The sequence below is a fragment of the Pseudomonas sp. B2021 genome (assembly GCF_018135665.1).
Lineage (GTDB): Bacteria > Pseudomonadota > Gammaproteobacteria > Pseudomonadales > Pseudomonadaceae > Aquipseudomonas > Aquipseudomonas lactis.
In genome coordinates this window covers 5,712,784-5,799,468 of the sequence record NZ_SMOF01000001.1, presented here as the reverse complement: position 1 = coordinate 5,799,468, position 86,685 = coordinate 5,712,784, and the positions used below count along the sequence as shown (strand labels likewise).

Below are 86,685 nucleotides of genomic sequence, written 5' to 3'. Positions count from 1 at the left end.
GCATTGGATAACCCGTACACCCCAGCCTTCAGCAACGTCGGCTCGGTGTCATTGGCGTTGTAGTGCCACAGCTCATCCCGCGTGCCCACCAGCAGGTTAAACCCGGCATATTCAATCGAGCGGCCATTCACATCGGCCAAATAATCATCAATCGGCAGCGAACCAATGAGAAACCGCGCGACCAGCTCGCCACGAGACTTGCGTGCCGGTGGCTGGTGCGGGTCGCGGATGTTGGTCAAGGCGGCAAAGCGCCCATCCGCGTTCACCCCCAGCCAGGTGCCCCCGGCCTCCTGATCGCGACCGGCATAGACCTGGGGCGCATCCGCCCACTGGGCCAGCGGCAGGCTGGGGCGGGCGTAGAACTCATCGCGGTTGGCCGCGACGATCAGTGGCTGGGCATGGCCCGGTCGCCAGGCGAAAACAATCAGGCACATCGGGTGACCCCTTTTGTGTTTTTGCCACTCTACCCACAGACGCGCCGGTGTTCCATCGTCTCGAAGTTGGGCCGTGCACCTCTGATCCGTTAACATGCCGGGCTATTTGGCGTGTATGTGAACTTCTTAATTTGATCTCGCCGCTGTAACGCAGGCTTAATCGCACATCGGCATGGTCCGGTGCGTCATGACTAAATGTTTTAACGAGGAGTCGCAATGCTGCCTTACCCGCAGATCGACCCGGTGGCCCTGGCCATCGGTCCGCTGAAAATCCATTGGTACGGGTTGATGTACCTGATCGGCATCGGCGGCGCCTGGCTGCTGGCTTCCCGGCGCCTGAACCGTTTCGACCCGACCTGGACCAAGGAAAAGCTCTCCGACATGGTGTTCTGGATGTCGATGGGCGTGATCGTCGGCGGGCGCCTGGGGTATGTGCTGTTCTACGATCTGTCTGCGTATCTCGCCAACCCGACCCTGATCTTCGAAGTGTGGAAGGGCGGCATGGCGTTCCACGGCGGGTTTATCGGCGTGATGATCGCCGCCTGGTGGTTTGGCCGGCGCAATGGCAAGTCGTTCTTCCAGCTGATGGACTTCGTCGCCCCCTTCGTGCCGATTGGCCTGGGCGCCGGGCGCATTGGTAACTTTATCAACGCCGAGCTGTGGGGCAAGCCGACCGACGTGCCGTGGGCGATGGTGTTCCCGGCGTTCAGCGACCCGGCGCAACTGCCGCGCCACCCGTCGCAGCTGTACCAGTTTGCGTTGGAAGGTGTGGCGCTGTTCCTTATTCTGTATATCTTCTCGCGCAAGCCACGCCCAACCATGGCCGTGTCGGGCATGTTCGCGCTGTTCTACGGGATTTTCCGCTTTATCGTCGAATTCGTACGGGTACCGGATGCGCAGTTGGGCTACCTGGCATGGGGCTGGCTGACCATGGGTCAGGTGCTTAGCCTGCCGATGATCCTGGCGGGCCTGGGCATGCTGTGGTGGGCGTACAATCGCCCGCAGCCGCTGAAGAACGCCGCGCTTTAAATTCGAATGCCAAGACCAGGAGGTCTTGGCTTCAACGATACGGGTAAAAACATGAAGCAATATCTCGAACTGCTGCAGGATGTCGTGACCAATGGCCTGACCAAGGGCGACCGCACGGGCACCGGCACCAAGGCTGTGTTTGCGCGTCAGTATCGGCATAACCTGGCCGACGGCTTCCCGCTGCTGACCACCAAGAAGCTGCACTTCAAAAGCATCGCCAACGAACTGATCTGGATGTTGAGCGGCAACACCAACATCAAGTGGCTCAACGAAAATGGCGTGAAGATCTGGGACGAATGGGCCACCGAAGACGGCGACCTGGGCCCGGTGTACGGCGAGCAGTGGACCGCCTGGCCGACCAAGGACGGCGGCACGATCAACCAGATCGACTACATGGTGCACACGCTCAAGACCAACCCCAACAGCCGTCGCATCCTGTTCCACGGCTGGAACGTCGAATACCTGCCGGACGAAACCCAGAGCCCGCAGGAGAACGCGCGTAACGGCAAGCAAGCCCTGCCGCCATGCCATTTGCTGTACCAGGCGTTCGTGCATGACGGCCATCTGTCGATGCAGCTGTATATCCGCAGCTCCGACGTGTTCCTGGGCCTGCCGTACAACACTGCCGCGCTGGCGTTGCTGACCCACATGCTGGCCCAGCAGTGCGACCTGATCCCCCACGAGATCATCGTCACTACCGGCGACACCCACGCCTACAGCAACCACATGGAGCAGATCCAGACCCAGTTGGCGCGTACGCCGAAAAAACTGCCGGAACTGGTGATCAAGCGTAAGCCTGCGTCGATCTACGACTATAAGTTCGAAGACTTCGAAATCGTGGGCTACGACGCCGACCCGAGCATCAAGGCTGACGTGGCTATCTAAAGCCTTATTCGGTGAAAAACTGTGGGAGCTGGCTTGCCTGCGATGGCAGAGTGTCAGGCGACATCAATGTTGCTGGTCCACCGCTATCGCAGGCAAGCCAGCTCCCACATGGGTTCGGTGTTCACTTGGGTTAGTGGCCGTGGCTTCTGCCCACATGCGAAGGCTCGGCCTCGCTGGCCGCAATCCCTCCGCTGACCTCCAACTGCTGCAAGATCCCGCACTGGTTCCCACCGCCGCAACGTTGGCGCAGGTCCAGCAGTTGTTCCTGCAAGGCCAACAATCCGTCGATCCGCGCTTTCACATGATGGATATGCTCGTCGATCAACGCATTCACGCTTTCGCACTGGTCCTGGGGGCTGTCGCGTAGCCCCAGCAGGCTGCGGATTTCTTCGAGGGTCATGTCCAGGCTGCGGCAGTTGCGGATAAAGGTCAGCCGCTCGGTGTGCGCCTGGGTGTACACGCGGTAGTTGCCATCGGTGCGGGCCGGGGGCGGCAGCAGGTTTTCCTTCTCGTAATAACGGATGGTTTCCACCGGGCAATCGGTGAGTTTGGCCAGTTCGCCGATCTTCATCGCAGCAATCTCCAAATGGGTGCTTGACCCTATAGTGGCTACAGGGTCTTTACTTGGCAACAGGCACCTTTACGGACGCGACCTGATGAGCCACTCCATTCATACCCCGCACAAGCACGACCACAAGCACGACCACAAGCATGATCACGATCATGACCACCCGCATGACCACCCGCATGACCACGATCACGATCACGGCCATGATCATAAACATGACCATGGGCCCGCCAAACTCACGCCTGTGGATAACCATGGCCATTCCGGCTCCTGCTGCTCCGGCGCTGCCGGGCCTGCCATCGTGACCCTGAGTGAGGCGCCCACCGCCGGCTCGCGCCTGAGCACCTTCCGCATCGAAGCCATGGACTGCCCTACCGAGCAGACGCTGATCCAGAACAAGCTGGGCAAGCTCGCTGGCGTGCAGCAACTGGAATTCAACCTGATCAACCGCATCCTCGGCGTCACCCATGACCTGCCGAACACGGCGCCGATCATCGAGGCAATCAAGTCCATCGGCATGCAGGCCGACCCTATCGAAGAAGGCAGCCCCGCCGCCGCGCCGCCCGCCAAGAAACATTGGTGGCCGTTGGCGGTGTCGGGCGTGGGTGCCCTGGGGGCCGAGGTGTTGCACTTCACCGGCGTGGCGCCCACCTGGGTAATCGCGCTGGTGGCGTTGGTGTCGATCCTCAGCGGCGGCCTTACCACCTACAAGAAGGGCTGGATTGCCCTGAAGAACTTCAACCTCAATATCAATGCCTTGATGAGCATCGCGGTGACGGGCGCGATCCTGATTGGCCAGTGGCCGGAAGCGGCGATGGTGATGTTCCTGTTCACCGTGGCCGAGTTGATTGAGGCCAAGTCCCTGGACCGGGCGCGCAACGCCATCAGCGGCCTGATGCAGATGACCCCGGAACAGGCCACGGTGCGCCAGGCCGACGGTTCTTGGCTGGAAAAAGAGGTCAAAAGCATCGATCTTGGCGCGATTGTCCGAGTAAGACCCGGTGAGCGCATCGGCCTCGACGGTGAGGTCACGGCCGGTCAGTCCACCATCGACCAGGCGCCGATCACCGGGGAAAGCCTGCCGATTGAGAAAACCGTGGGCGATAAAGTCTTTGCCGGCACCATCAACCAGGCCGGCTCCCTGGAGTACAAGGTTACCGCAGCGGCGAACAACTCCACGCTGGCGCGGATCATCCACGCGGTGGAACAGGCTCAAGGCGCACGCGCACCGACCCAGCGCTTTGTCGACAGTTTCTCCAAGGTCTACACCCCGGCCGTCTTCCTGTTTGCCCTCGGTGTGGCGGTGATTCCGCCGCTGTTCATGGCGGGTGTGTGGTTTGACTGGATCTACCGCGCCCTCGTGCTGCTGGTGGTGGCCTGCCCGTGTGCCTTGGTGATCTCCACCCCGGTGACCATTGTCAGCGGCCTGGCAGCTGCGGCGCGCAAAGGCATCCTGATCAAAGGCGGCGTGTACCTGGAGGGCGGCTACAAGCTTGACTACCTGGCCCTCGACAAGACCGGCACCATCACCCATGGCAAACCGGTGCAAACCGATTACCTGCCGCTGTTCCCGAATATCGAAGACAGCGCGCCGGCCCTGGCCGCGAGTTTGGCATCGCGTTCTGACCACCCGGTGTCCCTGGCGATTGCCAACGCGGCTGTGGATAAAAACCTGTCGACTCACGCTGTGGATAACTTCGAAGCCTTGGCCGGGCGTGGTGTGCGGGGTGATATCAACGGCCAGACCTATCACCTGGGTAACCACCGCCTGGTGGAAGACCTCGGCCTGTGTTCCGAGGCCCTGGAAGAAAAACTCTTCGCCCTGGAAAAACAAGGCAAGTCCGTGGTGTTGCTGCTGGACAAGTCCGGCCCGCTGGCGCTGTTTGCCGTGGCCGACACGGTCAAGGAAAGCAGCCGCGAAGCCATCCAGCAATTACACGACCTGGGCATCAAGACCCTGATGCTCACCGGCGACAACACCCACACCGCCCAGGCCATTGCGGCCCAGGTCGGCATCGACCAGGCCCAGGGCGACCTGTTGCCCACCGACAAACTGCAAGCCATCGAAACCCTCTACGGCCAGGGCCATCGGGTGGGCATGGTCGGTGACGGTATCAACGACGCCCCGGCCCTGGCCCGTGCCGAGATCGGCTTTGCCATGGCCGCGGCGGGCACCGACACGGCGATCGAGACCGCCGATGTGGCGCTGATGGACGATGATTTGCGCAAGATTCCGGCTTTCATTCGGTTGTCGCGGCAAACGTCGAGTATCCTCAAGCAGAACATCGCCCTGGCGCTGGTGATCAAGGCGATCTTCCTGGCCGTCACGTTCATGGGCATGGCGACCATGTGGATGGCGGTCTTCGCCGACATGGGCGTGAGCCTGCTGGTGGTGTTCAATGGCCTGCGCCTGGTGCGCAAATAGCGGATGAGAGGGTGGTGTGCTGAGTGCTGAGTTAAAGGCGTTTTTCATGGTCGCCCGCCTGGGCAGCATTACCCAGGCGGCGAAGAAACTCGGCTTGAGCCAGCCCACGGTGACCACCCAGATTCGCAACCTGGAAAGCCACTACGGCGTCGAGTTGTTCTACCGTGGCGGCCGCCGCCTCACCGTCAGCGACGAAGGCGCGCGGCTATTGCCGATGGTCAAGGCGCTGTTGCAGCAGGAAGCGGATATCGAGTTTTTCCTGCGCAACAACGGCCAGGTCCAGGGCGCGCTGAGGATTGCCGCGACGGCGCCGTATTACATCCTCGATCTGGTCAAAGCCTTTCGCGAGCGCCTGCCCCAGGTGGAAGTGTCGGTGGAAATTGGCAACTCCCAGCAGGTGCTTGAAGCGCTGGACGATTACCGCGTCGATGTCGCGGCCTCATCGCAATTGCTGGAAGACGCCCGGCTGATCCGCCGCGTGCTGGGCACCGACCCGCTGGTGCTGGCGGTGCACCGCAATCACCCGTTGGCCAAGCTTGATCATGTACCGTTGAGCGCGCTTATCGGGCACACCTTGCTGATGCGTGAAGCGGGCTCCACCACCCGCCGGCTGACGGAAGAGATGTTGAAGAACGCCGGCGTGGGGTACGGGCCGTTGCTGGAGATTGGCAGCCGTGAGTCGATTCGCGAGGCGGTACTGCGCAATATCGGCATCAGCATCATTGCCCGCCAGGAAGTGCCCCATGACCCGCAATTGCGTGTGCTGACCATCGAGAATGCACCGCAGATTCCGGAGTACCTGTATTGCCTCAAGGAGCGCAAAGGGGCGCGGTTGCCGGCGGCGTTTCTTGGTTTGGCTCAGGAAATGTCACCCCTCTGATCGTTCCCACGCTCCGCGTGGGACCGCCGCCGAGGACGCTCCGCGTCCGTGACGCGGAGCGTCACTAGAGACATTCCCACGCAGAGCGTGGGAACGATCATGAGTCCTACACAAATCCACCAATACCACTATCACCTCCTTTTGCCTTTCTGCCACACCAGCTACGCATTGCCTCCCTAGCATGGCCTTCATCCGTTCGATGAGGTGCCACCATGCACACAGCCCTGACCCAACCCGGCGCACCGATGAAAGTGCGCGCAATCCAGAAACGCTTTGGCGCATTCACCGCGCTGGACAACGTCTCCCTGGACGTCGCCGCCGGCGAGCTGGTGTGCCTGCTGGGCCCTTCCGGTTGCGGCAAGACCACACTGCTGCGCTGCATCGCCGGCCTGGAGCGCCAGGACAGCGGTGAGCTTTACCTGGGCGAGCGCGACGTGTCCTTGCTGCCACCCCAGGCGCGGGACTACGGCATCCTGTTTCAGTCCTACGCGTTGTTTCCCAACCTCAGCGTTGAAGCGAACATCGGCTATGGCCTCACCGGCAGCGGCCGCGATGAAGTGCGCAAGCGTGTCGCGCAGATGCTCGAACTGGTCGGCCTGGTGGGCAGCGAAAAGAAGTACCCCGGCCAACTCTCCGGCGGCCAGCAACAGCGCGTCGCCCTGGCCCGCGCACTGGCGCCGGCGCCGTCGTTATTGCTGTTGGATGAGCCGATGTCGGCCCTCGATGCCCGGGTGCGCGAGCACCTGTGCACTGAACTGCGCCAACTGCAGCGGCGCCTGGGCATCACCACCTTGATGGTGACCCACAACCAGGACGAAGCCATGTTGATGGCCGACCGCATTGCCGTGATGAACAACGGCAAGGTCGAGCAGTACGCCACGCCCCAGGAAATCTACGACCGCCCGGCCACGCCGTTCGTGGCGGAGTTTGTCGGCCAGGGCAACTGGTTGCCGTTCAGCCGTAACAGCGCCAGCCATGCCCAGGTGGGTGGGTTGAAGATGCGCCTGGCTGAGGACGCGGGTGTCGCCCAGTCCGGCCGCTTGTTCTGCCGCCCGGAAGCCATTTGCGTCAACCCGCCGGTGCATGAAGAAAACCTGTTCCCGGCCAAGGTTCGCGAGATTACCTTCCTCGGCAACCGCTGCCGCATGAGCTTTGAGCTGGAACAATTGCCGGGCCATCCGTTGCTGGCTGAACTGACGCCGGAAGCCATGCCGCGCCTGGGCGCCCAGGACATCTGGGTGGCGTTGCCGCCGCGCAGCCTGCAGGTGTTTGCCTGAGATGGGGGCTGTGATGACATTGCCGGTACCGCGTCAGGTGTCCCGCGCCGAGTGGGGCGACCGCCTCTTTGTGGTCGGCGGCAAATGGCTCTGGCTGGGCCTGTTGGTGGTGGCGGTGCTGTTGCCGCTGTTGGCGATCTTCTGGCGCGGCTTCAGCAGCGAAGCCGGGCAGGGCGGTGGCCTGGTGGCCGCGCGCGAACTGCTGAGCAGCGCCAACTTCCACTGGTTGCTGGGCAATAGCCTGAAAGTGTCCCTCAGTGTGGCGGCCATCGTCGTGCCGCTGGCCTACTTGTTTGCCTATGCCCTGCAACGCACGCTGATCCCCGGCAAGTCCATCTGGCGCGGCCTGTCCTTGCTGCCATTGATGGCGCCGTCGATGCTGCCGGGCATTGCCCTGGTTTATCTGTTCGGCAACCAGGGCCTGCTGCGGGGTTTGTTCTCGGAGAATATCTACGGTTTCTGGGGCATTGTGCTCGGTGAGGTGATCTACACCTTTCCCCATGCCTTGATGATTTTGCTGTCGGCGTTGTCCCTGGCGGATGCGCGTTTGTTCGACGCCGCTTCTAGCATGGGCGCCAGCCCGGCCCGGGCGTTTCGCAGCATTACCTGGCCGGCCACGCGCCAGGCGGTGTTCGCCGCATTCTGCCTGGTGTTCACCCTGACCATTACCGACTTCGGGGTACCGGTGGTGGTGGGCGGCGATTACCAGGTGCTGGCGCTGGAGGCCTACAAGGCCGTGGTGGGCCAGCAACAGTTCGGTCGCGGCGCGTTGATCGGCATGGTGTTGCTGCTGCCGGCGCTGTTCAGCTTTGGCGTGGATGCGTGGTTGCGCCGTCGGCATGGCGACGCGATGAGCGGCCGCGCCCAGGTGTTCCAGCCAGCGCCATCACGGCTGCGCGACGGGTGCTACCTGGCCATCGTGCTGCTGATTTGCGCGGCGTTGCTGGTGGTGTTCGGCATGGCGGTGTACTCCTCGCTGGTGAAATTCTGGCCGTACAACCTGTCGCTGTCGCTCAACCACTACCAGTTCGAAGACACCGCTGGCGGCGGCTGGCTGGCCTATCGCAACAGCCTCACCATGGCGTTGTGCACGGCGTTGATCGGCAGCGTGCTGATTTTCACCGGTGCCTACCTGATGGAAAAGACCAAGGGTCAGAAGAACCTCAACCTGGCACTGCGCATGCTCAGCTTCGTGCCGATGGCCGTGCCGGGCCTGGTCCTGGGGCTGGGCTACGTGTTCTTCTTCAACCTCAACGGCAACCCGCTGCATGTGTTGTACGGCAGCATGGCGTTGCTGGTGGTGTGCACCATTGCCCACTACCTGACCACCGCGCAGATGACCGCGACCACCGCCTTGCGCCAGTTGGACGCCGAGTTCGAAGCCGCCGCCTTGTCCCTCAAGGCACCGTTGTACCGCCATTATCTGCGCGTCACGGTGCCGATCTGTCTGCCGGCGCTGCTGGACATCCTGCGCTACCTGTTTGTGTCGGCGATGACCACCGTGTCTGCCGCGATCTTCCTCTACAGCCCCGACACCATCCTCGCCGCCGTCGCCGTGCTGAACATGGACGACGCCGGCAATGTAGGCGGCGCGGCGGCCATGTCGACCCTGATCCTGTTCACCTCGGCCAGCGTCTCGCTGCTGCTGGCGTGGGCCTCACGTGGCGCGCTGCGCCGCTCCCAAGCCTGGCGCCAGCGCGCACCCGGCCAATAAAACATCCCTGAAGGAGGTGCTCCATGTTCAAGCCCCTGGCGCTGGTCGCTGCAGTCCTCACGGCATTCAGCCTGAATGCTTTCGCCAAGACCGAGTTGACGGTGTACACGGCCCTTGAAGCCGAGCAATTGAAGACCTACAAAAAAGCTTTCGAACAGGCCAACCCCGACGTCGAGATCAAGTGGGTGCGCGACTCCACCGGCATCATCACCGCCAAACTGCTGGCCGAGAAAGACCGCCCCCAGGCTGACGTGGTGTGGGGCCTGGCCGCCTCCAGCCTGGCGATCCTCGATCAGCAAGGCATGCTGGAAAACTACGCGCCCAAGGACTTGGACAAGATCGGCAAAAACTACCGCGACGCCGCCAATCCTCCGGCCTGGGTCGGCATGGACGTGTGGGCTGCCACCATCTGCTTCAACACTGTCGAAGCCGAGAAACAGGGCCTCACCAAACCAATAAGCTGGCAGGACCTGACCAAGCCCGAATATAAGGGCAAGATCGTGATGCCTAACCCGGCGTCTTCAGGCACCGGCTTCCTGGATGTCAGCGCCTGGCTCCAGACCTTCGGCGAGAAGCAAGGCTGGCAGTACATGGACGACCTGCATCAGAACATCGGCCAGTACGTTCACTCCGGCTCCAAGCCGTGCAAACTGGCGGCCTCCGGTGAGTTCCCGATCGGTATCTCCTTCGAATACCCGGCGGTTCAGCTCAAACGCCAGGGCGCGCCGCTGGACATTATCCTGCCCAAAGAAGGCCTGGGCTGGGACATCGAGGCCACCGCCGTGATCAAAGGCACTGCCCACGCTGACGCAGCGAAAAAACTCGCTGACTTCTCCGCCAGCACCGCGGCGATGGATCTGTACAAGGACAACTTCGCCGTGCTCGCCCAACCGGGTATCGCCAAGCCGCAGACCGAATTGCCAGCGGACTATGAGCAACGGTTGATCAAGAACGACTTTGTCTGGGCTTCCAAAAACCGTGACAGCATCCTGGCCGAATGGCGTAAGCGTTATGACGGCAAGTCGGAAAAACAGTAACCGATCGTTCCCACGCTCCGCGTGGTAACGCCGCTCTGGACGCTCCGCGTCCGCTTTTAAAGGTCGTGACGCGGAGCGTCACCGGATGAATTCCCACGCGGAGCGCGGGAACCAGAGGACAGTATGAGTAGTGATCTGTTAGTCGTCGGCGCCGGCATTCTCGGCCTCTCCCACGCCTATGCCGCCGCCAGGCGCGGCCTCAAGGTCAAGGTGTTCGAGCGCAGCGCCACGCCATTGGGCGCCTCAGTGCGCAACTTCGGCCAGGCACTGGTCACCGGTCAACCACCAGGGCCAATGCTGGACCTGGCGCGGGAAAGCCGCGAAATCTGGGGCCAGTGGGCGCAGGCGGCGGGCCTGGCGCTCAAGCGCAATGGCTCCTACCTGTTCGCCCGCACCGAAGCCGAAGAGCATCTGCTCGAAGCCTTCTGCGCCGAGCGAGCGCGGGAGCACGGCTACAACGTCGAGCTGCTGCAAGGCGCTGCCATGAACGACCTGTACGCTGGCCAGTTCCGTCATCACCGCGCCGCACTGCATGGCAAGGACGATCAGCAACTGTATTCCCGCGAGGCCATCCCGGCGCTGATCCATTACCTGAGCCAGGCGCTGAACGTGGAGTTTCACTTCTCCACCCTGGTGCGCGAGGTTGAACCGGGCCAGTTGCACAGCACGGCAGGCCGCTTTCGCGGCGAGCAGATCATCGTTTGCTCCGGCCACGATTATCAGACCCTGCTGGCCGACGCTATCGCCGGGCTCAACCCGCAAACCTGTCGCCTGCAAATGCTGCGCGCCCGGCCGGTGCTCAATCTGAACCTGCAACATGCCTTGCTCACCGGCTTGAGCTGCGTGCACTACGGCGCCTTCGCCGACCTGCCGGAAGCGGCCGCGGTGCAGGCGCAGATCCTGCGGGAAACGCCGTACCTGCACGAGCACGGCATTCACCTGTTGATCAGCCCTACGCCCCATGGTGAGTTGATCATCGGTGACTCCCACCATTACGACAGCGATCCGTCGCCCTTCAACGCCGAGCAGGTGGATGACTGGCTGATCGAACTGGCGCAACAGACCCTGGGTTGCAAGGTCCAGGTGGTCGAGCGTTGGCAGGGTGTCTACGGTTCGCGCGGGCCTGGGCCGTTTTCGTTTGTGCAGGCGGCACCCGGCGTCAGCGCTGCCTTGATGCACACCGGCGTAGGGATGAGCGTGGGGCCGGCGATGGCCGAGCGTAATATCAGCACGCTGTGGGGCGCGACGCGATGAGCCCGGAACAGGCGATTGCCCAGGTGTTTGGCTTGTACGAGCAGCACGGCACGGCTGACTACATCGGCGAGCCGGTGTCGCAAATCGAGCACATGTCCCAGGCCGCGCAATTGGCCATGGCCGAAGGGTTTGACGACGAGGTGGTGCTGGCGGCGTTTTTCCACGACATCGGCCACCTCTGCGGCCAGGGCTGCGCGAACATGGGCGGTTATGGTGTGGTCAGCCACGAGCGGCTGGGCGCCGATTACCTGCGCCGCGCAGGCTTCAGCGAACGCTTGGCCAAATTGGTGGAATACCACGTGCAGGCCAAGCGTTACCTGACCTTCAGCCAACCGGACTATTTCGCCCGCTTGAGCCAAGCCAGCCGTCGCACCCTGGGTTATCAGGGCGGCGTGATGAGCGCCGAAGAGGCCAGGGCTTTTGAACAGGACTCGCTATATGCCGTGAGTTTGCGTATGCGCCACTGGGACGAGCAGGCCAAGCAAACGCAGGTGCCGGTGTTGGATCTGCAACTGCTCAAAGCCATGGCCGCCCGACTACTGGCCGCGTAGACGGGCCTTACACACATCGCAGATACGCCGCCTGGAGCCTCGATAGCCGCCGCACTAAGGTGCTTGCTTCTTAGCCAAGGGAGCAACGCAGATGCGCTATTTGAAGGTAGTTGCACAGGATCAAACGGGAGATGGCCGGGCGAATACGGTGCGTCTTCAGTTCTACCAAGGTACGCCCTGCAATCAGGACGAGTTGCTCAATGAGGCCGTAGCCTATGACTTCACCTCAGACGCAAAGGTCGATTACAGCAGGGGAGACGTTACCAATGACGGTCAGGAAAGCAGTCTTGATCAAGCGTTGCTGGATCAATTTGCCAATGCCTATTTGAAGATCAACTGGGTGAATCGCGGCGCCAGTAGCCGGCTTTACATGAAGATCTTTTCCGAAGACTTCTATAAAGACGGCACCCCCGACACCGTGCGCCTGCACTTACACAAAGGCCCAGGGCTGCTGAGTTCGGACGCTCAGGTGTCTTGGAGCGCCGCCTATGATTTTGATAACAACGGTGAACTTGAGTGGAACATTCACGCCGACATCAACTGCGATGGCGTCATTGATGAAGTTGATAAGCACTTGGTCCAGCAATTGGCTGAGCTTTATTTGAAGTTCAATTGGCACACACCTGAGCCCTTCGATGCCAAGGTTGTGGATATTCAGGCACATTGATCAGTAAGCAAAAGACCACACCGTTTGACGCTGCTTACTGAGCATTCAAGGCATGAGCCCCGGTTCATTCAGTTGCAACGACAATGCCTCGACCTGCTCCTGACGTTCGGCCTGGCTCAGTTTGGCGTGGGGGTTGAGGGACGACCATTGCGGATAGGCGCGGGCCTTGTGCAAGGCGTCCGGCAGCTTGCCTTCGCGCCAGGTTTTGTCCTGGGGCGTATCGACCTTAATGCTGTGCATCGCCGCATGCCCGCGCAGGTTCAGGGCCTTGAGCAGTTGGCGTTGGCGCAGGGCGAGCAGGCGCAGCACGCTGTCATCGACGGTGAGTTCGCGTTGGCCCTTGATCTTGCCCATCAGGCGGCTGCCATAGCTGCGTGCGGTTTGCAGCGCACCGCCGGCAATCGCGCCGGCCAGGGCAGCAGCGCCCAGTGTCAGGCCACCGACCAGCAGATCCACGCCCGCACCGGCGGCCGCACCGGCGGCGATCCCGCCACCCACGCGCACGCCCAGTTGCTTGAGAGTTTCGGGGTTGAACAGGTCGTCGCCCCAGCGCCCGTCCAGCAACGGCAAGTCGCTGGCGGCGGCGTCCTGTGGGCGGAAGCCGAACAGTTTGAGCAGGGCTTCGACGCACTTTTGTTCGCGCTGGCGCACGGCCTTGCGTAAATCACTGATGGCCTGGGGCTCATCCTCGGTGGTGACGCTGCGGCGGCAGGCGGCGCAGTCGATCAGCAACTCGGCGATCAGCCGTGCCGCGCTTTGCTGGCGAGCCTGGCGCTGGGCTTCTTGATCGAGGATCAGGCGTTCCAGCTGGGGGCGGGCGTTTTCCAGCAGCAGGGCCAGGCTTTCATACAGCCGGCGTTCGCCGTCTTCGGGCGGTGCCACGCTGTCGAAACGCACCAGCGCATGCAGGCCGAGGCGGGCCAGGGCTTCGCGCCAGTCCGGTTCACGGTGGTCGCTGCTGCTGACAAAGTTGAGCACCGGCAACAACGGTTTGCCACAACTGGCCAGGACTTGCAGCTCGTCGCGGTACTTGGCCAGCACCGGCTCGCGGGCATCGATCACGTACAGGCCAGCATCCGAGGCCAGCAATTGGCGCAGCACCTTGGCTTCCTGTTCGAAACGCTGGCGTGCCTCACTGCCTTCCAGGAAACGCGCCAGCCGCGCAGGGCCATCCAGGCGTTCACCGGGGCGGTCGAGGCGTTCCAGGTAATCGAGCAGGGCGATGGCGTCTTCCAGGCCGGGCGTGTCGTACAGCTCCAGCAAGGCTTCGCCATCTACCGATAGGCGCGCACCTTCCACGTGCCGCGTGGTACTGGGGCGATGGGACACTTCGCCAAAGCCGACATCGCGGGTGAGGGTGCGCAGCAGTGAGGTCTTGCCCACGTTGGTGTGGCCGACCACGGCGAGTTTCAGCGGTTTAGTCATGACCGGTCTCCAGCCAGCTTAACGGCGCGCAATCGGCAAACGACAGCTCAAGCTGTTGCAGCGCGGCATGCCAGTCGCCCAGGCGCTCGGCGTCCAGCGCCTGGCCCGGTGGCGCCTGCAGCAGCCATACGCGGGTGTCGCTGGCGCTGCGTGCCAGCTCGGCGATCAGCGCCAGGCTGCCACGGTCGGGCGAGCGGCGCGGGTCACAGGCGATGGCCAGGCGCGCGGGTGGGAAACGGCTGAGTTGCTCCAGCAGTTTGTTGCGTGATTCGCGGCTGTCGAGGATGCCGGCGTTCTTGACGTTGGCAGGCAGTTTAGGGGGCCAAGGGTGCTGGTCGTCGAGTTCGATGGCGACCAGCAAGGCGCCATCACTCTCCAGCTCACTTGCGCCGCCGCTGATCGGGTGCAGGTGATCGGGCGCCACATCGTTGACCCCCAGGCGCTCGCTGCTGGGCATCAGGCGTTCGCGCAGTTGGGCGTAGCCGGGCAGGTTGAGGTCCAGGCGCAACGCTGCGCGCCCGCGTTTCCATCGCCACAGGCACAGCAGGGCGAGGATCAACCGCGGCAACAGGCCGTAGACCAGCAACACGCCCACCAGCCAGGCGGCCCAGGCTTGGCGGGCGCTTTCGATATTCAGCGCGGAGTCGCCGCTGGCGCGGATCATCTCCACGGTGGGCACATTGAAACCCAGCAGAGCCGGGAGTGTGCCGAGGGCCTGGGTCACGGCGACAAAGGTATCGGCGCCGAGAATGGTGGTTTCCCACACAAACCCGTAGCGGCGGGTGGCGAGCAGGGTCAGCAGGATCACCAGGGCGCTGAGCAAGGCCAGCAACCACAAGCTGTTGACCACCACACCCACCGCCCAGCGATTGAGTTTTTGCCGTTGCAGCAACAGCAACAACGCCGGGGCCAGTTGCGCGGCCTTGGCGTCACGGGCCAGTTTCTCGCTGAGCCACAACCACAGCCGGCCAAGGCTGGCGCTGTGTTCGCCGGCAAACAGCAGGCCCAGGGCCCAACTGATCAGCAAGATCAGGTTCAGGCCGAGCAGGCTGCCCAAGGCCCAGAACACATTCACCGGGGCCAGGCCATTGCCCAGCGCGGCGAACGCCAAACCGGCGCCGCTGATGACGGCGACCGCCGCCAGTAACAACAGCGCCAGGCGTGCGCCTTGCAGCCAGCGGCTGAGTGCGGCGGCCAAACCATCGCGCTCGGCCAGGTGCAGCGCACGCTGCTGGATGCGCGAGGGCAGGTCGCCCCCGGCGGTGCGGGCCAGGCGGTTGGCTTCCAGGTCTTCCAGGGGGCCAGCGTGTTCTTCGCGCAGGCGCACGGTTTCTGTCAGCCAAAGTCTGTGCAGCGGGTTCAGTGCAGTCACGCGCCGTCCTGTCGTGTTGATGAGGTTGGAGCATAACCGCTGGCTCGCCGCTCTGGTATTCTCGTCGCCATGAAAAAAACTCTCCCTTTAAGCCTGATCGCAGCCCTCGGTGAAAACCGTGTGATCGGCGTCGACAACAGCATGCCCTGGCATTTGCCGGGGGATTTCAAATATTTCAAGGCCACCACGCTCGGCAAGCCGATCATCATGGGGCGCAAGACCTGGGATTCCCTGGGCCGACCGCTGCCGGGGCGCTTGAACCTGGTGGTCAGCCGTCAGACCGATCTTGTGCTGGAAGGTGCGCAAGTTTTTCCTTCACTGGACGCGGCGGTAGAGCGGGCTGAGGAGTGGGCCAAGGCGCAAGGCGTGGACGAGCTGATGCTGATCGGCGGCGCGCAGTTGTATGCGCAAGGGCTGGAACAGGCCGATCGCTTGTACCTGACCCGCGTGGCGCTGAGCCCGGAAGGGGATGCGTGGTTTCCAGAGTTTGATAGGAACCAGTGGAAGCTGGTGTCGAATGTCGAGAATCCGGCTGAAGGTGATAAGCCGGCCTACAGCTTCGAAGTGTGGGAAAAAGCCTAAAAGCATCGCAGGCAAGCCAGCTCCCACAGTTTGATGTGTGGATACATTCAAATGTGGGAGCTGGCTTGCCTGCGATGGCGGTCTATCAGACCTGCGCTAACTCGGCATGCTCATCGGCATTCAACAGCGCTTTATCCGTCTGCCCCATGATCTGGCTGGTAATCGCCCCGGCCGTCATCGAACCATTCACGTTCAACGCCGTACGGCCCATGTCGATCAGCGGCTCCACGGAAATCAACAGCGCCACCAGTGACACCGGCAAGCCCATGGCCGGCAGCACGATCAGCGCGGCAAAGGTCGCACCGCCGCCGACGCCGGCAACGCCCGCCGAACTCAAGGTCACAATCGCCACCAGGGTCGCGATCCACAGCGGGTCCAGCGGGTTGATGCCCACGGTCGGCGCGACCATCACCGCCAACATGGCAGGGTAAAGACCGGCGCAACCGTTCTGGCCGATGGTCGCGCCAAACGAGGCGGCGAAACCGGCGATGGATTGCGGAATGCCCAGGCGACGGGTCTGCGCTTCAATGCTCAGCGGGATGCTTGCAGCGCTGGAGCGGCTGGTGAAGGCGAAGGTCAGCACCGGCCACACCTTGCGGAAGAAGCGCAGCGGGTTGATCCCGGCCAGGGACAGCAGCAGGCCGTGCACCACGAACATCAGGCCCAGGGCCAGGTACGACACCACCACGAAACTGCCCAGCTTGATGATGTCTTGCAGGTTGGAACCGGCGACCACTTTGGTCATCAGCGCCAGCACGCCGTAGGGGGTCAGCTTCATCACCAGGCGCACCAGGCGCATCACCCAGGCTTGCAGGGTGTCGATGGCGTTAAGGACTTTCTGGCCTTTTTCCACGTCGTCCTTGAGCAGTTGCAGCGCGGCAACTCCAAGGAACGCGGCGAAAATCACCACGCTGATGATCGACGTCGGCTTGGCCCGGGCCAGGTCGGCGAACGGGTTGGCCGGCACGAACGACAGCAGCAACTGCGGGATATTCAGGTCGGCAACCTTGCCAGCGTAATCACTCTGGATCACTTGCAGGCGCGCCATTTCCTGGGTGCCGGCCACCAGGCCTTCGGCGGTGAGGCCGAACAGGTTGGTCAGGCCGATGCCGATCAGCGCCGCGATGGCCGTGGTGAACAGCAGCGTGCCGATGGTCAGGAAGCTGATCTTGCCCAGGGACGAGGCGTTATGCAGGCGCGCCACGGCACTGAGGATCGAGGCGAACACCAGCGGGATCACGATCATTTGCAGCAGTTGCACATAGCCGTTGCCGACCAGGTCAAACCAGCCGATGGAGGCTTTGAGCACCGGGTTGCCGTCGCCATAGATCGTGTGCAACGCCGCGCCGAACAGCACGCCCAGCACCAGGGCGAACAGCACCTTCTTGGCCAGGCTCCAGTTGGTACGGCGGGTTTGTGCCAGGCCCAACAACAGGGCCACGAACACCAATAAATTGAGAATCAGGGGCAGATTCATTGAAGCTCCGTTGAGAAGGCAGCCAATCGCGTGAGCCTGCGATTGCGAACCGGGAAGCCTAACAGCTTGAAATATATTGATTTAATACCGATATGGAATGGTAACTGTCGTTTTTGGAATAAGGGTTTGACGCTCAGGCGTATGCCCTTGGCGTGATCACGACGTCCTGGGTCGTGCTCGGGCGATAACTGTCATACGGATTTGTTAGCGTCGATGTCTTTCACTTGAGGGAGACAACGCCTATGAAGCTCGCGCCGAAACTATTGGTATCCGCCGCCTTTTGCCTCGGGCTTGCCAGCCAGGCGTTTGCCGCCACCGAGTTGAAACACTGGCCGGCACCTGCCGCCAAACAGCTCAACGAAATGATCGCCGCCAACGCCAACAAGGGTAACTACGCGGTGTTCGACATGGACAACACCAGCTACCGTTACGACCTTGAAGAGTCGCTGCTGCCGTTCATGGAAAACAAGGGCCTGATCACCCGCGAAACCATGGACCCTTCGCTCAAGCTTATCCCCTTCAAAGACACCGCCGATCATAAGGAAAGTCTGTTCAGCTACTATTATCGTCTGTGCGAAGTCGACGACATGGTCTGCTACCCCTGGGTTGCGCAGATTTTTTCCGGCTTCACCCTCAAGGAACTCAAAGTGCAGGTCGACGAGCTGATGGCCTCCGGCAAGCCCGTGCCGGTCAGCTATTTCGAAGGCGACGTGGTGAAAAAATCCGAGGTACAGCCGCCGAAAGTCTTCACCGGCCAGGCCGAGCTGTACAACAAGCTGATGGAAAACGGCATCAAGGTCTATGTGATGACCGCCGCGTCCGAGGAGCTGGTGCGCATGGTCGCGGCTGATCCGAAGTACGGCTACAACGTCAAACCCGAGAACGTCATCGGCGTGACCACGATGCTCAAGGACCGCAAGACCGGCGAGCTGACCACCGCACGCAAACAGATCACTGCCGGCAAGTATGACGAGAAGAGCAACCTCGGCCTGGAACTGACCCCTTACCTGTGGACCCCGGCGACCTGGATGGCCGGCAAGCACGCGGCGATCCTCACCTATATCGACGAATGGAAAAAACCAGTGATTGTCGGCGGTGACACACCCACCAGCGACGGCTACATGCTGTTCCACGATGTGGACGTGGCCAAGGGCGGCGTCCACTTGTGGATCAACCGCAAAGACAAATACATGACCCAGCTCAACGGCATGATCGCCAAGCACGCGGCGGCTCAAGCCAAGGAAGGGTTGCCGGTGACGGCGGACAAGAACTGGGTGATCGTCAAGCCGGAAGATATCCAGTAAGACCGAGTCACCTGCCTTCGCGAGCAAGCCCGCTCCCACATTCGACCGAGTTTCAACCTGAAATGCGGTCAACTGTGGGAGCGGGCTTGCCCGCGAAGGCGGTCTTAAGAACACCGCCGACTCAAAGGCAAAATAGATATCAATTGCGAACTAATCTCATTCTTTGCTAGCGTGCGCACTCCCTGAACCGTCCGTTCTTCTCAAGGTAGTGCTGTGTCCTCCTGGAATACGCAGATCGCGCGCCTGTTCGCGGAGCAGAAGAAAGCCCTCGAAGCCTTCGTCACGCGCCGCACCGGCAGCGCCCAGGTGGCTGCCGACCTGACCCAGGAATCCTTCCTGCGCCTGGCGCGCCTGGAGTCCGGCGAGAAGATCGATAACCTACCCGCGTTCCTCTTCACCATTGCCAGCAACCTGGTGCGCGACCACCAGCGCCAGGCTATCCGCCGCGAGCGCCTGGATGCCGGCGCACCGAGCGAAGAACTGCCCTGCAGCAACCCCGGAGCCGACGAACAACTGGCCGCCTATCAGCAGGAGCGACTGATGCAGGATGCGATCCTGGGCCTGCCCGAGGCGACTCGGCAGATCTTCCTGCTCTATCATGTCGACGAGCTTTCCTACCGCGAGATTGGCGAACGCCTGTCGATCAGCCCGCGCAGTGTGGAATACCAATTGCGTCGCGCCTTGATTGAATGCCGTGGGTACATCAAGACGCGCCTAGCCTGCGATGCACAAGGACGTCGGTCATGACTGCCCTGCCTACTGCTGATGTGTTGTTCGAAGAGGCGTCCGGCTGGTATTTCCGCCTGCACGCCGAGGACTTGACCCCGGCTGAAATGGACGCCTTTGCTGCGTGGCTCGGGCAGGGCCAGGCGCAGGATGATGCCTGGCAGGAAGTGCAGGCGATGCTTGGCGGCCTGCGTGAGCCGGCGCGCGTCATTCGCCGTGCCGAGCAGGCCACCTGGCGTACACCGCTGCGGCGCTGGGCGTATGCGGCTGCCGTGTTGCTGGCCGTGGGCCTGACCGTGCAAAGCACTCCCTGGCTTGACCGCTTGCGCGCCGACTACGCCACCGCCACTGGCGAGTCGCGCAGCATCGAACTGGCCGATGGTTCCCACCTTCAACTCAACACCGACAGTGCGGTGCAAATCCGCATGAGTGGGGGTGAGCGGCAGATCCGTTTGCTGCGTGGTGAAGGTTTCTTCGATGTGACCAAGGACCCCGCGCGGCCCTTCGTGGTGCAGTCGGGCGACGGCTGGGTGAAAGTGGTCGGCACCCAGTTCAGTGTGACGCGACGTGATGACCAGACGCGTGTGCAGGTAGCGCAGGGCAAGGTTGAGGTCAGTGCAGGGAGCGGCACACCGGTCTATCTGGAACCGGGGCGGGCCGTGGAGTATCAGGGCCAGCACCTTGCCGACGTCCACGGTTTCGACCAGGCCAGCGGCTTTGCCTGGCGTCAGCGGCAACTGGTGTTCCGTCAGCAACCTTTGTCGGTGGTGGTCTCTGAGCTGAACCGCTACTGGCCCGGCAAGACGCTGGTGCTCGGTGATGCGTTGCGCAATCGGGTAGTGTCCGGCGTGTTCGAAATCGACAAACCCGATGCCGTGCTCAAGGCGCTGGAATACACCCTCAACCTGCGTGCCGAGCATTACACCCCGTATTTGCTGGTGTTGCGTGAAGGCAATGCGTCCTGACGGCAATTTCTCAAAATATTTTCAGGGTTTCCCCGTAAGCCATCGTCCTTGATCACTGAGGCGTAAATAGTAAGCACTCTCAAGTAGTGCGGCGCCGATCACAGACTTTTTGTACCGGGGAGCACCATTCATGGCACACCGATTCGCCACACGGCCCTTGCTGGCCTTGGCCATTTCCTTGGCCAGCTGTATCGCGCCGTCGTACCTGCAGGCCGCGGAGGCCAACCAGGCCCAGACCTACCGCTTCGATATTGCCGGGCAGGGCCTGGACGCTGCGCTGGCGGCGTTCTCGGCGGTGACGCGGGTTCAGGTGCTAGTGAATGGGGAGTTGACCCAGGGGGTGATATCGCCGGGTGTGAAGGGCAACCTGGGGCAGCGTGAAGCCTTGGCGCAACTGCTCGGCGGCACGGGGCTGAGCGCGGCGTTTATCAATGCCGATACCGTCACCCTGGAAAAACGTGTGGTAGCAGGCAATGCCCTGGAAGTGGGCGCCACCACCATCACGGCCGAACGCCTGGGCGTCACCACCGAAGGCACGGGCTCGTACACCACGGGGGCCGTGACCCTGGGCAAGGGCGAACAAAAACTCAAGGACATCCCGCAGTCGGTCAGCGTCATGACCCGCAAGCAGATGGATGATCAGAACACCACCAAGCTCTCTGAAGTGGTCAAGCGCACGCCCGGCCTGACAGCGACCAAGTCTCCCGGCTCCGGAATGTTCATCTTCTCCCGCGGTTTCGAGGTTGGCACCCTGCAATACGACGGTGTGGGAATTCCACGTAACACTTACACCTTGGGCAGCTATCTCACCGAAAACATGGCCATTTACGACCGCGTCGAGACGCTGCGCGGCCCGGCCGCCTTGCTGCAAGGTGCCAATAGCCCCGGCGGCACCATGAACCTGGTGCGCAAGCGCGGGCAGCAAGCGCCGACGGCGACCATTACCGCCAAGGCTGGCTCATGGGACCACTACGGCACTCAGGTCGATGTCGGTGGCCCGCTGAACGCCGAAGGCACCTTGCGCGGCCGCTTCGTGGCGGATTACGACACCACCGACTCCTTCGTCGACTATGCGGGCGGCTGGAACCAGACGGTTTATGGCGCCGTCGACTACGATTTCACTCCCGACACCACCGTCGGCCTGGGCATCAGTAACCAGAAGGGTCATTCGCGCCCCAACTTCATGTCGTTGCCCCGTTATGCCGACGGCAGTGATATCGGTCTGCCACGTTCGACATTTGTCGGCGCCAGTTGGAACCGCAGCGTCAACAATCAGACTCAGGTGTTTGCCGACATCGAGCACCGCTTCAACGATAACTGGAAAGTGAAAGCCGCACTGGTAGCCATGGATGAGCACAACGACGCAACCTACCAGGCGACGTGGGACACGGTACCCGTCGGCGGTGGCACTGTGCCCTATGTGGATTGGATCACCGACTTCAATACCAAGAGCCGCGGCGCGGATGTGTATGTAAACGGCAAGTTTGAGGGGCTGGGCTTCCAGCAGGAAGTGGTGCTGGGCGCCAACTATTCCAAGCTCACCACCGACGACCAGTGGGCACGGGCTTCAAATCCCGGCGCGGATATCTTCAACATCGACCACAACCGCCCACAGCGCGACAAATACCAATTGTTCCAGGAGGGTGCCGCCTCGAAGAGCTGGTATGACATTCGCCAGAAAGGCATCTATGGCACCTGGCGTGTGAAAGTCCTGGACCCGCTGACGTTGATCGTCGGTGCGCGTACCAGTTGGTATGACTATTCCTACATTGGCCAAAGTGGTTTCAAAGGCACATATGGTGCCCCGCAAGACAATACCACCCAGTCCAATGGCAAGGTTACGCCCTACGCCGGCCTGGTCTATGCGCTCAACGAGCAGTGGTCGGCGTACGCCAGCTATGCCGATGCCTTTGAGCCGCAAACCAACCTGACCACCTCCGGCTCCCTGCTCAAGCCTATCGAGGGCAAAAACTACGAGTTGGGCATCAAGGGAGAGCTGGCTGACGGGCGCCTCAATACCTCGTTTGCGATCTTCCGTTACGATCAGGAAAACCGTAGCGTGCAGGACCTGCAAGGGCCAATGAACTGCAATGGTTGGTACTGCTCGGTCGCCTCTGGCAAGGTCCGCAGCCAAGGCTTTGAAGCCACACTCAGTGGTGAGGTGCTGCCAGGCCTGCAGCTGGCCTCCAGCTACACCTACAACACCACTGAATTTCTCAAGGACGACACCTACGAAGGCAAGATTTTCAGCACCTGGACCCCCAAGCACTTGCTCAAGGTCTGGGGTGATTACCAGTTGCCGGGCGATTGGCAGCATTGGAGCGTGGGTGCCGGTGTGTCCGCGCAAAGCAGCACCGAAGCCTATGACCGTACGTTCAGCGTGCCGGGCAATGCACTGTGGGATTCGCGGGTGGCCTACAAGATCAACCAGGAATTCACCGTGGCGGCAAACCTGAACAACATGTTCGACAAGAAGTATTACATCCCGGCCTACAACGCGAACTGGGGCAGCAACTACTACGGCGACCCACGCAATGTGATGTTCACCATGACCTACACCCCACAGTTCTAAGAAATTACCTATATCCAATGTGGGGGCTGGCTCGCCCGCGATGGCGGTGTGCCAAACAAGAACTCACCGGCAGGCCCATAGCTATCGCAGGCAAGCCAGCTCCCACAGTTGATCCTCGGTGTTGTGGAGGCTTTGGCCAGGCAAAAAAATGCCCCGCACCTGGCGGGGCATTTTTACGCGCGGGGCTTACAGGCCGTCGAGCATGGCTTTGTTGCGTACCGCACCCTTGTCGGCGCTGGTGGCCAGCAGGGCGTAGGCCTTCAACGCGGTGGTGACTTTGCGCGGACGCTTTTCTACCGGCTTCCAGCCTTTCTTGTCCTGCTCAACCCGGCGTGCCGCCAGTTCTTCATCGCTGATCAACAGGTTGATCGAGCGGTTTGGAATGTCGATCAGCACCTTGTCGCCATCCTGCACCAGGCCAATCGCGCCGCCGGCAGCGGCTTCCGGGGAAGCGTGTCCGATGGACAGGCCCGACGTGCCGCCGGAGAAACGGCCGTCGGTCAGCAGGGCGCAGGCTTTGCCCAGGCCTTTGGATTTCAGGTAGGACGTGGGGTAAAGCATCTCCTGCATACCCGGGCCGCCTTTGGGGCCTTCGTAGCGGATGATCACGATGTCGCCTTCCTTGACTTCGTCCGCGAGGATGCCGCGTACCGAGCTGTCCTGGCTTTCGTAGATCTTGGCGCGGCCTTCGAAAACGTGGATGGATTCATCCACACCCGCCGTTTTGACCACACAGCCGTCGAGGGCGATGTTGCCGTACAGCACGGCCAGGCCGCCTTCTTGCGAGTAGGCGTGCTCGACACTGCGGATGCAGCCGTTTTCACGGTCGTCGTCCAGGGTGTCCCAACGGGTCGACTGGCTGAACGCGGTCTGGGTCGGAATACCGGCCGGGCCGGCCTTGAAGAAGGTGTGCACGGCTTCGTCGTCAGTCTGGGTGATGTCCCATTTGGCGATGCCTTCGGCGATGGATTTGCTGTGCACGGTCGGCAGATCGGTGTGCAGCAGGCCGCCACGGGCCAGGGAGCCGAGGATCGAGAAGATCCCGCCGGCGCGGTGCACATCTTCCATGTGGTACTTCTGGATATTCGGCGCGACCTTGCACAGTTGCGGCACGTGACGGGACAGGCGGTCGATGTCGCGCAGGTCGAAATCGATCTCGGCTTCCTGGGCGGCGGCCAGCAGGTGCAGGATGGTGTTGGTGGAACCGCCCATGGCGATGTCCAGGGTCATGGCGTTTTCGAACGCCTTGAAGTTGGCGATATTGCGCGGCAACACCGACTCATCGTTCTCGCCGTAGTAGCGCTTGCACAGCTCGACGATGGTGCGGCCGGCCTGCAGGAACAACTGCTCGCGGTCGCTGTGAGTGGCCAGTGTGGAACCGTTGCCCGGCAAGGCCAGGCCCAAGGCTTCGACCAGGCAGTTCATCGAGTTGGCGGTGAACATGCCGGAGCACGAACCGCAGGTCGGGCAGGCGCTTCGCTCGTATTCCGCAACCTTCTCGTCAGAAGCGCTGGAATCGGCGGCGATTACCATGGCGTCGACGAGGTCGAGGCCGTGGGAGGCGAGTTTGGTCTTGCCGGCTTCCATCGGGCCGCCGGAGACGAAGATCACCGGGATGTTCAGGCGCAAGGCAGCCATCAACATGCCGGGGGTGATCTTGTCGCAGTTGGAGATGCACACAATGGCGTCGGCGCAGTGAGCGTTGACCATGTATTCCACGGAGTCGGCGATGATCTCGCGGCTCGGCAGCGAATACAGCATGCCGTCATGGCCCATGGCGATGCCGTCGTCCACGGCAATGGTATTGAATTCTTTTGCCACGCCACCGGCGCGTTCGATCTCGCGGGCGACCAGTTGGCCCAGGTCCTTGAGGTGAACATGGCCCGGCACGAACTGGGTGAACGAGTTGGCAATCGCGATGATCGGCTTCTTGAAGTCGTCATCTTTCATCCCCGTGGCACGCCACAGCGCGCGCGCACCGGCCATGTTGCGGCCGTGGGTGGATGTTTTCGAGCGGTAATCAGGCATTGGAGCACTCCGGGCGGCTAATCAAGTACTAAAGGGGAGTGAGCTTCTAATTGACGACTGGAACACTCAGAAAATGGCCGTGTGTCCGGTAGTTGCCACTCGCATCGCGGGATCGCCGCTTGCTTGGGCCTCGAGCTCATAAACCCGCCGGGGGATGACTGGCGATGAATAGGGCCGATTCTACACCGCTGGCGGCTGGAGGGAATGGGCGTATGTGTATTGGCGGGTTCAACCGACGTTCAGCAATTCCAGGCGACGTGAAATCAACGAATTCAACACGAGGGCCGCTGTACTCAGCAGCAAAAAAGCTAATGCCAGGGTCATCTGCGGGTTATCTGTACTCATGTTGATCAATGCGCTAATCAATCCACCCAGTATAAAAATTAAAGTGTTCCCAGCCGACGCCGCGGTGCCTGCATTTTCCGGAAACACGTCCATAGCTTTAGAGGTAGCGATGGGCCGACAAATGGTAGTCCCGGTGGTGCAGACGATCATTGGGATTAATACTGTCATCGTTGAAAGCTCAAAAGTGCTTGAAAAAAAGAGCATCAATAGCCCAGAACAAAAAATCAGGGCCAAACCGAGCACGATTTGAACCTTGGGCGCCAGCCTATTAGCGAGTATGCGAGCTACGATGCCGCCAGCAATATACGCCGCGCCGTAAAGTAGCAAGGCTAGTGAGAATTCATAAGTGGATAGCTGCAACTGATCCATGAAGATGAGCGGTGATATGACGATGAATGAAAAGTGGCAGGCGAAAGCAATTGCTGCAATTAGCCAGTAACCGACGAAACTGCGGTTGCTGAGTACCCGTTGATAAGCGCAGAAAATATCTTCTTTTGGATGAGAGTTTACATGATGATTGTCTAGTAAAAAATACGCGATTGACAAAACGCCAAGGGCCAATACGATAAAAAGAAAAAAGCTGCCAGGCCAGTCAAAAAGCTGTTGCAGTACACTACCAAGTAGCGGAGATATTGAAATAAAAATGCCACTCGCCGTGATCATCAGAATTCTCAACTGGTCCCTTTCTTTACCTTCAAACATATCCTGAACCAACGCCTGTGACAGCACGAAGCAGCCGCAACCGATGGCTTGGACCATTCTAAATATCAGAAACCACATATATTCGGTAGAGAATACGCAACCGGTGGCACCTGCAATGGATACAACCATCCCGCTAATCAACAACCCCTTGCGCCCTACGATATCTGAGAGTGGTCCGATTAAAAGTTGTGATAGGGAGATACCGATAGCAAAAAGGCTAATAGAGAACGCAATATCCGAAGGTTTATTTTGAAAGTGTTCAGCCAGTGCGGGGAAAGAAGGGAGTAAGACATCTAGAGGGAAAACACCAAGTAACACCATGGTCATTAATAGCACGATCGCCGACCTTTGTCTTTTTTTGTTACCGTTAGCGGTACGTGTCTTATTCATCTATAAGCCCCACATTTGAGAACAGCTGGCGAATATCAGTTCGTTTAAAAAAACCTGCTTTTTTCAATGCTTGAAATGTGGTGCTGGCACCTTCGCGAGCGCGAAGAATATGGGCGTGCGGGTCAGCCATCATGGTCACGACTTGATCGACAGTGGTCTCACTTAATTGCACGCTTCGTAAACTCAATTCGAGCCATTTTTTATCCGTCTCAAAGAAAATAAGGATAATATCTAAGAGCTGTTTGGCAGATAAAATTCGTTGCTCGTCACTCATCTGAATCCACAAATAATGAAAGACTTCGCTAAAATATCGACTGTGTCGGGCCTCGTCAGCGAGGTGATCTTTGAGCATCTTCTGAACGCAGCAGACCAAGTTTTTTTGATAAACATCACGTAGATCTTTTGCAATGATGGTTTCCGATACGAAACCAATTAGAAGCCACGTGATCGACTTCTGCTTATTCGGGGTGGTATGGATTAGCTGATTGAGTTTTGTTATTCGTCTGTGGATAGTTGATTGAGTTGCCATATCATAAAATTTACTGACTTGTTCGGCAAGCTGATAGGAGAATAGCGCGTGATAACCTTCGTCAGTGTAAAGCTGCAGTGCCGCTATTTTCATACGAGAAGGTATCGTAAATTCAAGCTCGTCATGAATTATTAGTTCTACGGAGCGATTAACGATCTGGTGTTCAAGTAGTGTTGTGTAGTTTAGGAAGTTTACTAAGTGATTGGCGCAGAGACGCTTAGTGATGGCTTTGTCGGCTAATTTGACTTCCGGATGTTTAAGATAGGGAAGTAGGGCGGGAGGAAACCAATCTCTTGACTCCAGCTGTTTCTCTAAATCTGGAGGTAACTTGTATTGGTAATCACTGGTTCTTACTGATGCGCGGGTGTTCCAGTCTCCAAGAGTGAAGCTGGCTTTCCACAGATTAGAGTCGATGAGCGGCTCAACCATAATTCCTACCCTCGGTTGTTTAGCAGCGATTTTAGTTCCCTGCATATCACTTGTCCGTCGCTTTTACCGCACCCGACAAAAAATAAGACTTGTTCAGGATTGTTTTCTTCAAATCCTAATAAGGATTCAACCTGATTGTCTGTAAGTGCGCCCGTTAACCAAGTGCTCAGTCCCATCGCTGTCGCGACCAGTTGGTAGGTTTGTGAAATATGACCCGCTTCGACATAAGCCATTCGATAAGCTCGTGAGTGCTCGTATTTCCACCAGAGTTTGTCAAATCGACAAGTGATGAAGAGACCTGCCGGGAGTTCGTTAATGAAGTGCTGTCCTGAAAGCACTTGCCCCAATGCCGTTTTCAGTTGCGTATTGACGGTACTTAGAGTGTGCTCGGATGCGTTATAAGCGTAAATGCCGGGCTTCAACCCATCTATATTTTTAGCGTAAAGGAAACCTTCACACGCGTTTAATCCCCCACCGGAAGGGCTGCTCCTTCGGGCTTCGAGTCCTTTCGCAATACTTTCATCAACATTGTTTGCTCTTTCGTTTAAGTGTCCTAAGCACAAGTAAAGAATTGTACTTATGGTTTGCAGGGCAACGGATTCGCCTGTGAATGAACGGCAGGTTTTTCGGGTGAGCAATGCACTTTGAAGTGAGTTCTCTGACAGGTTGATAGGTGCTGGCAAGCGAATTAATGGAGTGTCAGCTTTGTGTTTGTGTATTCGGTCTGGAGGGGGAGGTGTTGATAATGTTTTTGTACAATGGTCTAGGTAGATGCTCGCCCATTCGTCTGCGTTTTCGGGCATTTGATCGCAAGGTATGTTTTTGGTGCCAATATGGAAAATTTTTGATAACTCATCCCAGCCCCAATTAATTGGCGGAGAAGGTGTGTCTGTCAAAATTTCGGCTTCTAATAGCTGAGTGTCTATTGGGTTTGAATTGTCGAAGATTTTTGGATCGTTTATCAGTTTGGTGAGTCGTACTGAGTATTCTAGATTGAGCTCGTATTGTTTGTGATTTTTATAGTTCCAAACTATCGCTGTAGGTGTTTTTGGGAGTATAAATATATAAGGGTTTATCTGCATTGCACTGCCTCCGTGCGGAGCGGAAAAACGCTGGGTAGCCGGCACTCCCCAGCGTTTTAGTTGCTTAGCGGGCTTTCAGTGCTACCAAGAAAGCCAAGTTGGCGATGTGGGAAGTTTCCAGTTTGATATTTTTCATTTTGGATCTCCTTATTTTCAACTTTATATTTAATTAAAGTGTCGCCGTCATCGGTGACAATTGAATAATAGGATTTAATGATGAAATTTCAAGAAAAAAACGCGTAGGAATGTTCGAGTTTTTTTGTCGGATTGGTACTACGAAGTGGCGTGGGGTAGTTATTCTATGCTTAATAGGCAGTCGGTAAAATACGGTCGGGCGGAATGGCTTAGATGTAATGAAATCATGGGAGATCCATTTTGGATCCCCCATTCAGATGTTAATCAGCTATTAGGCAACAACCGGCACGTAATGCTCTTGATATACCGCGTCTCGGCAATCGCCGGGTGCACCGGGTGGTCCGGGCCTTGGCCGCCGCGTTCGAGCATCTGGATGTTGCGGTCCAGGTGGCGGGCGCTGGTCAGCAGGATGTTTTGCAGGTCATCTTCCGGCAGGTGCATGGAGCACGAGGCGCTGACGAGGATGCCGTCCTTGCTGAGCAGGCGCATGGCTTGCTCGTTGAGGCGGCGGTAGGCGCCTTCGCCGTTTTTCATGTCTTTTTTGCGCTTGATGAAGGCCGGTGGGTCGGCGACGATCACGTCGAAGCGTTCTTCGCTGGCTTTCAATTCTTTGAGCGCTTCGAACACGTCGCCTTCGATGCAGGTCATCTTCTCGGCAAAGCCGTTCAGCGCGGCGTTGCGCTCTACGCCGTCGAGGGCGAAGGCCGAAGCGTCGACGCAGAACACTTCACTGGCGCCAAAGGCTGCAGCTTGCACGCCCCAGCCGCCGATGTAGCTGTACAGGTCCAGTACACGCTTGCCCTTGGCATACGGGGCCAGGCGGGCGCGGTTCATGCGGTGGTCGTAGAACCAGCCGGTCTTTTGGCCCTGGATCACCGGGGCTTCGAATTTCACGCCGTTTTCTTCCAGCGCCACCCACTCCGGCACCAGGCCGAACACGGTTTCGACGTAGCGGTTGAGGCCTTCGGCGTCGCGCGCGGCGGAGTCGTTCTTGAACAGGATGCCGCTGGGCTTGAGCACTTGGGTCAGCGCGGCGATCACGTCTTCTTTATGCGCTTCCATGGTCGCCGAAGCGATCTGCACCACCAGAATGTCGCCGAAACGGTCGACCACCAGGCCCGGCAGCAGGTCGGAATCACCGTAGACCAGGCGGTAGAACGGCTTGTCGAACAGGCGATCACGCAGGGACAGGGCCACGTTGAGGCGGTGCACCAGCAGCGATTTGTCCAGCGGCAACTTGATGTCGCGCGACAGCAGGCGGGCGCAGATCAGGTTGTTCGGGCTCATGGCCACGATGCCCAGGGTCTTGCCGCCGGCCGCTTCCAGGATAGCCTGGTCGCCTGCCTGGAAGCCGTGGAGTGGGGTGGCGGCCACGTCGATTTCGTTGCTGTAGACCCACAGGTGGCCGTTGCGCAAACGACGATCGGCGTTGGCTTTGAGACGCAGGCTTGGCAGGGACATGACGTCGCTCCGGAAAAAAGAGCGGGAGTATACCCTTTGCGCACTCTTTCATGTGGGAGCTGGCTTGCCTGCGATGCGGGCGGCGCGGTGTATCAGACGTACGGTGGTGATGCTATCGCAGGCAAGCCAGCTCCCACATTCGATCGGGTTTCACTTGGCTTTTTGGGTGTCGGCCATGTCGGCATAAGGGGTAGAATTCGCGCCTAGCCCAGAGTGTGTACTTATGTCCCAAGAGCTTTCCCCCGAGCAGATCCAACAGGCCCTGCAAGGCATCAGCGTGCCGCCCCAACCGCAAATCATGGTGGATTTGCAGATGGAGCAGTACATGCCCGACCCGGACCTGGAAGTGATTGCACGGTTGATCTCCCAAGACCCGGGCTTGTCCGGCGCGCTGCTCAAGATCGTCAATTCGCCGTATTACGGCCTGAGCAACAAAATCGCTTCGATCCAGCGTGCGGTGAACCTGCTGGGCAGCCGTTCGATCATCAATCTGATCAACGCGCAGTCGATCAAGGGCGAGATGTGCGACGACACCATTGTCACCCTCAACCGCTTCTGGGACACCGCCCAGGATGTGGCCATGACCTGCCTCACCCTGGCCAAGCGCACCGGTTCTCAGGCCGTGGACGAAGCCTATGCCTTGGGCCTGTTCCATGATTGCGGCGTGCCGCTGATGCTCAAGCGCTTCCCCAATTACATGGCGGTGCTGGAAGAGGCCTACGCCAATGCGGGCCCGGATTGCCGCGTGGTCGACACTGAAAACAAAGCGTTTCACACCAACCATGCGGTGGTTGGCTACTACACCGCCAAGTCCTGGCGCCTGCCGGAGCATGTGACCGACGCCATCGCCAATCACCACAACGCCCTGGCGATTTTCAGCGATGAGTCGTCGCGCAACCCACAGCTCAAGAACCTGTTGGCCATTTTGAAGATGGCCGAGCATATCTGTTCGTCCTATCGCGTACTGGGGAACCAGGCGGTGGACCATGAGTGGAATGCCATCGGCCACCTGGTGCTGGATTACGTGGGCCTGTCGGACTACGACTTCGAGAGCCTGAAGTTGTCGATCCGCGAACTGGGCGCGCACTGACCCGTTATTCAAGAGGTACACATGCCCGAGTTACCAGAAGTCGAAACCACCCGCCGCGGGATCGCCCCGCACCTGGAAGGCCAGCGCGTCAGCCGCGTGGTGGTGCGTGAGCGGCGCCTGCGCTGGCCGATTCCGGAAGACCTGGATGTGCGCCTGTCGGGGCAGCGCATCGTGCTGGTGGAGCGCCGGGCCAAATACCTGTTGATCAATGCTGAAGTGGGCACCTTGATCAGCCACCTGGGCATGTCGGGCAACTTGCGCCTGGTGGAAGTCGGCATGCCGGCGGCCAAGCATGAACACGTGGATATCGAGCTGGAATCGGGTATGGCCCTGCGCTACACCGACCCGCGGCGCTTCGGTGCGATGCTCTGGAGCCTCGACCCGCACAACCATGAGCTGCTGATGCGGCTGGGGCCGGAGCCGTTGACTGACCTGTTTGACGGTGAGCGCTTGTTCCAGTTGTCTCACGGCAAGTCGATGGCGGTGAAGCCGTTCATCATGGACAACGCGGTGGTGGTGGGTGTGGGTAATATCTATGCGACAGAGGCGCTGTTTGCAGCGGGGATTGACCCGCGGCGCGCCGCTGGCGGGATTTCACGCGGGCGTTATTTGAAGCTGGCGATTGAGATCAAGCGGGTACTGGCCGCTGCCATTGAGCGGGGCGGTACCACGTTGCGGGACTTTATCGGCGGCGATGGGCAGCCGGGGTATTTCCAGCAGGAATTGTTCGTGTATGGCCGTGGTGGCGAGGCGTGCAAGGTTTGCGGCACTGAGCTACGCAATGTGGTGCTGGGGCAGCGGGCGAGTGTGTTTTGCCCTCGGTGTCAGAGCTGATGGCTGTGTGAGGGCTGATATCGTTATCGCAGGCAAGCCAGCTCCCACAGTTGAAGGTATTCACCTATCCAATGTGGGAGCTGGCTTGCCTGCGATGAGGCCCTTACGGGCAATGAAGAGGCTTAGGCCTTACCGGTAATCTTGCGGTACTTCTCCATCAACTGCTCTTCAGTCTCAGGGTGTGCCTCATCCAGCGGGATGCAATCCACCGGGCATACCTGCTGGCACTGCGGTTCGTCGTAGTGGCCGACGCACTGGGTGCACAGGTTAGGGTCGATCACATAGATCTCTTCGCCCTGGGAAATGGCGGCGTTCGGGCACTCGGGTTCGCAGACGTCGCAGTTGATGCAATCGTCGGTGATGATCAGGGACATGGAAACTCCTGCCAGGGCACTCTGCCAAGGCATCTGAAAACTAATGCGCGCAATTGTGCCGCATTGGCGCCCGCAGTGCGAGCAGGCACCGACCGGGCAGCCTTACTTCTTGAAGCGTAGCGTCAGCGCATCGGCCACGGCTGGGTGCACGAACTTGGTGATATCTCCGCCCAAAGCGGCGATTTCACGCACCAACGTCGAGGAAATGAACGAATAACGCTCCGACGGCGTGAGGAACAGGCTTTCCACGTCCGGTGCCAATTGGCGGTTCATGTTGGCTAGCTGGAATTCGTATTCGAAGTCCGACACCGCACGCAGGCCACGCAGGAACACATTGGCGTTCTGCTCCTTGGCGAAATGCGCCAGCAATGTCGAAAAGCCCACTACTTCCACATTCGGCAGGTGCTTGGTGACCTCTTGCGCCAGCTCCACACGTTGTTCCAGGGGAAACAACGGGTTTTTCTTGGGGCTGGCCGCGACCGCGATGATCACATGGTCGAACAGGCGAGAGGCGCGTTCGACCAGATCGCCATGGCCTTTGGTAATCGGGTCGAAGGTACCTGGGTACAACACTCGGTTCATCGCGTCGTCCTGGCGGAGTCCGTTGGGGAACCGGATGGTATCGCAGCATTACCGGTGGGCCAAGTCGACTTATGTAGATAGATGCCGTGAATACCCTGTTTTTTCATGCCGTTTTCAGACGTTCGGCCAATGCGCTCGCCAGTTGCGCGGTCAATCCGTACACCGACAATTGCGGGTTGGCGCCAATGCTGGTGGGGAACAGCGAGCCATCGTGGATCGACAGGTTACGCAACTGATGATGGCGACCCAGGCTGTCGGCCACGGCATTTTTTGGCTCTTCACCCATGGCGCAACCGCCCATCACGTGGGCGCTGCCCAGGGTGGTGCGATGCAGTTCCAGATTCAAACCGTCGATCACGCTGCGCGCTTCGGCCAAGTTGTTCACAAAGCGCGCGTCGTGATGCAGGGGCTTGACCGATTTGGCCCCCGCCGCGAACTGAATCTCGGCCATGCTGTGGAAGGCCCGGCGCAGGCCGTCCCAGGCGTAGGGGGAGACCTGATAGTCGAGCACTGGCGTGCCATCACCGCGCAACTCTACGGTGCCGCCCGGGCTGTCGGGGTGAAAACCGTCGCGCAGCAGGGCGAGCATGGCGTGGGTGTGGGGTAGTTGGTTCATGTCCAAGGCGTTCTGCTTGCCGTAGCCACCGAACAGGGTGCTCGCCAGGCCTGGATGCAGGGGCGGTGCTTCCAGTTTGTAGGACATTTTGCCGGTAGTGCCGTCCTGCCATTGGAAATGGTCGGAGTAGATGGATTGCGGCGCACCGTAGAAGGGGTTGATCACCTCGTCGAACAGCCCGGCGGAGAAATTGACCAGGTGCAGGAAGGTGCGCTTGCCCAACCGCGAGTGCGGGTCGGGTGCGTCCGAGCGCATCAGCAGGGCCGGGCTGTTGATGCCGCCGCCCGCTAGTACATAGTGCTTGGCTCTCACGCTGATCTTGCGCCCTGTGGGCGCTACGCAGCGTTCGTCCATGGCCACGCATTCGAGGCTGCTGATGGTGTCGCCGCTGCAGATGAGCCGCTCGGCGCGGGCCAGGTAAAGCAGTTCGCCGCCCTGTTCCAGGGTGGACGGGATGGTGGTCACCAGCATCGACTGCTTGGCGTTGACCGGGCAGCCCATGCCGCAATACCCCAGGTTGAAGCAGCCGCGCACATTGCGCGGGATCACATGCCAGCTGTAGCCGAGCTTTTCGCAGCCTTTGCGGATCACATCGTTATTGGCATTCGGCGGCAGCGCCCACGGCGCGATGCCCAGGCGCTGTTCCATTTTTTCGAACCAGGGCGCCATTTCGGCGCTGCTGTGGCCTTTGACCGCATATTCGCTGGCCCAATGCGCGAGGGTAGCGTCAGGGGTGCGAAAGCTGGAGGTCCAGTTGATCAAGGTGGTACCGCCCACCGCCCGGCCCTGCAGGATGGTGATAGCGCCGTCCTTGCTCATCCGCCCGATGCCTTCCTGGTAAAGGCTGGCGTAGGCTTCGTCTTCCAGCAGCTTGAAGTCGCTGCTGGTCTTGAGCGGACCTTCTTCGATCAGCAACACTTTGTAGCCGGCAGCGCTGAGGATTTCGGCGGTGGTACCGCCCCCGGCGCCGCTGCCGATGATGGCGACATCCGCTTCCAGGGTCAGGTCGTTATCCAGGGCGGCGCCATTGTGGGTTTTCCAGCCACGGGCCAGGCCGTCGCGGAACAGATCGGGTACGGGCATAGGTGTGCACTCTTATTTTTGTAGGAAGATGCAATCTTGGCGGATTGCCCAGGCTAGATCTTCGGCGGGCCGGGGTAGCCGCAATGGGCCCAGGACTCGGGCCGGAAGTACCAGGCCATGACCACCAGCTTGAGCAGCGAGCCCTGGCCCATGCGCAACAGGTTCAGGTAGCTGTTTTCCCAGCGGTGCAGGAAATTGCGGATCTGTTCGCTGCTGGCATTTTCCCAACTGCCCCAGATACCGGTCAGCGGGCCGCGGGTGATGCCCATTGCCAGCACGTCGAATAATTGCTGAGTGAGTTTGAACATCTCGGGCGACAAGTGCTGCAGGCTGTAATCGAGCTTTTTCAGGGTGTCCTCAATGCCGGCAAACACGTGCTCGGCGCTGGCCGCGCCTTCCAGCAACACCGGGATCACCGCCCGTAAGAACGGCAAGTCGCTGGTGCGCAACATCGCAAAGCCGCTGGCCGGCGTACTGCTGGAGCAACCGCTGAGGCTGGCGCCCAGCCCGGCGGTGGCGAGGAAGGCGCTGGCACACAGGCCGATTTTCAAGACGCCGCGCCGTGACAGCGCGGGTGAATCAGTCAGGCTGGGGTTCATTGTTTTTATTGTCCCGAAGGTGGCGGTTATCAGCGGATAAACAGCTTCTGGATCAGCTTCTGGATCGACTTGCCATAGGGCGGGTAGATCAACTTCGCCGCGTTCAGGCGCTGTTTGACCAGCACACCCTTGGCCTTGCTGAACGTCAGGAAACCTTCGTGACCGTGGTAATGGCCCATGCCCGACGGGCCGATGCCACCGAACGGCATATCGTCCTGGGCGACGTGCAGCAAGGTGTCGTTCAGGCATACACCACCGGAATGGGTTTCGTGGAGCACCCGGGCTTGTTCGCCTTTGTTGTAGCCGAAGTAATACAAGGCCAGTGGGCGAGGGCGCTGATTGATGTAGGCAAAGGCTTGGTCAAGGCCGCGATACGGCACGATGGGCAGGAGCGGGCCGAAAATTTCGTCCTGCATCACGGTCATGTCGTCACTGACATTCAATAGCAGGCTGTGGGCCATTCGCCGCGCCTGGCCTTGCTCGTACAGCGGGATCAGGGTGGCACCTTTGTCGGTGGCGTCCTTGGCGTAGGCATTGAGCCGGGCCAGTTGGCGTTCGTTGATGATGGCGGTGTAGTCCGGGTTGTCGACCAGCGTCGGATAAAACCCGCGCACGGCTTTGGAATAGGCCTCGACAAAGCCCTCCACGCGATCTTCTGGTACCAGCACATAATCCGGTGCCACGCAGGTTTGCCCGGCATTCAAAGCTTTGCCGAAGGCGATGCGTTCGGCGGCGTCCTTGAGCGGCACGTCGGCCGAAACGATCGCCGGCGATTTGCCGCCCAACTCCAGGGTCACCGGCGTGAGGTTTTCGGCCGCCGCACGCATCACGTGCTTGCCTATGCTGGTAGCACCGGTGAACAGCAGGTGATCGAAGCGCAACTTGGAAAACGCCATGCCCACGTCAGCTTCGCCCAGCACGACGCACACCAGGTCCTCGGGGAAGATCTTGGCCAGCAACGCCTTGAGCAGCTCGCCGGTGGCCGGCGTGGACTCGCTGAGCTTGAGCATTACCCGATTGCCGGCAGCCAACGCCCCCACCAACGGGCCGATGGCCAGGAACAGCGGGTAGTTCCACGGCACGATGACGCCGACGACGCCCAGTGGCTGGTAAATGACTTTGGCTGAGGCGGGCTGGAAGGCAATGCCTACAGCGCGGCGGGAAGGTTTCATCCAGCCCTTGAGGTGTTTGCTCGCGTAGTGAATGCCATGCAGGCTGGGCATCAATTCGGCAAACAGGGTTTCGTCGGCGCTGCGATGGCTAAAATCCTGGCTGATCGCATCGATCAGCGCCTGGCGTTCGTCGCTCAGTAGATCCCGCAGGGCCTTGAGCCATTGCTGGCGCTGTCCGGCCGGCGGCATCGGGTTGGCGGCATAGGCGCGGCGTTGAGCGTCGAACAGGTCCTGGAGTTGATCCAGTGCCTGGGAATCTTGCAGGTAGGCAACGTTGGCAGGCATGGCGCGGCACCGATTGTTATTGGTCTGCCTGGATTTTTAGAGTCATTGCTCTAAATTGTCAAATAACATTGCAGTAACATCCAGATTTATCCTGGCCGGGTTAGGCCGTAAGATGCCCCATCCCGTGTATAGAAGCTGATCCCCTATGGCACCACGAGTAAAGACCAGCGAGCGCATTGTGCAAACCAGCCTGGAGCTTTTTAACCAGCAGGGCGAGCGCAGTATCAGTACCAACCACATTGCCGCCCACATGGAAATTTCCCCGGGCAACCTGTACTACCACTTCCCTAACAAGCAGGCGATCATTGCCGTGCTGTTCCGCGAATATGAAGCGCTGGTAGACAGTTTCCTGCGCCCACCCCAAGGGCGGGGGATGCTGGTGGAAGACAAACGCTTTTACCTGCAAGCCGTATTGGCCGGCATGTGGCGTTATCGCTTCCTGCACCGCGACCTCGAACACCTGCTGGAGAGCGACCCGGAACTGGCTACATGCTACAGGCGTTTTTCCCAGCGTTGCCTGATCCAGGGCGGCGCCATCTACCAAGGCTTTGTCGACGCCGGCATTCTCAATATGGACCCGGTGCAAACCGAAGCCCTGACCCTCAATGCCTGGATTATCCTCACCTCCTGGGTGCGCTTTTTGTGCACCACCAATGAAAAATCCACCCACCTGAGCGCCGAGGCGATCAAGCGCGGGGTGTATCAGGTGCTGGTGCTGGAGGCGGGGTTTGTCACGCCGCAGGCCAAAGAGGCGGTGGACGCCTTGTTCAAAGAGTTTTACGTGCCGTTGAATCAGGCACTGGAAGAAGTGAAGTAAGACCTTTCCCCTTTGTATTCACAGGAGTCAGTCATGCCGCTTGCCCAACTGATCAGCCCCCAGCAATTGGCCGAGCGCCAACAGTCGAGCGGGTGGGTGATCCTGGATTGCCGCTTTGCCCTGGAAGACCCGGACTACGGCTTGTGCAGTTACGCCGAAGGGCATATCGAGGGCGCGCAATACGCTGACCTTGAGCGCCACCTGAGCGGCCCGGTGACCAAGGGCGTGACCGGTCGTCATCCTTTGCCGGCGGCGGACACGTTCGCCAGGCAACTGCGGGCGTGGGGCATCAGTGCCGACACCGATGTGGTGCTGTATGACGACGGCCCCGGTGCCTACGCCGCCCGTGCCTGGTGGCTGCTGGCCTGGCTGGGCAAGCGTGATGGCGTGTTTATTCTCGATGGTGGCCTCAAGGCCTGGCATGCCGCCGGTTTCCCCCTGAGCCTGGACGCGCCTGTGATTGAGCCGGGTACCTTCGCCGGTATGCCGGATCCTCGGCTATTGCTGGATGCCGAACACTTGCAAAAACGCCTGGGCCAACCCGACCTGACCTTGATCGACGCCCGCGCCCAGCCGCGCTTTCGTGGCGAAGTAGAGCCCATCGATCCGATTGCCGGGCATATCCCTGGCGCGCAGTGCGCTGCGTTCAGTGAAAACCTGGGCAGCGATGGTCGTTTCTTGCCGGCCGAGCAGCTCAAGCAGCGCTTCGCCGCGCAGTTGCAAGGGCGCCCGCCGCAGGAATTGGTGGCGTATTGCGGCTCTGGGGTGACGGCGTGCCATAACCTGTTTGCGTTGAGCCTGGCGGGGTATCCGTTGGGTAAGTTGTATGCGGGGTCGTGGAGTGAGTGGATTACTGATCCTGCTCGGGAAATAGCAACGGGCGACTAAACGATCGGTGTGAACACTTGCTTAAAATGTGGGAGCTGGCTTGCCTGCGATAGCGGAGTGTCAGCCACCTCAACGTTGGCTGGCCCACCGCTATCGCAGGCAAGCCAGCTCCCACACTATTGACCGTATTGGGCCTGAAGCCACTGCGGGATCCGGCGCTCCAGATAGTAACCAGGGCGCTTCAGCGAACCCTCCACAAACCCCACATGCCCGCCCTTGGCCAGCAACTCGAACTCGGTGCAGGCCGACAGCTCACTGGCGTCAGGCAAGCTGTGCGCAAATACAAACGGGTCATCGGCCGCCTGGATAATCAACGTAGGCGTACGGATATCGCCCAGGTAATAGCGGCTCGATGCGCGGCGATAATAGTCTTCAGCACTGATGAAACCATGCAGCGGCGCGGTTACCCGCCCGTCGAAGTCCCAGAACGTGCGCATCTTTTCCAGGGAGCCAAGGGCCTCCAGGGTTTTGAGCCCATCCTCACGACCGTCCTGCAGGAACTGGCGTTGCTTGACGCGGATATACGCCAGCATCTCGCGCATGAAGTGCTTCTGATACACCCGCGAGAACCCCAGGCCGATGCGATCGGCGCATTGATCCAGGCGAAACGGCACCGACACCGCCGCCGCGCCCTGCAAGCCCGAGGCCTTGCCGGTTTCGCCCAAATGCTTGAGCAACACATTGCCGCCCAGGGAATAACCCACCGCATACACGGGCGCCAACGGCCGCTTGGCGCGCAGATGAGCAATCGCTGCCGCCAGGTCTTCGCTGGCGCCGGAGTGATAACTGCGAGCCAGCAGGTTGGGCTCGCCCGAGCAGCCGCGCCAGTTCAACGCAGCGCTGGCCCAGCCTTGGGCGGCGAGGACTTTTTGCAGGCCGGCCACATAGGGCGAATTGGACGAGCCGGTCAGCCCATGCAGCACCAGCACCAAGGGTGCTTGCACGTCATGCGGCCCGTGCCAGTCAAGATCAAGGAAGTCGCCATCCTCCAGCCACAGGCGCTCGCGTTGGCGTTCGATATGGGTGGTCGGCCGCCACAGCGGCCCCCACAGTGTCTGCAAGTGGGGGTTGCCGAGGCCGAAGGCGGGTTTGAAGCGGTCTGTAGATGGAATCATGAATTACCCGCTGCCGTGTAGGAGCGAGCTTGCTCGCGGAAAACGTTAACGATAACGCGGCGCTGTCAGACAGCCCGTGTCGCCTGTTTGACCTTCGCGAGCAAGCTCGCTCCTACAGGGCGCGATGCCACAACGCGTAATACACCCGCCCGGACTTCTGCTCCCGGTGCAGGCGCCAGCCACTTGGCAGGCCGAGCGTGGAGGGCGCGGTCTCGCTCTCAGTGTAGATCCAGGCATCCGCTGCCAGCCACTGGCGTTCTTCCAGCAGGGTGCAGACGGCCGGCAGCAGGTTCTGGTTGAACGGTGGGTCGAGGAACACTACGTCGTATTCAGTCGCCGCCTGGGTTTCCAGGTAGCGCAGCGCGTCCGCCGTCTGCACCTGGCCGGTGGTGCAACGCAGCGTGCCCAGGTGCTCCTTGAGGCTGGATACCGCCACGTTGCTGGCGTCCAGCGCCTGGCCCTGGGCCGCGCCACGGGACAGCGCCTCCAGGAACAGCGCGCCGCTGCCAGCGAACGGGTCCAGCACCTTGGCCCCGCCAATGTACGGTGCGAGCCAGTTGAACAGGGTTTCACGCACGCGGTCGGGCGTCGGGCGCAGGCCCACGACGTCGGGGAAGCTCAGCTTGCGGCTGCCCCATTCACCGCCAATGATGCGCAGTTGGCCCACACCGTTATGCACGTTGTGGACAGGTTTTTTCGGGCGAGATGAACTGGCCATTAATGCTCCGGAACCCCGAGCGGCTGCTCGGCAGGTTTATCAGTGGGGGGCGGTAGTGGCTTTTGCGCAATCGTCGGGCCGGCGGTCACGATGACCATCTTGTCGGCGCTCAAGTGTTTATTCATTGCAGCCTTGACCTGATCGACGGTCAGGGCCTGGGATTGTTTCATGAAATCTTCCAGATAGCTCAGCGGCAGGTTGTAGAAACCCATGGCGCCCAACTGTCCGACGATATCGGCGTTGCTGGCGGTGGACAGCGGGAAGCTGCCGGCCAGCTCGCGCTTGGCGTCATCCAGTTCCTTTTGCGTCGGGCCGGTCTTGAGGTAGTCAGCCAGCACGTCCTCGACCAAGCGCAAGGTGCCACCACTCATTTCGGCGCGGGTCTGCAGGTTGATCATGAACGGGCCGCGCACCTGCATTGGTGAGAACCCGGAGTACACGCCGTAGGTCAGGCCGCGTTTCTCCCGCACTTCGCTCATCAAACGGGTGCCGAAGCCGCCGCCGCCGAGGATCTGGTTACCCAGGGACAAGGCTGCGTAATCCGGGTCGGCACGGTCGATGCCCAACTGCGCAAACAGCAGGTGGGTTTGCTTGGACGGGAACTCGATACGGCTCAGGCCGGCTTTTGGCTCGGTCGGCTGGGCGATCTTGGCCATAGCCGGGCCTTTGGGCAGCGACGCGGACACCTTGGCCGTCATGGCTTCAGCTTCGGCGCGGGTCAGGTCGCCCACCACTGCAATCACCGCGTTACCCGCCGCATAGGCCTTGGCGTGGAACGCCTGCAACTGCGCCAGGGTAATCTTCGGCACGCTCTCGGGGGTGCCTTCGCTCGGGTGCGCGTAAGGGTGGTCGCCGTACAGACGCTTGAACAGCTCGATGCTCGCCAGTTTGCCAGGGTTCTGCTTCTGGTACTCGAAACCGGCCAGGATCTGGTTCTTGATGCGTGCCAGTGAGTCTGCCGGGAACGTCGGCTGGCCGATCACCTGGTTGAACAGTGACAGGGCTGCGTCACGCTTGGCGCTGTCGCTCAGGCTGCGCAGGGTCACCAGCGCCATGTCGCGGTAGGCGCCGTTGCCAAAGTCGGCCCCCAGGCCTTCGAAGCCACTGGCGATCTGGCTGACGTCCTTGCCCGGCACGCCTTCGTTGAGCATGGCGTTGGTCATCAGCGCCAGGCCTGGCACGTCGCCATCCTGGCTGCTGCCGGCGGCGAACAGCAGGCGCATGTCGAACATCGGCAACTCATGGGCTTCGACGAACAGCACCTTGGCGCCTTCGGCGGTGGTCCAGGTTTGTACGTCGAGCTTGCGGTTGGTCGGTGCCTTGCCATCCAGTTCCGCCAGGGATTGCAGGGTGCTGGCCGTTTGAGCCTTGTCCAGGGCCTGGCTGGCGACCGACTCGCTGGGGCGCAAGAAGTAAACGGCGCTGGCCGCCATCAGGGTGACGGCGATCAGGCCGGGCAGGATCAGGCGGCTGTTTTTGCGATCACTCATGAGCGGTCTCCTCAGGCAAAACATGGGCGACGCTCAGACGTTCGCGGGTGAAATAGGTGCGTGCAGCCTTCTGGATGTCTTCCGGGGTCACGCTTTGCAGGTCGGCAAGCTCGGTGTCCATGAGTTTCCAGGACAGGCCGACGGTTTCCAGGGAGCCAATGGCCGTGGCCTGGCTGGTGATGGAATCACGCTGGTACACCAGGCCGGCAATCACCTGGGCACGGATGCGCTCCAGTTCTTCGGCGGTCGGCGGCTTGGCCTTCAACTCATCGAGCAGGCGCCACAGGCCGGCTTCGGCTTGGGCGACGGTTTTCTTCTTCTGCTGGTTCGGCGTGGCCGAGAGGGTGAACAGGCTGTCGCCACGGGTGTAGGCGTCGTAGTTGGTGGAAGCGGCGGACACCAGCTCCTCACCGCGTTCCAGTTGCTCGGAGATCCGTGCACTGTAGCCGCCGTCCAGCAGGGCCGAGATCAGGCGCAGGGCCTGTACCGAGCGTTTGTCTTCGGCGGTGGCCAGGCCGGGCACGTTGAAGCCCAGGAACACGCTCGGCAGTTGGGTCTGCACGTGCAGGGTCAGCAGGCGCTCGCCGGGCTCGGCCAGTTCCATCGGGATTTTTGCCGGTGGCACGTCACGCTTGGGGATCGGGCCGAAGTAACGTTGGGCGAGGTTTTTCACCTCGTCCGGGGTCACGTCGCCGACCACCACCAAGGTGGCGTTGTTCGGCACGTACCAGGATTGGTACCAGTGGCGCAGTTCTTCGACCTTCATGCGGTCCAGGTCGGCCATCCAGCCGATGGTCGGCGTGTGGTAGCCGCTGGCCGGGAACGCCATGGCCTTGAAGCGCTCGAACGCCTTGGACATGGGGTTATCGTCGGTGCGCAGGCGGCGTTCTTCTTTGATTACCTCGATTTCACGGCTGAACTCGTCGGCCGGCAGGCGCAGGCTGGCCATGCGGTCGGCTTCCAGCTCAAAGGCCACGCCCAGGCGGTCACGGGCCAATACCTGGTAATACGCGGTGTAGTCGTCGCTGGTGAACGCATTTTCTTCGGCGCCCAGGTCGCGCAGGATCAGCGAGGCTTCGCCGGGGCCGACCTTGGCGCTGCCCTTGAACATCATGTGTTCCAGGGCGTGGGACAAACCGGTCTGGCCCGGGGTTTCGTAGCTTGAGCCAACCTTGTACCAGACCTGGGAAACCACCACCGGCGCGCGATGATCTTCGCGCACGACCACCTTGAGGCCGTTATCGAGGGTGAATTCATGGGTGGGTTGTGGATCGGCAGCCAAAGCTGAGAGAGGCAGACAAACTGTGCTGAACAGCAGGCCTGCGGCGCGGCGGGCTAGAGCATTCATTCGTTTTTAAACCTGTTGGGCTGCCCGCTTGGTCTTAGCGTCGGCGGGCGAGGAGGTGCTAGGATACTGGTCCGACTTAAGGACGGCCACTGCGGCTGTCTTGTGAAGGCCCTATTTAGGCCTTACAAAATGTTGCGCATGAACGAGCTGGCTAAAAAACAGTCTGTTACGCATCGAATTTTATTTACCGGCGCGCCCTGTGGCGCGTCGCTACCTTGAGATAGCCGTCTCCATGTTTGGTTCCAACGACGACAAGAAGACCCCAGCTGCGGCTGGCGAGAAGAAAGGCCTGTTCGGATGGCTGCGCAAAAAGCCGCAGGAAACCGTCGTTCAACAGCCACAGGTTCACGCCGAACCGACCCCTGAACCCGTAATAGAAGCCGAACCGGTTGCCGAGACGCCAGTTCCGGTGGTGTTGCCGATGGCTGAGCCGGTGTTGCAGCCGGTCGCCGAGGCCGCGCCGGAACCTGAGCCTGAGCCCGAGCACAAGCCCTGGTTGGAGCTGCCCGTGGCCGAAGAGCCCGTGGCGTTGGTGGAGGATGTTCAGGCCGAGCACGTCGTGCCGCCGATTCCGGCAGTGGCTGAGCCGGCGCCGGTAGAGGTTGTGGCTGAAGTACCGCCCGTCGTCGAAGTGCCTGCACCGGTTGTCGCTGCACCTGCCGTTATCGAGCCAGAACCCGCCGCTGCCGTAACCGAAACCAGCAAAACCGGATTCTTTGCCCGCCTCAAGCAGGGCCTGAGCAAGACCAGCGCCAGTATTGGCGAAGGCATGGCCAGCCTGTTTCTGGGCAAGAAAGTCATTGATGACGAGTTGCTGGAAGACATCGAGACCCGCCTGCTAACCGCCGACGTGGGCGTCGAAGCCACCGCCGTGATTATCCAGAGCCTGACGCAGAAGGTCGCGCGCAAGCAGTTGACCGACGCCGATGCGCTGTACAAATCCCTGCAGGCTGAGCTGGCCGCCATGCTCAAGCCGGTTGAGGCGCCGCTGGTGATCACGCCGAAAAAGCCTTTCGTCATCCTCGTGGTAGGCGTAAACGGCGCTGGCAAGACCACCACCATCGGCAAGCTGGCCAAGAAGCTGCAGGGTGAAGGCAAGAAAGTCATGCTCGCCGCCGGTGACACCTTCCGTGCCGCGGCCGTCGAGCAGTTGCAGGTGTGGGGTGAGCGCAACAAGATCCCGGTGATCGCCCAGCACACCGGTGCCGACTCTGCTTCGGTGATCTTCGATGCTGTGCAAGCCGCCAAGGCGCGCAACATCGATGTGCTGATCGCTGATACAGCCGGCCGCCTGCACACCAAAGACAATTTGATGGAAGAGCTGAAGAAAGTGCGCCGCGTGATCGGCAAGCTCGACGCCGATGCACCCCATGAAGTCCTGCTGGTGCTCGACGCCGGTACCGGCCAGAACGCCATCAGCCAGGCCAAGCAATTCAACCAGACGGTGCAGCTGACCGGCTTGGCATTGACTAAGCTCGACGGCACGGCCAAGGGCGGTGTGATTTTCGCCCTGGCCAAACAGTTCGGGTTGCCGATTCGTTATATCGGCGTCGGTGAAGGCATCGACGACCTGCGCACCTTTGAAGCCGAACCCTTTGTACAGGCACTGTTTGCCGAGCGGGAGCGTTCATGATTCGATTCGAACAGGTCGGTAAACGCTATGCCAACGGGCATGTGGGCTTGCATGAGCTGAGCTTTCGAGTGCGTCGCGGCGAATTCTTGTTTGTCACCGGCCATTCGGGCGCAGGCAAAAGTACGCTGTTGCGCCTGCTGCTGGCCATGGAACGCCCGACTACCGGCAAGTTGCTGCTGGCGGGCCAGGACCTGGCCACTATCAGCAATGCGCAAATTCCATTCCTGCGCCGCCAGATCGGCGTGGTGTTCCAGAACCACCAGTTGCTGTTCGACCGCACGGTGTTCAACAACGTGGCCCTGCCGTTGCAGATCCTCGGGCTGTCCAAGGCCGAGATCGTCAAACGCGTGGACTCGGCCCTGGAACGCGTGGCCTTGTCGGACAAGACCGACCTCTTCCCCGGCGACCTGTCCACCGGCCAGCAACAGCGTGTCGGTATCGCCCGCGCCATCGTCCATCGCCCGGCTTTGCTGCTGGCGGACGAGCCCACCGGTAACCTCGACCCGCGCCTGGCGGCCGAGATTATGGGGGTGTTCGAAGACATCAACCGCCTGGGCACCAGCGTCTTGATCGCCAGCCACGACCTGGCCCTGATTGCCCGCATGCGCCATCGCATGCTCACCCTGCAACGCGGCCGCCTGATCGGCGATGGGGAGGCTGGCGTATGAGTGCTACACGCAGCCCTAAAGTATCCGAACGGGTGGCTCCGAAGCCGGCCGACCCGCAACCGAAAAAGAAAAAACACGACGAAGACGACGGCCCGGACTTCGGCACCCTGGTGCACGCCTGGATCGAAAGCCACCGCGCCAGCCTGCTGGACAGCCTGCGTCGCCTGGGCAAGCAGCCGATCGGCAGCTTTTTCACCTGCCTGGTCATGGCCGTGGCCTTGAGCCTGCCGATGGGCTTGTCGCTGTTGCTTAATAATGTGGAGCGCCTGGGCGGCTCCTGGCAGCGGGCGGCGCAGATTTCGCTGTACCTGAACCTGGACACCAGCAGCAAGGAAGGCGAAGCGCTGCGCGATGACATCAAGAACATCCCGGGGGTTGCCGAGGCTGAGTACATCAGCCGCGACCAGGCCCTTGAAGAGTTCCAGCAGCAATCGGGCCTGGGCGAGGCGCTCAAGGAGCTGCCGCAGAACCCGCTGCCGGGCGTGGTGCTGGTAACGCCGAACGAGGTCGACAAGCCGGCGCTGGAAGCCCTGCGACAAAAACTCGCAGAGATGCCGAAGGTGCAACAGGCGCAACTTGATCTAGTCTGGGTAGAGCGCCTGGCCGCGATCCTCAAGCTGGGTGACCGCTTTGTGTTCGGCCTGACGGTGTTATTAGTGTCTGCATTACTTTTGGTGATAGGTAATACCATTCGTCTTCATATTGAAAACCGTCGCACCGAGATAGAAGTGATTAAACTGGTGGGCGGCACAGACAGCTATGTGCGTCGGCCTTTCCTCTACATGGGCGCGTTGTATGGCCTGGGTGCGGGGATCTTGTCCTGGGGCGTACTGGCGTTTGGCCTGGATTGGTTGAACGACGCGGTTGTCGGCTTGGCCGGGCTCTACGGCAGTGATTTCGCGTTGGCCGGTGTGCCGGTAGCCGATGGTCTGAGTCTCTTGCTTGGCGCGGTCTTGTTGGGGTATATCGGTGCGTGGATTGCGGTGGCACGGCATTTACGTGAGCTGGCGCCGAAGTAGTTAATGCCAGATTAATGTGGTTTCGTTTGTATTGACCGTATCAGCGGTTTAGGGAACTTGTCCTACGGTTCCCAGGTCAATTTTCGCAGTGCTGAACTGCACGAGTTATGTGAGTCGGAGGTTTTTTCGTATGACCACTTCTTTGCAACCTGCTTATGCCTTGGTCCCAGGTGCGAACCTGGAGGCTTATGTGCACACGGTCAACAGCATTCCATTGCTGACGCCCGAGCAGGAGCGTGAACTGGCCGAGAGTCTCTACTATGAGCAGGATTTGGGGGCGGCTCGGCAGATGGTGCTCGCCCACCTGCGTTTTGTCGTACATATCGCCCGTAGCTATAGCGGCTACGGTCTGGCCCAGGCCGACCTGATTCAGGAAGGCAACGTCGGCCTGATGAAGGCTGTGAAGCGTTTCAACCCTGAAATGGGTGTGCGCCTGGTGTCGTTTGCCGTGCACTGGATCAAGGCGGAAATCCACGAGTTCATCCTGCGCAACTGGCGCATCGTGAAAGTGGCCACCACCAAGGCCCAGCGCAAGCTGTTCTTCAACCTGCGCAGCCAGAAAAAACGCCTGGCGTGGCTGAACAACGAAGAAGTCCACCGCGTGGCCGAAAGCCTCGGCGTGGAGCCGCGTGAAGTGCGCGAGATGGAAAGCCGCCTGACCGGCCATGACATGGCCTTCGACCCAGCCGCCGAAGCGGATGACGACAGCGCCTTCCAATCGCCGGCCAACTACCTGGAAGACCACCGGTACGACCCGGCGCGTCAACTCGAAGACGCCGACTGGAGCGACAACTCCAACCACAACCTGCACGAAGCGCTGGAAGTGCTGGACGACCGCAGCCGTGACATTCTCTACCAGCGCTGGCTGGCAGAAGAAAAAGCCACGCTGCACGACCTGGCGCAGAAGTACAACGTGTCGGCCGAGCGGATTCGTCAGCTTGAGAAAAGCGCAATGAACAAGCTGAAGTTGTCGATCGCCGCCTAAAACGCAGCGAACAAAAAATGCCCCGGTCGAAAGATCGGGGCATTTTTGTATGTGTTCGAAAAGTCTCAAGCCCAACTCGGTTTAATGTGGGAGCTGGCTTGCCTGCGATGAGGCCGTGTCAGTTAAAACATGGGTTACTGACCCACCGCTATCGCAGGCAAGCCAGCTCCCACAGGTCCCGTATTGTGTCAGTCGGACCAGGGGGCTTTGCGGGTAGTGTTCAGCTCCATTAGGTAACCATCCCCACCCAACTGGCTCATCTGCTGACGAATCCATGCCGCTCTGCGTGCCACATAGGCCGTCGGATGGCTGGCACTCCACACCCGCGGATTAGGCAGCACCGCCGCCAGGTAGCTGGCCTGCTGCCGCGAAAGCGCTTTGGCATTCACGCCAAAATGGTGCCGCGCCGCGGCCTCTGCGCCAAACACACCTTCATCCCATTCCACGCTGTTGAGGTACACCTCAAGAATCCGCTGCTTGGGCCACAACACTTCGATCAAGCCGGTAAACCACGCCTCCAGGCCTTTGCGCAAATAGCTGCGCCCGGCCCACAGGAACAGGTTTTTCGACACCTGCTGGCTCAGGGTGCTGGCACCGCGAATCGAGCCGCCACGCTCGTTGTGCAGGATCGCCGCCTGGATCGCGCCAAAATCAAAGCCCCAATGTTGCGGGAAGCGCTGGTCTTCACCGGCCATCACCGCCACTTTCAGGTCATCGGAGATTTCATCCCACGGCACCCAGCTGCGTTGCAGGTCAATGGGTTCGCCATCTATCCAGGACTCAACCTTGCGCTCCACCATCAGCGCAGTGAACGGCGGCGGCACCACACGAAACAGCAGCACCAGCAACACACTGCCGATGGCAAACCATTTCACGACGTTGAGAAAGCGTTTGAAGAGGACACGCAGCATAGAGATGGCTTGGCCGAACCCGTTGAGCGGGCCATTATACAGACCCTGCCCGATGAGTCTGACTGGAGTTCCCCATGCTGCGTAGCTTTCTGATGCTGGCTGCCTTTTTCGGCTTTACTGGCGTTGCGCTGGGCGCGTTCGCCGCCCACGGCCTGAAAAACCGCCTGAGCGCCGACTACCTGGCGATCTTCCATACCGGCGTGACCTACCAGTTGGTGCATGCCCTGGCATTGTTCGGCGTGGCCTTGCTGGTGGCGCATATTCCGGGCCGGCTGGTCACCTGGGCGGGAATTTCGTTCACCGTCGGCATCCTGCTGTTCTCGGGCAGCCTGTATGTGCTGACGATGACCGGCATCAGTAAACTGGGAATCATCACGCCGTTTGGCGGGCTGGCGTTCCTGCTTGGCTGGTTCTTCCTGGGCCTGGCGGCGTGGCGCTTGCAGCTTTGACCGCTTGACGCTTGGAGCTGACCTTCAGGTTCCAATCGCGCTAGAATGCTGGCCCCTAAAAACGATGGCGGCCCGTGGCATGCGCATTCAGTTGAACGGCGAACCCTTTGAACTTCCCGATGGCGAAACCGTTGCGGCCCTGCTGACCCGTCTGGACCTGACCGGGCGTCGCGTCGCAGTGGAGCTCAACCTGGATATCGTCCCGCGTAGCCAGCACGCCGAGACTGCGCTCACCGAAGGTGACCAGGTCGAAGTGGTCCACGCCATCGGCGGCGGCTAGCCTGCCACGGCCGCAACGCATTCTGCAGAACCTCATCCAACCAGAGGATTTCCCATGAGCATCGTTCGTAGCGACAAGCCTTTCGTCCTGGCCGGTCGTACCTACCAGTCCCGTCTGCTGGTCGGCACCGGCAAGTACCGCGACATGGAAGAAACCCGCCTGGCCATCGAAGCCTCGGGTGCCGAGATCGTCACCTTCGCCGTGCGCCGCACCAACCTCGGCCAGATCGAGGGCGAGCCGAACCTGCTCGAAGTGCTCTCGCCGCAGCGCTACACCTTTCTGCCAAACACCGCTGGCTGCTACGACGCCATCGAAGCCGTGCGCACCTGCCGCCTGGCCCGTGAGCTGCTCGACGGCCACAACCTGGTGAAGCTGGAAGTGCTGGCCGACCAGAAAACCCTGTTCCCCAATGTGATCGAAACCCTCAAGGCCGCCGAAACCCTGGTCAAGGAAGGTTTCGACGTGATGGTCTACACCAGCGATGACCCGATCATCGCGCGCCAACTGGCAGAAATCGGCTGCATCGCCGTGATGCCGCTGGCCGGTCTGATCGGTTCCGGCCTGGGCATCTGCAACCCGTACAACCTGCAGATCATCCTTGAAGAAGCCAAGATCCCGGTGCTGGTGGATGCGGGCGTGGGCACTGCCTCCGACGCAACCATCGCCATGGAACTGGGCTGCGACGCGGTGCTGATGAACTCGGCCATTGCCCATGCCCAGCAACCAATCATGATGGCCCAAGCCATGAACCACGCCATCGTCGCGGGCCGCCTGGCCTACCTCGCCGGGCGCATGCCGAAAAAACTCTATGCCAGCGCCTCTTCGCCGCTGGATGGTCTGATCAAGTAAGAGCTATTGATGACTGAATCAAACGAAACGCCGAACACCGTGGAAGAGGGCGACGAGTCCAAGCACCGCCGCATCAAGAGTTTTGTGATGCGCGCCGGCCGCATGACCGAAGGCCAGCAAAAGGGCCTGGAGCAGGGCACGCCGCTGTTCGTGTTGCCTCTGGCCGACGCGCCGGTGGACTACGACCAAGTGTTTGGCCGTTCGGCCCCACGCTCCCTGGAAATCGGTTTCGGCATGGGCCATTCCCTGCTGGAAATGGCCGCAGCCGCGCCGGAGCAGGATTTCATCGGTGTGGAAGTCCACCGCCCAGGCGTTGGCGCACTGCTTAACGGTGTGCTGACCCAGGGCCTTAAAAACCTGCGGGTCTACGACTGCGACGCGATTGAAGTGCTCAACCGCTGCATCGCTGACAACAGCCTCGACCGCCTGATGCTGTTCTTCCCCGACCCATGGCACAAGGCCCGTCACCACAAGCGCCGCATCGTCCAGGCCTCCTTCGCGGAGCTGGTACGCAGCAAGCTGAAAGTGGGCGGCATCCTGCACATGGCCACCGACTGGGAACCGTACGCGGAATACATGCTGGAAGTGATGAACGTCGCCCCTGGCTACCGCAACCTGGCCGAAGACGGCAAATGCGTGCCACGCCCGGCCGAGCGGCCGATCACCAAGTTCGAACGCCGTGGCGAGCGGTTGGGGCATGGGGTGTGGGATTTGAAGTTCGAGAAGCTGGCTTAAACAGTCATCCGCTTGAAACGCAATCCAATGTGGGAGCTGGCTTGCCTGCGATAGCATCACCTCGGTACCACTGATACACCGAGGTGTCTGCATCGCAGGCAAGCCAGCTCCCACATGTGTTTTGTAGTGCCTGCTGGGTCAGCGGCGGTCTGCGACGACGCCAATCAACACCAGCACCACGATCAACACCGGTGCCAGGCTGTAGTTATTGAACTGGCTCAACCCCCGCACAATCCACGGCGTGGCGTAGATCAACGCCGCACCGCTGCCGATCAGGCACAGCAGGGCCATCAAGGGTACGCGCAAGGCGCCGGCGATGCTGCCCAGGCGTGCTTCGACCCAGCCCTTGATGTCGGCGCCGAACAGCACCAGCAAACAGCCTACAAGGGCCAACGAGATTTCCGACAGGTTGCTACGGCTCCAGCGGGATACGGTGGCGAGCAGGTCGAGTACCAGATCCATTCGATTTCCTTAAGAGCTATCAGCTCAAAAACTTCTGCAACAGGTCATTGAGAAAGAGTTGCCCGCGGTCGGTGGCCGCCAGGCGTGACGTTTCGACCTGCATTAATCCACTTTGTTCTGCGTCGCGGCGGCCTTCGTCGAGGCTCGCCAGATCAAGGCCGGTGCGCTCGGCGTAGAGCTTGGCATCAACCCCGTCGGTGAGGCGCAGCGCGTTCATCAGGAACTCGAACGGCAGTTCGTCGTTGGTCAGTTCTTTCGCGCCGGCCTGGAAGCTTTTGGCCGGGTTGAGGTAGTCCTTTGGTGCACGGGTTTTCCAGGTGCGGATGATGCGTCCGTCCGGGTGGCTGAGCTTGCCGTGGGCGCCGGCGCCGATGCCGATAAAGTCGCCAAAGCTCCAGTAATTGAGGTTATGCCGCGCCGGCCGCCCCGGTTGGGCGTAGGCCGAGACTTCATATTGTGCGTAACCGTGTTCGGCGAGCAGTGCCTGGCCGGCTTCCTGGATATCCCACAGCGTGTCGTCTTCCGGCAGCACGGGTGGCTGGTTCCAGAACACGGTGTTGGGTTCCAGGGTCAGTTGGTACCAGGACAGGTGCGTCGGCTTGAGCGCAATAGCCTGGCGCAAGTCGCCCAAGGCGTCGTCGAGGGACTGGTTGGGCAAACCGTGCATCAAGTCCAGGTTGAAGTTATCGAACCCGGCCTGGCGCGCCATACCGGCGGCGCGTGCGGCTTCGTCACCATTGTGAATGCGGCCCAGGGCTTCAAGCTTCTCTTGCTGGAAGCTCTGGATGCCGATGGACAGGCGATTGATCCCCAGCTTGCGGTACGCCACGAACTTCTCTTGTTCGAACGTCCCGGGGTTGGCTTCCAGGGTGATCTCGATATCGTCGGCAAACGGGATGCGCGCTTCAACGCCTTTGAGCAGGCGGCCCAGTGCAGCAGCGCTGAACAGGCTGGGCGTGCCGCCGCCGAAGAAAATCGAACTCAGTTCACGGCCATAAACGGCGTGCAGGTCTTGGTCCAGGTCCGCCAGCAAGGCGTCCACATACTCTTCTTCCGGCAGCACCTTACTGGCGGTGTGGGAGTTGAAGTCGCAATACGGGCATTTGCGCACGCACCACGGAATATGGATGTACAGCGCCAGGGGCGGCAGGTGGGGCAGCGTCGCCCGGGGTGTTTGCGCGCCGCCGTGGATCAGCGGCTGCGCAGAGGTGTTCTGGGTCATTTCAAACCTAGGCGCTGGCGCAGCAACGCCATGGCGCGGGCGCGGTGGCTGATTTGGTTTTTGTCGGCCGGGCTCAGTTCGGCGCTGGAGACATTACGCTCCGGCACCCAGAACAGCGGGTCATAGCCAAAGCCATGCTCACCGCTGGCCGCCTGCAGGATGCGGCCGTGCCACAGGCCTTCACACAGGATCGGCAACGGGTCATCGGCGTGCCGCACCAACGCCAGCACGCAGACGAACTGCGCGCCGCGCTCGGCCTCCGGCACGTCCTTGAGGGCGTCGAGCAGCTTGGCGTTATTAGCCGCATCACCTTTGCCGTCGGCGTAACGGGCCGAGTAGATGCCAGGCGCGCCGCCGAGGAAATCCACGGCCAGGCCCGAATCATCTGCCAGGGCTGGCAGGCCAGAGATACGTGCGGCGTTGCGGGCCTTGAGGATGGCATTCTCGACGAACGACAGGCCGGTCTCTTCCGGTTCGACCTGGCTGAACTCGCCAATCGAACGCAGGTGCACAGACTCACCTAGCATGGCTTGCAGTTCTTTGAGTTTGCCGGCGTTGTGGCTGGCGAGTACGAGTTGGGTAAGGTTCATCATTCGGCCGGGAACAGTTCTTGGTTGAATTGGAAGCCGTGGGCCTTGCCGCCGGTTTCAACGTTGATGGTAAACGTCTTGTATTCCCGCTGGGTCACCGAGTAGGGCGCGAGGTAGCTGATGCCGCTTTTCTCTTCGATCTGCTTGAACGTCAGGATCTCGCTCTTGCCGCCCAAATCCTTGACCGTGCCAGTGACTTGCGCGGCCACCGGGCTTACGCCCTTGATCACGGTCACGTTAATCAAACCCTTCTCCTTGCTGCGCACCACACCGACTTTTTGGGCGGTCTCAGCGGGCAGGAAGCTTGAAGTGAAGGTGTTGTAATGAACGGTGATATCGCCGAAGTCTTTTTTGCGATTAGCGTCGATAGTGTCGGCGGCCATGGCGCTGGCGCCCAGGCATGCGGTCAATAGAAAAATAGCCAAACGACTCATGAACGTCCCTCTTGAAGATGATTAGACGGCAACTTTGTGGTCGGTCAGGCCAGGACTGCTGACCCGGTAAATACCAATTTCGCCCAACAGGTTGGGCCATAGCTTACTCGCCCAGCCGTGGCGGTGCTGTTGATCGACGGCAAGGCGGTTGATCACCTTGGCTTCACGCTCGCCACACAGGGCTTCGAAGTCTTCGAAGGTGCAAAAGTGGATGTTCGGCGTGTTGTACCAGGTGTAGGGCAGGAAGTCGGAGACCGGCATGCGCCCCTTGGTGGCCAGGTACCAGCGGCAGCGCCAGTGGCCAAAGTTGGGGAAAGTGATGATGCATTGGCGGCCAACGCGCAGCATTTCGTCGAGGATGCGGTCCGGGTAGTGCACCGCTTGCAGGGCCTGGGTCATCACCACGATATCGAAGCTGTTGCTGGCAAAGTTGCCCAGGCCCTTGTCCAGGTCCTGCTCGATCACGTTGATGCCCTTGGCCACGCACTGGGCGATGTTGTCCGGGTCGTTTTCCAGGCCGTAGCCGGTGACTTGCTTGTGGTCGCGCAGCCAGCTCAGCAGTTCGCCGTCGCCGCAGCCCAGGTCGAGCACGCGGCTGCCGGCGGGGATCCAGTCTTGGATGATTTCCAGGTCGGCTCTCATGGCGTTCTCACAAAGTAATGCGGTTCATGTAGTTACTGAACGCCTGCAGGTAACGTGGGATCGGAATCAGGAAGGCGTCGTGGCCTTGCGGTGCATCGATCTCCAGGTAGCAGACGTCTTTCTTGGCGGCCATCAGGGCATCCACCAGCTCACGGGAGCGTGCCGGCGAAAAGCGCCAGTCAGTGGTGAACGACATCACGCAGAACTTGGCCGTGGCGTGCTCGAAGGTTTTTGCCAGGTCGTCATCGTGGTTGGCGGCCGGGTCGAAGTAGTCCAGGGCCTTGGTCATCAGCAGGTAGGTGTTGGCGTCAAAGCGCCCTGAGAATTCCTCGCCCTGGTAACGCAGGTAGCTCTCCACTTGGAACTCGACGCTGTGGAAGTCGTAGTTGAGTTTCTCGCTCTTGAGGCCACGGCCGAATTTCTCGCCCATGGAATCGTCGGACAGGTAGGTGATGTGGCCGACCATCCGCGCCAGCATCAAGCCACGCTTGGGGATCACGCCCGCTTCCTGGAACGAACCACCGTGGAAGTCGGGGTCGGTGAGGATCGCCTGGCGCGCCACTTCGTTGAAGGCGATGTTCTGCGCCGACAACTTGGGCGCCGAGGCGATGGCCAGGCAATGACGCACGCGGTCCGGGTAGGTGATGGTCCATTGCAGGGCCTGCATGCCGCCCAGGCTGCCGCCAATCACGGCGGCCCACTGGCTGATGCCCAGCAGGTCGGCCAGGCGTGCCTGGCTGTGCACCCAGTCTTCCACGGTCAGCACCGGGAAGTCGGCGCCGAACGGCTTACCGGTTTCCGGGTTGAGGCTGCTGGGGCCGGTGGAACCGTTGCAGCCGCCGAGGTTGTTCAGGCTGACCACAAAGAACTTATGGGTGTCGATGGGCTTGCCGGGGCCGATACAACTGTCCCACCAGCCGGGCTTGCGGTCGTCAACGCTATGGAAACCGGCGGCGTGATGATGGCCGGACAAGGCATGGCAGATCAGCACGGCGTTGCTCGCCGTGGCGTTCAGTTGGCCATAGGTTTCGTAGATCAGGTCGTAGGCTGGCAACGAACGGCCGCAGGCCAGGGCCAGGGGTTCGCTGAAATGCGCCACTTGTGGCACGACCAGTCCAACAGAATCGGGGGGGAAGGCAGCTGGCATCGACCCTGCTCTCGTTTAAATGAGGCGTAAGTCTAAAGAGCGGGGACCCTAGCGGCAAGCAATGGTCGGGGGTTAGCGTGATCGTTCCCACGCTCCGCGTGGGAATGCCTCTTGGGACGCTCTGCGTCCTGCCCTGGTGACGCGGAGCGTCACGGGCTGCATTCACACGCAGAGCGTGGGAACGATCAGCACAAGCCATGCTATCGCAGGCAAGCCACCCCCATAGGGGCTACGGCATTCAGATCAGGCCAAACAACTCTTTTGGCATGTAGGCAAAGTAGGCCAGGCGTGGAATCACCCAGCTCTGCAGCAGTTGAATCGCGATAAACGCAAAGATCGGCGAAATATCCAGGCCGCCCAGGTTGGGGATCAGACGACGGAACGGCGCCAGCACCGGCTCGGTGATCTGATAGACCAGCTCGGCACCCGGGCTACGGCTACCCGGTGCGACCCAGGACAGGATCACGCTGATGATCATCGACCAGAAAATGATCTTCAGGAACAGCGAGAAAATCCCGATCAGGCCCCATGGCAACAGCAGCACGGTGAAGGCCTGGTATCCATTGAGCATCAGGATCACCACGAACAGCAAAATCTGCAGCAACAGCGCCAGCACCAGCGACGACATGTCCAGGCCGAACAGGCTCGGGATCACCCGGCGCAGCGGCTTGAGCAGCGGTTGGGTGGCCTTCACCACGAACTGGCACAGCGGGTTGTAGAAGTTCGCACGCACCAGTTGCAGGATAAAGCGCATCAGTACGATCAGCAGGTACAGGCTGCCCAGGGTCTGGATGATGAAAATGGCAGCGTCATTGATTCCGAGCATGTTTGATTACCTTGGTAAGGGACGACTATTTGCCCAGTTGCTCAGCCATCTCGGCTGAACGATGTGCGGCGGCACCCAGGGCTGTTTCCACCAGGGCTTCAAAGCCCCCGGCCTGGAACGACTCAATAGCCGCTTGTGTGGTACCACCTGGCGAGGTGACGCGACGGCGCAGTTCGGCGGCATCCACCTCGCTGCCGACCGCCATTTTCGCGGCGCCCAGGGCGGTTTGCTCCGCCAGTTGCTCGGCCACGTCGTGGGGCAGGCCCAGCTTGACGCCGGCGGCCGTCATGGCCTCGATCAGCAGGAAGAAGTAGGCCGGGCCACTACCGGAAACGGCGGTAACCGCATCCAGTTGCTGTTCCTGCTCCAGCCACACGGCGATGCCCACCGCAGACAGCAGTTCCTGGGCCTGGTCACGTTGCTGCGCGGTGACTTCGCCAGTGGCATACAAACCGCTGACGCCCTGGCGCAGCAGCGCCGGGGTGTTGGGCATGCAGCGCACAATGGGCTGGGCACCGAGCCAGTTGGTCATGCTGGCGCAGGTGATGCCAGCGGCAATCGACACCACCAGTTGATGGGGTTGCAGGCTCGGGCGCAGGCTCTCGCACACGGCCTTCATGGCCTGGGGCTTGACCGCCAGCACGATCACATCGACGCCGTGGATGGCCTCGGCGTTATCGGCGAAGGTCTGGATACCGTGTTCGGCGCTGACGCGCTCGCGGGTTTCGGCACCGGGATCGCTGGCGCGGATCTGCTCGGCGTCCAGGCCCTTGGCCCGCAGGCCACCGATCAGGCTGGCCGCCATGTTACCGGCGCCGATAAAGGCAATACGCGTGTTGCTCATGACAGGTCCTTATTTCGAGGGATGTCAGCCATTTCACGGCTGGCCGTAGTCGCGGGCGCCAAACAGGGCGGTACCGATCCGCACCCAGGTGGCGCCTTGGGCAATGGCCGACTCAAGGTCGTGGCTCATGCCCATGGAAAGTGTGTCCAGCGCCAGGTTCAAGCTGGCTTGCAAGTCGCGCACCGTGGCGAACGCCGCATCCTGCTCCGCCCGGTCTTGCGTCGGCTCGGGAATCGCCATCAAGCCCCGCAGCTTCAAGCGCGGCAGGGCGCTGATCGCTGTGGCCAGGGCCGGCAGGTCAGCGGGCGTGCAGCCGGACTTGCTGGCTTCGCCACTGACATTGACCTGGATGCAGATATTGAGCGGCGGCAGGTCGGCCGGGCGTTGTTCGGACAGGCGTTGTGCGATTTTCAGGCGGTCCACGGAGTGCACCCAAGCGAAGTGCTCGGCGATGGCACGAGTCTTGTTCGATTGAATGGGGCCGATGAAGTGCCAACTCAAGGGCAGGTCGGTTAATTCCGCCTGTTTGCCCAGGGCTTCCTGCAGGTAGTTTTCACCAAAGTCGCGCAGCCCGGCGGCATAGGCTTCGCGCACTGCCTGCGCCGGTTTGGTCTTGCTCACGGCCAGCAGGTGGATGCTGCTTGCGTCACGTTGCACGGCGTCGGCTGCGGCGCGGATGCGCTGGCTAACCAGGCCGATGTTGTCTGCTATCGTCGACATTCAAGATGCGCCCGTGGATATGGAGTCCGCGGCATTCTACTGGAAATGGAAAGCCCTATGGATATCACGCAATTGCTGACGGCCAGCGTAAGCCGAGGCGCCTCAGACCTGCATTTGTCAGCCGGCCTGGCACCCATGCTGCGCATTGATGGCGAGGTTTGGCCCCTGGATGGGCCGGCGCTGAGCGCTACCCAAGTGGTCGACTTATTGAGCCCTTTGCTGAATAAACATCAACAAAAGGATTTCGAAACATCTCTTGAAACGGATTTTGCCTTCGAGTTGCCAGGCGTCGCCCGGTTCCGGGCGAACGTGTTCCGCCAGGATCGCGGCGTGGGTGCGGTGTTTCGGGCTATTCCGGCTGAGGTCCAGAGCCTGGAAGACCTGAGGTTGGGCGAGGTGTTCCAGCGTATCGCCCGCTTCCCTCGCGGGCTGGTGCTGGTGACCGGGCCCACCGGCTCGGGCAAGTCCACGACCCTGGCGGCGATGATTGACGACCTCAACCGACACCGTCGCCAGCATATCCTCACGCTGGAAGACCCCATCGAGTTTATCCACAGGCCGAAAATGGCCCTGGTCAACCAGCGCCAGGTGCATCGCGATACCCTCAGTTTCTCGCAGGCCCTGCGTTCCGCCCTGCGCGAAGACCCGGATGTGATCCTGGTGGGTGAACTGCGCGACCTTGAAACCATCCGCCTGGCGCTGACGGCGGCAGAGACCGGGCACCTGGTGTTTGGCACCCTGCACACCTCGTCGGCGGCAAAGACGGTAGACAGGCTGGTGGACGTCTTCCCGGCCGGGGAGAAGGCGATGGTCCGCTCGATGCTGTCGGAGTCGTTGCAGGCGGTGGTGTCCCAGGTGCTGGTGAAGAAAGTGGGCGGTGGGCGCGTGGCGGCCCATGAAATCATGCTGGGCACCCCGGCGATTCGTAACTTGATTCGCGAAGACAAGGTGGCGCAGATGGTTTCGGCGATCCAGACAGGTGGGGCGTTGGGGATGAAGACCCTGGATATGAGTTTGAAGGCGTTGGTCGGCGCAGGGCTGGTCAGCCGGGAAGAGGCGCGGGAGAAGGCGAGGGTGCCGGCAGATATCTAAAACGCACAGACACACAATGTGGGAGCTGGCTTGCCTGCGATAGCGGGCTGTCAGGCACTCTCTCTGCCAACTGACACACCGTCATCGCAGGCAAGCCAGCTCCCACATTTGATTGCATTTCAAATGGGGAGCTTCAGTGGTGCCTGGCTTAGCGCTGCACGATCCGCAGGTTGCTGTTCTGCTCTTTAGGCAGTACCCGCTTGGCAATTACGTAGTTCTTGTCCCAGAACGGCTTTTTCAGCGTGTCGATGCTCACCGACTTGCCACGGCGCGGTGCGTGGATAAAACGGTCGTTGCCCAGGTAGATGGCAACGTGGTTGACCTGGCGGCTCTTGAGCTTGAAGAACAACAGGTCGCCCGGTTTGAGGTCCTTGCGGTCAACCTTCAACCCGTGGCCGGCTGCCATGGCGTTGGAAGTGCGGGGCAGGTCTACCGCTTTCACATCGTTAAATGCATATTTCACCAGCCCGCTGCAGTCGAACCCTTTACTTGGGCTGCTGCCGCCCCAACGATAAGGTGTACCGAGCACGTTGACGGCACGGCTCAAGACGTTGCTGCTTTGCTTGGTGTTCACTGCCAGTTGGGTGGAAAGCGCTTTGCCGTTGACCTTGCTCAGTTGGGTCGGGCGGCTGACGGTTGGCTTTGCTGATTTGGCAGTGCTGGGCGTGCTATGGACTTTAGGGGTGAAACCGTTAACGTTCGGAAGTCGTTGCTCACGATTGGTGGCGTGGGCGGCCAGTGGCATTAATAGGCAAATGGTTAGCCATGTCTTGAAAAATGGTCGCATTAGGCGTGGCTCTTATGGGTTTGCGCGCAACTTTATAACAGCTTTTTGTGCTGTTCTCAGGCCGTTTGTCGACTGAACCTTGGGGTCAAACTCAGGAAAAACGCGACGATTCGCCGCAATTGTCCTACACAAGGCAGGTGGCACAAGGCTTTGAGGGCAGGAAGATACCATTTACCGTACGTCGGGCGCCCGTAAAAAAGTCACAAAGAAAATGAAAAAATTTATCTATCGACGCAAAAGAGGTCCTTCATGAACACCTATCAACAGGTTGGTCAGCAGCACGATACCCACAGTAAGGCGATTGGTTACCTGCTGTGGATTTTCGGTTTTACCGGGGCTCATCGCTTTTATTACGGCAAGCCCGTGACCGGTACGATCTGGTTTTTCACTTTCGGCTTGCTGGGTATTGGCTGGCTGATCGACTTGTTCCTGATCCCGGCCATGGACCGTGAGGCCGACCTGCGGTTTACCGCTGGGCCGATTGAATACAACGTGGCCTGGATTCTGTTGGCGTTCCTGGGGGTGTTTGGTGTGCACCGCATGTATCAGGGCAAATGGATCACCGGCCTGATCTACCTGCTGACCGGCGGTTTGTTCCTGGTCGGAGTGCTGTATGACTTCTGGACGTTGAACACGCAGATTTCGATCCGCAATGCCGAGCGCAATAGCGGCCGTTGAGCACTATAGCGCAGTGTGGGAGCTGGCTTGCCTGCGATGCAGGCACCTCGGTGTATCAGGTAGACCGAGGTGATGCTATCGCAGGCAAGCCGGCTCCCACATTGACCGTAACCACATTAGATAGGCGAGTTATCAAGCCTGGTAGCTGATCCGCCCATCCATCAAGGTATACCGCACCGTCGCCGGCAGGCTGTGGCCGATGAACGGGCAGTTTTCGCCCTTGGACAACCAGCGCTCACCAGCCACCGTCGAGCTTGCCAGGTCGAACAGCACCAGGTCCGCCGGTGAGCCCACCGCCAACTGGCCCGCTGGCAAGCGCAGTGCCTCGGCCGGGCCGGCGCTCAGGCGTGCCAGCAGTGTCGGCAGGTCCAGCAAGCCGTCTTCTACCAGCGTCATCGCCAATGGCAGCAACAACTCCACGCTGCTGATGCCCGGCTCGGTCGCGCCAAACGGTGCCAGCTTGGCGTCGCGCTCGTGAGGTTGGTGATGGCTGGAAATCGCCGACACCACACCCGACTTCACCGCCGCACGCAAACCGTCACGGTCTGCCTTGGTGCGCAGCGGGGGCTGTACGTGGTACAGGCTGGAGAAGTCGATCAGCGCCTCATCCGTCAGGATCAGTTGGTACAGGGCGACATCCGCGGTTACCCGTAAGCCACGGGCCTGGGCCTGGGCGATCAAAGCCACGCCCCGGGCGCTGGTCAACTGGCTGAAATGCGCACGCACGCCGCTTTGTTCTACCAGCAACAGGTCGCGGGCGAGAGCCACGGTTTCTGCGGTTTCCGGAATGCCCGGCAGGCCGAGGAAGCTGGCCACTGCGCCTTCATGGGCCAGGCCACCTTCGGCCAGGTCGCGGTCCTGGGAATGGAAGATCACCGTCAAGTCGAACGTGGCCGCGTATTCCAGGGCGCGGCACAAGGTGCGTGTGCTGCGAAAGCTTTCCAGGCCATTGCCGAAGGCTACGCAACCGGCGTCACGTAGGGCGATCAATTCGGCAAGTTGTTCGCCATCCAGGCCCTTGCTCAAGGCGCCAATGGGAAACACTTTGCAATTGCCGGCTTCGCGGGCGCGGTCGAGGATCAGTTCGGTCACGGCCGACGTGTCCAGCACCGGCTTGGTGTTGGGCGGGCAACACAGGCTGGTCACACCACCGGCTGCGGCGGCCTGGGTTTCGCTGGCGATGTTGCCTTTGCGGCTGTAGCCCGGCTCGCGCAGGGCGACATTCAAGTCCACCAGCCCAGGCGCGGCCACCAGGCCCTTGGCATCGATGCTCTGGCCGGCGTTGAAGCCTGCGGGGGCGGCGCCGATGGCGACGATCTTGCCGGCGTCCAGGTGTAGATCGGTAACTTGGTCCAGGCCACTGGCCGGGTCGATGACTCGGGCGCCGAGAATGCTGAGCTTCACTGGGCCTGCTCCTGCTCGAATTGACGTTGCGCGGTTTGCCCGCTCATGGCCATGGACAGCACGGCCATACGCACCGCGATGCCGTAGGTCACTTGGTTGAGAATCACCGACTGTGGGCCGTCGGCCACCGCCGACTCAATTTCTACGCCACGGTTGATCGGCCCCGGGTGCATCACGATGGCATCCGGCTTGGCCATGCCCAGGCGTGCGGTGGTCAGCCCGAACAGGCGGTAAAATTCACCTTCGCTGGGCAATAAGCCCCCGGCCATGCGCTCGCGTTGCAGGCGCAGCATGATCACCACGTCCACATCCTTGAGGCCCTCGGCCATGTCGGTGTAGACCTTCACGCCATACTGTTCGATGCCGATGGGCAACAAGGTCTTGGGCGCAATCACGCGGATATCCGGGCAACCCAGGGCTTTGAGGGCCAGCATGTTCGAACGTGCTACCCGCGAATGCAGGATGTCGCCGACGATGGCCACCGAGAGGTTTTCAAAGCTGCCCTTGTGCCGACGAATGGTGAGCATGTCGAGCATGCCCTGGGTCGGGTGCGCGTGGCGGCCGTCGCCGCCATTGATGATTGCCACGTTCGGGCACACATGCTCAGCAATAAAGTGCGCAGCGCCGGAGTCGCCGTGGCGTACCACGAACATGTCGGCTGCCATGGCTTCCAGGTTGCGCAGGGTGTCGAGCAGGGTTTCGCCTTTGCTCGCCGACGAGGTGGACACGTTCAGCGTGATCACATCGGCCGACAGCCGCTGGGCCGCCAGTTCAAAGGTGGTGCGGGTGCGGGTGGAGTTCTCGAAGAACACGTTGCAGATAGTTTTACCGCGCAACAACGGGACTTTCTTCACTGCTCGGCCACCGACTTCCAGGAATGAGTCGGCGGTGTCGAGGATTTCGGTGAGCAGTTCGCGGGGCAAACCGTCGAGGGACAAGAAGTGTTGCAACTGGCCCTGAGCATTGAGCTGCAGCGGGCGCTTGGCATCTAGAGGCGTCATCGCGGGGACTCTTTACAAGGCGGTTTAAAGGGCAAGGTCTTGCAGTTCGAGTTCGAGCGGCGTGGGACCGGACAATTTTACCCGTTGCTGGGGGGCAAGCGACAGGGTCGCGCCTACGACGTCCGGGCTGATCGGCAGCTCGCCAGCGTCCAGGTCCAACAGGCACACCAGGGTCACGCTGGCCGGGCGGCCATAGTCGAACAGCTCGTTCATGGCGGCGCGGATGGTACGGCCGCTCATCAGCACGTCGTCGATCAATACCAGGTGCTGGCCTTCGATCTCGAAGGGCAGGGCCGATGGGCGCACTTGTGGATGCAGGCCGTTCTGGCTGAAATCGTCGCGGTAGAAGGACACGTCCAGGGTGCCCAGGGGCGAATCGCTACCCAGTTCTTCCAGCAATGCCTGGGCCACCCACACGCCACCGGTGCGTATGCCGATAAAACGCGGTTCGCTGATGGCACGGTGTTCCAGGTGCGCCTTGAGGCGTATCGCCATCTGGCTGATCAGTTCGGCAGGGTTCGGCAAGCTCATGGTGGCTCCTTGTTAAGTGTGTAGGAGCGAGCTTGCTCGCGAAAAACGTCAACGATAACGCGTGAAAACCTGGAAGTGCGCGGTGCCTGTGAGTTCTTCGCGAGCAAGCTCGCTCCTACAAAAACGGCATAGCAGCAAGCCGCGTCCGTCAGGATTCAAATAAAGCGGTGTTTTCATCCAGCCAGCCCTGCAACAGCAAGGCGGCGGCGATGGCGTCCACCGGGTTGTCGCGGTAACTGCCTTTTTGCCCGCCACGGTCACGGCGCTCACCCTTGGCTTCAAAGGTGGTAAGGCGTTCGTCGTGGGTATAGAAGGGCAGGTTGTAGCGGCCATTGAGGCGGCGCGCGAATTTCTCGGCGCGCAGGCACATGTCGCTCGGGGTGCCATCCATGTTCAGGGGCAGGCCGACCACCACTGCGTCAGGCTTCCACTCTTTAATCAGGGCTTCGACCTGGTTCCAGTCCGGCACGCCGTTCTGGGCCTTGAGGGTGCACAGCTCACGGGCCTGGCCGGTGATGACCTGGCCAACCGCGACGCCGATCTGTTTGGTGCCGTAGTCAAAACCGAGGATCAGACGCAAAGCCATCAGGCGTGCCCCGCCTGGCTGGTCAGCAGGCTGAGGTTGACCCGCAGCTTGGCCGCGGCCGCTTCCAGGCGCAGTTCGCTGGCGGTGTTGAACAGGATGTCAGCGTCGAACGGGCAGGTCAGCCAGGCATTGCTGGCCAGTTCGGCCTCCAGTTGCCCGGCTTCCCAACCGGCGTAGCCCAGGGTGATCACACTTTGCTCAGGGCCGACGCCGTCGGCGATGGCAAACAGCACGTCCTGGGACGTGGAGAGTGACACGCCTTCAAGGTCTACCGTGGCCTGGAACTTCGGCCCGGTGGGGTGCAGCACAAAACCGCGATCGGTCTGCACCGGCCCGCCGATGTAGATCGGCACGTGCAGGCAGCTTGCCGGCGGGTCGATTTCCGGGCGCAGTTGCTCAAGGATATCCGCCAGGTTCAGCTCCTGCGGGCGGTTGACCACCAGCCCCATGGCACCATTGGCCGTGTGCTCGACGATGTAGGTCAAGGTCTGCGCAAAGTTCGGGTCGGCCATATGGGGCATGGCGATCAGGAATTGGTGCTTGAGGTAGGTCGGGCTGACGTTTTTCATGTCCGCTAGTGTGGCGTTGGAGGGGCGAACTGACAAGTGCGGGCGCGCGCCTGATCGCTGATCGTTCCCACGCTCCGCGTGGGAACGCATCCCGGGGCGCTCCGCGTCCCAAGGGCAGACGCAGAGCGTCCGTGGCGGCATTCCCACGCGGAGCGTGGGAACGATCTGAAGTGCGGGCGCGATCAGTTGCTGGACAACCGGTCGCCCTTGGCAAACCGCCAGGTGCGGATGATTTCCAGGCGGTCCACGTCGTTCAAGTCGCCGCTGAACGGCGCAAAGGGCGCGGCCAGACGCACGATACGTTGCGCGGCCTGGTCCAGCAGCGGCTGGCCGGAGGACTCCAGCACCTGCACTTCATACAGCGAGCCGTCACGGTTGATCGACACCAGCAGGCGCAAATTGCCATAAATCTGCTGGCGCCGCGCCTCGTCCGGGTAATTGAGGTTACCGATACGTTCGACCTTCTTGCGCCACTCGTCCTTATACCAGGCACCTTTGTCGCGCATGGTCGAGGCCGCGTTCAGGCGGTAGATGCGCGGGCGCTTGGCATACAGCTGTTGCTCATGGGCCAGTTCGGCTTCCAGGCTGGAAATTTCGTCGGACAGCGTCGAGCTGTCGAACGTCGGCGCAGGTTTCACCGGTTCGGGCTTGGGTTCGGTCTTGGCTTTTTCGCGCTGGGTCGGGGCTTTTTGCGGCTTGGGCGCGACGGTGGTTACCGCAGCCTTGGGCGCGGCCTGCTTGACCTCGGGCTTGGGCGCCGGCGGCGGGGTGACCTTCTTGACCTGGTTGTCGTGGAAGGGCGCCACTTCGGTGGTCTTGGGCACGGCTTTCTTGTCGAGGGTGCCGCTGCCTTGCTGGTTGTCCTGGGCGAGAAAGTCAGCCTTTTCGGGCTTCTTTTCGCTCTTGAACGTGGCGAGGGTGATTTCCAGGGTCTTGGTGATCTGCTTGGGTTCCACCAGGGTGAACCCCACGCCCAGGAGCAGGGCGAGGTGAATCAGCGCAGCGAGAAACAGGGTAAAACCGAGACGATCAGCCGGGCGCACGCCGCTATGGGTGAATTCGGGGGGCAGATCGGACGGGAGTGTCATGACAAGAAAACCAACATCGCGCGTTTCACAGATGGCGCATGATAACGCAATGTTGGTGTGTGTCCGGCTGTTCTATGTCACTTGGCTTTTAGCTTGCGCTCAATGGCGGCCATCAGCATTTCGCCGATATTCGTGCCAAATGCATTGTCGATCTCGCGAATACAGGTGGGGCTGGTGACGTTGATTTCAGTGAGGTTCTCACCAATTACGTCGAGTCCGACAAACAGCAGGCCTTTTTCCCGTAGGGTCGGGCCGACTTGAGCGGCGATCCAGCGGTCCTTGTCCGACAACGGCCGCGCTTCACCGCGACCACCGGCGGCCAGGTTGCCACGGGTCTCGCCGGCTGCCGGGATACGCGCCAGGCAGTAATCCACCGGCTCGCCGTCGATCATCAGGATACGCTTGTCACCGTCCTTGATCGCCGGCAGGTAGGCCTGGCCCATGATCTGCTGGGTGCCCAGGGCGGTCAGGGTTTCGAGGATCACCGACAGGTTCGGGTCGCCGGCGCGGTGACGGAAGATCGAGGTGCCGCCCATGCCGTCCAGCGGCTTGAGGATCACGTCGCCATGCTTGGCGGCGAATTCACGCAGTACATCGGCGCGGCGGCTGACCACGGTCGGTGGCGTGCACTGCGGGAACAGGGTGGCAAACAGCTTTTCATTGCAGTCGCGCAGGCTCTGCGGTTTGTTGACGATCAACACGCCCGCACGTTCTGCCTGCTCCAGCAAGTAGGTGGAGTACACAAACTCCATGTCGAACGGCGGATCCTTGCGCATCAGGATCACGTCGAGGTCGCTCAGCGGGCTGTCGATTTCGTCAGAAAGCTCGAACCACTTCTCAGGGTTGGCGAACACCTGCAGCGGGCGCATGCGTGCGCGGGCTTCGCCGTCACCCTGGTAAAGGTCGCGCTGCTCCATATAGAACAAGGTCCAGCCGCGGGCCTGGGCGGCCAGGAGCATGGCCAGCGAACTGTCCTTTTTATAGGAAATGCTGGCGATAGGGTCCATGACAATGCCGACGCGAACGCTCATGGGGGATTTCCTCTAGCAAATTGGGGCGCATAAAAGTGGCGTCAGAGTGGCGCTGCGGCTGTTGTGGGTCAAGGAAAAACCACTGGGCGGGTGCCTCGATAGATTGCGCCAGGAGACTGTGCTAAAAAGGCTGGCACGGCGCAGCAGCCCTTGAATTCCAAGGCTTGCGGCGTTCATCCTGTGCAACGTCAGGCAGTACACACCGAAAACCGATTCGCTGTGGCGATGGTAGAGCAGATATGGAACAGCATTCCAACGCCTTGAAGGTGATGGTGATCGACGATTCGAAAACGATCCGCCGCACCGCCGAGACGCTGTTGAAGAACATGGGGTGCGAGGTCATCACGGCGATCGACGGTTTCGACGCCCTGGCCCGTATTGTCGATCATCACCCGCACATTATCTTTGTCGACATCATGATGCCGCGCCTGGATGGCTACCAGACCTGCGCCCTGGTGAAGAACAACCCGGCGTTCAAGTCGATCCCGGTGATCATGCTGTCCTCCAAGGATGGCCTGTTCGACAAGGCCAAGGGACGCATTGTGGGTGTCGATCAATTTTTGACCAAGCCTTTCAGCAAGGAAGAACTGCTGGGGGCGATCAAGGCTTATGTGCCTGGGTTCGCCGCAGTAGAACAAGCACACTGACGCCGCCTCACGAGGGCTGGCGCCGACCAATGTAGCGGGGAAAACCATGGCACGTATTCTGATCGTCGACGATTCGCCGACTGAAATGTACAAACTCACCGGCATGCTGGAAAAGCACGGCCACCAAGTCCTGAAAGCCGAGAACGGAGGGAATGGCGTGGCCCTGGCCCGCCAGGAAAAGCCCGACGCGGTGCTGATGGACATCGTGATGCCGGGCCTCAACGGCTTCCAGGCCACACGCCAATTGTCCAAGTCGCCCGAAACCAGCGATATCCCCGTGATCATCATCACCACCAAGGATCAGGACACCGACAAAGTCTGGGGCAAACGCCAGGGCGCCAAGGACTACCTCACCAAGCCGGTGGATGAAGAAACCCTGATCGCCACCCTGAACAAGGTGCTGGCCGGCTAAGGCTTGCGATCATGACCGAGTCGCAAACCGCTTTTGAGCTGCTGCTGGACATCGACCGCCGCTGCCGCTTGCTGGCCGCGGACCTGCCGTCCCAGGAAACGCGCCTGCAACGCTGGAGCGGTATCGCCTTTCGCATAGGGCCAAACGCCTACGTGGCGCCCATGGGCGAAGTCGCCGAGGTGTTGCATGAGCCGCGCTGCACCTTGATGCCGGGGGTCAAGCCTTGGGTCAAGGGCGTGGCCAACTTGCGCGGGCGCTTGCTGCCGGTGATGGACCTGGGCGGGTTCCTTGGCCTTGAGTTGTCCAAGGCGCGCAAGCAACGGCGGGTGCTGGTGGTGGAGTTCAACGACCTGTTTGTCGGGCTGCTGGTAGATGAGGTGGTAGGCATGCAGCATTTCCCATTGGACGCCTGGGTGGCGAGCACCGCCTCGAGCGCGCCGTTTATGCAGGGCCAGTTCGACGGCGACCCGCCGTGGCAAGTCTTCAGCCCCTTCGCCCTGGCCCAGGCCCCTGGCTTCATGGATGTTGCCGCATGAGCACCGCTACCACGCCCAAACCCCAGGCCGCTTCGCGCAGCCGTTCGCAGATCATCGTGCTGTTTATCGCCTTGATCGTGTTCATCATGTTGCTGTTCGCCAACTTCGCGTACCTCAACACCCAGTCCACCTACGATAAACAGTACATCGGCCACGCCGGTGAGCTGCGCGTGCTGTCCCAGCGCATTGCCAAGAACGCCACCGAGGCCGCTGCCGGCAAAGCGGCGGCGTTCAAGCTGCTGGGCGATGCGCGCAACGATTTTGCCCAGCGCTGGGGCTACCTGAAAAAAGGTGACCCGCAAACCGGTTTGCCGGCGGCGCCCAGTGCGGTACGCGCCGAAATGCGGGCAGTGCAGACCGACTGGGAGGCGCTGCTGAAAAACACCGACGCCATCCTGGCCAGCGAGCAGACCGTGTTGTCGTTGCACCAGGTGGCGGCGACCCTGGCCGAAACCGTGCCGCAACTGCAGATCGAGTCGGAAAAGGTCGTGGATAGCCTGCTGCAACGCGGCGCCCCGGCCAGCCAGGTGGCCTTGGCCCAACGCCAGTCGCTGCTGGCCGAACGTATCCTGGGGGCGGTCAACACGGTGCTGGCGGGGGATGAAACCGCCGTGCAGGCCGCCGATGCCTTCGGTCGCGATGCCAACCGTTTTGGCGCGGTGCTCAATGGCATGCTCAACGGCAACCCGGGGTTGCGTATCACCCAGGTCGAAGACCCGGACGCCCGGGCGCGGCTGGCGGACATTGCCGAGCTGTTCGAATTTGTCTCCGGCTCCGTGGATGAAATTCTCGAGACTTCGCCGCAGTTGTTCCAGGTGCGCGCCTCGGCGAGCAATATTTTCAACTTGTCGCAAACCCTGCTCGATGAAGCTTCGCACCTGGCCACCGGTTTTGAAAACCTCGCCAGCGGGCGCAGTTTAGACACCATCGGCGGTTACGTGCTGGGCTTGCTGGCGCTGGCCTCGATCATCCTGATCGGCCTGGTCATGGTGCGCGAGACCAACCGCCAACTGCATGAAACCGCGCAGAAGAACGAGCGCAACCAGAACGCGATCATGCGCCTGCTGGATGAAATCGAAGACCTGGCCGACGGCGACCTTACCGTCACCGCCTCGGTCACCGAAGACTTTACCGGCACCATCGCAGACTCCATCAACTATTCGGTGGACCAACTGCGCGACCTGGTCGCCACCATCAATCTCACGGCCGGGCAGGTCGCGGGCGCGGTGCAGGACACCCAGGCCACCGCCATGCACCTGGCCCAGGCGTCGGAGCATCAGGCCCAGCAGATTGCCGAAGCGTCTACCGCCATCAACCAGATGGCGCAGTCCATCGATCAGGTATCGGCCAACGCGGCCGAATCCTCTGCGGTAGCAGAACGTTCGGTAGAGATCGCCAACAAAGGTAACGAGGTGGTGCACAACACCATCCACGGCATGGACAACATTCGCGAACAGATCCAGGACACCGCCAAGCGCATCAAGCGCCTGGGCGAGTCGTCCCAGGAAATTGGCGACATCATCAGCCTGATCGACGACATCGCCGACCAGACCAACATCCTCGCCCTCAACGCCGCAATCCAGGCCAGCATGGCCGGTGACGCCGGGCGCGGCTTTGCGGTGGTGGCCGATGAAGTGCAACGGCTGGCCGAACGCTCCTCGGCGGCCACCCGGCAGATCGAAACCCTGGTGCGCACCATTCAGGCCGACACCAACGAAGCGGTGATCTCCATGGAGCAGACCACTACAGAAGTGGTGCGCGGCGCACGCCTGGCCCAGGACGCCGGGGTGGCGCTGGAAGAGATCGAAGGCGTGTCCAAAACCCTGGCGGCGCTGATCCAGAGCATTTACAACGCGGCGCAGCAACAGACCTCATCGGCGGGGCAGATTTCCCTGACCATGAACGTGATCCAGCAGATCACCACGCAGACTTCGTCGGGTTCCACCGCCACCGCCGAGAGCATTGGTAACCTGGCGAAGATGGCCAGCCAGTTGCGCAGGTCGGTATCGGGTTTCACCTTGCCGCCGCCCAAGCAGGTCGATGATTGAAATACGACCTGAACAACACCACAGTCCAACTGTGGGAGCTGGCTTGCCTGCGATAGCGGTTTGTCAGATACAGATATAGTGCTGACCCACCGCTATCGCAGGCAAGCCAGCTCCCACATTGGATCTCCATTGTTTGTGAGATACCAGCAACTCATGAATTCTAAGCGGAGCAGTTATGGTTGATCGGCACGACTACGTGGCCCTCGAATGGGTCAAGGGCGATATTGCCGAAACCCTGAAGCAGGCCCGTTCGGCCCTGGACGCGTACGTTGAAACCCAGGTCGACGACGCCCTCAACGAATGCCTGGCCGGTATCCACCAGGTGCATGGCGCGCTGCAAATGGTCGAGTTCTACGGCGCGGCGCTGTTGGCCGAAGAGATCGAAGAACTGGCCCTGGCGCTACAGGCCGGGCATGTCGGCCAGCGCGATGAAAGTATCCGCCTGCTGCAACAAGCCCTCGGCCAATTGCCGCTGTACCTCGACCGCGTGCACAGTGCCCGCCGCGACCTGCCACTGGTGGTGCTGCCGCTGCTCAACGACCTGCGCAGCGCCCGTGGTGAAAGCCTGCTGTCGGAAACCAGCCTGTTCAGCCCGCAACTACTGTCGATCGAGCCGTTGCCTGAGCAAGCCCTGGCCCAACGGGCAACGCCGGATCTGCATGAGCAGTTGCGCCAATGGCGCCACCTGCTGCAACAAGCCCTTGCCGGGTTGCTGCGTGAAGACCACGGCCCCAGCAACCTGGAAGACATGGCCCGGGTGTTCGCACGCCTCGAAGCGCTGTGCCAGGGCGCGCCGCTGTTGCCGTTGTGGCAGGTCACCTCGGCGCTGGTCGAAGGCATGCTCACCGGCGTGGTCGCCAACAGCCCGGCGCTGCGCAGCCTGCTCAAGGCTAGCGATAAACAACTCAAGCGCTTGCTGGTTCAAGGCGTCAATGGCATCAACCAGCCGGCGCCGGATGAGTTGCTCAAGAGCCTGTTGTTCTACGTCGCCAAAGTCACCCGGCCGACGCCGCGCATGCAAAGCCTGAAGGAACGCTACGGCTTGGACGAAGCCTTGCCCGACAGCGCCGTGGTCGATGCTGAACGTGCGCGGCTGGCTGGGCCGGATCGCAATGCCATGGGCTCGGTACTCGGGGCGTTGTGTGAGGAGCTGGTGCGGGTCAAGGAACGCCTGGATCTGTTCGTGCGCAGTGATCGCCAGCACACCCAAGACCTCGACCCATTGCTGGCGCCGTTGCGGCAGATCGCCGATACCCTCGCGGTGCTGGGTTTCGGCCAGCCGCGCAAAGTGATCATCGACCAACTCGCGGTGGTGTTGAGCCTGGTCCAGGGGCAGCGCGAACCCAATGACGCGGTGTTGATGGATGTGGCCGGCGCGTTGCTGTATGTCGAAGCGACATTGGCGGGGATGATCGGCACCGTCGAACCGCAAAGCCGTGAAGACAGCCGCTTGCCCACCACCGACCTGACCCAGATTCACCAGCTGGTGATTCGCGAGTCGTGCCAGTGCCTGCGCCAAGCCAAGGAGCTGGTGATCGACTGCATCGAGGCCGACTGGGACCGTCAGCGCCTTGAGTCCTTGCCCGAGCTGTTGAGCCAGGTACGCGGTGCCCTGGCGATGATTCCTTTGCCGCGCGCGGCGAGCTTGATGCGCGGTTGCACCGATTACGTCGATGAGCAATTGATGATCAACCAGGCCGCTCCTTCGGCGGCTCAACTGGCGCATTTCGCCGAGGTGGTCAGCAGCCTGGAGTATTACCTCGAACGCATGCTCCAAGACCCTGACGCGGCGGGGGAAAAAGTGCTGGAGTTGGCCACCCAGGGCTTGAATGCGTTGGGCTACCTGCCGGTGGAAAAACCTTGGCGCCAGGCCCTGGTTGCGCCCGAGGGCGCACTGTCCGAGGCCGCACCCAGCCAGTCCCAGTTCGATGCGCTGGCCAGCCCCACCTCACGTCTCAACCCTCCGGCCTTGCAGCGACCGGGCAGCCTGTTGCCGCCGCCGGCCGGTGAAGAACCGATTGACGATGAGCTGCGCGAAGTCTTCCTTGAAGAAACCGATGAAGTCCTCGACGTGTTGCATCGCTACCTGCCCGACAGCACGGACAAAGCCGCCCAGGGCGAAATGCGCCGCGCCTTCCATACCCTCAAGGGCAGCGGCCGCATGGTGCGCGCCCTGGTGCTGGCCGAGCTGGCCTGGGCCGTGGAGAACCTGCTCAATCGCGTGCTGGAACGCAGCGTAATCCTTGGCCCTGAGGTGCAGCAGGTGTTGGATGAGGCCGTGGCCCTGCTGCCGGAGCTGATCGCCGATTTTGCCAGCGACGACCAACGCCAGCGCGATGAAGTGGACGCCTTGGCCGCCCGTGCCCATGCCCTGGCCAGTGGCGCCGCCACGTCGGCCACCGAGCCCCATGATCCGATGCTGCTGGAGATCTTCCGCAACGAAGCCCAGGGCCATCTGGACAGCCTCGAGCACTTCCTGCAACAGGCCGCCGAGCAGGTGCCGCTGCAGGTCAGCGATGAACTGCAACGCGCCTTGCACACCCTCAAGGGCAGCGCCTACATGGCCGGCGTGTTGCCCATCGCCGAACTGGCGCGCCCGCTGGACCACCTCACCCGTGAATACAAGGCCCACCGCCTGCCGCTGGGCAAGGACGAAGTGGCGTTGCTGCTTGAAGCACAAGCGCTGTTCCAGCGCGGGCTGGGTGACCTGGACCACAATCCACTGGCGCCGATCAACGGCGCGGCCGACCTGATCAGCCGCACCCAACGCCTGCTGGAGCATCAACTCGCCGCCTTGCTCGACGCGCCCACGGCCGGCCTGCGCGTCAAGCGTGACCCGCACTTGATCACCAACTTCCTGGCCCAGGGCATGGACATCCTGCTCGACGCCGAAAGCTTGCTGCGTCGCTGGCAGCAACACCCTGGCGACCGTCAGGAACTCACGGCGTTGCTGGACGAGCTGACCACCCTGGGCGAGGGCGCGCACCTTGCCGATCTGCATCCTATCGACGCGTTGTGCGAAGCCTTGCTCGACCTGTATGGCGCGGTAGAAGAAAGCAGCCTGGCGGTCAGCGCCCGGTTTTTCCAGGAGGCCGAACAGGCCCATGACGCGCTGATCAACATGCTCGACCAGTTGGCCGCCGGCCAGGAAATCAGCCCCGCGCCCGCACGGCTGCAGGCGTTGCGCGAGTTGCTCGATGAAGCACTGGACCCGTCCGCCACGGGCCTGATCAAAAGCGACGGCAGCCGCGGCCTGAGTATCGCCGAGTTGGGCGCGGCCACTGCGCAGCTGGATCACGCCACCGCGATGGACGACGAGATTGTCGAGATTTTCCTTGAAGAGGCCGTAGACATCCTCGACAGCGCCGGCCAGTCGCTCAAGCGCTGGTTGCTGGAACCCGAAAACGCTGCGCCCTTGTCCTCGTTGCAGCGGGACCTGCACACCCTCAAGGGCGGTGCGCGCATGGCCGAAATCGACCCGGTGGGCGACTTGGCCCATGAGCTGGAATGCGTTTATGAGGGGCTGGTGGACCGCCGCTATAGCTATTCTGTCGAGCTGTCCCAGGCACTGATGGCCAGCCATGAGCGCTTGGCCCAACAGTTGGACGAGCTGCAACAGCAGCAACCCTTGAGTGACGGTGCCGAACTGGTCGAAAGGCTGCGGGAATTGCGCCAGGCCAGCAGCCCGGCAGCTCCGGCCGCTGTGACGCCAGCCTCGGGTGCCGACCCGGAATTACTGGATATCTTCCTCGAAGAAGCCGCCGATATCCTCGACAGTTCAGGCAGCGCGCTCCTGCGCTGGCAGGCCGAACCGGGCAGTCGCCAGGAAGTGGAAACCCTGCTGCGGGACCTGCACACCCTCAAGGGTGGTGCACGCATGGTCGAGATCGGGCCGATCGGCGATCTGGCCCATGAGCTGGAATTTCTCTACGAAGGGCTGTCCGCCGGTTTGCTCGCGCCGACCCCTGAACTGTTCGCACTGCTGCAAGGCTGCCATGACCGCCTGGCGCAGATGATCGACGCCGTGGCCGAGGGGTTGCCGGTGGGTTCGGTGGATAAACTCATCGAGCGCATCAAGAGCCTGGTGCACCCCAGTGATGAGCCGGTCACACCGGTGGCGCTGCCGGCTGGCAAGGCCGAAGCGGTCGCCGACCCGGCTGCCGACATGGTGAAAATCTCCGCCGACTTGCTTGATGACCTGGTCAACCTGGCCGGCGAAACCTCGATCTTCCGTGGGCGTATCGAGCAGCAAGTCAAGGATGCGCGCATTGCCTTGAGTGAGATGGAAACCACCATTGAACGCATGCGCGACCAACTGCGCCGGCTCGACAGCGAAACCCAGGGCCGCCTCCTGAGCCGTCAGCAGGCCGAGGCCGAACGCCTGGGCTACGAAGAATTCGACCCGCTGGAAATGGACCGCCACTCGCAGCTGCAACAGCTGGCCCGTGCGCTGTCCGAATCTGCCTCCGACCTGCTCGACCTCAAGGACACCCTTGAGCGCCGCAACCAGGATGCCCACAACCTGCTGCAGCAACAGGCGCGCATCAACACCGAGTTGCAGGAAGGCCTGATGCGCACGCGCATGGTGCCTTTCGAGCGCATGTTGCCACGCCTCAAGCGCATCGTGCGGCAAGTGGCGGGCGAATTAGGCAAAGACGTGGAGTTCATCGTCGGCAATGCCGAAGGCGAGATGGACCGCAATGTGCTGGAGCGTATGGCGGCACCCTTGGAGCATATGCTGCGCAACGCCGTCGACCACGGCCTGGAGTCCCGCGAAGTGCGGCTGGCGGCGGGTAAACCTGAGAAGGGCCGCATCACCCTGGACCTGACTCACGAAGGCGGCGACATCGTCTTCGACATGCGTGACGACGGCGCGGGTGTGCCCCTCGAAGCGGTGCGACGCAAGGCGATCAAGCGCGGCCTGCTCGCGCCCCATCAAGAGATCAGCGACCGTGACGTGTTGCAGTTCATCCTGCAACCGGGCTTTTCCACCGCAGAAAAAATCACCCAGATTTCCGGGCGCGGCGTGGGCATGGACGTAGTGCATGAGGAAGTGCGTCAGCTCGGCGGCTCGATGGTGATCGACTCGACGCCGGGCATGGGCGTGCATTTTCGCATTCGCCTGCCGTTTACCGTGTCGGTCAATCGTGCGCTGATGGTGCACTGCGCGGACGACCAATACGCGATCCCTCTCAACACCATCGAAGGCCTGGTGCGCGTGCTGCCCCACGAATTGGCCGGGCACTACCAGCAAGACCCACCGCACTATGAATACGCCGGCCAGCGCTACGAGTTGTTCTACTTAGGCGACCTGCTGCACACCGCCAGCCGCCCGAAACTGCTGGGCCAGTACCAGCCGGTGCCGGTGCTGCTGGTGCACTGCAATGAACGCCGCGTGGCGGTGCATGTGGATGCCATGGCCGGTACCCGCGAGATTGTGGTCAAGGGCCTGGGGCCGCAGTTCTCCGGGGTGCAAGGCGTGACCGGCGCGACCATCCTGGGCGACGGCCATGTGGTGCTGATCATCGACCTGCTGGCGCACATCCGCGCCCGGCAACCGGCCTTGCCGGCCCAGGCGGTGGATGCGCCGCTGATCCTCAACGATCCACTGAAAAAACGTCCGCTGCTGGTGCTGGTGGTGGACGATTCGGTCACCGTGCGCAAAGTCACCAGCCGCCTGCTGGAGCGCAACGGCATGAACGTGCTCACCGCCAAGGACGGCATCGACGCCCTCGCCATCCTGGAAGAACACACCCCGGACCTGATGCTGCTCGACATCGAAATGCCGCGCATGGACGGCTTCGAAGTGGCCATCCAGATACGCAACGACCCACGCCTGATGCGCTTGCCGATCATCATGATCACCTCACGCACCGGCCAGAAACACCGCGACCGCGCCATGGCCATTGGCGTCAACGACTACCTCGGCAAGCCGTACCAAGAGTCGGTACTGCTGGAAAGCATCGCCTACTGGAGCAAGTCCCATGCTTGAGCACCGCACCAGCCAACTCACCGGGCTGCTGCTGCCCCTGGCCGACCGCCACCTGGTGCTGCCCAACGTTGCCGTGGCCGAACTGATCGACTTCCAGCGCGGCGAACCCGCCAGCGATGCGCCGCCGTGGTACCTGCGGCAAGTGACCTGGCGCGATCGGCAAATTCCGCTGATCAGCTTTGAGGCGGCCTGCGGCGAAGCCAGCATGACGGGTGAACGCTCGCGCATCGTGGTGTTGAATGCACTGGGTGGGCGACCGACATTGAAATTCATCGCGCTGGTGATCCAGGGCATTCCGCGTTCGTACAAGCTTGATAGCGAATTGAGCTACGTGGATGTGCCGCTATGCCCACTGGAACTGGCGGCGGTGCAAGTGGGCGAGCAGGTGGCGAAGGTGCCGGATTTAATGGGCCTTGAAGCGCTGCTGGTAGAGTCCGGCCTGGCCTGATCCTGAGCCCTATGACTGTTCGTTCCCACGCTCCGCGTGGGAATGCCGCCGGGAACGCTCCGCGTCCTGCCAGTCAGCACAAGGGTGACGCAGAGCGTCACAGGATGCATGCCCACGCGGAGCGTGGGAACGATCAGTTAAAAGCCTTAAAGACAGTTGCTCCCACACTGAGCTGCGCTCATCTCCAGGTCTCAATCAATCCACGCAGAGCGTGCAAATAATCGATGAATGTCGGAATAGGATGGAGTTGCTGTAGGCGAGTTCTGAATTTGGAATAGGTGGGTTTTCAGGCCGCAGTGGAGTGGCTAGTTTCTGCACTCCTCACTGCCGGCAAGGACTCGCAAATGGCCGTGCCGTTAATGCCGCCCGGTGTTTCAACTCTTGAAAACATGGCGATATCCCAATCCAAACGCATTCATCTCAAGCCCGGCTCGGCATTCGCCTATTCCTGGTTTGAATCCCAGGTCCGTGCGGCCGGCCCTTGGAACTATAAGAAGCAGAGGCGTCAGTACGAAGCTTTTGGTAACTTCAATTACGGTGCCACAGGCACAGTGCTGGGCATTCCCGAAAATGTGTTGCTGCGAGCCGCCGGTGTGGCTCAAACCGTCGCCAGAACGACTCGTCCGGATTTTGGATCATGGTGGGGCGGTGAGCCTTTTGGTGACGACCCACGGGACCATTATTGGATAAGAAGAGGTATCGAATATGCCATTTCGCAAGGCCACTAAGCGGCTCATACCTGTGCTGCGTAATTGCCTGCTTGTGATCTGCCTGCTCTATATCGGCGGCAGTTGGGTCCTGGCGCCCGGAACACCGGACCTGGATGAAGTGGTGTTGAAGCATTCCCTGGGCAACGGTATGTCGATCTATGGTGCGCGAGATGGCCAAGGTGGCGCGACGGTGGGGTTTTCCTACAGGTACTACGTGCATAAGGATTTGGGAAGTGATCAGGAAATACTCAGCGCATTAGTGTCAGCACCTCCTTTTCTCAAAACAAAAGAGTCCGATGTTCAAGTCAATAATGAGGGTGGTGCCCTGCAGCTGGTTATTCAGGGAGAAGTGTATGAGTACCATAGCTATGCGCTGGAGGGCCTTGGGAAGGTCAGGGTGATGATGGTGTTGTGATGGGCCGGCGCTCAGATTTTTCCTGCAAGATATCGGGCTATGCATGAACTTGTTGTGATTGATCATCGCGCCTAGTCTTCGTCCCGTCATCGCAAAAAACGGTGACAAGGACGTGCAAGTCCGACGAAACTGTTTAGGCGTACAAACGCCCAGCCAACCACGGGCGTTTTTTGTGCTCGCTGTTTTATGGCGGCTGCGCGCAGGAGGTCTTCGGACCTGCTGGGTGTCCTAAACAGGCCCGGTCTTGCACACCTGCGCACGGTCGCCACCCTTTGAAACGGTCCCAAAAAGGGACTGATCGTTCCCTCTTTGGGACCGCTATCTAACCAACACCACCGACCAATGTGGGAGCTGGCTTGCCTGCGATGGCGGCCTGTCAGTCAACATCTCTGCAACTGACCTACAGCTATCGCAGGCAAGCCAGCTCCCACAGTTTGATCTTCGTTACTCCAGGCGTAACGGTTCGTCCTCCAGCTTGATTGATGCCTTAACGCTTCACTCCTAAGGTAAGCCCCACGACAGCAAACCCCGTGGAGCGACCATGACAACAACCATCACCCCCGACTCGCGCTGGACGCGGCGGCGCGACGAGAAGCAGCGGCGGCTCGGGCTGGTCAAAAAATACGCAGACGGGGCGGTGTTGCCCAGTGACAAGATCGTCGAGGCCCTTGAAGCCTTGATCCTCCCCGGCGACCGCGTGGTGCTGGAGGGCAACAACCAGAAGCAGGCTGACTTCCTCTCGCGCTCCCTGGCCAAGGCCGACCCGGCCAAGCTCCACGATTTGCACATGATCATGCCCAGCGTCGGCCGTTCCGAGCACCTGGACCTGTTTGAAAAGGGCATCGCCCGCAAGCTCGACTTTTCCTTCGCCGGCACCCAATCCCTGCGCATCAGTCAGTTGCTGGAAGACGGCCTGCTGGAAATCGGCGCGATCCACACCTATATCGAACTCTACGCACGGCTGGTGGTGGACCTGATCCCCAACGTGGTGCTCTCGGCCGGTTTCATGGCTGACCGCGCTGGCAATATCTACACCGGCGCCAGCACCGAAGACACCCCGGCGTTGATCGAGCCCGCCGCCTTCAGCGATGGCATCGTCATCGTGCAGGTCAACCAGTTGGTGGATGACGTCACCGACTTGCCCCGTGTCGACATTCCCGCCAGTTGGGTGGATTTCGTGGTGGTGGCTGACAAGCCGTTCTACATCGAGCCGCTGTTCACCCGCGACCCACGCCATATCAAGCCGGTGCATGTGCTGATGGCGATGATGGCGATCCGTGGCATCTACGAAAAACACAATGTGCAATCGCTCAACCATGGCATCGGCTTCAACACCGCCGCCATCGAATTGATCTTGCCCACCTACGGCGAATCCCTGGGTCTGAAAGGCAAGATCTGCCGCAACTGGACCCTCAACCCACACCCCACGCTGATTCCGGCGATTGAAAGCGGCTGGGTGGAAAGTGTGCATTGCTTCGGCACCGAACTGGGTATGGAAAACTACATCGCCGCACGCCCGGATGTGTTCTTCACCGGCCGCGATGGTTCGATGCGCTCCAACCGCATGTTCTGTCAACTCGCCGGCCAATACGCCGTGGACCTGTTTATCGGCGCCACCCTGCAAGTGGATGGCGACGGGCATTCCAGCACCGTGACCCGTGGCCGCCTCGCCGGGTTTGGTGGTGCGCCGAACATGGGCCACGACCCACGCGGCCGCCGCCATGGCACCCCAGCCTGGTTGGATATGCGCCACGACGATGCGCCAGAAGCCCTGCTTGAACGCGGCAAAAAACTGGTGGTGCAGATGGTCGAGACCTTCCAGGAAGGCGGCAAACCCACCTTCGTCGACACCCTGGACGCGGTGGAAGTGGCACGCAAAAGCGGCATGCCTCTGGCGCCGATCATGATCTACGGCGACGACGTCACCCACTTGCTCACCGAAGAAGGCATCGCCTACCTGTACAAGGCGCGCTCCCTGGAAGAACGCCAGGCGATGATCGCCGCCGTCGCCGGGGTGACCGCCATCGGCATGCGCCACAACCCCAAGGACACCGCGCGCATGCGTCGCGAAGGCTTGATTGCCTTGCCCGAAGACTTGGGTATTCGCCGCACCGACGCCACCCGCGAGTTGTTGGCCGCCAAGAGCGTGGCCGATCTGGTGGAGTGGTCTGGTGGCCTGTACAACCCGCCCGCCAAGTTCAGGAGCTGGTAAATGCGCGCGCTCAAACTGCATGAACTCAGCCTCGCCGATCGCCTCGCGGATATGGCCGTCGATGCGCTGATCGATGAAGCCGACCTGTCGCCCAAGCCTGCGCTGGTGGACCGGCGTGGCAATGGTGCCCACAGCGATTTGCACCTGGGGCTGATGCACGCTTCGGCGCTGTCACTGTGGCCGACGTTCAAGGAAATGGCCGAGGCTGCGCTCGACATCGGCGAAGTCGGCCTGCCGTTGCGCGAAGCGCTCGGGCGTATTGGCCGTGAAGGCGAGCAAGCCATGCTTGCTACCACCCAGGGCGTGAACACCCATCGCGGTGCGATCTGGGCGCTGGGTTTGCTCACCGCTGCGGCGGCCTTGGAACCCCGTGCCATAACCCTGACCGCCGCCAAACTGGCCCTGCTCAACGACCGTTACGCACCGCAGCCCATGAGCCATGGCGCCCAGGTTGCCCAGCGGTACGGCGCACGCGGTGCCCGTGAAGAAGCGCAGCTCGGCTTCCCCTCGGTAATCCAACGCGGCCTGCCGCAGCTGCACAAGAGCCGCCGCGCATACGCCGGTGAGCAGAACGCTCGCCTGGATGCCTTGCTGGCGATCATGACGGACCTGGCAGACACCTGCGTGCTCTACCGCGCCGGTACCGAAGGCTTGGCCGCTATGCAACAGGGCGCCCAGGCCGTGCTCGACGCCGGTGGCAGCGCAACCCTGGCCGGACGCCGTCAATTGCATGAGCTGGACCTGCAACTGCTGGCCTTGAATGCCTCCCCCGGTGGCGCCGCCGACCTGTTGGCCGCCTGCCTGTTTATCGATCGCCTCGACGGAGCGTTGTGATGCAAACCCTATCCTTTGAATTCCCCGCCGGGCAGCCGCCCAAAGGCCGTGCGTTGGTGGGTTGCGTCGGCTCGGGCGACCTGGAAGTGCTGCTGGAACCGGGCACGCCCGGCACCTTGACCATCCAGGTGCAAACCTCGGTCAATGGCGCGCAGCAACGCTGGCAGCACCTGTTCGAACGCATCTTCCAGGAGCAGACGCCGCCGGCCCTGAACATTGATATCCACGACTTCGGTGCCACGCCCGGCGTAGTGCGCTTGCGCCTGGAGCAAGGTTTCGAGGAGGTAGGCCATGACTGACTTACTTGCCAAACACAGCTTTGTGGAGCTCGGTGCCCGGCAGCGCGCCAAGGCGCTGTTGGATGCGGGTACCTTCCGCGAGTTGATCGACCCGTTCCAGCGGGTCATGTCGCCGTGGCTCAGCCGCCAAGGCGTGGTGCCACAGGCCGATGACGGGGTGGTGATCGCCAAGGGCAGCATCGGCGCCAAGCCTGTGGTGATTGCCGCGATCGAAGGTAATTTCCAGGGCGGCAGCCTGGGTGAAGTTGGCGGTGCGAAAATCGCGGGCGCCTTGGAGCTGGCCGCCGAAGACAACCGCAACGGCATCCCCACCTGCGCGGTGCTACTGCTGGAAACGGGTGGCGTGCGCTTGCAGGAAGCCAACCTGGGCCTGGCCGCCATTGCCGAGATTCACGCGGCGATTGTCGACCTGCGTCAGTACCAGCCAGTGATCGGCGTGGTGGCCGGCAGTGTCGGTTGCTTTGGGGGCATGTCCATCGCGGCTGGCTTGTGCAGCTACCTGGTGGTCACTCGCGAAGCACGCCTGGGCTTGAATGGCCCGCAAGTGATCGAACAGGAGGCGGGCCTGGAGGAATACGATTCCCGCGACCGCCCCTTTATCTGGAGCCTTACCGGTGGCGAGCAACGCTTCAACAGCGGCTTGGCCGACCGTTATGTGGCGGACGATATCGCGCAGATCCAGCAGACCGTCAGCACACTGTTGCAGCAAGGTGTGCCCTCACAACCTCGCAGCCGGCGCGCTGATTTCTACCTGGCGCGCCTGGCCGAACTGGACACCACGGCGCAGATCGAGCCGGCGGCGGTTCGCGCGCTGTATCAGGGAGAACGCTCATGAGAGGCTTGCAGTGGTTCAACGCATTGAGCGCCAACGCAACGCCGGTCGAAGGTTTGCCGGGCTCATTGAAAGTGGCGGACGGAGTATTGGGTGAACAGGCGGTACGCTATATCGCCGTGGTTCCCGACCCGCACAACCGCTTCCCCCGCGCCCGCAATGGTGAAGTCGGCCTGCTGGAAGGCTGGGGCTTGGCCAAGGCGGTGGACGAAGCCATCGCCCGGGGTGACAAGCGGCCCATCATCGCTATCGTCGACGTACCCAGCCAAGCCTATGGCCGCCGCGAAGAAGCCCTGGGCATTCATCAGGCCCTGGCCGCCGCTGCTGACAGCTACGCTCGCGCCCGGCTTGCCGGCCACCCGGTGATCGCCCTGCTGGTGGGCAAGGCCATGTCGGGCGCGTTCCTCGCTCACGGCTACCAGGCCAATCGCCTGATTGCCCTGCGCGACCCAGGCGTGATGGTGCATGCCATGGGCAAAGCCTCGGCCGCCCGGGTGACCTTGCGCAGCGTCGAAGAATTGGAAACCCTGGCCGCCAGCGTGCCGCCGATGGCCTATGACATCGACAGCTATGCCAGCCTGGGTTTGCTGTGGGAGACGCTGACAGTCACCCAGATTGAACAACCCACGGCGGATGACGTGGCGCGGGTCAGCGATTGCCTGGTGCAGGCGGTCAAGGATATCGGCAGCACCGACTTGAGTTCACGCCTCGGCGCCACCAACCGTGCTGCCTCCAGCCACGTGCGCCAACTGTTGCGGGAGCAATGGTGAACGCCCACGACTTGCTCTGGGGCATGACCCTGGCGCATCTGCCTGCGGATGCTCCGGCCTGGGTGCGGGAGGCGATCCGTGCCGGGCATCCGGTGGTGGTGCGGCGCGCCATCGCCGAGCCGGGCCATGTGGCGGTCGGGGTGCGTGGGCGTGTGCGTGAGCAGCGTTTTGCCGCCCGGATGCCTGTGGCGGCGGTGCATCGGCGGGTGGTGCCGCAGGATTTGCGAGACGTACCCTCCGCACGGGATTTACCGGCGCTGCGGGCCCTCGATCAACTGCGGCCGGTGCTGGCGCAGCAAGACTGGGGCGTCAGCGGCAGTGCCGGGTTTGAACTGGCCAGCGGCATTGAAGCACTGCATGCCAACAGTGACCTGGATTTGATTCTGTGTACGCCCAAGCATCTGGATCGTAGGGAGGCACGAGCGCTGTTGGCGATCCTGGACACTGCGCCCTGCGCCGTCGATCTGCAACTGCAAACCCCTTTCGGCGCCGTCGCCTTGCGCGAATGGGCCGGCCCCTCACACCGTGTACTGCTCAAAACCGTCAGCGGTGCGCACCTTGTACTCGACCCTTGGCAGGCCGTGGCATGAGCAGCCTTTTGGTGTTTCCGGGGCAGGGCGCCCAACGCAGCGGCATGCTCCAGGCGTTGCCGGCCGACATTGTGCAAGAGGCCAGTGATGCCCTGGGTGAAGACGTTCGTCTGCTCGATTCGGCGCAGGCGCTTGAGTCGACGCGGGCTGTGCAGCTGTGCCTGTTGATCGCCGGTGTGGCCCATGCGCGGCAATTGGCGTGCACGCCGGATTACGTGGCGGGCCTGTCCATCGGCGCCTACCCAGCTGCGGTGATCGCCGGGTCCCTGGGCTTTGCTGATGCGATAAAACTGGTCAGCCTGCGTGGCGAACTGATGCAGCAGGCTTATCCACAGGGCTATGGCATGACGGCGCTGATCGGCCCTGATCTGTCCAGTGTCGAAGCGCTGCTGGCGGATATCCACAGCGTGCAAACGCCGGTGTACCTGGCCAATATCAATGCCGATAACCAGACCGTCATCGCCGGCAGCAACGAGGCGATGAAGCGGGTTGCCGAGCGCATCAAAGGCAACGGCGTCGCCAAGCGCCTGGCCGTCAGCGTGCCGTCCCATTGCCCGTTGCTGGAGCAACCCGCCCAGGCACTGTTCCAAGCCTTCGTCCCACTCAACGCGCCGCGCATCACTTACCTGAGCAGCACCCGCGCGCGACCTATCCACAACCCCGAACAACTGCGTGACGACCTGGCCTTCAACATGTGCCGCGTCGTCGATTGGCGCGGCACTGTGCAAAGCGCCTACGAGCGCGGTGTGCGGCTGCAGATCGAACTGCCTCCGGGTGCGGTGCTCACCGGTCTATCACGCCGGGTGTTTGAACAAGGCACGGTGATCGCCTGCGAAGGCGCCCGCCTGGACACCTTGCAGGCCCTGCTGCAAGAGGAGGAGCGCCGCCACCGATAACGCAGTACCCAAGGCTTTCGAAGCACAAAAACAACAATTTCGAACGAGCACTTTGAGGACAACAACATGATTATCTACGGTGTGGCTTTTTTGGCGTTCTGCACGTTGGCAGGGCTGTTTGTGGGTGAACTGCTGGGCAAGCTGTTGGGTATTCCGGCCAACGTCGGCGGGGTGGGTATTGCCATGCTGCTGTTGATCGGCCTGGGCAGCTACCTGAGCAAACGCGGCTTGTTTACCGGCAAGTCAGAGCAAGGCGTGAGTTTCTGGGCCGCGATCTATATCCCGATTGTGGTGGCGATGGCTGCCCAGCAAAACGTGTATGGCGCCATCAGCGGTGGGCCTATGGCGATTCTGGCCGGCACTCTCGCCGTGGTGCTTGGCTTTGCGCTGGTGCCGGTGCTGGTGCGTATCGGTAACCGCGAGCCGGTTGCTCCTGTTCCCACCAAAGAAGCCGGGTGATCGCCATGTACGAATCGATGATGAAAGTGATTACCGGCTACGGCTTGATCAGTGGTTTTGCCGTGATCGGCCTGACCATGTGGGTGTCCTATTGGATCTCCGATACCTTCACCAAGGGCCGCCTGCATGGTTCGGCCATTGCCATTCTGCTGGGGTTGGCGCTGTCGTATGTGGGCGGTGCGTTTACCGGTGGTTCCAAGGGCGTGGTGGATATTCCACTGTTGTCGGGCATCGGCCTGCTAGGTGGTGCGATGTTGCGGGACTTTGCCATTGTCGCCACGGCGTTTGGCGTGAGTGTCGATGAGTTGAAACGCGCCGGCTTCGTGGGTGTGCTGGCGCTGTTTGTCGGCGTGGGCTCGTCGTTCGTTGCCGGTGTAGGAGTGGCGATGGCGTTCGGGTACACCGATGCGGTAAGCCTCACCACCATCGGCGCCGGGGCCGTGACCTATATCGTCGGCCCGGTGACTGGCGCGGCGATTGGGGCCAGCTCCGAGGTGATGGCGCTGTCCATTGCCGCAGGGTTGATCAAGGCCATTTTGGTGATGGTGATGACGCCGTTCGTGGCGCCGCTGATCGGGCTGAACAACCCACGTAGCGCGGTGATCTTCGGTGGCTTGATGGGCACCTCCAGCGGCGTGGCGGGCGGCTTGGCGGCGACAGATCCGAAGCTGGTGCCTTATGGGTGTTTGACGGCGGCGTTCTATACGGCGCTGGGGTGCTTGCTGGGGCCTTCGTTGTTGTTTTTGTTGATGCGTGGGTTGGTGGGCTGACAGGTCGGGCCTCATCGCAGGCAAGCCAGCTCCCACAGGTGATCTCGGTCCGCTGTGGGAGCTGGCTTGCCTGCGATGGCGGTCTCAAACCTGGCGATTGGCATACATCCGACACTCCGCCAACAACGCCAGCAAGTTCGGGTCACGCTCCTTGGCTTTCAGGAACACCACACCGATCTGCTGCTGCAACCGATACCTGGGCTGCAGCGGTATCAGCTTCACGCGGTTCTCATACACCGCCGCGATCCGCCCAGGCAGCAGCGCATAACCCACCCCTGAACTGACCATGCTCAGCAAGGTGAAGATATCGTTCACCTGCATCGCCACCTTCGGTTCGAACCCTGCCTGATGGAACACTCGGTTGCCGTCCTGATGCGTGGCGAAGCCCTGGGTGAGGGTGATGAAGGTGGCATCGCGCACGTCGGCCAGGTCGATTTCCTGATTGCGGTCCAAGGGTGAATCGGCCGGGGTGGCGAGGAAGATGTCATCGCTGAACAGCGCGATCTGCTCGCAGTCGGGGTCGTGGGCGTGTTCGTCGAGGGAGATGAGGATCGCGTCCACCTCCATGTTCTTGAGCTTGTAGAGCAGGTCGAAGTTGGAGCCCAGGATCAGGTCGATATTCAGTTCGCTGCGCCGGATTTTCAGGCCCATGATCAGTTGCGGCACGGTTTTGACCGTCAGCGAATACAGCGAGCCGAGCTTGAAGCGTTCGGCCGAGAACCCGGCGGCTTCGCGGGTCAGGCGCACGCTGTCGACCACGTCGGCCACCAGTTTCTGCGCGCGTTCTTCGAGTACGTAGGCGCTTTCCAGCGGGGTGAGGTTGCGCCCCTCGTGTTTGAACAGCGGGCAGCGCAGGGCACTTTCCAGGGAGTGAATGGCGCGGTGCACGCTGACATTGCTGGTTTGCAGCTCGGCGGCCGCGCGGGCCAGGTTGCCGGTGCGCATGAACGCCAGGAAGATCTCCAGCTTCTTGAGGGTGAATTCTTCGTCGATCAGCATGGCCTTGGGCTCTTGTTCGATTGCACTCGATTGTGCCCGTAAACGCGGCTGTCGTCGCCGGAACGTCACGTGCCGCTTGCACTCTGATGCGCAAGGCAGGACGCTTGTCCGCCTGTTCTTGAGGGTTACGGGAGGTCAGTGACAGATGTACCACGGGGAACGATTCAACGCCTGGAGCCATTTGCTCGGTGCAGTCGCGGCCTGTATTGGCGCCGTGTGGATGTTGGTGGTGGCGAGCCTGGACGGCAGCCCCTGGAAGATCGTCAGCGTGGCGATTTATGGTTTTACCCTGATGGTGCTGTACAGCGCGTCAACGGTGTACCACAGCGTGCGGGGCCGGCGAAAAGCGATCATGCAGAAGGTCGATCACTTTTCCA

The 86,685-nt window shown here is 61.1% G+C and carries 85 protein-coding genes (1 of these 85 only partly in view); 47 read left to right on the top strand and 38 right to left on the bottom strand.

Annotated features, from left to right (window positions below):
* Positions 1 to 434: NRDE family protein (locus E1K68_RS26270; RefSeq protein ID WP_212614931.1), on the bottom strand; the 434-nt coding region annotated here is incomplete at its 3' end.
* 216 nt (positions 435 to 650) lie between these two features.
* Between E1K68_RS26270 and lgt the strand changes: the two genes are divergently transcribed.
* Both lgt and E1K68_RS26260 read left to right on the top strand, forming a co-directional pair.
* Complete coding sequence (gene lgt / locus E1K68_RS26265) at positions 651 to 1,463, top strand: prolipoprotein diacylglyceryl transferase (protein ID WP_057710229.1); 813 nt, start codon at positions 651 to 653, stop codon at positions 1,461 to 1,463.
* Positions 1,464 to 1,514: 51 nt separating this feature from the next.
* Positions 1,515 to 2,348: a thymidylate synthase gene (locus tag E1K68_RS26260; protein WP_014720362.1), complete on the top strand. Its 834-nt coding sequence runs from the start codon at positions 1,515 to 1,517 to the stop codon at positions 2,346 to 2,348.
* Positions 2,349 to 2,478: 130 nt separating this feature from the next.
* Here E1K68_RS26260 and cadR read toward each other — a convergent pair whose 3' ends face one another.
* Positions 2,479 to 2,919, bottom strand: a complete 441-nt coding sequence (gene cadR / locus E1K68_RS26255; protein ID WP_003195185.1) for a Cd(II)/Pb(II)-responsive transcriptional regulator — start codon at positions 2,917 to 2,919, stop codon at positions 2,479 to 2,481.
* A gap of 85 nt (positions 2,920 to 3,004) precedes the next feature.
* On the opposite strand from cadR, the gene E1K68_RS26250 reads away from it, so the two are divergent.
* From E1K68_RS26250 to E1K68_RS26215, 8 genes are all read left to right on the top strand, one after another.
* Entirely contained in the window at positions 3,005 to 5,341 is a 2,337-nt protein-coding gene (locus tag E1K68_RS26250; RefSeq protein WP_212614831.1) for a heavy metal translocating P-type ATPase, read from the top strand.
* A 16-nt stretch (positions 5,342 to 5,357) separates the two neighbouring features.
* Entirely contained in the window at positions 5,358 to 6,221 is an 864-nt protein-coding gene (locus E1K68_RS26245) for a LysR family transcriptional regulator (protein WP_044269645.1), read from the top strand.
* Positions 6,222 to 6,433: 212 nt separating this feature from the next.
* The gene (locus tag E1K68_RS26240; RefSeq protein ID WP_169855667.1) at positions 6,434 to 7,498 is read left to right on the top strand and encodes a putative 2-aminoethylphosphonate ABC transporter ATP-binding protein; all 1,065 of its coding nucleotides are present in this window, start codon (positions 6,434 to 6,436) and stop codon (positions 7,496 to 7,498) included.
* A 1-nt stretch (position 7,499) separates the two neighbouring features.
* The gene (locus E1K68_RS26235) at positions 7,500 to 9,212 is read left to right on the top strand and encodes a putative 2-aminoethylphosphonate ABC transporter permease subunit (protein WP_212614830.1); all 1,713 of its coding nucleotides are present in this window, start codon (positions 7,500 to 7,502) and stop codon (positions 9,210 to 9,212) included.
* A 23-nt stretch (positions 9,213 to 9,235) separates the two neighbouring features.
* Positions 9,236 to 10,249 (top strand): putative 2-aminoethylphosphonate ABC transporter substrate-binding protein, encoded by a 1,014-nt coding sequence (locus E1K68_RS26230; RefSeq protein WP_003195177.1) that lies wholly within the window; start codon positions 9,236 to 9,238, stop codon positions 10,247 to 10,249.
* Between the two features lie 123 nt (positions 10,250 to 10,372).
* Positions 10,373 to 11,503 carry a TIGR03364 family FAD-dependent oxidoreductase gene (locus E1K68_RS26225; protein WP_212614829.1) on the top strand — a complete coding sequence of 377 codons (1,131 nt, stop codon included), beginning with the start codon at positions 10,373 to 10,375 and terminating at the stop codon, positions 11,501 to 11,503.
* Entirely contained in the window at positions 11,500 to 12,054 is a 555-nt protein-coding gene (locus tag E1K68_RS26220; RefSeq protein WP_003195174.1) for a phosphonate degradation HD-domain oxygenase, read from the top strand. The genes E1K68_RS26225 and E1K68_RS26220 overlap by 4 nt, the downstream gene beginning before the upstream one ends.
* A 91-nt stretch (positions 12,055 to 12,145) precedes the next feature.
* Entirely contained in the window at positions 12,146 to 12,721 is a 576-nt protein-coding gene (locus E1K68_RS26215) for a hypothetical protein (RefSeq protein ID WP_120247490.1), read from the top strand.
* A gap of 45 nt (positions 12,722 to 12,766) precedes the next feature.
* Here E1K68_RS26215 and E1K68_RS26210 read toward each other — a convergent pair whose 3' ends face one another.
* Positions 12,767 to 14,146 carry a DUF3482 domain-containing protein gene (locus E1K68_RS26210; protein ID WP_003195170.1) on the bottom strand — a complete coding sequence of 460 codons (1,380 nt, stop codon included), beginning with the start codon at positions 14,144 to 14,146 and terminating at the stop codon, positions 12,767 to 12,769.
* On the bottom strand, positions 14,139 to 15,518 hold the full coding sequence (locus E1K68_RS26205; RefSeq protein WP_212614828.1) for a DUF2868 domain-containing protein: 1,380 nt from the start codon (positions 15,516 to 15,518) through the stop codon (positions 14,139 to 14,141). Before E1K68_RS26205 ends, E1K68_RS26210 begins: the two co-directional genes overlap by 8 nt.
* Positions 15,519 to 15,587: 69 nt before the next feature.
* Here E1K68_RS26205 and E1K68_RS26200 point away from each other — a divergent pair, with 69 nt between their 5' ends.
* On the top strand, positions 15,588 to 16,100 hold the full coding sequence (locus E1K68_RS26200) for a dihydrofolate reductase (protein WP_212614827.1): 513 nt from the start codon (positions 15,588 to 15,590) through the stop codon (positions 16,098 to 16,100).
* 85 nt (positions 16,101 to 16,185) lie between these two features.
* Here E1K68_RS26200 and E1K68_RS26195 read toward each other — a convergent pair whose 3' ends face one another.
* Positions 16,186 to 17,577 carry an L-cystine transporter gene (locus tag E1K68_RS26195; protein WP_003195164.1) on the bottom strand — a complete coding sequence of 464 codons (1,392 nt, stop codon included), beginning with the start codon at positions 17,575 to 17,577 and terminating at the stop codon, positions 16,186 to 16,188.
* A 242-nt stretch (positions 17,578 to 17,819) separates the two neighbouring features.
* Here E1K68_RS26195 and E1K68_RS26190 point away from each other — a divergent pair, with 242 nt between their 5' ends.
* From E1K68_RS26190 to E1K68_RS26175, 4 genes are all read left to right on the top strand, one after another.
* Positions 17,820 to 18,881, top strand: a complete 1,062-nt coding sequence (locus E1K68_RS26190; RefSeq protein WP_244858840.1) for a haloacid dehalogenase-like hydrolase — start codon at positions 17,820 to 17,822, stop codon at positions 18,879 to 18,881.
* Positions 18,882 to 19,094: 213 nt separating this feature from the next.
* Entirely contained in the window at positions 19,095 to 19,628 is a 534-nt protein-coding gene (locus E1K68_RS26185) for an RNA polymerase sigma factor (protein ID WP_057702093.1), read from the top strand.
* Entirely contained in the window at positions 19,625 to 20,572 is a 948-nt protein-coding gene (locus tag E1K68_RS26180; RefSeq protein WP_057710235.1) for a FecR family protein, read from the top strand. The genes E1K68_RS26185 and E1K68_RS26180 overlap by 4 nt, the downstream gene beginning before the upstream one ends.
* A 130-nt stretch (positions 20,573 to 20,702) precedes the next feature.
* Positions 20,703 to 23,144, top strand: a complete 2,442-nt coding sequence (locus E1K68_RS26175) for a TonB-dependent siderophore receptor (RefSeq protein ID WP_094773931.1) — start codon at positions 20,703 to 20,705, stop codon at positions 23,142 to 23,144.
* A 186-nt stretch (positions 23,145 to 23,330) separates the two neighbouring features.
* Here E1K68_RS26175 and ilvD read toward each other — a convergent pair whose 3' ends face one another.
* From ilvD to E1K68_RS26150, 5 genes are all read right to left on the bottom strand, one after another.
* The gene (ilvD, locus tag E1K68_RS26170; protein WP_003195159.1) at positions 23,331 to 25,172 is read right to left on the bottom strand and encodes a dihydroxy-acid dehydratase; all 1,842 of its coding nucleotides are present in this window, start codon (positions 25,170 to 25,172) and stop codon (positions 23,331 to 23,333) included.
* A gap of 228 nt (positions 25,173 to 25,400) precedes the next feature.
* Positions 25,401 to 26,609, bottom strand: coding sequence for an MFS transporter (locus E1K68_RS26165; protein ID WP_003195157.1), 1,209 nt, complete (start codon positions 26,607 to 26,609; stop codon positions 25,401 to 25,403).
* A complete protein-coding gene (locus E1K68_RS26160; RefSeq protein ID WP_212614929.1) occupies positions 26,602 to 27,567 on the bottom strand; it encodes a diiron oxygenase in 966 nt (321 codons plus the stop codon). Before E1K68_RS26160 ends, E1K68_RS26165 begins: the two co-directional genes overlap by 8 nt.
* 5 nt (positions 27,568 to 27,572) lie before the next feature.
* Positions 27,573 to 28,649 (bottom strand): SagB family peptide dehydrogenase, encoded by a 1,077-nt coding sequence (locus tag E1K68_RS26155; RefSeq protein ID WP_003195155.1) that lies wholly within the window; start codon positions 28,647 to 28,649, stop codon positions 27,573 to 27,575.
* A gap of 399 nt (positions 28,650 to 29,048) precedes the next feature.
* Positions 29,049 to 30,245 (bottom strand): class I SAM-dependent rRNA methyltransferase, encoded by a 1,197-nt coding sequence (locus E1K68_RS26150; RefSeq protein WP_003195152.1) that lies wholly within the window; start codon positions 30,243 to 30,245, stop codon positions 29,049 to 29,051.
* Between the two features lie 277 nt (positions 30,246 to 30,522).
* Between E1K68_RS26150 and E1K68_RS26145 the strand changes: the two genes are divergently transcribed.
* Positions 30,523 to 31,335: an HDOD domain-containing protein gene (locus tag E1K68_RS26145; protein ID WP_212614928.1), complete on the top strand. Its 813-nt coding sequence runs from the start codon at positions 30,523 to 30,525 to the stop codon at positions 31,333 to 31,335.
* Between the two features lie 21 nt (positions 31,336 to 31,356).
* Positions 31,357 to 32,169, top strand: coding sequence for a bifunctional DNA-formamidopyrimidine glycosylase/DNA-(apurinic or apyrimidinic site) lyase (mutM, locus tag E1K68_RS26140; protein ID WP_212614826.1), 813 nt, complete (start codon positions 31,357 to 31,359; stop codon positions 32,167 to 32,169).
* A gap of 122 nt (positions 32,170 to 32,291) precedes the next feature.
* Here mutM and E1K68_RS26135 read toward each other — a convergent pair whose 3' ends face one another.
* The 5 genes from E1K68_RS26135 to E1K68_RS26115 all read right to left on the bottom strand — a co-directional run bounded on the left by E1K68_RS26135 (position 32,292) and on the right by E1K68_RS26115 (position 36,880).
* Positions 32,292 to 32,543 carry a YfhL family 4Fe-4S dicluster ferredoxin gene (locus tag E1K68_RS26135; RefSeq protein ID WP_003195146.1) on the bottom strand — a complete coding sequence of 84 codons (252 nt, stop codon included), beginning with the start codon at positions 32,541 to 32,543 and terminating at the stop codon, positions 32,292 to 32,294.
* A gap of 102 nt (positions 32,544 to 32,645) precedes the next feature.
* Positions 32,646 to 33,125 carry a pantetheine-phosphate adenylyltransferase gene (gene coaD, locus E1K68_RS26130; protein ID WP_003195136.1) on the bottom strand — a complete coding sequence of 160 codons (480 nt, stop codon included), beginning with the start codon at positions 33,123 to 33,125 and terminating at the stop codon, positions 32,646 to 32,648.
* A 103-nt stretch (positions 33,126 to 33,228) separates the two neighbouring features.
* A complete protein-coding gene (locus E1K68_RS26125) occupies positions 33,229 to 34,824 on the bottom strand; it encodes a GMC family oxidoreductase (RefSeq protein ID WP_212614825.1) in 1,596 nt (531 codons plus the stop codon).
* A gap of 53 nt (positions 34,825 to 34,877) precedes the next feature.
* Positions 34,878 to 35,423: a twin-arginine translocation pathway signal protein gene (locus E1K68_RS26120; protein ID WP_212614824.1), complete on the bottom strand. Its 546-nt coding sequence runs from the start codon at positions 35,421 to 35,423 to the stop codon at positions 34,878 to 34,880.
* A gap of 29 nt (positions 35,424 to 35,452) precedes the next feature.
* The gene (locus E1K68_RS26115) at positions 35,453 to 36,880 is read right to left on the bottom strand and encodes a coniferyl aldehyde dehydrogenase (RefSeq protein ID WP_003195129.1); all 1,428 of its coding nucleotides are present in this window, start codon (positions 36,878 to 36,880) and stop codon (positions 35,453 to 35,455) included.
* 145 nt (positions 36,881 to 37,025) lie between these two features.
* Between E1K68_RS26115 and E1K68_RS26110 the strand changes: the two genes are divergently transcribed.
* Both E1K68_RS26110 and E1K68_RS26105 read left to right on the top strand, forming a co-directional pair.
* Positions 37,026 to 37,697 carry a TetR/AcrR family transcriptional regulator gene (locus tag E1K68_RS26110; protein ID WP_169912768.1) on the top strand — a complete coding sequence of 224 codons (672 nt, stop codon included), beginning with the start codon at positions 37,026 to 37,028 and terminating at the stop codon, positions 37,695 to 37,697.
* 33 nt (positions 37,698 to 37,730) lie between these two features.
* Positions 37,731 to 38,585, top strand: a complete 855-nt coding sequence (locus tag E1K68_RS26105; protein ID WP_034133993.1) for a sulfurtransferase — start codon at positions 37,731 to 37,733, stop codon at positions 38,583 to 38,585.
* 116 nt (positions 38,586 to 38,701) lie between these two features.
* Here the strand turns inward: E1K68_RS26105 and E1K68_RS26100 are convergent, their stop codons facing one another.
* The 4 genes from E1K68_RS26100 to E1K68_RS26085 form a co-directional block, all read right to left on the bottom strand.
* Positions 38,702 to 39,700, bottom strand: a complete 999-nt coding sequence (locus tag E1K68_RS26100; protein WP_003195122.1) for a hydrolase — start codon at positions 39,698 to 39,700, stop codon at positions 38,702 to 38,704.
* A gap of 112 nt (positions 39,701 to 39,812) precedes the next feature.
* Complete coding sequence (rsmD, locus tag E1K68_RS26095) at positions 39,813 to 40,418, bottom strand: 16S rRNA (guanine(966)-N(2))-methyltransferase RsmD (RefSeq protein ID WP_044269606.1); 606 nt, start codon at positions 40,416 to 40,418, stop codon at positions 39,813 to 39,815.
* Positions 40,418 to 41,908, bottom strand: coding sequence for a pitrilysin family protein (locus E1K68_RS26090; RefSeq protein WP_032894697.1), 1,491 nt, complete (start codon positions 41,906 to 41,908; stop codon positions 40,418 to 40,420). Before E1K68_RS26090 ends, rsmD begins: the two co-directional genes overlap by 1 nt.
* Positions 41,901 to 43,256 (bottom strand): pitrilysin family protein, encoded by a 1,356-nt coding sequence (locus tag E1K68_RS26085; RefSeq protein WP_003195117.1) that lies wholly within the window; start codon positions 43,254 to 43,256, stop codon positions 41,901 to 41,903. Before E1K68_RS26085 ends, E1K68_RS26090 begins: the two co-directional genes overlap by 8 nt.
* A gap of 232 nt (positions 43,257 to 43,488) precedes the next feature.
* Between E1K68_RS26085 and ftsY the strand changes: the two genes are divergently transcribed.
* The 4 genes from ftsY to rpoH all read left to right on the top strand — a co-directional run bounded on the left by ftsY (position 43,489) and on the right by rpoH (position 47,561).
* Positions 43,489 to 44,889, top strand: a complete 1,401-nt coding sequence (ftsY, locus tag E1K68_RS26080) for a signal recognition particle-docking protein FtsY (RefSeq protein ID WP_212614823.1) — start codon at positions 43,489 to 43,491, stop codon at positions 44,887 to 44,889.
* Positions 44,886 to 45,557: a cell division ATP-binding protein FtsE gene (ftsE, locus tag E1K68_RS26075; RefSeq protein WP_003195112.1), complete on the top strand. Its 672-nt coding sequence runs from the start codon at positions 44,886 to 44,888 to the stop codon at positions 45,555 to 45,557. Before ftsY ends, ftsE begins: the two co-directional genes overlap by 4 nt.
* Positions 45,554 to 46,576, top strand: coding sequence for a permease-like cell division protein FtsX (gene ftsX / locus E1K68_RS26070; RefSeq protein ID WP_003195111.1), 1,023 nt, complete (start codon positions 45,554 to 45,556; stop codon positions 46,574 to 46,576). Before ftsE ends, ftsX begins: the two co-directional genes overlap by 4 nt.
* Before the next feature lie 130 nt (positions 46,577 to 46,706).
* The gene (gene rpoH, locus E1K68_RS26065; protein ID WP_003176698.1) at positions 46,707 to 47,561 is read left to right on the top strand and encodes an RNA polymerase sigma factor RpoH; all 855 of its coding nucleotides are present in this window, start codon (positions 46,707 to 46,709) and stop codon (positions 47,559 to 47,561) included.
* A gap of 188 nt (positions 47,562 to 47,749) precedes the next feature.
* Here the strand turns inward: rpoH and mtgA are convergent, their stop codons facing one another.
* Positions 47,750 to 48,472: a monofunctional biosynthetic peptidoglycan transglycosylase gene (gene mtgA / locus E1K68_RS26060; protein WP_003195110.1), complete on the bottom strand. Its 723-nt coding sequence runs from the start codon at positions 48,470 to 48,472 to the stop codon at positions 47,750 to 47,752.
* 74 nt (positions 48,473 to 48,546) lie between these two features.
* Between mtgA and E1K68_RS26055 the strand changes: the two genes are divergently transcribed.
* The 4 genes from E1K68_RS26055 to trmB all read left to right on the top strand — a co-directional run bounded on the left by E1K68_RS26055 (position 48,547) and on the right by trmB (position 50,785).
* A complete protein-coding gene (locus tag E1K68_RS26055) occupies positions 48,547 to 48,921 on the top strand; it encodes a DUF423 domain-containing protein (protein ID WP_003195108.1) in 375 nt (124 codons plus the stop codon).
* Positions 48,922 to 49,000: 79 nt separating this feature from the next.
* Positions 49,001 to 49,201 (top strand): sulfur carrier protein ThiS, encoded by a 201-nt coding sequence (gene thiS / locus E1K68_RS26050; RefSeq protein WP_032901150.1) that lies wholly within the window; start codon positions 49,001 to 49,003, stop codon positions 49,199 to 49,201.
* A gap of 54 nt (positions 49,202 to 49,255) precedes the next feature.
* Complete coding sequence (locus tag E1K68_RS26045) at positions 49,256 to 50,050, top strand: thiazole synthase (protein ID WP_003195103.1); 795 nt, start codon at positions 49,256 to 49,258, stop codon at positions 50,048 to 50,050.
* A 9-nt stretch (positions 50,051 to 50,059) separates the two neighbouring features.
* On the top strand, positions 50,060 to 50,785 hold the full coding sequence (trmB, locus tag E1K68_RS26040; protein ID WP_003195101.1) for a tRNA (guanosine(46)-N7)-methyltransferase TrmB: 726 nt from the start codon (positions 50,060 to 50,062) through the stop codon (positions 50,783 to 50,785).
* Positions 50,786 to 50,923: 138 nt separating this feature from the next.
* Here trmB and E1K68_RS26035 read toward each other — a convergent pair whose 3' ends face one another.
* The 9 genes from E1K68_RS26035 to E1K68_RS25995 form a co-directional block, all read right to left on the bottom strand.
* Entirely contained in the window at positions 50,924 to 51,247 is a 324-nt protein-coding gene (locus E1K68_RS26035) for a DUF3392 domain-containing protein (protein ID WP_003195099.1), read from the bottom strand.
* A 19-nt stretch (positions 51,248 to 51,266) separates the two neighbouring features.
* Complete coding sequence (hemW, locus tag E1K68_RS26030; RefSeq protein ID WP_212614822.1) at positions 51,267 to 52,469, bottom strand: radical SAM family heme chaperone HemW; 1,203 nt, start codon at positions 52,467 to 52,469, stop codon at positions 51,267 to 51,269.
* Complete coding sequence (gene rdgB, locus E1K68_RS26025) at positions 52,466 to 53,062, bottom strand: RdgB/HAM1 family non-canonical purine NTP pyrophosphatase (RefSeq protein WP_003195095.1); 597 nt, start codon at positions 53,060 to 53,062, stop codon at positions 52,466 to 52,468. The genes hemW and rdgB overlap by 4 nt, the downstream gene beginning before the upstream one ends.
* Positions 53,059 to 53,493: a DUF4426 domain-containing protein gene (locus tag E1K68_RS26020; protein WP_003195093.1), complete on the bottom strand. Its 435-nt coding sequence runs from the start codon at positions 53,491 to 53,493 to the stop codon at positions 53,059 to 53,061. Before E1K68_RS26020 ends, rdgB begins: the two co-directional genes overlap by 4 nt.
* Positions 53,494 to 53,514: 21 nt before the next feature.
* Positions 53,515 to 54,135 (bottom strand): methionine biosynthesis protein MetW, encoded by a 621-nt coding sequence (metW, locus tag E1K68_RS26015; protein WP_003195091.1) that lies wholly within the window; start codon positions 54,133 to 54,135, stop codon positions 53,515 to 53,517.
* A 7-nt stretch (positions 54,136 to 54,142) separates the two neighbouring features.
* Positions 54,143 to 55,282, bottom strand: coding sequence for a homoserine O-acetyltransferase (locus E1K68_RS26010; protein WP_137204159.1), 1,140 nt, complete (start codon positions 55,280 to 55,282; stop codon positions 54,143 to 54,145).
* A 238-nt stretch (positions 55,283 to 55,520) separates the two neighbouring features.
* Complete coding sequence (locus tag E1K68_RS26005; protein WP_057710247.1) at positions 55,521 to 56,108, bottom strand: YggT family protein; 588 nt, start codon at positions 56,106 to 56,108, stop codon at positions 55,521 to 55,523.
* A gap of 25 nt (positions 56,109 to 56,133) precedes the next feature.
* A complete protein-coding gene (gene proC, locus E1K68_RS26000; protein WP_032902278.1) occupies positions 56,134 to 56,952 on the bottom strand; it encodes a pyrroline-5-carboxylate reductase in 819 nt (272 codons plus the stop codon).
* 33 nt (positions 56,953 to 56,985) lie between these two features.
* Positions 56,986 to 57,672: a YggS family pyridoxal phosphate-dependent enzyme gene (locus E1K68_RS25995; protein WP_003195083.1), complete on the bottom strand. Its 687-nt coding sequence runs from the start codon at positions 57,670 to 57,672 to the stop codon at positions 56,986 to 56,988.
* 57 nt (positions 57,673 to 57,729) lie between these two features.
* Here E1K68_RS25995 and E1K68_RS25990 point away from each other — a divergent pair, with 57 nt between their 5' ends.
* Entirely contained in the window at positions 57,730 to 58,764 is a 1,035-nt protein-coding gene (locus E1K68_RS25990) for a type IV pilus twitching motility protein PilT (protein ID WP_137204160.1), read from the top strand.
* 148 nt (positions 58,765 to 58,912) lie between these two features.
* Here E1K68_RS25990 and E1K68_RS25985 read toward each other — a convergent pair whose 3' ends face one another.
* Positions 58,913 to 59,551 carry a C40 family peptidase gene (locus E1K68_RS25985; RefSeq protein WP_057710249.1) on the bottom strand — a complete coding sequence of 213 codons (639 nt, stop codon included), beginning with the start codon at positions 59,549 to 59,551 and terminating at the stop codon, positions 58,913 to 58,915.
* Between the two features lie 249 nt (positions 59,552 to 59,800).
* Between E1K68_RS25985 and E1K68_RS25980 the strand changes: the two genes are divergently transcribed.
* A complete protein-coding gene (locus tag E1K68_RS25980) occupies positions 59,801 to 60,229 on the top strand; it encodes a TM2 domain-containing protein (protein WP_003195076.1) in 429 nt (142 codons plus the stop codon).
* A 132-nt stretch (positions 60,230 to 60,361) separates the two neighbouring features.
* Here E1K68_RS25980 and E1K68_RS25975 read toward each other — a convergent pair whose 3' ends face one another.
* The 7 genes from E1K68_RS25975 to gshB all read right to left on the bottom strand — a co-directional run bounded on the left by E1K68_RS25975 (position 60,362) and on the right by gshB (position 66,439).
* A complete protein-coding gene (locus tag E1K68_RS25975) occupies positions 60,362 to 61,633 on the bottom strand; it encodes a dihydroorotase (RefSeq protein ID WP_034128939.1) in 1,272 nt (423 codons plus the stop codon).
* Positions 61,630 to 62,634: an aspartate carbamoyltransferase catalytic subunit gene (locus E1K68_RS25970; protein ID WP_003195072.1), complete on the bottom strand. Its 1,005-nt coding sequence runs from the start codon at positions 62,632 to 62,634 to the stop codon at positions 61,630 to 61,632. Before E1K68_RS25970 ends, E1K68_RS25975 begins: the two co-directional genes overlap by 4 nt.
* Positions 62,635 to 62,658: 24 nt before the next feature.
* On the bottom strand, positions 62,659 to 63,165 hold the full coding sequence (gene pyrR, locus E1K68_RS25965; protein WP_003195069.1) for a bifunctional pyr operon transcriptional regulator/uracil phosphoribosyltransferase PyrR: 507 nt from the start codon (positions 63,163 to 63,165) through the stop codon (positions 62,659 to 62,661).
* Positions 63,166 to 63,313: 148 nt separating this feature from the next.
* Entirely contained in the window at positions 63,314 to 63,751 is a 438-nt protein-coding gene (ruvX, locus tag E1K68_RS25960) for a Holliday junction resolvase RuvX (protein ID WP_003195067.1), read from the bottom strand.
* Positions 63,751 to 64,320 (bottom strand): YqgE/AlgH family protein, encoded by a 570-nt coding sequence (locus tag E1K68_RS25955; protein ID WP_003195065.1) that lies wholly within the window; start codon positions 64,318 to 64,320, stop codon positions 63,751 to 63,753. Before E1K68_RS25955 ends, ruvX begins: the two co-directional genes overlap by 1 nt.
* 182 nt (positions 64,321 to 64,502) lie before the next feature.
* Complete coding sequence (locus E1K68_RS25950) at positions 64,503 to 65,408, bottom strand: energy transducer TonB (protein ID WP_047711988.1); 906 nt, start codon at positions 65,406 to 65,408, stop codon at positions 64,503 to 64,505.
* Positions 65,409 to 65,485: 77 nt separating this feature from the next.
* Positions 65,486 to 66,439: a glutathione synthase gene (gene gshB / locus E1K68_RS25945; protein WP_003195061.1), complete on the bottom strand. Its 954-nt coding sequence runs from the start codon at positions 66,437 to 66,439 to the stop codon at positions 65,486 to 65,488.
* Between the two features lie 239 nt (positions 66,440 to 66,678).
* Here gshB and pilG point away from each other — a divergent pair, with 239 nt between their 5' ends.
* The 17 genes from pilG to madM all read left to right on the top strand — a co-directional run bounded on the left by pilG (position 66,679) and on the right by madM (position 85,309).
* Entirely contained in the window at positions 66,679 to 67,086 is a 408-nt protein-coding gene (gene pilG, locus E1K68_RS25940; RefSeq protein ID WP_014720321.1) for a twitching motility response regulator PilG, read from the top strand.
* A 46-nt stretch (positions 67,087 to 67,132) separates the two neighbouring features.
* Complete coding sequence (gene pilH, locus E1K68_RS25935; RefSeq protein WP_003195057.1) at positions 67,133 to 67,498, top strand: twitching motility response regulator PilH; 366 nt, start codon at positions 67,133 to 67,135, stop codon at positions 67,496 to 67,498.
* An 11-nt stretch (positions 67,499 to 67,509) separates the two neighbouring features.
* Entirely contained in the window at positions 67,510 to 68,034 is a 525-nt protein-coding gene (locus E1K68_RS25930; RefSeq protein WP_003195055.1) for a chemotaxis protein CheW, read from the top strand.
* A complete protein-coding gene (locus tag E1K68_RS25925; RefSeq protein WP_003195053.1) occupies positions 68,031 to 70,082 on the top strand; it encodes a methyl-accepting chemotaxis protein in 2,052 nt (683 codons plus the stop codon). The genes E1K68_RS25930 and E1K68_RS25925 overlap by 4 nt, the downstream gene beginning before the upstream one ends.
* 175 nt (positions 70,083 to 70,257) lie before the next feature.
* A complete protein-coding gene (locus E1K68_RS25920) occupies positions 70,258 to 76,074 on the top strand; it encodes an Hpt domain-containing protein (protein ID WP_212614821.1) in 5,817 nt (1,938 codons plus the stop codon).
* On the top strand, positions 76,067 to 76,522 hold the full coding sequence (locus tag E1K68_RS25915) for a chemotaxis protein CheW (protein ID WP_003195048.1): 456 nt from the start codon (positions 76,067 to 76,069) through the stop codon (positions 76,520 to 76,522). Before E1K68_RS25920 ends, E1K68_RS25915 begins: the two co-directional genes overlap by 8 nt.
* Positions 76,523 to 76,866: 344 nt before the next feature.
* Positions 76,867 to 77,250, top strand: coding sequence for a polymorphic toxin type 44 domain-containing protein (locus E1K68_RS25910; RefSeq protein ID WP_120247510.1), 384 nt, complete (start codon positions 76,867 to 76,869; stop codon positions 77,248 to 77,250).
* Positions 77,228 to 77,647: a hypothetical protein gene (locus E1K68_RS25905; RefSeq protein WP_094773914.1), complete on the top strand. Its 420-nt coding sequence runs from the start codon at positions 77,228 to 77,230 to the stop codon at positions 77,645 to 77,647. The genes E1K68_RS25910 and E1K68_RS25905 overlap by 23 nt, the downstream gene beginning before the upstream one ends.
* Before the next feature lie 541 nt (positions 77,648 to 78,188).
* Positions 78,189 to 79,859, top strand: a complete 1,671-nt coding sequence (gene mdcA, locus E1K68_RS25900) for a malonate decarboxylase subunit alpha (protein WP_047711983.1) — start codon at positions 78,189 to 78,191, stop codon at positions 79,857 to 79,859.
* On the top strand, positions 79,860 to 80,693 hold the full coding sequence (locus E1K68_RS25895; RefSeq protein WP_212614820.1) for a triphosphoribosyl-dephospho-CoA synthase: 834 nt from the start codon (positions 79,860 to 79,862) through the stop codon (positions 80,691 to 80,693).
* The gene (locus tag E1K68_RS25890) at positions 80,693 to 80,992 is read left to right on the top strand and encodes a malonate decarboxylase subunit delta (protein ID WP_003195035.1); all 300 of its coding nucleotides are present in this window, start codon (positions 80,693 to 80,695) and stop codon (positions 80,990 to 80,992) included. Before E1K68_RS25895 ends, E1K68_RS25890 begins: the two co-directional genes overlap by 1 nt.
* Positions 80,985 to 81,827 carry a biotin-independent malonate decarboxylase subunit beta gene (locus E1K68_RS25885; RefSeq protein ID WP_034133977.1) on the top strand — a complete coding sequence of 281 codons (843 nt, stop codon included), beginning with the start codon at positions 80,985 to 80,987 and terminating at the stop codon, positions 81,825 to 81,827. The genes E1K68_RS25890 and E1K68_RS25885 overlap by 8 nt, the downstream gene beginning before the upstream one ends.
* Positions 81,824 to 82,594, top strand: coding sequence for a biotin-independent malonate decarboxylase subunit gamma (mdcE, locus tag E1K68_RS25880; RefSeq protein WP_034133976.1), 771 nt, complete (start codon positions 81,824 to 81,826; stop codon positions 82,592 to 82,594). Before E1K68_RS25885 ends, mdcE begins: the two co-directional genes overlap by 4 nt.
* Positions 82,588 to 83,184 (top strand): malonate decarboxylase holo-ACP synthase, encoded by a 597-nt coding sequence (locus tag E1K68_RS25875; protein WP_034133975.1) that lies wholly within the window; start codon positions 82,588 to 82,590, stop codon positions 83,182 to 83,184. Before mdcE ends, E1K68_RS25875 begins: the two co-directional genes overlap by 7 nt.
* Positions 83,181 to 84,080, top strand: coding sequence for a malonate decarboxylase subunit epsilon (gene mdcH, locus E1K68_RS25870; RefSeq protein ID WP_212614819.1), 900 nt, complete (start codon positions 83,181 to 83,183; stop codon positions 84,078 to 84,080). Before E1K68_RS25875 ends, mdcH begins: the two co-directional genes overlap by 4 nt.
* 66 nt (positions 84,081 to 84,146) lie before the next feature.
* Entirely contained in the window at positions 84,147 to 84,539 is a 393-nt protein-coding gene (gene madL, locus E1K68_RS25865; protein WP_003195024.1) for a malonate transporter subunit MadL, read from the top strand.
* A 5-nt stretch (positions 84,540 to 84,544) separates the two neighbouring features.
* Positions 84,545 to 85,309 carry a malonate transporter subunit MadM gene (madM, locus tag E1K68_RS25860; protein WP_032897715.1) on the top strand — a complete coding sequence of 255 codons (765 nt, stop codon included), beginning with the start codon at positions 84,545 to 84,547 and terminating at the stop codon, positions 85,307 to 85,309.
* Positions 85,310 to 85,393: 84 nt separating this feature from the next.
* On the opposite strand, the gene E1K68_RS25855 is transcribed toward madM, so the two are convergent.
* Positions 85,394 to 86,308: a LysR substrate-binding domain-containing protein gene (locus E1K68_RS25855; protein WP_003195021.1), complete on the bottom strand. Its 915-nt coding sequence runs from the start codon at positions 86,306 to 86,308 to the stop codon at positions 85,394 to 85,396.
* A 145-nt stretch (positions 86,309 to 86,453) separates the two neighbouring features.
* Between E1K68_RS25855 and E1K68_RS25850 the strand changes: the two genes are divergently transcribed.
* Positions 86,454 to 86,685, top strand: partial view of a hemolysin III family protein gene (locus E1K68_RS25850; RefSeq protein ID WP_003195019.1) — the beginning only. Its footprint extends 386 nt past the window's final position; the window shows 232 of its 618 coding nt (coding positions 1-232); it begins with the start codon at positions 86,454 to 86,456; its stop codon lies beyond the right edge, outside the window.

Bases quoted from the DNA above. Each gene is read 5' to 3' on its own strand.
- hemW (WP_212614822.1), bottom strand. From the start codon at position 52,469: ATGACCCAGAACACCTCTGCGCAGCCGCTGATCCACGGCGGCGCGCAA.
- E1K68_RS26200 (WP_212614827.1), top strand. From the start codon at position 15,588: ATGAAAAAAACTCTCCCTTTAAGCCTGATCGCAGCCCTCGGTGAAAAC.
- E1K68_RS25890 (WP_003195035.1), top strand. From the start codon at position 80,693: ATGCAAACCCTATCCTTTGAATTCCCCGCCGGGCAGCCGCCCAAAGGC.
- E1K68_RS25905 (WP_094773914.1), top strand. From the start codon at position 77,228: ATGCCATTTCGCAAGGCCACTAAGCGGCTCATACCTGTGCTGCGTAAT.
- ilvD (WP_003195159.1), bottom strand. From the start codon at position 25,172: ATGCCTGATTACCGCTCGAAAACATCCACCCACGGCCGCAACATGGCC.
- E1K68_RS26090 (WP_032894697.1), bottom strand. From the start codon at position 41,908: ATGAGTGATCGCAAAAACAGCCGCCTGATCCTGCCCGGCCTGATCGCC.
- E1K68_RS26210 (WP_003195170.1), bottom strand. From the start codon at position 14,146: ATGACTAAACCGCTGAAACTCGCCGTGGTCGGCCACACCAACGTGGGC.
- pyrR (WP_003195069.1), bottom strand. From the start codon at position 63,165: ATGAGCTTGCCGAACCCTGCCGAACTGATCAGCCAGATGGCGATACGC.
- lgt (WP_057710229.1), top strand. From the start codon at position 651: ATGCTGCCTTACCCGCAGATCGACCCGGTGGCCCTGGCCATCGGTCCG.
- E1K68_RS26035 (WP_003195099.1), bottom strand. From the start codon at position 51,247: ATGGATCTGGTACTCGACCTGCTCGCCACCGTATCCCGCTGGAGCCGT.
- E1K68_RS26165 (WP_003195157.1), bottom strand. From the start codon at position 26,609: ATGAATAAGACACGTACCGCTAACGGTAACAAAAAAAGACAAAGGTCG.
- ruvX (WP_003195067.1), bottom strand. From the start codon at position 63,751: ATGGCTTTGCGTCTGATCCTCGGTTTTGACTACGGCACCAAACAGATC.
- E1K68_RS25910 (WP_120247510.1), top strand. From the start codon at position 76,867: ATGGCCGTGCCGTTAATGCCGCCCGGTGTTTCAACTCTTGAAAACATG.
- E1K68_RS25920 (WP_212614821.1), top strand. From the start codon at position 70,258: ATGGTTGATCGGCACGACTACGTGGCCCTCGAATGGGTCAAGGGCGAT.
- trmB (WP_003195101.1), top strand. From the start codon at position 50,060: ATGACTGAATCAAACGAAACGCCGAACACCGTGGAAGAGGGCGACGAG.
- E1K68_RS26125 (WP_212614825.1), bottom strand. From the start codon at position 34,824: ATGCCCGTACCCGATCTGTTCCGCGACGGCCTGGCCCGTGGCTGGAAA.
- E1K68_RS26235 (WP_212614830.1), top strand. From the start codon at position 7,500: ATGGGGGCTGTGATGACATTGCCGGTACCGCGTCAGGTGTCCCGCGCC.
- E1K68_RS26260 (WP_014720362.1), top strand. From the start codon at position 1,515: ATGAAGCAATATCTCGAACTGCTGCAGGATGTCGTGACCAATGGCCTG.
- E1K68_RS25990 (WP_137204160.1), top strand. From the start codon at position 57,730: ATGGATATCACGCAATTGCTGACGGCCAGCGTAAGCCGAGGCGCCTCA.
- E1K68_RS25875 (WP_034133975.1), top strand. From the start codon at position 82,588: ATGGTGAACGCCCACGACTTGCTCTGGGGCATGACCCTGGCGCATCTG.
- E1K68_RS25970 (WP_003195072.1), bottom strand. From the start codon at position 62,634: ATGACGCCTCTAGATGCCAAGCGCCCGCTGCAGCTCAATGCTCAGGGC.
- E1K68_RS26110 (WP_169912768.1), top strand. From the start codon at position 37,026: ATGGCACCACGAGTAAAGACCAGCGAGCGCATTGTGCAAACCAGCCTG.
- proC (WP_032902278.1), bottom strand. From the start codon at position 56,952: ATGAGCAACACGCGTATTGCCTTTATCGGCGCCGGTAACATGGCGGCC.
- E1K68_RS26160 (WP_212614929.1), bottom strand. From the start codon at position 27,567: ATGGTTGAGCCGCTCATCGACTCTAATCTGTGGAAAGCCAGCTTCACT.
- E1K68_RS26225 (WP_212614829.1), top strand. From the start codon at position 10,373: ATGAGTAGTGATCTGTTAGTCGTCGGCGCCGGCATTCTCGGCCTCTCC.
- E1K68_RS25915 (WP_003195048.1), top strand. From the start codon at position 76,067: ATGCTTGAGCACCGCACCAGCCAACTCACCGGGCTGCTGCTGCCCCTG.
- madM (WP_032897715.1), top strand. From the start codon at position 84,545: ATGTACGAATCGATGATGAAAGTGATTACCGGCTACGGCTTGATCAGT.
- E1K68_RS25985 (WP_057710249.1), bottom strand. From the start codon at position 59,551: ATGCGACCATTTTTCAAGACATGGCTAACCATTTGCCTATTAATGCCA.
- E1K68_RS26190 (WP_244858840.1), top strand. From the start codon at position 17,820: ATGAAGCTCGCGCCGAAACTATTGGTATCCGCCGCCTTTTGCCTCGGG.
- E1K68_RS25930 (WP_003195055.1), top strand. From the start codon at position 67,510: ATGACCGAGTCGCAAACCGCTTTTGAGCTGCTGCTGGACATCGACCGC.
- mdcH (WP_212614819.1), top strand. From the start codon at position 83,181: ATGAGCAGCCTTTTGGTGTTTCCGGGGCAGGGCGCCCAACGCAGCGGC.
- pilG (WP_014720321.1), top strand. From the start codon at position 66,679: ATGGAACAGCATTCCAACGCCTTGAAGGTGATGGTGATCGACGATTCG.
- rdgB (WP_003195095.1), bottom strand. From the start codon at position 53,062: ATGATGAACCTTACCCAACTCGTACTCGCCAGCCACAACGCCGGCAAA.
- rpoH (WP_003176698.1), top strand. From the start codon at position 46,707: ATGACCACTTCTTTGCAACCTGCTTATGCCTTGGTCCCAGGTGCGAAC.
- E1K68_RS26010 (WP_137204159.1), bottom strand. From the start codon at position 55,282: ATGCCAGCTGCCTTCCCCCCCGATTCTGTTGGACTGGTCGTGCCACAA.
- E1K68_RS26175 (WP_094773931.1), top strand. From the start codon at position 20,703: ATGGCACACCGATTCGCCACACGGCCCTTGCTGGCCTTGGCCATTTCC.
- E1K68_RS25980 (WP_003195076.1), top strand. From the start codon at position 59,801: ATGAACACCTATCAACAGGTTGGTCAGCAGCACGATACCCACAGTAAG.
- E1K68_RS25895 (WP_212614820.1), top strand. From the start codon at position 79,860: ATGCGCGCGCTCAAACTGCATGAACTCAGCCTCGCCGATCGCCTCGCG.
- E1K68_RS26195 (WP_003195164.1), bottom strand. From the start codon at position 17,577: ATGAATCTGCCCCTGATTCTCAATTTATTGGTGTTCGTGGCCCTGTTG.
- E1K68_RS25955 (WP_003195065.1), bottom strand. From the start codon at position 64,320: ATGAAAAACGTCAGCCCGACCTACCTCAAGCACCAATTCCTGATCGCC.
- E1K68_RS26055 (WP_003195108.1), top strand. From the start codon at position 48,547: ATGCTGCGTAGCTTTCTGATGCTGGCTGCCTTTTTCGGCTTTACTGGC.
- E1K68_RS26045 (WP_003195103.1), top strand. From the start codon at position 49,256: ATGAGCATCGTTCGTAGCGACAAGCCTTTCGTCCTGGCCGGTCGTACC.
- E1K68_RS26215 (WP_120247490.1), top strand. From the start codon at position 12,146: ATGCGCTATTTGAAGGTAGTTGCACAGGATCAAACGGGAGATGGCCGG.
- pilH (WP_003195057.1), top strand. From the start codon at position 67,133: ATGGCACGTATTCTGATCGTCGACGATTCGCCGACTGAAATGTACAAA.
- rsmD (WP_044269606.1), bottom strand. From the start codon at position 40,418: ATGGCCAGTTCATCTCGCCCGAAAAAACCTGTCCACAACGTGCATAAC.
- E1K68_RS26115 (WP_003195129.1), bottom strand. From the start codon at position 36,880: ATGCCTGCCAACGTTGCCTACCTGCAAGATTCCCAGGCACTGGATCAA.
- E1K68_RS26250 (WP_212614831.1), top strand. From the start codon at position 3,005: ATGAGCCACTCCATTCATACCCCGCACAAGCACGACCACAAGCACGAC.
- E1K68_RS26240 (WP_169855667.1), top strand. From the start codon at position 6,434: ATGCACACAGCCCTGACCCAACCCGGCGCACCGATGAAAGTGCGCGCA.
- E1K68_RS26220 (WP_003195174.1), top strand. From the start codon at position 11,500: ATGAGCCCGGAACAGGCGATTGCCCAGGTGTTTGGCTTGTACGAGCAG.
- E1K68_RS25885 (WP_034133977.1), top strand. From the start codon at position 80,985: ATGACTGACTTACTTGCCAAACACAGCTTTGTGGAGCTCGGTGCCCGG.
- E1K68_RS26105 (WP_034133993.1), top strand. From the start codon at position 37,731: ATGCCGCTTGCCCAACTGATCAGCCCCCAGCAATTGGCCGAGCGCCAA.
- E1K68_RS26085 (WP_003195117.1), bottom strand. From the start codon at position 43,256: ATGAATGCTCTAGCCCGCCGCGCCGCAGGCCTGCTGTTCAGCACAGTT.
- E1K68_RS26155 (WP_003195155.1), bottom strand. From the start codon at position 28,649: ATGCAGATAAACCCTTATATATTTATACTCCCAAAAACACCTACAGCG.
- E1K68_RS26150 (WP_003195152.1), bottom strand. From the start codon at position 30,245: ATGTCCCTGCCAAGCCTGCGTCTCAAAGCCAACGCCGATCGTCGTTTG.
- ftsE (WP_003195112.1), top strand. From the start codon at position 44,886: ATGATTCGATTCGAACAGGTCGGTAAACGCTATGCCAACGGGCATGTG.
- E1K68_RS25855 (WP_003195021.1), bottom strand. From the start codon at position 86,308: ATGCTGATCGACGAAGAATTCACCCTCAAGAAGCTGGAGATCTTCCTG.
- madL (WP_003195024.1), top strand. From the start codon at position 84,147: ATGATTATCTACGGTGTGGCTTTTTTGGCGTTCTGCACGTTGGCAGGG.
- cadR (WP_003195185.1), bottom strand. From the start codon at position 2,919: ATGAAGATCGGCGAACTGGCCAAACTCACCGATTGCCCGGTGGAAACC.
- mdcE (WP_034133976.1), top strand. From the start codon at position 81,824: ATGAGAGGCTTGCAGTGGTTCAACGCATTGAGCGCCAACGCAACGCCG.
- gshB (WP_003195061.1), bottom strand. From the start codon at position 66,439: ATGAGCGTTCGCGTCGGCATTGTCATGGACCCTATCGCCAGCATTTCC.
- E1K68_RS25950 (WP_047711988.1), bottom strand. From the start codon at position 65,408: ATGACACTCCCGTCCGATCTGCCCCCCGAATTCACCCATAGCGGCGTG.
- E1K68_RS25995 (WP_003195083.1), bottom strand. From the start codon at position 57,672: ATGTCGACGATAGCAGACAACATCGGCCTGGTTAGCCAGCGCATCCGC.
- mutM (WP_212614826.1), top strand. From the start codon at position 31,357: ATGCCCGAGTTACCAGAAGTCGAAACCACCCGCCGCGGGATCGCCCCG.
- coaD (WP_003195136.1), bottom strand. From the start codon at position 33,125: ATGAACCGAGTGTTGTACCCAGGTACCTTCGACCCGATTACCAAAGGC.
- E1K68_RS25925 (WP_003195053.1), top strand. From the start codon at position 68,031: ATGAGCACCGCTACCACGCCCAAACCCCAGGCCGCTTCGCGCAGCCGT.
- mtgA (WP_003195110.1), bottom strand. From the start codon at position 48,472: ATGCTGCGTGTCCTCTTCAAACGCTTTCTCAACGTCGTGAAATGGTTT.
- E1K68_RS26100 (WP_003195122.1), bottom strand. From the start codon at position 39,700: ATGATTCCATCTACAGACCGCTTCAAACCCGCCTTCGGCCTCGGCAAC.
- E1K68_RS26120 (WP_212614824.1), bottom strand. From the start codon at position 35,423: ATGAACCCCAGCCTGACTGATTCACCCGCGCTGTCACGGCGCGGCGTC.
- thiS (WP_032901150.1), top strand. From the start codon at position 49,001: ATGCGCATTCAGTTGAACGGCGAACCCTTTGAACTTCCCGATGGCGAA.
- E1K68_RS26180 (WP_057710235.1), top strand. From the start codon at position 19,625: ATGACTGCCCTGCCTACTGCTGATGTGTTGTTCGAAGAGGCGTCCGGC.
- ftsY (WP_212614823.1), top strand. From the start codon at position 43,489: ATGTTTGGTTCCAACGACGACAAGAAGACCCCAGCTGCGGCTGGCGAG.
- E1K68_RS26135 (WP_003195146.1), bottom strand. From the start codon at position 32,543: ATGTCCCTGATCATCACCGACGATTGCATCAACTGCGACGTCTGCGAA.
- E1K68_RS26230 (WP_003195177.1), top strand. From the start codon at position 9,236: ATGTTCAAGCCCCTGGCGCTGGTCGCTGCAGTCCTCACGGCATTCAGC.
- ftsX (WP_003195111.1), top strand. From the start codon at position 45,554: ATGAGTGCTACACGCAGCCCTAAAGTATCCGAACGGGTGGCTCCGAAG.
- metW (WP_003195091.1), bottom strand. From the start codon at position 54,135: ATGAGAGCCGACCTGGAAATCATCCAAGACTGGATCCCCGCCGGCAGC.
- E1K68_RS26020 (WP_003195093.1), bottom strand. From the start codon at position 53,493: ATGAGTCGTTTGGCTATTTTTCTATTGACCGCATGCCTGGGCGCCAGC.
- E1K68_RS26005 (WP_057710247.1), bottom strand. From the start codon at position 56,108: ATGCTCGGAATCAATGACGCTGCCATTTTCATCATCCAGACCCTGGGC.
- mdcA (WP_047711983.1), top strand. From the start codon at position 78,189: ATGACAACAACCATCACCCCCGACTCGCGCTGGACGCGGCGGCGCGAC.